This window comes from Paraburkholderia sp. BR13439 (assembly GCF_040948805.1).
In the GTDB taxonomy this organism is placed as follows: domain Bacteria; phylum Pseudomonadota; class Gammaproteobacteria; order Burkholderiales; family Burkholderiaceae; genus Paraburkholderia; species Paraburkholderia youngii.
The window spans coordinates 1-115,343 of sequence record NZ_JBFPKN010000010.1; the positions used below are offsets into that span (position 1 = coordinate 1).

The window sequence follows — 115,343 nt, forward strand, 5'->3', positions numbered from 1 at the left end:
GAAAGCGCAAATAGATTGAGTACCCCGTGTGCATCAAAACACAAACGAAGACGATCATCCACGGCCCATAAACCGTAGTTGACATACAGCGAAAGTCCTTACAGCAGGATAGGCTATCGCCGGTTTTAGGCGCCCAAGCGACCAATGCAGTCTCGATTAGCTGCTGATGCATACCTTCTTTCGAATGCAACCTTGCTAGACACATCCTGGCCGTAGAGGCGAAATGAGCGCGTGGCGATGAAACGCAAACAGTATTCGGTCGAGCAGATCGTGGGAGCGCTCGAGCCGGCCAACCTGATCGCGCCACACCTGCGGCCGGGTGCGGCCATTCATATAGAAATTTTTAATCAACAATTAGGTAATTTATAGCTCATATGGCCAAATGCAATTATGTATGCAGTGAAAGCACGTGGCGCCCCGCGCCAAAGAAACCGCGCTCCGACCTGGCGAGCTTTTCGCCGCGTTGCAAACAATCGCAGTCTCCCTCTCTGGCCGAGCGTCCACTGCCCGAAATAGCTCACCTCTCATGCAATCGATGAATCTTTTCAGTGACTGCATAAGTCGCGAGCCGGAGAAGCTCTACGCCAGGTGTTCTCTCGCGCGGAAGTGCCTTTATGCTTCTGCTACCATTCGAATCAACGGTCATACGGCATAACCCGAAAAATGTCTGCGGACCATGACATCATCGGTAAGGTGCTCGGTCATGTGAACAAGCTGGTTGCACTGCTAAAGCCGCTTGCCCGCCACCGTCGCATGGAGCGATGCGGCAGCGTGCCGCTAAGGCGAACCGTTCTGGCGACGTTGCGCTGCGCACAAAAGCGGAAACTATTCGAGCACTGAGCGGGCAAGTCACTCGGGCAGACGATGCCGTCTATCGTCCAAGTATTGCGCGGTATCCGCGCTGCAAAACACGGAAGCCATGATTTTGGCCTCCGTCAGGAAAGCGATTCCTCCAGAGCATGTCATCTGAGCCTCGGTCCCACTCGATTGCAGATAGCAGCCAGGTCTTATGGGAGGATGGCGAGCGAATCTTTTCGCGCGCCTCGCGCCTGACCCCGGATGGCGCGCCGACTTCGGTCATGGAGTTGCGGCCTTTGGCTACCGGCTGCACGTCCGCGAGCCTCGAACGGCTGGCGCACGAATATCAACTGAAGGAAGAGCTTTCCGGCGATTGGGCCGCACGGCCGCTCGAACTCGTGTCTGAGGGCAGTCAGACCGTGCTGGTGCTGGAAGATTCGGGCGCCGCTCCGCTCGACCGGCTGATCAGCACTCCCCTTCGACTGGAACGCTTCCTGCAGCTCGCCATCGACATCGTCAATGCTTTGGGCAAGGCCCATCAGCGCGGCCTCATCCACAAGGACATCAAGCCGGCGCATATCCTGGTGAACGACGCAACGGGCGAGGTTAGGCTCACCGGCTTCGGCATCGCCTCGCGACTTCCGCGCGAACGCCAGAGCCCGGAACATCCCGAATTGATCGCGGGAACCCTCGCGTACATGGCACCCGAGCAGACCGGCCGGATGAACCGGTCGATCGATTCGCGCAGCGATCTCTACGCGCTCGGGGTCACGTTGTATGAGATGTTGACCGGAGCCCTGCCTTTCACTGCGCTGGATCCGCTGGAATGGGTGCACTGCCACATCGCGCGACAGCCCGTCAAACCGGATGAGCGCGTCTCAGGCATCCCTGCCCCGCTCTCGGCCATCGTGATGAAACTGCTGTCGAAACCCGCCGAGGATCGCTATCAAACCGCAGCTGGCCTTGAGTGGGACCTCAGAAAATGCCTAACTGAATGGCAAGCCGCTCATCGGATCGATCCTTTCCCGCTCGGAACGCACGATACGACGCGACAGCTTTTGATCCCCGAGAAGCTCTACGGGCGCCGCAGTGAAATCGCGACGCTTCTGGATGCGTTCGATCGCGTCGCGACGCAAGGCACGCGGGAGCTGGTCCTCGTATCCGGCTACTCGGGAATTGGAAAATCCTCCGTCGTCAATGAGCTGCACAAGGTGATCGTGCTGCCCCGGGGTATCTTCATCTCGGGAAAATTCGACCTGCGCCTGAGAGACATCCCCTACTCCACATTGGCCCAGGCATTTGCCGACCTGATCCGACAAATCCTGAACGGCCAGGATGCCGAAATTGTGCGCTGGCGCGACGCTATCGCAGAAGCCGTTGGCCAGCACGGGCGATTGCTGACCGATCTGATTCCCGAACTCGCGAGCTTGATCGGGCCCCAGCCTCCCGTTCCCGTTCTCTCGCCACTGGAAACCCAATTGAGGTTTCAATCCGTCTTTCAAAAGTTTGTTGGCGTGTTCGCGCGCGCCGAGCATCCGCTTGTGATTTTCCTGGACGATCTACAGTGGCTCGATCCGGCGACATTAACGGTGGTCGAATATCTAATCACGCATACTGACGCGCATCACTTGCTATTGATCGGCGCGTATCGCGACAACGAAGTCGCGCCCGGACATCCGCTGATGGATATGCTCCGTTCGATTCGCGAGGCCGGGACGAAGGTGCATGAGATCGTACTCGGCCCGCTATCGCCGGAGGACTTCGGCGAACTGCTTTGCGACGCTTTCCGATGCACGCGCGAGAAGGCTTTGCCTCTAGCCAGACTGGTACACCGAAAAACCGGCGGCAACCCATTCTTCGCGGGCCAGCTATTGACCAATCTCGTTGAGGAAGGTCTTCTCGAGTTCGAGCCGGATTCAGCCTCGTGGCGGTGGAATCTCGAACACATCGACGCGAAGGGCTTCACCGAAAACGTCGTAGAGCTGATGATCCGCAGACTGCAGAGGCTCTCGCCTCGTGCACAGGACGCGTTGAAGATGCTGGCGTGCCTCGGCAACCAGGCCGACTTCAGCACCCTGGCGAAGGTCTGGGGCGGTTCCGAGGCCGCAGTCCATGCGGATTTCCTCGATGCCGTCCGGGCCGGCGCGATCGTTTCCATGGACCGCAGCTTCAAGTTTCTCCATGACCGGGTGCAAGAAGCCGCCTACGCACTGATTCCGACCGAATCCCGCGCAGAGCATCACCTGCGCATTGGCCGCCTGCTTTTGTCGAAGCTCGATGAAGCGGACATTGCGACCAGGATTTTTGATCTCGTGAACCAATTGAATCATGGATCCGAGCTGATGATCGAACGGTCCGAACGACATCGCGCAGCGACCCTCAACTTCAATGCCGCGAAGAAGGCGAAGGGCTCAACCGCGTATCGTTCGGCTTGCAATTATCTCGCGGCCGCTGCGTCGCTGCTTTCGCAGCAAGGGTGGGACGACTGTTACGAGTTGACCTTCAGCGTCTGGTTCGAACGGGCCGAATGCGAGTTTCTACTCTCCCATTTCAGCGAAGCCACCCGATGGATCGATGACATATTGCTTCGAGCGCGATCGAAAATCCACCGCGCCGAGGCCTACCGGCTCAGGATGGTCCTGCAGCTGGTGAATGCCGACAACGCGTCCGCAGTCAGAACCGCTCGAGAATGTCTGGAAATGTTCGGCATCGACTTGCCATGTCATCCTACGGACGACGAATTATCCGCAGAGTACGATGTCGTCTTCATGCGCCTCGGCGCGCGCCCGATTGAAAGCCTCCTTGACCTCCCGATGATGGAAGACCCCGAGATGCGAGAGGTCATGCAGATCTTCCATATGCTAGGGCAGACCGCCTATTTCACCGATATGAACCTCGCCCAGACGATCGCCTGCCGAATGGTAGTCGTGACGCTGCAATACGGCACGACCGAATCGGCTGTCATCGCCTATGCGTTCATCTCCATTCTTCTAGGTCCATTCTTCCACCGATACCGGGACGGCGAGGCGTTCGCCCGGTTGTCGGTCGCCGTGGCGGAGAAGCATAGTTTCGCCGCTCAACAAGTGGCCGCGCACTTTTTCTTGCAAATGGCGGTTCTCTGGACGCAACCGATCGAGGTCGCATTAGGGTGCGTCGATACTGCCATGCGATATGCGCAAAAAACAGGCGAAGTCATCTATGCCAGCTTCAGCCTCGAACATCGGCTGACGGACCTTCTGGCACGCGGCTATCGCCTCGATGAGGCGTGGCTCGATTCGATCAACGCAATCGAGTTCGTGAAACGAATCCACTTCCGTCACGTGCACGATATTCTGTCCAGCATCCAACATTTCATCCAGAGGCTTCGCGGCCGCACCCGCGACCCGACGGTGATGGAGGACGCCGCGATCGATGCTCAAATCACGGAAGGCGGCATTGCCGTGGTCAACTGCTTCCACTGGATTTTGCAGATCCAGCGCCACTTCCTGATGGGCGAACCTGAGAAGGCGCTCGCGTGCGCCGACAAGGCCAAACCACTGCTTTGGTCCGGACGCTGCCACATCCAGTTCGCGAACTACTGCCTTTATCATTCGCTCACGCTCGCCGCGGTTCACGGCTCTGCATCTGCTGATCGACAAGCGCAGATCAGGGCCGACATCACCGCAAATATCGAGGCGTTCGCAAGATGGGCGAAAAGCTGCCCGATCACGTTTGCGCACAAGCATCTGCTGCTGCGCGCCGAACTGGCCCGTCTGAACGGGCACGCAATGCAGGCCATGCGGTTCTATGAGCATGCAGCCCGCTCGGCAGGCGAGCAGGGATTCGTCCAGGATCAGGCACTGGCCAACGAGCTCGCTGCGCAATGCTGCTTTGCCGCTGGCCTCGAACGCGCCGCGTACGCTTATTTGCGTGAGGCGCGGGACTGCTATTCCCAATGGGGCGCGCACGGCAAGGTCGAACAACTGGATCGGCTCTACCCCTTGAGCAAACCCGAAGCCGCGCCTGTCTCACGCGTGACCATCGAGGAACGCGGCGAGCAACTGGATCTCGCGACCATCGTGAAGACGGCTCAGGCAATCTCAGGCGAAATGGTGCTCGAAAACCTGATCAAGTCCTTGATGACGACTGCAATCGAGCATGCTGGCGCCGAACGCGGTCTGTTGATCCTTCCACAGGGCGCCCTGCAGCGCGTCGAGGCCGAAGCCACCATTCAAGGTGGCCGGGTCATCGTGCAATTGCAGCAACAGCCACCGAGACCGGTGGCCTTGCCGGACTCGCTCTTGCGCTACGTCGCAAGCACGCGTGAACCTGTCATCATTGACGATGCCTCAGCCGAAAACCGCTTCTCCGGCGACCCCTATATCCGCCAGAAATGCGCTCGCTCCGTCCTTTGTCTGCCGTTGCTCAAGCAGGCCGGGCTGATCGGTGTGCTCTACCTCGAGAACAACCTCGCGCCCGGCGTATTCGCTCCGAAGCGCATCGCCCTGCTGAAGCTGCTCGCCTCGCAGGCGGCGATCGCATTGGAAAACGCGCGACTGTACCGCGACCTTGCAGAACGTGAAGCGAAAATCCGGCGCCTCGTCGATTCCAACATCGTCGGGATTCTGATCGGGGATCTCGAAGGTCGGATCCTCGAAGCCAATGACGCGTTCCTTCGTATGTTGGGATACGGCCATGACGATCTGCTCGTGGGGCGTCTGAGATGGAGGGACCTGACGCCGCCTGAGTGGCTCGAGCGCAGCGGTGTTGAATGGGAGAAGCTGGAGAAGACCGGGATATTACAGCCCTACGAGAAAGAGTACTTCAGGAAGGATGGCAGCCGCGTGCCGGTGCTGGTCGGCATTGCCATGCTCGGCGAGAACGCGACTCAAGCTATCGCGTTTGTGCTCGATCTGAGCGAGCTCAAACGGGCGGAAGCTCAGGCGCGCCAGATGCAGCTCGAGCTCGCGCATGCGAACCGCGTCACTGCCATTGGGCAACTCGCAGCGTCGATCAGCCACGAAATGAAGCAGCCGATTGCTGCGACGACCGTCAATGCGTCGACAGGTCTGCGCTTCCTGGGTCTCGACCCACCCAATGTCGGGGAGGCCCGCCTGGCGTTCGATCGCATCGTCCGTGACGCGCGACGCGCGGGCGAGGTAATCAAGCGGATTCATGGCCTTGTCATCAAGGCCCCTATGAGCAATGAGATCGTGGAGATCAACGAAGCGATCCGCGAGGTGATGGCGCTCACGTCCGGCGAGGCTAACCGGAACGGCGTTTCCGTGCGGCCGCGGCTTGCGGAGGATTTACCGCCCGTCAAGGGCGACCGCGTGCAAATACAGCAGGTGATCCTGAATCTCATTATCAACGCCATCGATGCAATGAGTGCGGTTGACAAAGGGCCGCGCGAATTGACGATCGACACCGCGGTGATCGAGCCAGGCGTCGTCCGCGTGTCCGTGCGCGACTCCGGCCCGGGTATCGCCCCGGAGAACCTCGAGCGCCTCTTCGAGCCGTTTTATACGACCAAGGCCAGCGGAATGGGCATGGGGCTGCCGATCTGCAATTCGATCGTCGAGGCACATGGCGGCCGCCTGTGGGCGAGCAACGCCCCCGACCGCGGTGCGATCTTTCAATTCACGTTGCCCATCAATCCGGCCGTTTCAGCATAAGCCGACCCAAACCGACACCAAGGTATATTGACTCCCGGTTCCCAAAAGCCGATCGTTGTATCGTGAGGCACGCTGTAGAATGGGGTCGCGATGGAAAACGAACTCAGTCGTACTGTGGATGCGCTCCCCGGGTTGGTCTGGACAGCCTTCCCTGACGGCCGCATCGAGTTCGTCAATCGACGCTGGTGCGAATATACGGGGCTTTCCGTCGAGCAAGCGTCGGGCGAAGGCTGGCAGACGGCGTTCCATCCCGATGATCGGCCGGGGCTGATCGAAGCCTGGCGAACCGTCCTCGCCTCCGGCGAGCGGGGCGAGGCGGAAGCGCGCATGCGTCGCTTCGATGGCGTGTATCGCTGGTTCACATGCCGAGCCAGTCCGATTACCGATGCTACCGGTCAAGCCGTAAAGTGGTGTGGGATCAACTCGGACATCGAGGACCGCAAGCAGACCGAAGCTGCGCTGCGCGCGCAGGAACAGCGCTTCGAACTGATCGTCGATGGCCTCCCCACCCGGGTCATCCTTTTCTCGCCCGACGGGGACGTCTTGCATGCCAACCGTCATACGCTCGAATTTTCCGGCTCGACGCTCGAGGAGTTGCGGGGATGGAAAACCAACACCCTGACCTACCCCGATGACCGGGCGGCGGTGATCGCCCGGTTCCGGGCGTCGATCAGCACCGGCGAGCCCTATGATGCGGAGTCGCGCCATCGCCGTGCCGATGGCATCTACCGATGGTTCCGCGTGCAAGGCTTTCCGTTGCGCGATAACGAGGGCCGAATCGCTCTCTGGTATTTCCTTCAGACGGATATCGATGATCGCAAGCGTGCCGAGGCGCTGCTCGAGGGCGAGAATCGCCTGCTGGAGATGGTCGCGACAGGGCAGCCTTTGCCGAACGTTCTCGACGACCTATGCCGACTGGTCGAAGAGATCGCGACCGACTGCGTCTGCATGGTCACCTTTCGGGAGACACACGACACTGGGTGCGTTCATCTGGGGTCTCCCGGTCTCCCGAAGCGTTTCCTCCCTCGTGCCGGTACGCGTGCCACCTCCTCTGACTCCGGCCCGCTGGGCATGGCGGTGTCCCTCAAGGCGCAGGTGATCGTGCCCGATGTCGCGTCGGACGCGCGCTGGACCAGGGCGTGGCGCGAGCGGAGCCTCGCGCATGGACTGCGTTCCTGCTGGGCGACGCCGATCCTGTCGCGTACCGACGAAGTGCTGGGAACGTTCACTCTGTTTCGGTCTGCTCCCGGCGATCCCACGCCGATCCAGCGCGAACTGATCGCACAGTTCACGCACATCGCGAGTATCGCTATCGAGCGGGCACATAGCATCGCTGCGCGTCAGGAGGCTGATGAGCGCTTACGCCAAAGCGCGGCGCTGATGGCCAAAGTGGAGCAGCTCAGTTCGAGCGGAAGCTTCTGCTGGCACCTTGAAACCGGCGCGTTCACGTGGTCAGATCAGCTTTATCGCATCTTCGGGATCGAACCGGGGGTGCCGATTACGATAGACACGATCGCCTCCCGCTTCCACCCTGGCGACCGCCATCTACTTGACGAAATGATCGAGCAGGCGCGAGAAGGCAAAGATCTGGAGTTCGAAATCCGCCTGCTGCTGCCCAACGGCCCGGTCAGGCACATTCACATACAGGCGCACGCCACGCGCGACCCGCAAGGCTCGCTGGACTACATCGGCGCCGCGCAGGACATGACGGAGCGTCGGGCGTCCGAAGATGCGCTTCTCGCGTTGCGCGCCGAATTGGCCCATCTGAGCCGGCTCAACAGTCAAGGCGCGTTGACGGCCTCGATCGCGCACGAGATCAACCAGCCGCTGACTGGAATCGTGACCAACGCCAGCACCGGTCTGCGCATGCTGAGTGCAGAACCGCCCAATGTGGAAGGCGCGCTCGAGACGGTACGACGCACGATCCGCGACGGGCAGCGCGCATCCGAGGTGATGAAACGCCTGCGCGCGCTGTTCAGCAACAAATCCATCACGACCGATACGCTCGATCTGGTCGAAGCGACTCGGGAGGTGATTGATCTGCTGCAAGGCGAGATTCGCAACAAGCGGATCGTGCTGCATCTGAAGACGGCGGACGATCTACCGCCTGTCGCCGGGGACAAGATCCAGCTCCAGCAGGTGGTGCTCAACCTGCTTGTCAACGCCGTGGAGGCGATGAATGGCGTCGAAGACCGGCCACGGCAGATATTGGTGAGCATCGAGCGCGACGATGGCGACCACGTGCGGCTCTCTGTGACCGATTCGGGCGTGGGCATCGACCCGCAGCTGGCCGGCAAGCTCTTCGATCCGCTTTTTACGACCAAGCGGGAAGGCATGGGCATCGGCCTGTCCGTGAGCCGTTGCATCATCGAAAGCCTCGACGGCCGGTTGTGGGCCTCCCCGAACAAAGACCGCGGCGCCACATTTACTTTCGCCATTCCGTGTCGGGCGGACAGCGTGGCCGCCGCCGAGCGGTCCGCGCCCACAGGACAGTCCGCGCGCGCGGACGCGGAGCGACCCTAAAGGAATTCGTGATGACAGAGCGCCCGCTTATCGCGGTGGTCGACGATGACGAGTCGGTGCGCGAATCGCTGCCCGACCTGCTGCATATGTTCGGCTTCGCAACCCGGGCATTTGGGTCGGCAGAAGAATTTCTGGCCTCCGGATGCGCCGGCGAAGTGCGCTGCCTGATCCTCGACGTCGCCATGCCAGGCATGTCCGGCGACGAGCTGCAGCACGAGCTCAAGCGGCGCCGGGAAGCCATTCCGATCGTCTTCATCACGGCGCATGGGGACGAGGTGCTGCGCCCGCGCATGCTCGAACAAGGTGCCGTCGATTGTCTGCTCAAACCCTTCAGCGACACCGCCCTTCTGGGGGCGATCCAGGCCGCGCTCAAGGTCGAATGATTCACCCCGGGGCCTGTGAATGGAGTTCAAAATGATACCCGCTCGTGCAGTTGAAGCCGCCTCGAAATCGTCGTCGGCGCAAGCCACGCCGGTCGTCTTCGTCGTCGATGACGATGTCTCGGTGCGTGAGTCGCTCGAAGCCATGATTCGCTTTGCTGGTCTAAGGGCAGAGACCTTTGCTTGCGCCCAGGACTTTCTCGGACGCACGCGCGCGATGGTCCCGAACTGTCTGGTGCTGGATGTCAGCCTGCCCGATCTCAGCGGCCTCGACCTGCAAAATCTGATTGCTTCCGAACGTACCGACATGCCGATCATCTTCATCACCGGCTACGGCGACGTGCCGATGACGGTGCGAGCCATGAAAGCGGGAGCGGCCGAATTTCTCACCAAGCCGTTCGACGACCAGGTGCTGCTCGACGCCATCCGGCACGCGCTCGAGCGCAGCCGCGCGGCGTTGACCGAAGAAGCCGGGATGCAGTCGATCCGTGATCGCTACGCCTCACTCAGTCGACGCGAGCGGGAGGTCATGGCGTTAGTGGTATCCGGCCTGCTGAACAAACAGGTCGGAGCCGAACTGGGCATCAGCGAGATCACAGTGAAGGTGCACCGCCGACACGTGATGCGAAAGATGGACGCGCGCTCGCTCCCCGAACTCGTCAACATCGCGGGACGACTAACCCAGAGCACACACGGGCGTGAAGGCTAGGTCACCTTACCCGCAATTCAACAGGTGCCTCGTCGCGATAGCCTCCTCCTAGCGCTTTCGACAGCGCAATCGCCTGACTCAGGCGCTGCCCGTCGAGCTGCAGCACGGAGATGCGTTCGAGCAACACTGCCTGGCGAGCGTCCATTGCCGTCAGTCGGCTCGCAACGCCCCTTTCATAGTGAGCCTGCGCACTGGCCTCGGCGAACGACACCGCGTCGATTTTCTGTGCCTGCAGCACGGCTTCCTGGTCGAGGTCCTGAAGTCTGCTACCCGTTGCGGCTACGTCGCGCACGGCGTTCAGTACGGCCTCGTTGTACTGCGCGATGAGTGTGTTGCTCGCCGTGCGCGCGCCGCTCAGGTTGGCGTTGAGCCGGCCGCCGTCGAAAGATCGGCAGATACAGACCGGGAATCAGATTGATCTGCTGACTGGCATGTGTAAAGAGGTCCGCGAGGTGCAGCGCGTTGAGGCCAAAAAACGCCTTGACGTCGAAGCTCGGATAAAACGCGGCCTTAGCGCCATAGCGCAATGCGTACGAGCGCCTCCGCGTGATCGGTCAGGTCGACGAACGACTGAAAATAGATCTCTACAATGCCCACGACAAAGAAAGCAGCGCCGATGTTTGCCACCCGCATCAGGTAAGCGCTAGCGAAGAACAGTGCTGCCGACAGCAGGATTCTCAGCAACGGATAATCGAACGTCAGCTTCAGCACAAGAATCGCATTACCGACGGCCAAGGTCACAGCGGTTGAGCGTTGCGACCGCCGAAGTACCGATGCGGAACAGCTCGGGATCGGGATTGCGCACGGCGATCTTGACCGGGAAGCGCTGCGATACATGCACCCACTTGATGGTGCGCTGCACGCTCGGAAGACCCTGTTCCACCCCGCCGTCGTCGTCTGGCAGCACGCCATAACCGACCGAATCGACCGCGCCAGTGAAACGTCTGGCGGTGTCGCTCATCAGGTACACCGTCGAAGGCGTCCCTGCATGGACGCCCTTCAACTCCGTTTCCCGAAAGTTGGCGACGACATACCAATGCCGCGTATCGATCAACGTAAAAACAGGCTTCAGTGCCGATGCGAATTGCCCGACCGTCGTGCGCAGCGAGACCACCCGACCGTCGAACGGCGCATGCACCTCCGTGAACTCGAGATTCAGCTCAGCAAGGGCAATTTGTGCCCTGACTTCCGCGCGCTGCGCGACCAGCGCATCAACGCCGCTAACTGCCGCGCTAGCCTGCTGCGCCTCGCGCATCGCGGCATTGAGTTCCGCCTGCGCGGAGCGCTGCGCAGTACGTGCGCGATCGATTTCCTCGGCGGATACATAGCCTTGCGCGAGCAAGGGTTCGGTGCGGCGCAGTGTGTCCTCGGCCTGGTTTGCCACTGCGCGGGCCCGCTCGACGGCAGCCTGCACGGAATCCGCGTTGTATTGCTGCGCATGGACCGTACGCTGCGTCAAAACGATCTGGTTGTTGACCGTGTCGAGCCGTGCGCGCACCTGATCCAGCGCAGCCTGATAGGGGCGCGGGTCGATGCGCAGTAGCAGATCGCCTTGCTTGACGGCCTGATTGTCGCGTACGGGAAGGTCGATGATCCGGCCGCTGACTTCGGGAACGACGCTGATCGTGTCCGCGTACACATACGCGTCGTCGGCGGACGGTGCGTGATCGAGCCGCCACAGAACCACGACCAGCAAGCCGATGGCAATCAGCACAATCGAAAGCGGAAGGAAGCTTCTTCATGTGCCGCGCAGCGCGAGCGTCGTCGTCAGTCATTTTCGGGTCACGTCAACGGTGAAAAAACGCCAACCAGGCGGTCATCGCAAGCAGCGCACTCAGCGCCGGATAGCTGACGGCGAGCGGTGCGAGCGCCACGATCGCACCGCGTCGGCTCAATGCGAGGTGGACGAGAATTGTCCCCGTGATGCCGCCGAGAATGCAGAACCACCAGTCCGGAAAGGCTGCACCCCACAGCGGAATTGATGGCGCAAATGCGAATGACAGACTCACGACAATCGAGCGGCTCATTGCGGGTCGTTGGCCGCAGGGCGGCCTTCGCTCAATCGTCCGCTGACACTGTCTCCGTTCCACGACGCCAGAACGAACGCCACGACACATGCGGCTTTACCGAGGCATTCGACCGTCGAGACGAAAGCAAGGGCAACACTGCGCGTGTACTCGAGACGTAACGCCGGTGCTACGGCGAATACACTCGCTGCGCAAATGAATGCGAAGACGTGACCGGTCCAGCGCAGGTGGACGATGGCAGCGAAACCAATGAGGCAAATCAGTACCTTCGACGCAACCACAGCGAGCAGTGAGGTTGAATCGATCGACCCGCTCAGTTCCAGCGGTGCCTCAATCAGTGTCCAGCAACAGACCACAATGACTGACACCTTGAGCAGGCGCTTCGATCTAGACGCGAGGTGGTCGGCAGCCGCCGAGACTCCCGACACGTAGTGCTCGCCGGGAACGCGCTTCGTCACATTGCCAACGCCGCGGTTCATCACACAGACCTCCACGCGGACATGGCCGGCCGCGCCTGCGCGGGCGGATAGACATTCCACGATCCGTCGTCGTGACGGAAAAAGAAAATCGACAGCAGGCCACCGGAAAGCACCGCTTCGACACACACGCAGCGCCCATGCATACCAGCGCGGCGGACCCGCACGACATGCGCGCGCATCGCAAGCGTGGGCGCGAGCCATTTCTCGACGGCCCAGTGCAGAGTCATTTCGGTCGGGCTCATGGTGGCCTCCTTCGCGCCTTTGGCCGTATCAAACTCAAGTGAGGGGGATTCACGCCGCAGTAACCGCTGCGCGATCGGTTTTGATCCGGATGCCGATGAGCGCGCTCACGAGACACAGCAGCGCGTGCACGCCTGCGCCCGGATGTTTGAGGAATGCATGGATCTGTTCGCTGCGGCTTTCACCAACCAGACACCATGCGCAGAAGTGCTCGCAATTGTTCGTCAGCAGGCGATAGCGGTCTTCGCCGAGCCGCGAGCGGGCCCGCAGCACGGCTTGGAGGCCGGAATACTTCGGGTACGGACGCCGACGCACGGCAACTGTGTGACCATCGGCGAACTGGTCGAGCGGGACTTCCTCGATGGGGCCGCGACGCACGGACTTCACGAAACCCGCATAGTGAATGACCATGCCGCTACCGACATAAATGCCGTGATGTTGGTAGCCGTGGCGTTGAGTGATCAGGTGGGCACCGAGAGCGGGTTCGTCATTCGAGCCGCCAAGCCCGACGTCAATCGATGTATAGGCGTCTGCACGTTGTGCGCAGTATTCAGTGCCTGATTGGTGGCGGTTACGATTCATTGCTCAGCTCCAGGTCCTCGAGGGCAAACGGCTGACGCTACAAACGAGCCATGCCAGTGCATGAAAAAGCGGGCTCGTTTGGAGTGGCGGCTTGCGAACCAATCTAGGGCGTCCCCAACGCAGCCGCAATTACACCTTGGGGTGCAAGACACGTATTTGCTGGGATGCGAAGGTGTGACTAACACCATCGTGCAATGGATCCGCCCCCGCCCTCGGCCTAACCTCGCCGTGTGAACGAAGACTGTTGAAGATGAGCCATGGAGAAGAAAGTTAGGCCTACCGCGCCCGCCCCACTGAAGGCTGGCCATGTATTCGAAGAATTTGGGCGGACCCTCTGGTACCTGCGTGCGCCCCTCGCAGCGCTATTTGTGTTGTTTCTTCTGCTTTCGGCGGTAATGTATTACGCCGGCGGTCCAATGGAAGCGGGAAGCAGAACGCCATCGTCGTTTGGGGATGCCCTCTACTTCTGCATCATCACGGCGCTCACGATCGGCTACGGCGACGTGGTGCCCACCACCGTCGTGGGTCGGATCGATTCGGTGCTGATCGGAGTGCAGGGCATATTGGTGACGAGTATGGTCACAGCCGCGTTCGTGCACGCGGTTCAGGAGGCAGCGCGCCGCGCACGCACGCAAGATGATGCCTAGGTCCTATGCGGCCGCGGCAAGTCCGACATTGGCAAAAATGACGAAGCCGCTCCGGCTTCACGGAAACCAGCAGCCCACCCGGAATACGCTGCCAATGCCAACACGCGCCCAACAGGTCGTCAGTAGTGCGGCCAGAAGCATGGCACCGACCATGAACGCGAGAATCACGTAACCGGCCGGCGTCATAGGGCCGCCGGCAAGGGCAGACCACTGTCTGGCGTTTGTCGCGATCTGGACGGTGCGTCGCACCTGCCTTGTGATGTAAGCGCTACAAAGGCGCGACGCAATAGCGGTGAAGATTTCGCTTTTCATCATGACGGATCGCCGCAAGCACCATCCGGACAGTCCCCAAGACAGAGCTTGTATAGCGAGCCGATCTGACCGCCATCTCCCAGGCATTCGCGACAGAAACTTTAGCCTGCGAACCAATTTAGGCCTCGCCGGCCACAGTCGCAACTACACTTTGGTAGCAGTTTCGGTGACCTTCTTTCCTTCGGCGCCTCGGTATCGTTACACCTTCGTGCAATTGAGCCGCGCAACATCAACGGCCTAAAGTTGCTCTATACGGGCAACGTCTCCCAATGCTGACGTCGCTCGAACGTAGCCAATCGCACACCGCAATGGGACGGTCATCATGCTCACTGACGTACTCCAACTCTCGCGCGCGCAGTTCGCGATGACCACGATCTTCCACATCGTGTGGCCTATCCTCACTGTCAGTCTGTCGGTATTCCTGCTGCTGATCGAAGTACTGTGGATTCGCACCGGCGACGTAATGTACTACCGCCACGCCCGCCACTGGAGTAAGCTGCTCGCGCTCAATTTCGCGGTCGGCGTGGTCACTGGCATTCCGCTGGAATTTCAGTTCGGCACCAACTGGTCCGGCTTCGCACGATTCAGTGGCCAGTTCGTCGGCAATATTCTTGGCTTTGAAGGCGCAATGGCGTTCATGCTCGAAGCCGGATTCATCGGCGTGATGATGCTCGGCTGGGGACGTGTGTCACGTGGCGTCCACGTCTTTGCCACGGCGATGGTCGCGCTCGGATCCAGCATTTCCGTATTCTGGATCATGGTCGCCAATTCGTGGATGCAGACGCCCGCCGGTATCACCGTCCTCAACGGCAAGCTCGTGATCACGGACTATGCAGCGGCCATCTTCAACCCCGACATGGTGTGGGCCGTCTCTCACATGTGGACGGCCGCGATCGAAACCGGGATGTTTGTGATCGCAGGCATCTCGGCATACCACCTGTTCCGCCGGAGGCACCCTGAGTTCTTTGCGCGTTCCTTCAAGATCGCACTGGGCGTGCTCGTCGTCGTTGCACCGCTTCAGGTCTGGCTGGGAGACTCCAGCGGCACCAGCGTGTTCGCGACTCAACCCGCAAAAGGTGCCGCCATCGAAGGGCACTGGCAGACCAACAAGCCGGGCACAGGCGCCGCATGGTCGCTCGTTGCATGGCCCGATCAGCAAAAGCAGCGTAATGACTGGTCGATCGAAGTGCCGGGACTCCTGAGCATTCTCGGCACGCACTCGCTGCACGGACGGGTCTCGGGTCTCACGGACTTCCCGCGCGCCGACCAGCCGCCGATGCTGCCGCTCCTCTACTACGCGTTCCGGGTGATGGCCGGCATCGGCTTCGCGTTCATGCTGCTCGCGCTCTGGACCGCGTATGCGCTGCACAAAGCGCGCGGCAACCTCCAGCGCCTTCTCGCGCAGCGCAAGCTCCTGCTCGCATGGGTACTGTGCATCCCGCTGCCTTACGTGGCCGTCGAGGCCGGATGGATCGTACGCGAGGTGGGACGTCAGCCATGGGTCGTCTACGGACTGCTGCGAACCAGTCAAGCCGTGTCCGCGGTGCCCGCGTCCTCGGTAACGGCCAGCATGGCGATGTTCTTCGTGTTCGACGTCGTGTTACTCATCAGCTTCTTCGTACTCGCGCGGCGTTGGCTGAAGAACGGTCCCGATCTCACTGCCACACCGCCCACGACCACGAGCATCACGCCCCAAACGATGGCGGCCGAATACTGAAACTTCCCTCTCCAACTCAAGGGAGATCGTCCGATGGAAAGCACCACTCATTCCCTGCTGGCCCTCACGTGGTTCGGCCTGATCGGCCTGATGCTGGCCTTCTACGTCGTGACCGATGGATTCGACCTTGGTGTCGGTATGCTGACTCTGCTGAGCAGAAATCGCGGAGACCGGGACGTGATGGTTCAAACCATTGGTCACGTGTGGGATGCGAACGAGACATGGTTGGTCGTGGTCGGGGGCGCCCTGTTCGGCGCGTTCCCGGCTGCCTACGCGGCCTTGATGCAAGCGCTCTATCTGCCCGTCATGGCGATGATAGCCGGGCTGATCATGCGGGGTGCAGCCATCGAATTCCGCCATAGTGCGCAGCACGGAAGCCTATGGGACGTCGTGTTCGGCGTGGGCAGCCTCGTCGCGGCCATCTCGCAGGGGATCGTACTCGGCAAGGTGATCACGGGGTTCGTGCCTGGCGGATCCAGTACGGCGTTCATCACGGTGACAGCCATCGGGGTCGTCAGCGGCTACAGCCTGCTCGGCGCGACGTGGCTCGCCAGGAAGGCGGTGGGTCCGCTCGAACGTTGGGCCCGCCGGTTGGCCCTGTTGAGCGCACAGTTCACCGTCGCGGCCGCGATCGTGCTCACCGCGGCGACCTGGTTCGACAGCGTGGCGGTCCATGCCCGCTGGGCCGAGCCCGGGGTGTTCGCCCCGCTTGCGGTGCTCGGCGTACTCGCCGTCCTCTCGTACGGCTGGCTCATGGCGTCGCTCTATCGCGGACGCGACCGCGGGCCCTTCGGGGCGGCGATAACGCTTTTCATCGTGTCGTTCGCGGGCCTTGCGATTAGCCTCTACCCGTACTTCATTCCGGGCCGGCTCACGATCTTGCAAGCCGCGTCGGACACCCTGACCCTCGCGTTCATGTTGACCGGAATCGGCCTCGTGTTCCCGGTGATGATCGGCTACAACCTGCACCAGTATGCGATCTTCCGCGGCAAGGTTATCGACACGCCCCACGCGTGACAGCACGCGATTCCAGCGAAAAAGCCCCATTCCAGGAGCCGCCAGTGAAAACGTCAGAGTACGCTGCGTTAGACGACGCACGAGTCCAGGTCGAAATTCTCGAACAGTCCGAGACCACACTCATCATTCGCTGGGTGGAGCCTGGACGATGTCACTATGGGGAGCAGCGCTGGCGTCTTCGCCATGCGAATGCGCCGGGCGTGTGCGTCGTGTCGCGGCGTGCAATCCGCCGCGGCGACGCCGTCTTTCGCCCCGCCGAGCGCCCCGCTCCAGCAAATGCATCGGCGATGATCTCTGTTGAAGCGTTTGGCTATTCAAATCGCGGCGTTGGCTTCAACTCAACGGAATCCGCACGTCGCATATAATTCCGACGCTCTTCCTCATTAGCGACGCTGCGCTGCAGCGTCGTTCTCAAGTCGCTCGCATCGGAAAGTAACATGCCGCTCCAAAGAGCGGCGAACATGAACAGCTGCTGGACCGCGAAAGCCCGTCAAGCGAGTCGAATCGCCGGTTGAGCCAATCCGTTGATCTGCTCCGCCGTCCAGAGCAGAGTTGCCCGGCGAAAACCGTGCAGCGCCTGCTGATGGCGTCGGTACAACATCGCGTGACTGAGCTGGGCAAGCTTGCCCCGAATGATCCCCCCAGGAAACAATCCAAAACGACCCAGCGTGCCGAACGAGTCGTACTCGCTCAATGACACGAGCGATCCGAAGTCCCGGAATGCGAAGCGAGGAAGAGGCTTGTTGTGAAGGATCCATTCCGGCAAATGGCGCGCCAGGTGCTCGGCCTGCTGAGTGGCCACCTGCGCAGTAGGAGGCAGCGGTCGCTGCGCACCTTGCGGCGTGAGCGAAGCGCAATCGCCGAGCACGAAAATATTCTCGTCGCCTAAAGCCTGCAGCGTGCCCGACACCACGATCTGGTTCGACCGGTTGGTCTCGAGGCCAGAAAGCCGGTTCATGAAATCGGGAGCCTTCACGCCTGCCGCCCATACCATCAAATCCGCTTCGGCAAGCTTGGCGTCTCCGTACACAAAGCCTCCCGGTTCCACAGCGGAGACTCCAGTCGAGGTCAGAACGCGGAAGCCAATTTTCTCGAGCCGTTGCTGGCTGGCTGACGAGATCTCCGCAGGGAAGGCGGGAAGCACGCGTGGTCCGGCCTCCAGAAGCGTCAAGCGCAGCCTGTCTGTAATCGCAGGATCGCCGTAGCTGGCCGCGAGCTCGAAAAGATGACTGAGCTCGGCCGATAACTCGACCCCGGTAGCACCAGCGCCCACGATCGCAATCCTGAGCTCCTCATCCTTCACCACGGAACGAAGAGAATGCTCGCGCAATGCGACGTTGAATGTCTCTGCCTGCTGTTGACTGTCAATAAGATGGCAATGCTCGAGGACTCCAGGCACGCCGAAGTCGTTCGCGCGGCTGCCTATGGACAGCAGCAGCACATCGTATGGAACTGTTCTCCTCTCGAGCATCAAGCCGCCCTCGTGCGACTCGATTGCGGCAAGTTGAACTTCACGTCGTTGTCGGTCCAGTCCGCACATTTCTCCCGGCTGATACGTGAAGCTGTGTTCGCGCGCATGGGAAAGATAGATTACACGCTGCTGATTCACATCGCGCGTACCTGCCGCAATCGTGTGCAGCATCGGTTTCCAGATATGCGTCGGGCTTCTGTCGATCAAAGTCACGCTTGCTTCACCCGACCGGCCTAACCGGTCGCCGAGTCTGGTTGCAAGCAGAATCCCGGCGATTCCGCCACCTACGATAACGATACGAGTTGGCTTTTTCATAGCGATCACTCAATAAATGAAGGACGATTTCGAACAACCTGTGCCGACGACAATGCACTGGTTCGCAATAGCGGTTCCTCCAATGAGACTCATCGGTACTTTCGCAAAATAGGATATGCAGTAGGACGTCCGCAATTACACCTTGGGCGCAGGATTGATCGACAAGTCTTCCCATCGACAAGATGGTGTCGTTACACCATCGTGCAATTGAATCGATGCCGGTCACCAGATAGATTGATGTCCATGAACAATGCCCCCAACACCGGCGTCGTTCAAACCCCGCCAGTCGCTCAACTTCACGGGCGCATCGCGGCCCTGGGCGGGCGAAAACACCGATACCTGTGGCGCTCGCTCTCTGCCTGATGTTCTGCGTTCACATCACCTCCGGCAAAACGTTAAGGATGACAAATGACTATGACTCACACCAATTCAAGCAGCGTTTCTCAGGACACGGTTTGCTCGGGACGATTGTTTCTCCTCGAATTGAGCAGCAACTCGATTTACTCGATGAATCCAGATGGAACCGACCGCAAGACGATCGTCACGGACTGCCATCTCCCCGATGGCATCGCAGTGGACGCGCACGCCGGCCACATTTACTGGACCAACATGGGTCACGCTCTGAGCGCCAATGACGGATCGATCGAGCGCGCCGACCTCGACGGCAACAACCGCGTGGTCATCGTCCCCCAAGGTCTCACGCATACGCCAAAGCAGCTCCAGCTTGACCAGGACGGTGGAAAACTTTATTGGTGCGACCGCGAAGGCATGCGCGTGATGCGCGTCAACTGCGACGGCTCTGATATCGAAACACTGGTCGAGACCGGGCGCAACGACAACGACCGCCACGACCAGAACCGATGGTGCGTCGGAGTCGCTGTCGATCGCGTGCACCAGAAGCTCTATTGGACACAAAAGGGCCCTGACAACGGCGACCGGGGCCGCATCCTCCGCGCGAATCTGGAGATCCCGCGCGGCGAAGATCCAGCTACCCGCTCCGACATCGAAGTGCTCTTCGACCATCTGCCGGAACCGATCGATCTCGAGTTCGACGAGGCTAACCGCGTCCTCTATTGGACCGACCGCGGCGATCCTCCGCGCGGAAACACAGTCAATCGCGCCCCGGTCGACGAAGCGGCGACGCCCGAGATCGTCATCACGCATCTGCTGGAAGGGATTGGCATCACGCTCGACGTTGCTGGTAGCCGAATGTTCGTCACGGACCTGGGGGGATCAGTCTATTCAGCGCAACTCGATGGCAGCAACCTGCGCAACTTTCTCTACGCCCAGGGCAACCTCACCGGCGTTGCCTACGCCGAAGTCTGACCCGTACATTGGAGAAATGACATGACTGACACCAAGCCCATTCGCCGCGTCGCCATCATCGGCACGGGCGTGATCGGCGCGAGCTGGGCCGCGCTGTTTCTCGCCAAAGGATTGCATGTCGTGGCGACGGACATAGCACCGAATGCGCAAGCGTCATTGAAAAAATTCGTGGAGTCCGCGTGGCCGGCGCTCACGAGATTGGGTCTTTCGCCTGGAGCATCGATCACGAACCTCACATTCACGCCCGTGCTCGAACAAGCACTCGTGGGCGCGGACCTGGTCCAGGAAAACGGACCCGAGCGGATCGATTTCAAGCAGAAGCTCTATGGGCAACTCGACGAGCTGTTGCCTGCCGACGTGATCGTTGCTTCGAGTTCGTCGGGGCTCACCATGAGCGAAATCCAGAAGGGGGCTGCGGCGCATCCCGAACGCTGCGTCATCGCCCATCCGTTCAACCCGCCCCACCTGATCCCGCTGGTCGAGATCGTCGGCGGCTCGAAGACCTCGGAAGCGACGATCCAGCGCACAGCGGAATTTTATACCGCGATCGGGCAGCGTACGGTGCGGGTCAACAAGGAGATGCCGGGCCACGTCGCGAACCGGCTGCAGGCCGCATTGGCGCGCGAGGTGTATTACCTCGTCGCCGAGGGCGTAGTAAGCGCTGCCGACGTCGACACCGCCCTGTGCTGGGGGCCGGGCCTACGCTGGGGCGTGATGGGCAACATGATGCTCAACCATCTTGGCGGGGGCCCTGGCGGAATCGAGCACTTCTTCCAGCAGTTCAGCGGCCCGATGACGGCGTGGTGGAAGACGCTCGGCGAGCCGGTTCTGAGCCCTGAGGTTCAAAAGAAGCTCGTAGACAGCGTACACCTTGAGGCCGGATCGCGCTCCATCGCAGAGTTGGAGGCGCAGCGTGATGAGGTTCTGCTCGGTCTGCTCGAGCTACGCCGCAAGGTTGGCGGTTCGAAACAGACGAAATAACTCGCTCCGGTCGCGTGAGCCCAGGCACAACCTTCCGGATTGCTCCCCCGACTGACACGTCATTCTTCCGGCTTTCCAGGCATAGCAACAGGAGTCGCAAAATGTCTATCGCTGCAACAGACACCAAGGCCGCCGCCAAGGGGCTTCCGCCACCGAACAGTGATTTCTATCACTACGCAGACACTTTGAACGCAGACGAGCGAGCGATTCTTCAGAAGGTGCGCACATTCATTGGATGGGAATCGACTGGATGCGCGATGGGTGCGTACGAGCACGCGCTGCAGTACGCCCAGCAGCGATTGCAGTTCGGAAAGCCTATCGGCTCGTTCCAGCTCATTCAGGATCTTCTTGCGAAGATGCTCGCCAACGTCACCGCGTGCCAGGGCATGGTGGTTCGCACGGCACAGCTCGCCGACGAAGGCAGGCTGACGGACCAGCAAGCCGCGCTGTCGAAAGCGTTCACGACGTCCAAGGCGCGTGAGACCGTTTCGTGGGCGCGAGAGCTGCTCGGGGGCAACGGCATTCTAGCCGACTACGACGTCGCGCGTTTCTTTGCCGACGCCGAGGCGCTTTATTCCTACGAGGGCACCTACCAGATGCAGAACCTGATCGTCGGGAAAGCGATCACTGGGTTCAGCGCGTTTATCTAAGACTGCAGTCGTGACGACGAGTTCGTCGTCGTCCCCGATTTACCCGAATTAGAAGGAAAGCTAAACATGTCATCGACAACAGTGACAGCCCCAGCTTCACCCGTAGTAGTAGTGCCCGATGATCCGCAGGCGAAAGTCGTCACGCTCGCGAACATTCTGTACGAAAAGCGCAATGGGATCGCATACGTGACCGTCAACCGTCCCAAGGTCCTCAATGCCCTGAGCACGCAGACATGGAAGGATCTGCGAACGGCTTTCGAGGATGCACGCGAGGACACCGTCGTGCGCGGCGTCATTCTCACCGGCGCGGGCGATAAGGCGTTCATCGCCGGCGCGGACATCAGTGAGCTTGCGCACGCGAGCGCGATCGAAGCGGAGCAGTCGAGCCGTTTTGGGCAAGCCGTGCTCGACCTGATCGAGAACCTCGGCAAACCGGTGGTCGCGGCAATCAATGGCTTTGCCCTCGGCGGCGGCTGCGAGACGGCAATGGCGTGCACCCTCCGCATCGCCGTGGAGCACGCGAAGCTCGGACAGCCCGAGGTAAAGCTCGGGCTGCTGCCAGGCGGAGGCGGCACGCAGCGGCTGCCGCGCCTCGTCGGGAAAGGCCGCGCGCTGCAGCTCATTCTGTCCGCGGAGCTCATCAGTGCGCAGGAAGCATGGCGCATCGGGCTCGTCAACGAGGTGGTTCCGGCGGCCGATCTCATTGGACGCGCTGAAGCCATTCTGATGATGATCGCCTCGAACGCTCCTGTCGCGGTGAGGCTATCGCTCGAAGCGGTGAACAAGGGCCTGGACGCGAACCAGAGCGAAGGCCTCGCGCTCGAAGCCTCCTACTTCGGGCTGTGCGCCGCGACAGATGACAAAAAGGAAGGCACCTCCGCCTTCCTCGATAAGCGCGCCCCGCAGTTCGTGGGACGGTGAAGCAGACAACACGATTTAGGAGTGACCCAATGGCAACCGACAATATTTTTTCCGGACTGAAGGTGGTCGACTTTTCGAGCTTTATCGCGGCGCCTGGCGCCGCCGTCATGCTGTCGGATTTCGGCGCCGATGTGATCAAGGTCGAACCCCCGAGTGGTGATCCCTGGCGACACGGGCACCAGATCCCGTCGCAACCGATGGCGGATGAGCCGTATCAGTGGCATCTCGCCAATCGTAATAAACGCGGCATCGCGCTCGACCTGAGGTCGCCCAGCGCCCAGCAAGTTCTCCAGCGGCTCGTCACATGGGCTGATGTGTTCACCGTCAATACGCCACATCCGGCGCGCAAGAAGTTGAAGCTCGAGTATGACGATCTGGCGCGCTGGAATCCGCGATTGATCTATGCGGATATCACCGGCTTTGGCGAATGCGGCCCGGATGCCGATCTGCCCGGCTTCGATCTGACCGCGTTCTGGGCGCGTAGCGGCCTGTTGTCGATGACGCGTGACGCTGGAGCGCCACCGATCTGGCCGGTGGCTGGAAGCGGCGACAACGCGACGGCGGTTGGAATCTATTCGGCGATCGTCACCGCGCTTTACCGCCGAGAGCGCACGGGCAAGGGCTCTTACGTCACGACTTCGCTCCTTGCCTCAGGCGTCTGGTCGGCCAGCGTTGCGATCCAGGCCGCCCTGGCCGGCGCGACGTTTCCAGCACCGCACGATCGCACGCATCCCGCGAATGCGGCGCTCAACGTGTACCGCGCCTCAGACGGCACCTGGTTCGTCCTGGTAGTGATGCACGACAAGTTGGCGGCCGTCGCGAAAGCCATCGGACGCCCGGATCTGCTGACTGATGCACGGTTTGCGGATCCGGCGAAGGTAGCGGCGAACATGCCGCAACTTACGGCCATCCTGGACGAAGTTTTCGGCGCGCAGCCGATGGCGCACTGGCACGAGGCATTCAGCAGTCTCCACGTCACATACGGCGCCGTGCGCGGACCACAAGAGGTGATCGACGACCCGCAGCTGCGAGCCAACGATGTCATCGTTCCGCTCGAGGGCGCCGGCGGCAAATTGACCTCGACGATCAGCAATCCGATTCGGGTTCATGGCGTCGACAAAGTGCCGGCGCGACGCGCGCCCGATCTTGGCGAGCATACCGACGACATCCTCCGCGAGCTGGGCTTCGATGCAAACGACGTCGAAGGCCTGCGCGCGAGCGGCGCGGTGGCGAGCATGAAGGAACACGCCGCCTGACACACGAAGCACAGAGAGAAAGGAGCAAGCATGAGCGACATCATCACCGAGCGTACCGGCAGCGTCCTGCGGGTCGCATTCAATCGCCCCGAGAAGAAGAATGCCATGACCGGAGCCATGTACACGAATCTCGCGGACATCTTCAACGAGGCTGCCGAAGACGAAGAAGTCCGCGTCGTGCTATGGCACGGCGTGGGCGAGTCATTCTGCGCAGGCAACGACGTCGGGGATTTTCTCAAGCATCCGCCCCGGCTGGGCGACTTTCCGCAGGGCCGCCTGATCTCGGCGCTCATCCGGTTCGAAAAGCCCATCGTGGCGGCCGTGCAAGGCGCGGCGATCGGCGGCGGAACCACGATGCTGACCCACTGCGATTTCGTCTACGCGGGCGAAAGTGCGAAGTTCCAGTTGCCGTTCATCAACCTTGCGCTGGTGCCGGAATTCGGGTCGAGCTTTTCGATACCAGCGCGCGTAGGACATCTAGGGGCAGCGGACCTGTTTCTGCTCGGGGAGCCTTTCACTGCGTCGCGAGCAGTGGAACTGGGCCTCGCGACTCGCGTGCTGCCCGACGGCGATCTACTCGAGACCGCTACTGCAACAGCACATAAGCTCGCGGCAAAACCGGGCAGCGCGTTGCTCGCTACCAAACGACTCATCAAGCAGGCTGCGCTTCAGCAGCTCCAGGAGGCTGTGAAGAGTGAAAACCAGACGTTTTTTGCACAGGTGAGTTCAGCAGAGGCCAAGGAGGCGTTCTCGGCCTTTCTCGAGAAACGTGCGCCCGATTTTACGAAGAGCCCGAAGGGCTGATGGTATGCCTCGCATCGCCAATCAACCACTCACCAATACCGCCGAGTCAGCGTGAACCTGCTGCCGTGCAAATGATCCACCGGGCGATGTCTCCGGTGCCGCATAAAGGCACAGTGCCCGCCGATATCTGTGTATATGCTCCTTGCGAAACGGCCGCAGGGGCCTATACCTTGGGCTTCTCTTAACTTGCTATGTAGGTGGAAGCCTTGCTATGAATTTCAAAGAAAGCAGCAGCGCAGCCGCAATAACACTTTGGGTGCAATATTCCAATTGAGCAACCGTACGGTCAGATGTGATTCCAGCAAGGCAACATGTGTCGGGTAACCGCAGCGGGTGGCATGTCGAACTTTACAATTTCGGGCAAGGCAATGTACCAACTCCTCAGAAAGAACGGATCGAGTTCCTGAATCTAGACGACCACTTCCTTGATCGCCCGCACCTTCTGGGCAAGTACGGCCTGCGGGTCGCCGTAAAACACGTTGCATGTTGTCTCATGAACAGCTTGGCATCTGCACGGGACGATGGCATCAATCGTCCCGATGGATATCGTGCGTAACAAAGCTGAGGTCGTTGATCGGCATATCCAACCAATCCCGATTCTGCAGGGTCCTCCTGGTATCGGCCAATCCGGTTCGCCAATGTTCGCGCATTGTCGAAATACCAAACTGATAGTCCTTGTAGTGGCCTTCGTACTCCTTGTCTCGGTAGATCAAATGAATGATGTTGTAGCGCTTGTCGCATGATACTTCCTGTGCGAGCTCGTACCAGCGGTCCTTTTCGCTTCCCTCGGGCAGCTTCTCGAGCAACTCCCGCACCACGCGCCGAAAATGTTGAGTTCGTTGCAGCAAGTCCGTCACAAGACGGGTGCGGCTGGAGTACTGGACATCTTTGACGCGTCCCATGACTTCGCTTAGATCGCTCGGCACCGGCCCGGTCGCGCTCCACAGATCAATCTGAAAAGCGAGCGTGTCGCGACGCGGCGTCGCTTGCATAACCTCGAATAGCGGAGTGTTCGACATAAGGCCGCCGTCCCAGTAATACTCGTTCTCGATTTCCACCGCCGCGAAGCCCGGCGGCAAAGCACCGGACGCGATGAAATGCTCGGCACGCAACGGTATGCGGGTATTGTCGAAATAGGCGAAGTTCCCTGTGCGGGCGTTCACGGCGCCCACCGAAACCCGTACCTCCGCCGAATTGATTCGGTCAAAGTCGCACAACCGCTCGAGCGTGGCCTTGAGCGGCCTCGTGTCGTAAAAGCTTGCCGTTTGCGGATTCCCGGTTGACTGGAAAGCGGGCGGCGGAAACCTGGGTACGAAAAATCCCTTTTGGCCATTGACAATCGCACTCGCAGCCTGAAATGCCGTAAAGCTCTTACGCACACCGTCATGCACGTTGAACAACGTGTCCTCGATCGCGGCCGGTATGGGCATTCCGAACGCAGGCTGGCAGATCGTCTCCCAGAATTCTGAGAGCCGTGCCACCCGGTGCTCGGGCGCATTGCCGGCGATGATCGCCGCGTTCAACGCACCAATCGAAATGCCGGCCAGCCAGTTCGGGCGAATACCTGCTTCTTCAAGACCCTGATAGACGCCTGCCTGATAGGCCCCCAGCGCGCCCCCGCCCTGTAACATCAGCGCGATCGTCTCGTACTCGGGCAACTCGATACGCGGACTGGCGCGAACGTCCACCGACGCTTGGGCACGCTCACCCACCCCATTTCCGGGGGCGCCGACGCCGACCCGCCTGACGTTGCTTTGCACCATGACGCCTCTCCTTGCGGGCTTACTGCATATACCAGCCATGGCTTACGATGAACGATTGGCCGGTCAACGCTGCGCTCGGGAACGCCGACAGGAACAGCACCGTCTGTGCCACGTCGTCCACCGTAGTGAACATGCCGTCTACAGTGTTGCCGAGCATCACGCGTTTCACCACCTCCTCCTCGCTGATGCCGAGTTCTTTGGCCTGCTCGGGAATCTGCTTGTCGACGAGCGGCGTGCGCACGAACCCCGGGCAAACGACATGGGAGCGTACGTTATGTTTCGCCCCTTCCTTCGCAAGAACGCGCGCGAGGCCGAGCAACGCGTGCTTTGCGGTCACATACGCGGATTTCAGCGGCGAAGCTTCATGCGAGTGCACGGACCCCATGTAGATGACGACACCGCCGCGGTCGTCCTTGTACATGTGCTTCAATGCGGCCTTGGTAGTCAGGAACGCACCGTCGACGTGAATCGCCTGCATTTTTTTCCAGTCGGAAAATGCATAGTTTTCGATGGGATTGACAATCTGGATGCCGGCGTTTGAAATCAGGATGTCGACTGCGCCCAATTCCGCAGCCACCATGTCGAATCCCTGGTTGACGGCATCTTCCTTCGTGACGTCCATCGCCACACCAATGCTTTTGCCGCCAGCCTGTTTGATTTCTTCTGCTACGGCGTTCGCCCCGCCCTGATTCAAATCGGCGATCGCAACCGCCGCGCCCGCAGCCGAGAGCGTCAACGCGATCTGTTTGCCGATGCCGCTTGCGGCGCCGGTAACCAGTGCAACTCTTCCGGTGAGACTCTTGTTCAACATAGACATCAGCATCTCCCAAATTGACTGTGACGGCTCGAATGTTCCGCGCACACGCTTTTCACTCGACGCCCGTTGAGTTACTCGAATGCAACTTCGTGAAAGTCCCCAGCCTGAGGTCCGCCACGGGACGCACACCTTCACATCTCGTAGGCCCGGTGCAACTCCCGGCAACACTGCGCCAAACAGTTTCAGCCATCTGCACGTGCAGCCCCACGGGATCGGACTTAGATGTCGGCGTAATCGATACCAGTCAGCACACCCAGATGAGCAACTGTAGTGAATTGCGACTCTTGCTTCGTATCGATGTTCAGCTCGCGGACGTTGCCGCCCAGATCGGTCACAAATGCGCGGCGGCCCAGTGCGTCCAGAGACACGCCAATGCCTTCCTCCAGCTCGCGGGCGAGCACCTGGTGATCAACCAGTCCGGACGACGTGATTTTTGCGCGATTTAGTGTATTTCCGTCATGCGTATCGTCGCCACGGTCAGTCCAGTACAGTACGCCATCGCGGTGATCGATATCGAGATCGATCGGCTCGGGCAGATCGGCCAGCAAGCATTCGACATCCGGGCGCTGATCGGGTGTCGCACCAGGCGGCAACTCAATGCCAGCCCTGAAGATGCGGCCCTCTCCGGCGTCCGGCGGTCCCTTTTGCGTCCAATAGACATGGCCGTTTGCCTTATCCAATGCGATGCCTACGCAATGGCGGGTCGCATCGCCCGTATGTTCCGGGAAACTTCCGGTGCGGACGAGCTCCGTCACCTCCGTACCGTCCAGCCGCGCGCGCATGACCCGCATGCCTTCGCGATCGCACCAATAGAGATGACCGCCCTCCTTGTCCAGCGCCAGTTCCTTAGGCGTCCCGGCCAGACCAGAAGGCACCAGTACACGATGCTCCCTTCCATCGAGCTTCGCGCTTTCGATAGTTCCGTCATTAGGGGGAACTGCGCCGGAAGCCGGATCGCTGTCGACCAGATGGATGCCGGTTCCCATGTTAGTCCAGTACACCACCCGGCTTTCAGCATCGACCTTGATGCCGTCGGGCGTGCGCGTAAGATTCGCGATAACGACCTCGTGTGAACCGTCCGGCAACAGAGCGATGATCGCTGGTGGACGTGCCTGCAGGACATATAGCGTACCGCCATTCTTCGTAGCCACAGTAAGTACCCTCCATCTAGTCAAAATAACTGTCGTCGTACAGCTCAGAGTCAGATCCTTAGTCCCACAGCAGGACGCTTCTCAATGTTCAACGGACATTCGGATTCGATCGTTAAACGCTTTCACCGCGTCGTCTTTTGCCTAACGCATTGCACCGAATCACCCATTCGTCGACCGTGGAACCCAGGGACATCTGGATGACCACGCGGGCCGAACGACGGCTCGACTGCCTGGCCAGTCAGCATATAACGTTGCGCTTGACCCAGACATTGCACGTCTCTGTAATCCGAAACACGTTCGGGTGCCGGTCCTCGTTGCTGAACAAGCTTCGAGCGCTAATGTGCACCTGCATCTGCACCTTCAATGACTTGGAAATACATGTCGATGCATATACACACTTAACGCCCGAACATGGGAAAGAATCCCTCGACATAGCGGGAAGACCATGCAGGTGCCTCATTTTGAGCGCCGGCCTTCGAACACAGTCTAGGGTATGCCGAGGACAGTCACAATTGCACTTTGGATTAGGTGTTACACGACACTCATTCAATTCCATATGGTGTTGCTAACACCATCGTGCTATTGCATCGCGCCCGCTTGCAACCTAAAGTTCCCGTCAAGAGCAACATCTTTGAGCGCTGGCGTAGACAAAGCGAGAGCAATTGCAGGCCGCCGGAACCAACGGTGAATCTCTCGGCTTCGGATTTACGGGGATGAAACCTGAGATGCGAAATACGGGCTCCGATATTCCGCTCATTGGCGTCGGCCCATACGAGCCATTTCCGCCGTAGCGAGTGGTAACGCCCATCGCAATTGAGTCAGAGCCCACTACCGTGACCGAGCCATTGAACCAGATACTCTATCCATGCGGAGCAGCCGTGATAAATGTACTGGTCCTGCTCTGGTCGCCTGGCCGACGGCAGCCCGTCCTGCACGCGGCACTAAAATGCGCCCTATTCGTGCTTCTGACAGTGTCGATGCTTCGATATGGCATCGTCCCGACCCAAGCCGCGCATCGATTTTCGGACCCATCCGTTCACTTTCTTCACGGAGTCCTTGAAACGGGATGGTGGCTGTTAGCAGCCGCGACGACTATGGCCGTAGTGCGAGCCTACTACGTTGTTGGCTATCGACTGCGTCAGAACCGGTTCACGCTGGACGTAATCGCAGCCCTGCTCTATCTTGGAGCAGTGATCGCAATTGTCGCCGATGTATTCGACATCCCGCTCAAGGGAGTCCTGGCCACCTCTGGCGCTTTAGCCATCGTCCTTGGCCTCGCGCTCCAAAGCACCCTTTCGGACCTTTTTTCCGGTTTGTTGATTAACGCTACGTCTCCCTATCGTGTCGGAGATTCCGTAAAGTTGGATGAGGTAGCGGACGGTGAAGTTGTTGAAGTTACCTGGCGCGCGACTCACATAGCCAAAGCAAACCGCGACATGGTCGTCGTGCCAAACAGTGTCATCGCCAAATCGCGAATCGTAAACCACAGCTTCCCTCTCGGTCCTCACGCAACAGTCGCCAAGTTTGAGACCACGACGCGGCTTCGACCGTCTGAAGTTGTGCTCGCCCTCGAACTCGCCCTCCAGACCTGTGTTGGCATCTGCAAAGATCCTAAGCCGAGCGTGGCTACGACCTCCATCGGTCGAAGAACATCCATGTACGACGTGACCTTTTCCAGAACGGGTGAACGATCAGAAGTAGAGGTGCTGAACAAATTCTATGACGCAGCTCATCGCCATCTGGAGTCGTTTACCGTTCCACTGGAACACGGGAACGAGTTCTCCGACATCCCAGGCGGAACACTCGCATATCGACTAGTTGAAGCTATCGGTATATTCGGGATGCTTTCTAAAGACCAACGGATTCAGCTAGCAAAATCTCTGGTTCGTCGCGAATGCGCACCCGGACAAGTGCTGCTTAGCGCCGGAACGTGCTCACAATCCATTTCAATTGTCGGGTATGGAGTCGTCGCGGCATCCGCAACGGAAGACTCTGGTGGCCACTACGACATCGTCCGTCTTGGTCCTCGAGAATACTTCGGCGAGAGCGGACCAATCGCGGGTGTTGCTTCAATGGTTACGTTCGTCGCACGGACCTATGCAATCGTCTATGAATTACCAGACCACGCCGTTATGAATCTCCTTAAACAACATGCCGATGTCGCACACGCTTTCGCTGCAAAGCTCGAGGCACGCGAACGAAAAGGACAAGCCCTGATGCAGGTGTCTCCAGAGGTCCACATGGCAGAGAATGGACTGATGCAGTGGCTACATCGCTGTATCGAGGCAATCCATCACAAGCTAGCATGATTTGACGTCTTCCCCGTCCTCAACTCACGGCAGCCGCGCAGATGCACATCATCGCCACGGGGCAGACGAACGCTACTCACGGATCATGAAAACTCGGCCGACGAAATACCAAGGCCTACCAATAAGAGCGATTTGACAACGTTGCCGTCGGCCTCAAGTCGGTAAGCGCGGCGCTTCGTGGGCATCACGATGCCGTTGAAGATCTTGTGCTCATCGCAGTAATGGGCGACGTGCCCCCGGGCCCGCCAGAGTCGGGCCATAGTCCAGTCGTCGCAAAAGGCCTTTACCGTCGAAGTAGAAGGTCTGTACACGTGTATGAGTCACAAATCCGGACGGGTACGTGACGCGGAGTCGACGCCATGTTTCGCCATTTTCCTGCCAGATACCGTCCTCCACGCATTCGAAACCCGGATCTGCAAACACGAAGGGAACGACGAAGTAGTTCCAATTGGCGTATCCGCAGAAATACGCGAGATGCAGATCATCCCACTGGGACATGGCGGTGTGACCTGCAAATGCGTCACTCGGATTGATGCGCGCCTGTAACAAGGTCCCGTCTGTCCGCTCCAAAGCTAGACGTCGCAAATTCTTGCAGGCCGGGATCCTCGGTTCTATGGGTTTCATCTTGGGTTCCGCCGGCATACCGAAGGTCGCGTTCGAGCGGCTTGACGGGTGGTTCCCTCGCAGACAAGATGTGCGAGTTTGGTGTTGCATCGACCGGGTCAGTCCGCAGAATCCCTCGGACACCCATGCGTTTGTGGCGCCGGACTGCCTGGGGCGGACGGCCAACCTCGCGCATGAAAGCGTCGCGCATATGCTCGCAGTCGCGAAAACCGGCCTCTCTCGCGATAACATCAAGCGGATGCCGGCTCTGTTCGATCATCAGCCGCGCTACCTCCAGTCGAAGTCTTTCAATAGCCTTGGCCGGGGACGCTCCCGTTTCGAGCGTAAACACACGGCTGAACTGGCGCGGACTCAGGTGAGCGATTTTGGCCAACTCCTCTACCGTCAGCGAACGCCTCAGATTCTGGCGCGCATAGTTCAGGGCATTCTGGATCCGATCGGATTTCGGGGCGAGGTTCAGCATTTCGGAATGCTGCGACTGGCCGCCCGCCCGCCGCTGAGGCATGACAAGCCTGTGCGCCACAGAACGGGCCGTTTCCACACCCAGATCCTTTTCCACCATCGCGAGTGCCAGGTCAAGGCCAGCCGTCATGCCGGCGGACGTCCAGATCGGACCATCGACAATGTAGATCTGGTCTTCCTCCACGTGGATATCCGGAAAACGTTCCTGCATTGCGCGCCCATACGCCCAATGCGTCGTGGCGCGCCGCTGCGCCAGCAAGCCTGCTTCCGCGAGCACGAATCCGCCGGTGCTGATCGCGCCTATGCGCCTCGCGCTAATGCTCGCTTTGCGCAGGAACGCAACTATAGTGTCAGGAGGCGGAGAACTGAACGGATCAATAACTCCGCCGACGATCCACGTGTCCACGTCAACGTGCCCGTGCAATGATCGTGTGCTCACTGTCAGGCCAGATGACGAGCGCATTTCCCCGCCGTCCTCGGAAAAGGTTTCGAGCGCGTAGAACGACTCTCCGACCACGACGTTCGCGCACTCGAACACCGACTGCATCGCGAGATCCATGGACAGGAAACCGTCGCTAATCAGAAAGCCAATCCGGCACATGTCCGTTCTCCGTCACGTCGTGGCATAAGTCATGATCATAAGCGCCGCGCCGGGTCTGAATATAGCAACAAGGTGTACATACCAAGGTGTCATTCGTCCACCACCTGCGAACTGACACCCTGGCGCAACCACTTCATGGTACGGCCACTATTACGGGCGAATTGCCGAATCTACAGCTTGATCACGGTTGCGCGGAACCGCGGCATCAACAACCGCTCAGGTATTGCCAGCGTCGAGGCGAATCAGAAAGCCGAGCCGGTGAATGTCCGTTCTGCGTCGCGCGATGTCCTAAACCATCCCGAATTCCGTCATTTCTGTCGCATGGAAACGAAGCCAGAATGCAATTGCGCATTCGTCAATGATCTTCGGAAGGGCGCTTTGAATTTGCTTTAACAAGGTCGCGGCGACTAATACACCGTCCACGATAGCGCTATTTCAACGGCTTATTTCCTGGAGTGCTCTGTGGTTAGCCTGAACATCAACGGCGCAGCTCATACCGTCAACGCAACTGATGACATGCCGCTGCTCTGGGTTCTTCGCGATATTATCGGATTGACCGGCACCAAATTCGGCTGCGGGATTGCGCAATGCGGCGCATGCACCGTGCACCTCGACAGCGTCGCGGCGCGTTCGTGCGTGCTTCCGGTCGCGGCGGTCGGCAACAGGCAAATCACGACGATCGAAGCAGTCGGCGCCACAGAGGCCGGCCGCAAGGTACAGCAGGCGTGGCGAGCGCTCGATGTCGTGCAGTGCGGCTACTGCCAGTCGGGCCAGGTGATGGCGGCCGCCGCGCTGATCGCGTCGAACCCGAACCCGAGCGACGCCGACATCGACGCGGCGATGGCCGGCAATATCTGCCGCTGCGGCACGTACAACCGGATTCGCGCGGCGCTCAAGCAGGCCGCGAAGGAGGCGTGAAATGAAACGGCCCCCACGTTCACTTCGTTCACTGTCCCCCGAGGGGGCGGTCAGCCTCCTTGAGGCGGCACGGGGGAGGCTGACATGTCGCGCGGACTGATCGAAGCGGGCAAGGCCGGCGCGGCCGTCTCGCGCCGTACGTTCCTCAAGTTCGGCATGACGCTCGGCGCGGCGGCCGGCGGCGGCCTGTTGCTCGGTTTCAGCGTGAGGGCCGCCAGCGGCGACGCGCGGCGTTCGGTGATCGGCGGCGACGCGCTCGAGGAGCCGCGTCCGGGTGTGTTCGCGCCGAACGCATTCGTGCAGATCGACCGCGACGGGCAGGTGACGCTGGTGATGCCGAAGGTAGAGATGGGGCAAGGCGTCTATACATCAATTCCTATGCTGATCGCAGAAGAGCTGGAAGTGCCGCTGTCGAGTGTCACGCTCGAGCATGCACCGCCAGACGAGAAGCTGTTTTTCGATCCGCTGCTGGGCGGGCAACTGACCGGCGGCTCGACGTCGATCCGCTATGCGTGGGAACCGTTGCGCCGCGCAGGCGCGAGCGCACGCACGCTGCTAGTTATCGCCGCCGCCGCGCAATGGAAGGTCGATCCGGCCTCGTGCCGCGCCGAGGGCGGCGAAGTGCTGCATGCGCCGAGCGGACGGCGCGCGTCGTACGGGCAACTCGCGGACGCGGCGGCGAAGCTGCCGGTGCCGAACGGCGTCGCATTGAAGCAGCCGGAAGCGTTCAAGCTGATCGGCACGCGCGTCAAGCGGCTCGATTCGCCGGAGAAAGTCGACGGCACCGCACAGTTTGGCCTCGACGTGCGCGTGCCGGGGATGCTCTACGCGGTAATCGTCAACTGCCCGGTGTTCGGCGGCACGGTCGCGAGCGTCGACGATTCCGCCGCGAAGAAGATTCAAGGCGTACGCCAGATCGTCTGTATCGACAACGCGGTCGCGGTGGTCGGCGACCACACGTGGGCGGCCATGCGCGGTGCGTCAGCGCTTATCGTGAAGTGGAACGAAGGCGCGGGCGCGAACGTGTCGATGAAGGATATCGTCGCGGATCTCTCGGGCGCGGCGGATGGAAAAGGCGCGGTCGCGCGCAAGGAAGGCGACGTCGACAAAGCGTTCAGCAGCGCGACGACGCGCGTCAGCACGGTCTACGAACAGCCCTTCCTCGCGCACGCGACGATGGAGCCGGTCAACTGCACGGTACACGTGCGGTCCGACACCTGTGAGATCTGGGTCGGCACGCAGGTGCCGACGCGCGCCGTGGATACGGTGAAGCGGATCACCGGCTTTCCGCCCGAGAAGATCGTCGTCAACAACCATCTGCTCGGCGGCGGCTTCGGCCGGCGTCTCGAGACCGACATGATCGGGCAGGCCGTGAAGGTCGGCCGGCAGGTGAGCGCGCCGGTGAAGGTCGTCTGGACGCGCGAAGAAGACATCCAGCATGACATGTACCGGCCGTACTACTACGACAGGATCTCAGCGGGACTCGACGCGAACGGGAAGCCCCTCGCGTGGCGGCACCGGATCGTCGGCTCGTCGATCCTCGCGCGCTTCGCGCCGCCGGCCTTCAAGGATGGCGTCGATCCGGACGCGGTCGAGGTCGCAGCCGCCCTGCCCTATGACCTGCCGAACCAGCTCGTCGACTACGTGCGGCAGGAGCCGCGCCACGTGCCGACCGCGTTCTGGCGCGGCGTCGGGCCGACGCGCAGCACCTTCGTCGTCGAGAGTTTCATCGACGAACTCGCGGCCCAGGCCAAGGCCGATCCCGTGCAGTACCGGCGCGCGCTGCTCGGCAACACGCCGCGTGCACGCAACGTCCTTGACATCGCGGCGAAGGCGGCAGGCTGGGACGTACCGTTGCCCCAGGGGCAAGGGCGTGGAGTCTCCGTGATGCACGCGTTCGGGAGCTTCTTCTCGATGGTGGTCGACGTGGCGGTCGACGATGGCGAAGTGTCCGTGAAGCGCATCGTCTGCGCGGTCGATTGCGGGATGGCAGTGAACCCCGACACGATCGAGGCGCAGGTGCAGGGCGGCATCATCTTTGGGATCACGGGCGCCCTGTATGGAGAGATCACGATCGAGGACGGCCGCGTCACACAAAGCAACTTCACCGACTATCGGATGTTGCGGATCAACGAGACGCCGCCAATTGACGTGCACATCGTGAAGAGCGCCGAGGCGCCGGGCGGGATCGGCGAGCCCGGCACGTCCGCCCTCGCCGCCGCGCTGTCGAACGCGATCTACGCGGCGACGGGCAGGCGCCTGCGTAAGCTGCCCGTCGGCAGCCAGCTGAAATCGGCCTGACGTCGAGGAAACGATGATTCGAATCACCACTTTGACGCACGACGCGACGGCGCTCTGCATGGCCCTCTTCACGCTGGCGGCCGGTGCCGCGCCAGCTTCCGCCCCCGACGGCGCGTTGATCGCGCGCGGCGCGTACCTCGCGAAGATGGGCGATTGTGTTGCGTGCCACACGGCGCCGCGCGGCGCGTCGTTCGCCGGCGGCCTGAAGATGGAAACACCGATGGGTGCGATCTACACGACCAACATCACCCCCGATCCGGATACGGGCATCGGCCGTTACACCGAGGCGGATTTCGCGCGCGCCTTGCGCGAGGGCGTCGCGAAGGATGGCCACAACCTGTATCCGGCGATGCCATATCCGTCGTACGCGAAGGTGAAAGACGACGACGCGAAGGCGCTCTACGCGTACTTCATGCATGGCGTCGAGCCAGTGAAGCAGCCGAACCGCGCGGTGGATATCCCGTGGCCGCTCAACATGCGCTGGCCGCTGAAGCTGTGGAACGCGGTATTCCTCGACACGAATGTATACGCGGACAAGCCCGGCAAGGATGCGACGTGGAATCGCGGCGCGTATCTCGTGCAAGGGCTCGGTCACTGCGGGTCCTGCCACACGCCGCGCGGCGTCGGCTTTCAGGAGAAAGCGCTCGACGAGAGTGGCCATGCGTATCTGTCGGGCGCACCGATCGACAACTGGTTTGCATCAAACTTGACTGGCGAGCCGATAGCCGGGCTTGGCCGCTGGAGCCCGGCGGACATCGTTCTGTTCGTGAAGACGGGTGCGAACCAGCACGCGAGCGCATTTGGCTCAATGACGGACGTGATCAACCACAGCACGCAGTGGCTGGCGACAGACGATGCGAATGCTATCGCACGTTACCTCAAGTCGCTGCCCGCTGCCGCTGGCAGCGGCATGCCACCGTACCACGATGATCCGCACGGCGTTCAGCCTTCGCTGGCCACTCCGGCAACCGACCCGGGCGCAAAGCTGTACGCCACCTACTGCATGCATTGCCACGGGTCGAATGGCGGAGGGTTTGCGCCGCTGCTCGCGCGACTCGCGGGCAATCCGGCCGTGCTGGAGCCCAACCCAACCTCGATGATCAATGTCACCTTGAACGGGGCGCAAGCGCTCGTGATCAACGGGCTACCGGCTGCGTATCCGATGCCGAAATTTTCGAACGTGCTGACAGACGAGCAGGTCGCAGACGTCCTCACATTCGTACGGTCGCGTTGGAACAACGCATCGACGGGTGTAAGCGCGTCCGATGTGGCCAAATTGCGCGAGGCAACGGCCCATGCGGTTAGATGATCTTCAGGACGACGACTGCTTCGCCCTCCGTCAGGCTTCTCGACACATTTCGAAGCTTTACGAGCGTGACTTGTCCGAGGCCGGCATCACGCCCACACAGTTCAGCATTCTCAGGACGCTGGGCCACTGTCCGAGCTTGACGATGGTGAAGCTCGCCAAGGCGATGGCGATGGATAGAACGACGCTTGTGCGGGCACTCAAACCCTTGCTCCAACGTGGCCTTGTGGCGGCTTCTTCCGAAGGCCACAACCATCGGCGACTTCGGGTTGTACTGACGAGAAGAGGTTTGACGAAGCTCGACGAAGCGGTCGTTCACTGGGCAACGGCGCAGGCCCGCTTCGAGCGATGCTTTGGGAAGCAACAGGCCGCTCATCTGCGAACCGAACTGTTCCGCATGACGGCCGACGCATCCGAGGGTTAATCACCGCGCAAAAAACGCGTGCACTTCGATGCATAGATCAGTGAGCCACCAAGGGCAATAAAGTGCATATGCACAAAAGATCCTATGAACCCAGGGCATCCAGATGAGCAAAAGGAATGGAAACCATGACGGATCAATACCGACGCCAGCCGGGAGGGAGCACATGGGCGGCCTCGACAGCCGCGGCGGTGGCAGCACTCAGCCTGGCTGGGTGTGTCAACTACGCTGGCATAAAAAGCGACAAGCAGATTTCCCCGCCTGCAATCTACGAGACGAAGGAGAGCTTGCCTGCCGAGGGCGGACGGTGGCCGGCAATGGACTGGGCCGGCCAATTCGGCGACCCGCAACTGTCCACGTTGATCGACGAGGCGCTGGCTGGCAATCCCACTATCGATCAGGCACGGGCCCGCATCGAGAAAGCGTCGTCCTATATCAGCACTGCCAATTCCGCACTGTACCCGAACGTGACGGGTAGCTATTCATGGACGCGCGAGCGCTATAGCGCGAACGGCCTGGTTCCGCCGCCGTTCGCCGGCACGTGGCAGAGCGAGAACAACGTGCTTGCCAGTGCCTCGTGGGACCTCGATTTGTGGGGAAAAAATCGCGAGCGGCTTCGTCAGGCCATCTCGCAGGAGAAGGTCGCCGACGCCGAAGCCGAGGAGGTGCGCATTTCGCTCGCCGCATCGGTGGCGAGCGCCTACAACCGTCTCGCTCAGCTCTATGCGTTGCGTGATATCGAGGTCCGCGAAGTGAAGAATCGCGAGGACATCACACAGATCACCCATGGGCGCGTTGGCGCGGGACTCGACACGAACGTCGAACAGCAGACCGCGAAAGGCGAAACCGCAACGAGCCGGTCGAACGTCAGCGATCTCGACGGGCAAATCACGACGGTGCGCTACCAGTTGGGTGCGTTGCTTGGCAAAGGACCGGACCGTGGCTTGACGATCGCGCTGCCATCGCTTGGAGACGTAGCCGAGATCGCGTTGCCGGACAACCTGCCCGCCGACCTCATTTCGCGCCGACCCGACATCGTGGCTGCCTACTGGAAGGTCGATGCGGCCATCCACGATGTGAAAGAAGCAAAGGCCGAGTTCTATCCGGACGTGAATCTTTCCGCATCGATCGGACTGAACGCGCTCGGCTGGGGACGATTTCTGACGGCCGGTAGCCGTCAGTTGACGGCGGGACCCGCGATTCATCTTCCCATATTCGATGCCGGTGCGTTGCGCGCCCAACTGAAGGGCCGCTACGCGGATTTCGATTACGACGTCGCGACCTACAACCAGACGCTGATCAATGCACTGTCCGATGTGGCCACGCAGGTCTCGCAGATCCGCTCGGACGACCGTCAGCTAGTGGACGCGCAGCAGGCGCTGGACGCGCAGACCACGGCGTATCAATTGGCGTTGGTTCGCTACAAGGCGGGGTTGAATCAGCAACTGCAGGTGCTGAATGCGGACGACAACCGTCTCGCTGCCGAAACGGCAGTCGTCAACCTCGAGATGGGCCGCCGCGACAAGCATATCGGCCTGATCAAGGCACTCGGCGGCGGCTTCAATGCAGCGCGAGCGGGCCTCGCGGCGAACACCGAAACACCGATTCCCGCGCCGTCGGATGACGCGGCTACCCACTGAATCGAACCACTAGCCGTCAAGCATGGCAACGGACCGCACACGCACAACCTTGCTGGAGCTATCGATGAACACCCCTCAGCCACCGTCGGCCAACGAGCCGGCAAAGAAAGCCGGTAAGCGCAAATTCCTGATCGTACTGCTCGTCGCTTCCGTGGCGATCGCGGGGACGGCTTATGGCGCCTACTATTTCCTCGACGCTCGCTATCACGTGGATACCGACGACGCCTACGTGAATGGTAACGTGGTGCAAATCACGCCTCAGATCACGGGCACCGTCATCGGGGTCAATGCGGACAACACGCAAATCGTCAAAAAGGGCGAGCCGATCGTCGAGATCGACCCCGCGGACGCCAGGATTGCCTTGCAACAGGCCGAGGCCAATTTGGGCCAAACCGTTCGCAGAGTCCATGGCCTGTATGTCGACGACGACAAATTTCGTGCAGATATCGCCGAACGCCAGACGGATCTTTCGAAGGCACATGACGACTTGAAGCGCCGACTTTCCACGGGCATGACGGGGGCCGTGTCCGACGAGGAGATCTCGCACGCCCGCGATGCCGTCAGGTCGGCTCAGGCGGCGCTAGATGCTGCCCGGCAACAGCTCGGTGCCAATCGCGCATTGACGGCCAATACGTCGATCGAGAACCATCCGGACGTACTGGCGAGCGCCGCACGAGTGCGCGACGCCTACCTGGCTTATGCACGCACCACGATGCCAGCCCCCGTCACAGGTTATGTCGCGCAACGAACAGTTCAGGTCGGCCAGCGCGTTTCCCCTGGCGCAGCGCTGATGTCCGTGGTCCCGCTCGAGCAGGTTTGGGTCGATGCGAACTTCAAGGAGTGGCAGCTTCGTCATATCCGGGTTGGACAAACGGTCGAGCTGACCGCCGACGTCTATGGCACCTCGGTCGTCTATCACGGCAAGGTGGTGGGCTTTACGCCGGGCACCGGGTCGGCCCTGGCGCTGTTGCCGGCGCAGAACGCCACGGGCAACTGGATCAAGGTGGTGCAACGGCTACCAGTGCGGATCGAGATTCCACCTGAGGAGCTGGAGAAGCATCCGCTGCGGGTGGGGCTCTCGATGAACGTGGATGTCGACGTCAAGGACTCTGCCGGTCCGCAGCTCGACACCGATCCTCCGTCGACCTACAAGACCGACGTATTCGCAAAGTACGGCGACGAAGCGGACTCGGCGATCGCACGCATCATCGCTAAAAACGAATGAGCTTCTCTCATTGGACGGGGACACGTGAAAGTCGCTGTGCCCTGCTCTTCAGACACGCGATAGCAGGACTATCACCATGACCACCAAGCCACTGAACCACCCCCCGCTCACGGGGGCGACACTTGCCTTGGGCTCGCTAAGTGTGGGCCTGGCGGGCTTCATGACCGTGCTTGACTCGTCGATCGCCAACGTCGCCATTCCGACCATCTCGGGAAACCTGGGTGTATCGGTCGACGAAGGCACGTGGGTCATCACTGTTTTTGCCGCGGCGAACTCCGTATCCATACCCTTGACCGGCTGGCTGACCCAGCGGCTGGGCCAGGTCCGCCTGTTCGTCGGTTCGATTCTGTTGTTCGTCATGGCGTCGTGGCTGTGCGGAATTGCGCCGTCACTGCCGATGCTGCTCTTCGCGCGCGTGCTGCAGGGCGCCGTGGCCGGACCGCTGATTCCGATGTCCCAGGCGCTGCTACTCAGTTCCTGGCCCAGGGCAAAATCATCATTTGCACTCTCGCTGTTCTCGATGATCATGGTGGCAGGGCCGATCGTGGGGCCGACGCTTGGCGGTTGGGTGACGGACAGCTATAGCTGGTCATGGATCTTCTATGTCAATATCCCGGTCGGGTTATTTGCTGCCGCAATGGTGTGGATGCTGTATCGCCATCGCGACACGCCGACCCGAAAGCTTCCCGTCGATGCCGTCGGACTGCTGCTGCTGATCGTCTGGGTGGCGTCGCTCCAGGTGATGCTGGACAAGGGTAAGGATCTGGACTGGTTCTCTTCGAGCACGATCGTTATCCTGACTATCGTTGCCGCCGTGGGGCTGGCGTTCTTCATCGTCTGGGAACTGACGGATAAAAACCCCATCGTCGACCTGACGCTCTTCAAGCAGCGAAATTTCCTCGGCGGCACGGTTTCGATTGCTGTCGCGTATGCCATCTTCTTCGGCACGCTGGTGTTGCTTCCGCAGTGGATGCAGGAGTATCTGGGTTACCGGTCATTGGATGCGGGGCTCGCGACGGCGCCACTGGGGATTTTCGCGGTGATCGGTGCACCGATCATGGGGAAAATTCTGCCGCGTTCCGATGCACGCATCATCGGCACGTGCGCGTTCGTCAGCTTCGCGATCGTCTATTACATGCGTTCGCTTTTTTACACGGATATCAGCGAAGGCTACATCGTCCTGCCGACCCTGCTGCAAGGCATCCCGATGGCGCTGTTCTTCGCCCCGCTTACCACGATCATCCTGTCAGGGCAGCCGCCCGAAAGAGTGCCCGCGGCTGCCGGCGTATCCACCTTTGCGCGCATGTTTTTCGGTGGCGTCGGCACATCTATCGCGGGTGTCGTGTGGAACAACCGGACGATCATGCACCATGAAATCCTGACGCAGCAGTCAAGTCCGACCAACCCGATGTTCAACGCGCAAATCGATGCCTACCATTCGTTGCTTGGTCTGGGAAGAGGCGCCTCGTATGCACTATTCGATCATACAGTGCAGACACAGGCGGCCATGTTAGCGCTGAACGACGTGTTTTATGCCGCAGCGGTCATCATGATCGTCATTATCCCGCTCATCTGGATCACCAAGCCTGGCAAGGCTGGCGGATCGAACGACCCTGCTGCGGGCGCGCACTGACAATCAGAAAGCCGGGGCGGTGCATGTCCGTCTTCCACCGGATGATGTCCTAAACCAACCCGAATTCCGTCATTTCTGTCTCGCCGAAACAAAGCCAGAATGCAATCACGCGTTCATCAATCACCTTCAAACGGAGTGAAATCATGGCCCAGGCACACCAAGGTACAGCCCTCATTACCGGCGCGTCGTCGGGTCTCGGTGCAGTCTATGCCGATCGGCTGGCACGCCGTGGCTATGACCTGATTCTGGTCGCCCGAAACCGCGACCGGCTGATCGCACTCGCCGACCGAATCACGAACGACACGCGCCAAAGCGTCGAAATCGTCGACGCGGACCTCAACGATCGCGTGGCGCTTGCCGGCGTTGAGGCGAAACTGAAACAGGACGCAAGCGTCACGCTGCTCGTCAACAACGCGGGTGTGGGTACGCACACGCCGCTGCTCGAAAGCGATATCGATGCGATGACCCGGATGATCGATCTGAACGTCATCGCCCTCACCCGCCTCACGTACGCGGCCGTCCCGGGCTTCATTGCGCGCGGCACGGGTGCCGTGATCAACATCTCGTCGATCGTCGCGCTCTCGCCGGAGACGCTCAACGGCGTCTACGGCGGCAGCAAGGCCTTTGTTCTCTCCTTCAGCCAGTCGTTGCACCACGAACTCGATGACAAGGGCGTGCAGGTGCAAGCCGTGCTGCCCGGCGCGACCGCCACCGACTTCTGGCAGACCGGCGGGCTCCCGATCAAGCATTTACCCGAAGGGACCGTCATGTCTGCCTCTGACATGGTGGACGCGGCTTTGACGGGCTTCGACCGCCGCGAGCTCGTCACCATCCCGTCATTGCATGCCGGCGAGAAATGGGATGCCTATGAAGCCGCACGGCGCACGATGTCGCGGGATCTGTCGAACGATGTTCCTGCACCGCGGTATGCGACGGCACTATAGGTCCCGGCAATCAGACTTCCACCGTATTCAACCTCCCAGGGAAACACCCGGTCGCCCCAGAATTCTTCGCCGCGAGGGAGCCCCCGCAGCGGATAGTCCCCCTCGGAGGGACCCGGCAACACAGCAGCGGCAGGTGTGAAAGTCCAATTAATGTTCAAGGACCTAAGCATGAACGGATTCCCGAGTATCTTCGACTCACAAAGATCCGGCTAGAGCAACTTCTTCTGAGTGTAAAGCTATGAAGGACCTGCTGACGTTTGCTATTGAGGCCCATGGCGGCCTAAAACGCTGGAACGAGCTATCGGAAGTATCGGCCGACCTGGAGGTTGGCGGAGTACTCTGGGGACTTAAAGGACAACAGGGATTCATCGGACCATCGCACGTCGCTACATCCCTCCATTACCAGCGGGCGTCGCACTCCCCGTTCCTGGACCCCGCGCACCGTACCGCCTTCAACGCCGAGCACGTGGCTATCGAGACGCAGGACGGACTTCTTGTCGAGGATCGAGAAAACACACGGCGGTCCTTTGCCGGGCATACGCTCGAGACGCCGTGGGATCGTATTCAGCTTGCCTACTTTGCTGGCGAGCGACGTGATTTTCCGAAGTGGACGATGTATGTGCAAATCATGCCGGAGGCGCTTAGTCATGCGCCAGAGTTAGCGCCCCTATTTGATCCGCCAGTGCATGGTGAAATGGCCACGCATTCTGTTGCATCGATTTACCTGAATCAGGGAGGTGGGGATGCGGTATGTAACGCGATCTCGCGCAGAGCGGCGCACTTATGAGGTGCGTGGCGTGTGCACGGTGGACCGGCCGAAGGCGGCAAAGGCTGCTTTAGCGCGGCAGCGCCTCACTGCGCGCGTGCCCGTTGGAAAGAATTGGGTACCAGGGAGCATGACTGCGGGCCTTCACACTACCGCGCGCCGACGGCGTGCTCTGAGCCGCGCGATCGACAGCGTCGATGCGAAGTATTCGGGAATCGCAATGTGCATCGCGATCCTTACTGCGTTGCTGTATTTTCACCTCGCGAGCGACCCAGGTAATCTCGACCCCGCGACCGTGCACATGCATGTGACCTCGCCTGCAAACTGATCTCGTCGCTTTCCGGGAGATGTGCCCGGCAATGCCGATATCGCGCCGCTCAAACCGCTTGACTGGTTCGCGTACCCTCCCGCGTGGATCCTGCCGTTCACCCCGCCGCGGAAATCGCGGGGTGGTACTGGTTCTCGCCGTACATCGCCGGGAACAACAGGCCAATCCGGACCAGCATGACCGCGGAAGTCACACATCCGATGCCGTCAGTGGACAGCGAGACATGACCGAAACTCTACGTGCAGGAGGTGCACCACTCCATTGCACAATGGACTAGCTAAACCTTCGTACGGGTGGCACCAGGTGCCATCTCATATGTAACCCAAAGTACTATTGCGACTGCGCGGGGCTTACTTTAAATTCATTCGTAGACGGAAGCCTTGTTGTGGACTTCATCAACGCAGCTGGCTCGATCGATGCGAGAGACTACGTGAAGGGCCTCAGTCCGCGTGAGAAGAGGACGTTGTTCGGCGACATTATTGCATTACTTAAAATACCTGATCATGTGCGTTGATCTTGAACAGATAAGGAAACAGGCAGAATTGATGACGGGTGAGGTGGCCGATACCCTTCGACAAGTCGCCAACGAGATCGAGCTGCTTCGCAGGCACCTGGCCGAGGCCCATACCAGCAATGCGGACAGCGAACGACTTAACTGGTTATGTGAGCAGGCCCATGACGAGTATTACCGTGAGATATCCCGCACCTACATAACACTGCCTCGCATCAAAACGCAGAAGAATGGTGTAACCGCCATGACATTGAGGGAGGCTATCGACCTCGTTCGCCAGCCTCGGGATCGTGACCTTTAGGAAATATTTGTTCGACCAGCCGCACTACCCTATTGCACTTTGCGAGCGGCAACCGAATCTTTGGTCACACCGTCTATGGTCGGTTCCGCCGCTGATCACAAGACTCGATACCTCGCCTGCCACACATGTTTCCAGCCAATACCGGGGAACCCCATCGATCAACCATTCCCCTGCTGCGTCGCCGCCCGGTCATCTTGTTTCTCTGTGCAGCTGTATGCATTCTGGTCGGGACCGGGGTAGCACTGTGGCGATACTTCGGCGTTGGTGGAGTGACCAGTTACTCGAATCAGGCTGTTCTCTTCCTAGACTCCGACCTGCGTCTGCCGCCAGACCTGGCAGGCAATACCGGACGCATTCGTGTCGTGCATTTCTGGGACCCCGATTGCGCAAGCTGTAACGAGAACACCGACGCCCACTTGAACTATCTGATCACGATGTTCAGAGGCGCGGATATCGACTTCTACAGCGTGCGCAAGCCCGGTACCCACGGACAATTACCGGCCTTCCTGCGAGGCAAGCTCAAGCCTTTACCGGGAATCGAAGGAATGGAGCGCATACCGGCCAGTCCCGCTATCGCGATTTGGGCTGCGGATGGCAAGCTCGCCTACGCGGGACCCTATAGCGCGGGTCTTGTCTGTAGTTCGAACAACAGTTTCGTGGAGCCGATTCTCGACAAGCTGGTCGCAGGTGCACATGTCGAACCTGCTCCAATGGTCGCCGTCGGCTGCTATTGCCCGTGGAATGCCGCCCGCGGCCAGCACGCATAGAGGTCTATCGTTGGTGCGCTAACGACACGCTGTGCTCCGCACGCGACCAGCTTCGCCCCTGCCTCCTCCTCATGGAGTTTCAGCATGTCCGAGACCATGAAGCGCCGCCCGTTCCAAAGTGCTCCGTCATCACGTCGCCGCCGTCTGCTCGGTGCTGCGCTCCTGCTCGCCGTGGCGGCGTGCGGCAAAAGAATCTCATCGTGAGATCAGGGTAAGGGGCCGAAGTTAGTCTTTATCTCGATCGATCCTGAGCGCGACACGCCGTCGATTCTGAAGGCCTACACCGCAGCCTTCGACCCGACGTTTATCGGACTATACGGCGATGCGCAGCAGACAGCTGAAGTCGCCCGATCCTTTGGAGCGTACTACCGGAAAGTCCCGTCCGGCAACTCGTATACGATGGAACACTCGGTACTCGATTACGTAATCGACGCGAAGGGTGTGGTGCGCTTCGCGCTGCAATCTGAGGAAACTGCCGAGGACAGTGCGAGCGACCTGAGACTTCTGCTCCAGGAAAATGCCGGACGCCGAATGCGTTCGTCTGCACACCGGTAAGCACGAGCGACCCATCAATGCCACTGCCGAATCCGCAGTTGCTCGCGTACGGCAAGCTCGCCGCGCTACCCGCCGAAACCCCTCGCAATCAGCGCGAGATGGGTTGCCGGTTGGGGCGCGGAGCCATCCACCGACATCGCGGCGCTCAATACGCTCACGATGATGATCGACGCAAAGAAGATCTTCCGTGCCCATCTGCCCTCGTTTGCCGCGGTGCATCCCGCAACGCCGAGCCCGAACCAGTACAACCCCGCCGCGAGCGCGGCGAGCATATAGATCTTGCCGGCATAGCCGAGGAAGCCGAGCGTCAGGGTGGCCGCCGTAAAGGCGACAATGTAGGCCAACATGTGGCGCTTCGCGGCCGGAAAGCCACGGACAACCGGAAAAACGGGAATCGAAGCCGCGCGATAATCCTGGGCCCGGAAGATCGCGATCGCATACGAATGGGGCATCTGCCAGAGACTGAACATGACTAGCAATGTGACGGCGGCGGCGTCGAACCTGGTGCTCGCCGCACAGTATCCGGCCACTGGCGGCATCGCACCGGCAATGCTGCCGACCAGCGTCCCGTAAATCGAATTGCGCTTCATGTACAGGCTATACAGCCCAACATACACGGCGTAGCCGACGAGTATCAGCGCGAGGGGCAGGACGCACCGCGCGCCCGCGTAGAGCACGCTCATGCCCGCGAGGCCGAGCGCGACGCCATACAGCAACGCGAACGGCACTGAGACGCTGCCGGTCACCATTGGGCGATTGCGTGTCCGGGCCATCAGGCCATCGATATCCCGGTCGATCACGTTGTTGACCACACACCCTGACGCGACGACCAGCATGAGACCGACGGCCACCAGAGCGCCCCGGAGCCAGTCGATGCTGTCGTACGAACCCAGCAGAAAACCGCCCGTGACGGCGATAAGATTGCCGATCACGATGCCGGGCTTCGTCAGTTGCAGGTAAGGTCGATACATGGTCCGGGGGTGTTCTTCGTCGGATGTGCGCGGCGCATCAGTGGATCATCATGTTGAAGTGCATGCTCCAGATGACCCAGACCGACAGCGCCACGACGATGAACAGGATCACAAGCGTGAACACGAAGCTGATCAGGTTCCAGCCGCCCTCCGAGGAACGGCTCATGTGCAGGAAGTACACGAGTTGCGCCACGAGTTGCAGAACCGCGAATATCACCGCCACGAGAAGCGTCGTCGCACGCGGCAGCATCGGATGCATGACCAGCGCGAACGGGATGGCCGTCAGGACGATCGAGAGGATGAAGCCCGTGTTGTAGGACTTCGCGCTGCCGTGGGCTTGGCCGGCGCGGGTAGTCGCATCGCTCGCCATGGTCAGAATGCTCCGATGAGATAGACAATCGTGAACACGCAGATCCAGACCAGATCCAGAAAGTGCCAGAAAAGGCTCAGGCACGAGAGGCGTGTCACATTGGTGGGTGTCAGTCCTTTGATCGCCACCTGATGCAGGAGCACCGCCATCCAGAGCAGGCCGGACGCGACATGCAGTCCATGCGTGCCGACGAGCGTGAAGAAGCCAGACAGAAACCCGCTGCGCTGCGGTCCGAAGCCTCGCGAAACGAGGTGATGGAACTCGTGTATTTCCATGCCGATGAAGACGGCGCCCAGAATGAAGGTCAGGGTCAGCCATCGGAGCACGGTGTCCTGATCGCGGCGGTGCACGGCAAGCATCGCGTAGCCGCAGGTGATGCTGGAGAGCAGCAACACGAACGTCTCGGCCAGCACGTACGGCAGCTCGAAGATGTCCTTCGGGCCGGGGCCACCTGCAAACGCGCCGCTCAATACGGCGTACGACGCGAACAGTGAACCGAACAGGATGCAGTCGGACATCAGGTAGATCCACATGCCCAGCACCTTGCGCGAGCCCGTGTCGTGGCCATCACGCGCGTGCTCATCCTCAGTCTCGATTGTTTCAATTAGTGTTTGCGTAGACATGGTTCAGATCTCGTTTCATGAGAGCAACGGGTGCTTTCTCGATCCGTGCGATTTCGTCGGCCGGAACGTAATAGTCGATATCGTCGTTATAAGAGCGGACGATCACCGTCGCGATTGTGGCAACGAAGCTGGCCCCCACCAGCCACCAGATGTGCCAGATCAGCGCGAAGCACAGCAGCAGGATGAATACACCGAGGATGAACGGCACACCGGTGCTGCGCGGCATATGAATCGGCTCGTACTTCTTCGGGCGCGGCGGCAGTCCGCGTTTCTTCGCCACGTAGAATGCGTCGACGGCATCCACGCGCGGAACCACGGCGAAGTTGTAGAACGGCGGCGGCGACGACGTCGACCACTCCAGCGTGCGCGCATTCCACGGATCGCCTGTGACGTCGAGATTCTGCTTGCGCTCGCGGATACTGACGAGAATCTGTGCGATGAGGAGTCCAATCCCCGCAAGGATGAAGACCGCGCCCACCCACGCGACCTGGAGATACGGCGTCCAGGCGGGGTTGTCGTAGTGATTCAGGCGCCGGGTCATGCCCATGAAGCCGAGCATGTATAGCGGCATGAACGCGAGATAGAAGCCAATCACCCAGCACCAGAACGAATATTTGCCGAGACGCTCGTTAAGCTTGAAGCCGAAGACCTTTGGGAACCAGTAGTTCAAGCCGGCGAAATAGCCAAACAACCCGCCTGCGATGACCGTATTGTGGAAGTGGGCGACGAGAAACAGGCTGTTGTGAAGCAGGAAGTCAGCCCCCGGAATGGCGAGCAAAACGCCGGTCATGCCGCCGATCGTGAACGTTACGAGGAAGGCCAGCGTCCAGAGCATAGGCGTCGTGAACTCGACGCGCCCGCGGTATATCGTGAACAACCACGTGAAGATCTTCACGCCAGTCGGAACCGCGATGATCATCGTCATAATGCCGAAGAAGCTGTTCACGTCCGCGCCCGAACCCATCGTGAAGAAGTGGTGCAGCCAGACGAGGAACGACAGGATACCGATTGCCAGCGTCGCGCCCACCATCGACTTGTAGCCGAACAGCTTCTTTCGGGCGAACGTCGAGGTAACCTCGGAAAATATTCCGAATGACGGGAGAACGAGGATGTAAACCTCTGGGTGCCCCCACGCCCATACGAGGTTCACGTACATCGTCGGATTACCGCCGAACTCGTTCGTATAAAAATGGAAGCCCAGGTAGCGATCAAGCGCCAGCGCAGCGAGCGCAACGGTCAGGATCGGGAAGGCCGCAATGATGATTACGCTCGTGACGAACACCGTCCACGTGAAGATCGGCATCTTCATCAGCGTCATGCCCGGCGCGCGCATCCGGAGAATGGTCACGAAGAGGTTAACGCCCGTCAACAGCGTTCCGAGACCCGATGCCTGCAGCGACCATATGTAGTAGTCCACCCCCACTCCGGGACTGAACTCTATGTCCGACAATGGTGGATAGGCGACCCAGCCTGTCTGCGCGAATTCGCCGACGCCGAGCGACAGCATGACGAGCACGACACCCACCACGAACAGCCAGAAGCTGAAGGCGTTCAGGTATGGGTACGCCATGTCGCGAGCCCCGATCTGAAGCGGCACGACGATGTTCATCAGGCCCACGACGAACGGCGTCGCGGCGAAGAAGATCATGATCACGCCGTGCGCCGTGAAGATCTGGTCATAGTGATGCGGCGGCAGGTAGCCCAGGTGCCCGGGACCGGCGAGCGCAAGCTGCGTTCGCATCATGATGGCGTCGGCGAAGCCGCGGATCAGCATCACGATCGCCACGAAGATGTACATGATGCCAATGCGCTTGTGGTCGACCGAGGTGATCCAGTCGTTCCAGAGCACCGTCCATTTTCTGAAGTAGGTGATCGCGCCCAGAACCGCCACGCCCCCGAGCACGATGCCCGCCAGGGTGACCGCGATGATGGGCTCGTGCAGCGGCACGTCCGCCCATGTCAATTTTCCGAACATGGATGTGTTACTCCTCTCTTTTCGACGAAGCGCTGAGCTCGAGAGCAGCATGCGCCGCGGCGTCCGCTCCTGGGCCAACATATTGGTCGATCACCGCCTTAAAAAGGCCCGGCTGAACCTGCGAGAATTGCACGATCGCAGTACCCTGGCTGGGCCTTGCCACTTTCTGAAAGGTGTTGAAATCGAGCCTGTTAGGCGACGTCTGGACCTGCTTCACCCAGTGCTGGAAGTCAGCCTCGCTGGTGGCGGTCGCAATGAACTTCATGTCGGAGAAACCGGGTCCATTGAAATTGCCCGACATGCCACGAAATTTCCCCTCCTCGTTTGCCATGAGGTGCAGTTGGGTCCGCATGCCTGCCATCGCATAGATCTGGCCGCCGAGCTGGGGAATGAAGAACGTCCCCATTGTTGAGTTGGAGGTGATGCTGAACGTCACCTCGCGATGTGCGGGAAATACCAGTTGATTGATCGTGGCGATTCCCAGCTCTGGATAGATGAAGATCCACTTCCAGTCGGTTGCGATGACTTCGACGTTGATGGGCTCGCCGGGCACGTCGAGCGACCGGTACGGATCCAGCTCGTGTGTCGATTTCCACACGATGATTGCCAATGTGACGATGATCAGGATCGGGATACCCCACACCACTGCTTCGATCCGCGTTGAATGTGCCCACTCGGGCATATACGTGGCGTTGTGATTCGACGACCGGTACTGCCCCGCAAAGACAAAGGTCAACACGATGGCCGGCAAGACCACGATCAGCATCAACCCGATGCACAGGATGATGAGGTCGCGCTCCTGAAGGCCGACACTGCCCTTCGTGTTGAACAGGACCCAGCTGCAGCCACCGAGGCTTGACAGCCCCGCGATTATTGCAGCGGGACGAAGAACTTTCCGGCAGACTTCTCTCATACAGGCACCTTGCTCTATGGCGGCTCTGAAAGCGGCAGGGAAAGGGTTGAAGGAAGAGGAACTTCATTCGATGGAGCCCTCGATGTACCTGCTCGTCCTACCGAATCATCGAGCCGCCTTGTCGCCGCGATTACGTCTCGAGTCGTCCTGATAGTCGCCTTCCAGAGAGAAGCTTAAGCGCAAGGTGGCGCGCAACTCAAATGCACAATGGTGTGGGAACATCGCCGCATCGACGCGAGTGAATCTCTTTCCACTCCTCACCTAAAGTGTCATTGCGGCCATATTGGGCATGGCCTAAATTCGTTCACAGGCCAACGCTTCAAACGCAGGTCTGCCGCACGCCCACGCATGGTATCCCCTAGTCGGCGAAAGATTCATCGCAACTGCACACGATGTGTATTGCACTGCGCAGTGCCGGCAGATTCGTGGCAGCAACATTACCAACCTTTAACCGCGACGCCCGCTTAATGCGTTGAACGTGGCTTTTCTTCATGGTGGGTGCTCCATGAGGACACGTGCCCCGCTCAGAGGAGGATTTCTCGTGGATCCCAAGAAAACAGCCAACATGATCGACCCGATGGACTACAAGGACGTCTTATCCGAACGTATTCCCAAAGAACCCGTCGAGTTAGCGAAAAGATGGGACCTGCTTTTCAGCGCATCTGTCATCGCGGTATGCGTCTGGGCAGTGATTGAGACACCTTTGGAGCTTGGTGGCGCGCTTGATCCAACCGCGCTGCTTGCCTTGGTGGCGTCGAAGGTGCTGCTCGGCCTTACTGGCACGGCTGCCGTAGCCAACCTGCGCTTTGCCCGTCAGTTCTTTACGTTCATCTGTGGAGTGAGCGTATTCGCCTTGGTACCAGCGCTACCCCTTGAGTACACGCGCTACGTTGCCATCGCAATCTTCTCGACGATTGAGTGCATTGCCAAAACAGCGTGCGTTACATCATTCGCCATCGCGTCGTTGGCGGGAGACAGTGTTGGCGTTCACTTGAGCGTAAGAAAACGCACGGCCAACGACCAAACATGAGCTTGTGAGCCGCATTGTATCGGCCAAATCAGAGCGCCAGGCGGTCAGCGCCGACCCTTTGTGGGTCAGACGCAAGGCGCTTACATGCAATCGCTCATACGAACGCGGCGCAGTATCAGTGCTAGACACCCCCGGATCGATGCTCGATTCGCCGCTAGCCGATCGGGACAAGCGGGAGCTGGCGCGCACACGGCTTCCTGGTGCATGGTCACGTCGCTCGCGTAGTCTTCCGGCGATATGCCGACCGCTTTACGCGACTTTTTGCAGCGCGGCGTTGGGCGCGCGGTCATGATGAAGTCTTCGCGCCATGCTGATCAGTTCGGCGAGCGAGCGTGCGTTCATCTTTCGCATGACCTGCCTGCGGTGCATCTTCACAGTGATCTCGGCGATGCCCATCTCAGCTCCCACCTGCTTGTTAAGGAGCCCGGTCACGACCAACGCCATGACCTCGCGCTCGCGCCCACTGAGTGACGCGTGGCGATCCCGGATCGACTGCATCTCGGCTTCCTCGCTCAATGCCACGCGGCTGCGCCCGATGGCGTGCCCAATAGCATCGAGCATGACCTGGTCGTCAAAGGGTTTGGTGAAAAATTCAACCGCTCCAGCTTTCATGGCCTGCACCGTCATCGGCACGTCGCCATAGCCGGTGATGAAGATGATCGGTGTGTCGGTACGCTCGGCGGCAATGAGATTCTGAAGGTCGAGACCGCTGAGATCGGGAAGCATGACGTCCAGCACCAGACAACTCGGGACCCTGACGCGTGGACGTTCGAGAAAGTCCCGTGCGCAGGCGTACGTCTCTGCCCTAAGACCAGCAAAGTGGATCATGGCTTCGAGCGCCTCACGTACCGAGACATCGTCGTCGACGACGAAGACGACCGGCATGGCTTGCGCCAGCGAGAGTTCCGATTCACGTTCGACTACATATGCTGGTGTCATTGAGAACTCCATTCGAAGGCACCTGGATGAATTATTTGGCGTAGAGCGCGGCCCGGATCGCCCCGAGTAGAGAGGTATCGCTGAATGGCTTGAAGAGACATTCAACGGCGCCCTTTTCTAACACGCGTAGGCGGAGGGCTTCATCGCCATGCGCCGTGATGAAGATGATCGGAACGGTTTGGCGGCGCTGCTGCAGTTTGCGCTGCAGGTCCCAGCCGGACATACCGGGCATGCACATATCGAGGATCAGGCAGCGCGCCTCGCCAACACAGCTGGAGGCCAGGAACGCCTCCGCCGAAGAAAAGGCGCGCGACGCGAAGCCAAACTCACGCAACAGGTCAGGTAGAGATTCGCGTACCGACTCGTCGTCATCGACCACCGTGATAAGCGGGCGTTCGACCATCACGGGTTGCTCACGATCTGCTCTATGTCCGAGCGCAGCTGCAGGCCCTTGTCTGCAGAACCGTCCGCCGCCATGCGTTCGGCTCGACACGGGATCGAGAATGAAAAGGTGGCACCAAAGCGCTCGTTCGAGGTGGCCCACAAGCGACCACCATGGCGCTCGATGATGCAGCGGCTTACGGACAGCCCGATGCCCATCCCTTCCCCCTTGGTCGTAAAAAACGCGTCGAAGAGCTTGCCCGCATGCTGCGGGGCAATGCCCTCGCCGGAATCAGTCACAGCGAGTCGTATGTGGTCACCATCGTCGCGCTCTATTTTGACCAGCATCTGCCGTGGGCGGTCATCGATGCCATTCATCGCCTCCACGGCGTTGAGAAGAAGGTTCAGCACCACCTGCTGGAGCTGGACCCTGTCGCCTGTGGCCGGCGGCAGGTTGTCGGCCGTCTCCAGTCGTAGCACGATCCGCTTCTTGCGAAGCTCCGCGCGCAGCAGTTCGATGACGTCGTTCGCGGCTTCGACCAGATCGACGGCATCCGTCGTTACCGCCCTCTTGCTGAATAGCGCGCGCAGACGTGTCATCATCTCCGAGGCACGCTGTCCGTCCCGGATCGTGCGCTTCATGGTCCCGAGCGCGCCCTCGACATTGGGTGGCTGTGCGCTCAGCATGCGCAAGCCTGTGTTGGCGTTGGTCATGATGCCGGCCAGCGGCTGGTTGAACTCGTGCGCAATCGAGGCGGTCAGCGCTCCCAGGCTGTTCACCCGGCTTGCGTGCGCCAATTCGGCGCGCAGGCCGTAGAGCGCTTCTTCGGACTCGCGGCGTTCGGTGACATCATGTACGGCGCCGATGTAGTCCAGCCGGCCCTGCGCGTTACGCGTGGCGTGAGCCTGGATGCGTACATACCTGACCGAGCAGTCGGACAGCAGCAGGCGGTGCTCGAACTCCAGGTGCTGGCCGTCTTTCGCCCGCTCGATCATTTCGTGCAGTACATGAAGGTCGCCAGGGTGGACTCGCGCGGCGATCGTGTCCAGCGTGATCCTCACACTTGGCTCGAAGCCGAAGATCCGATAGAGCTGTTCCGACCAGGTGAATGAACCAGTCTCTGGGCGCCAACTGAAGCTTCCGCTCAAGGTGAGCTGCTCCACTTTGGCCATCAGCGCCGCGCTCTTGCGCAACTGCTCCTCCGCCTGCTTGCGTGCCGTGATGTCACGTGTGACGCCCAGCTGCACGATCGCGCCGTCGCTGTCGTGCATCGGCGCGGCATGGGTTTCGAGGTGCCGGCGCTCGCAGTATGGCGAGATTAAGTCGAACTCCAGGACGCCATCGCTTCCTGAGCAAATGTTTCTGTTGAACTCGACATACCGCGCGCGATGTTCAGGAGCGACGAAATCGAAGTAACACGCTCCAATTAGACCTTCCGCACGCGCAGATCCCAAAGCGCGGCGTCCAGCCGAATTGACCCACAATATTGTTCCGTCGTTTGCGAGGACCGTCACGCTTTCCGGTGTCGTGTCCACGATCGCACGGAAACGCTCCTCGCTTCGCTTCAGTGCGAGTTCGCTCCGTGCACGCTCGATCGCGATACTCGCGAGGTGTGTAAGCCGTCCTGTGAGATCGGTTTGAAACGGAGTGGGGATTCCAGGCTCCGACCGGAATATCGCGAATGTTCCCAGCACTTCGTTCGTACGCGACAGAATCGGCGTCGCCCAACACGCGCGCAGACCGTGCGCGAGAGTCAGGTCGCGCCATGCCCGTGGCCAGCGTGACTCGGACGCGATATCTGATACGACTATCTGCTCGCTGCGTGACGCTGCCAATCCGCAGGGTCCCATGTCCAGGTGGATGCGGCTGCCACTCGAAGGATAGGTGTAGGTCAAGGCGAGGCCTGGCGCATTCACCCGCTGGAATATCATTTCGCCGGGATAGATCAACGCAATGCTGCAGAAGCAGTCGCTCGCGATCTGTTCGACCAGCAGGCATAAGTCATCGAGAACCGTGTGCAAAGGCAGGCCCATGGTGATCATTTCGAGCAGGCGCTTCTCGCCCGCAAGCAACGCCTCGGCCCGCTTACGGTCGTCGATGTCCGTCTGCAAGAAGTACCAGAGAGCGATTCGCCCCTCCTCATCCCGTAGCGGAAAGCCTTGTACGCGGAACCATCGATAAACGCCGTCGAAGCGACGATGGCGCGACTCAAAATCGTATGGCTCGCCGGTTCTGATCGACGCATAAAATCTGGCAATAGTCGCGCGTCGATCATCCGGGTGGGTAAGATCTCTGCTAGTCCACTGCTTCAGTTCGTCAACTGTCGCGCCTGAATAGTTGAGCGTATGGCGGTTGGCGTGGAACACCTCCCCCTCCGGCGTAAAAAGAATCACACGTGTAGGCAGCCCATCGACGATTAGCCGAAAGCGGGCTTCGTGTGCGCGCAGGGAAGCTTCGGCTAGCTTACGGTCTTCGATATCCGTATTGATCCCACACCACTTCACGATCTTGCCTGCAGCGTCGACGACCGGACTGACGCGACACAGAAACCAGCGATACGTGCCGTCGAAGCGACGCATTCGCGCTTCTGCCTCGCCCCGCATGCCAGAAGCAACGACGGCTTTCCAAGCATCAAGCAGCGCGGGCCGGTCTTCGGGGTGGAATGCCGACTGCCAACCCTCGCCGAACACGTGCTCTGCGGAAAGCCCCGTATATTCGCACCAGCGGTGATTGACGAATACAATGCGGCCGTCCGGCACTGCGGTCCATACCAGGCCTGGAAGCGCATCCACAGTACGACTAAGCTCATTTTCCATCGCGGTTCTTCTCTGCAGGCGCGCTACCAGCGCGAACTTTTCCAATCTGCGCCCGTGACGGCGCGCGGTGCGTCTGACTGTCATCGATTTCCCGCAGCCAAACCGGGTGGGAGCCGGCCCAAGCATCCAGAATTTCGGCGCGCAATATGACGGCCTGGCGGGCCTCGGTCGGCACCAACAGCCGGGTCGGCGTTCTGCGTACTGGTGCCGCGCTTCTGAATGTTCCCCGAAGAGGCGCGCACGCCTCTGGCTCGAAGAAATATTAAGTGTTCCATTCAGAATAAAATCGTTCCGATGGGAACATTGTTAGTGGGAAGCTGCCCGGAAGTCGTGAGGAGACGGTGATGTCGAGGTGGATTTTTGGTGAGGACGGCTTTCGGCGGTCGGAGCCCCCGGTGGCGTAACTCGAATCCAATGCGCGTGGATCTCGCCGTCGATGCCGCACTTGAGGTCCTTGCCGACGACGATCCTCCCGTACGGCGCGACACAGTTCGCAACTTCGAACGCGTTCGACCTCGCATAGTATTGCGGCCGGCCTTTGAGAAGTCCGATGGAGCCTTGACGGTAGTTGTCGACATTCGCCATTCAGCGCCTCGACGCAGGGGGATGCTCGTGCGGACGGTATTCAGCAAAGCTATAATTCCGACAACCGACCGGCTGGTGGAGAGACCCGATGGACGACCTCCGAGTGGGGAACTGGGTGGTCACCCCCAGCCTCAACAGCATCTCTTCCCTGGGCAGGACTGTTCGGGTCGAGCCGAAGGTAATGAAAGTCCTGGTGTGCTTAGCCCAGCACCCAGGAGACACGGTGTCCAAAGAGCAGCTTTTCCAAGCCGTGTGGCCCAGGACCGTGGTGACCGAGGATGTATTGAAGCGCTGCATCGCTGCGTTGCGCCGTGCCTTTGACGACGATGCCCGCGATCCACGTGTCATCGAGACCATCTCGAAACAAGGCTATCGACTGATCGCACCGGTAGCTGCAGGCAGCACTACGCCAGCCCCCACCGAGAGTGTGATAAACGATTCCATCGTGGTACTGCCGTTCGTCAACATGAGCGCAGATCCGGAGCACGAATACTTTGCCGACGGAATCACTGAAGAAATCATCGACGCGTTAGCCCAGATCCAGGAGCTTCACGTCGTGGCGCGGAGTTCCGCCTTCTCGTTCAAGGGTAAGCACATCGACCTGCGCATTGTTGGCGAGCAACTGAACGTGCGCACCGTTCTCGAGGGAAGCGTGCGCAGAGCGGAAAACCGTCTGCGGATCACGGCACAACTCGTGTCTGCGCTAGACGGATATCATCTTTGGTCGGAGCACTATGACCGTGAGCTAAAGGATGTGTTCGCAATTCAGGAGGAGATTGCCCAGGCGATCGTGCAGCGCTTGAAGATCACGTTCCCGTGGGGTACGAAGAACCTGGTGAACCCTCGAACCCCGAATCTCGAGGCCTACGAGTCCTACCTGAAGGGTCACGCTCTGCTCTACAAAAGGGGGCCCGCGATTTCCCGTGCCCTCGCCTTTTTCCAGCGGGCAGTGGATCTCGATCCAGGCTATGCATTGGCGTGGGCCGGTCTTGCCGATTGCTACTCGATGCTTTGCTTCTACGGGTTTGCGGCTCCTCAGGCTTTCATGCCAAAGGCCATAGAGGCCGCTCGACACGCGGTGGCACTGGATTCATCGCTCGCCGAAGCACACTGCGTCCTGGCTGTCGCCGCCCTGCTCTGGGCCTGGAACACGGCGGAAGCCGAGCGTGAGTTTCTTTGCGCACTACACCTGAATCCGAAGTACATCTCTGCACGCGGATGGTACGGAAGCGCTTATCTCCAGTTCTCGGAAGGGCGGCTGGCGGAGGGAATGGAGCAAGCGAGGTTAGCACTGGCAGCGGACCCGCTATCGGCCTACGCACACGCCCTATACGCGCTGACTTGTACTGTCGCAGGCAAAACCGGGGAAGGTGTGAAGTTCAGCGGGCGCGCCATCCAACTCGATCCGGAGAGCTTCCTTGCTAACTGGGTGCTGCAGATGGCACTGCTGGTGAACGGTCAGTTCGAAGCGTCCATCGCGGCGGGAGAATCGGCATTGGCGATGTCCGGCCGGCACCCTTGGTCCATGGCCTGGCTTGCCGTGGCCCTCGCAAGTTTGGGTAAAGCCACTGAGGCCGACGCGGTTTACGCGGAAATGCAGGCCCGAGTGCGTCGTGAATACGTTACGCCGACGTCACTCGCTATCGCGGCTTGCGCGGCAGCGAGGGAAGATGAGGCGATTTGCTATGCCCGCGAAGCGTACGAAATCCGCGACACCAATTTATTTTACTTTTCCAGATATTTTCCTTTGTCATACCGGTTGTATCGTTATCCGCAGTTTTGCGAAATCATTGCACAGATGGGGCACAGTGATTGGTTGCGCGATCAGCCGCCGCTAACGGTTGCGCAGGAGCCACGCAGCACAATTTTGCGCGCTGCTCCACCTGACAAGGCTCTTTAGATGGTCATGCAACTGGCTGCTCTATTCGAATAGCGGACTTGCTGCCACGGCGCAATACCCCCCATCGCTCACGAAGCTGCGTTGCAGCACCGCCCGTGGCGCGAGTTCAGGATGAAGTCTCCACTCCATGCTTATCAGATCGGCGAGCGAGCGGGCGCTCATCTTTCGCATGACGTGCCTGCGGTGCATCTTCACAGTGATTTCGCAGATGCCCAATTGGCCCCCCACCTGCTTGTTCAGAAGGCCGGTCACCACCAACGCCATCACTTCGCGCTCGCGTTGACTCAGCGCTGCGTAGCGATCCTGGATCGCCAGCAACTCGGCCTCCTCGCGCATTGCCGCACGGCTGCGCTCGATAGCCTGGCGAATGACATCGAGCAGGACATAGTCGTCAAAGGGCTCGGTGAGAATATCAAACGCCCCGGCTTTCATGGGCCACACCGCCGTGCGCACCTCGTCGAAGCCGGTCATGAAGATGATTGGCATGTCGGTACGCTCGGTTGCAATCAGTTTCTGCAGGTCGAGGCCGCCGAGTTCGGGAAGACTGACGTCCAGCACCAGGCAGTTCGGGACCATCGGACGCGGGCGCCCAAGAAAGTCCTGCGCGCAAGCAAACATCTCAGGAATGAGGCCGGCAGAGCGAACCATTGCTTCGAGCGACTCACGCACCGAAACGTCATCGTCGACGACAAATACCACCGGCGTGTCGTGCGGCGCCGACGATTCCGATTCACGTTCAACTGCGTGGCAGCGTGTCATTACAAGCTCCATTCACAGGCACCTGGATGAATCATTCGATCCTGCAGTCCGACGCGGTCGCAGCCGTCATGCCCACGGACGTCCAGATCGGATCATCGACAATGTAGATCGGGTCTTCCTCGACGTCGATATCCGGAAGACGTTCCTGCATTGCGCGCCCATACGCCCAATGCGTCGCGGCGCGCCGCCGCGCCAGCAAGCCTGCTTCCGCGAGCATGAATCCGCCGGTGCAGATCGCGCCTATGCGCCTCGCGCTGATGCTCGCTTTGCGCAGGAACGCAACTATAGTGTCAGGAGGCGGCGAACTGAGCGGATCAATGACCCCGCCGACGATCCACGTGTCCACGTCGGCACATTCGTGCAATGATCGTGTGCCCACTCTCGGGCCAGGTGACGAACGCACTTCTCCGCCTACTGCGGAAAAGTTTTCAAGTGCGTAGAACGGTTCATCCGCTACAATGTTCGCCCACTCGAACACCGACTGCGTCGCGAGATCCATGATCTGAAGACCCTCGCTAATCAGAAAGCCGATCCTGCACATGTCCGTTCTCCATCACGTCAGACGGCGCTCGATCGGCGCTCGCTGCCGGCCTCCGACATTTATCGGAAATCGCAGTTTGCTGACCCGCTCCGCCTCATGAATTTCCTTCAGTTCCGCGAAACACTTCGCACAACAGACGACCGTCATATTCGAGCAATAGTTCACGCGCTTCTTGGCGTCCTCCTTCAACTCGCCGCATTCATCGCAGCGAGTCAAGGCACGGACCTGCAACGGTCGTGAGCGCCACCGTTCGAGTGCGTTCATGTCAGCAGCCTTCACGTTGATCTCGGGTGCCGACGGCGATGATGTTCATCGCCATCTTCCGTAGTTCTATCGACGCCGGATCATCTCGGCGTAGTTCAAGCAAATCTCTTGCGTACATGCTCATCATGGTCCTTCCGATAAATATGAGGCTATGGTCAACACTCCGGTCTTGATCATCCCGCCGCGTCCACACCATCTCCTTCAAAAATATGGTTACGACGGGAGCATTATTGGTGTGGATGTGCCCGAAAGTCGTGAGAAGACGGTAATGTCGCGGTGGAATTTTGGTGAGGACGGTACTATCGTTCGATGGAATCATTCGCCAGCCTTTGGCGTGCGCACCTCTTCCGGGAACTGCTCGAAGCGCAGCACGCGCTCGAGGGTGCCCGTTCGCCGCACCCCGACCAGCCCGCTGGCGGCAACCGAGGCGCTCTATGCCGGCGTATTGCTCGCCGAAATCCGGGATGCCAAGGCTGCCTCGCATCCGGATCCGGCTGCTGGCAACCGATGACTTTCAGACGCGTCGCGCTGCAACAGGGGCGCAGATTCCTCTGCGACAACCTGGAGATCAGTGCCCAGCTCGCCATTGAGCTATGCAAGCGCGTCTCCGTAGCCGCGCATCAGCGCATCGGGAGATGCGCACGGGGAGATCCAGGCGCCTTGCAAGCACGCATTCAAACACCGCTTTAGGGTGTGTGCGCCGGTCCGATCACCAGCGCGAATTGCATTGCAACAACCGCGACAGACGCGCTCCACGGCGAGATCGCCGTACAGCTCCTCTGCGTGCGCGGATGCTCGTGCGGACGGTATTCAGCAAAGCTATAATTCTGACAACCGACCGGCTGGAGGAGAGACCCGATGGACGACCTCCGAGTGGGGAACTGGGCCGTCACCCCCAGCCTCAACAGCATCTCTTCCCTGGGCAGGACCACTCGCCTCGAGCCCAAAGTAATGGAGGTCCTGGTGTGCCTAGCCCAGCACCCGGGAGTCACGGTTTCCAAAGAGCAGCTTTTTCAAGCCGTGTGGCCCAGGACCGTGGTGACCGAGGATGTATTGAAGCGCTGCATCGCCGAGTTGCGTCGCGCCTTTGACGACGATGCCCGCGATCCACGCGTCATCGAGACCATCTCGAAACAAGGCTATCGACTGATCGCACCGGTAGCTGCAGGCAGCGCCACGCCAGCCCCCACCGAGAGTGTGATAAACGATTCCATCGTGGTACTGCCGTTCGTCAACATGAGCGCAGATCCGGAGCACGAATACTTTGCCGACGGAATCACTGAAGAAATCATCGACGCGTTAGCCCAGATCCAGGAGCTTCACGTCGTGGCGCGGAGTTCCGCCTTCTCGTTCAAGGGTAAGCACATCGACCTGCGCATTGTTGGCGAGCAACTGAACGTGCGCACCGTTCTCGAGGGAAGCGTGCGCAGAGCGGAAAACCGTCTGCGGATCACGGCACAACTCGTGTCTGCGGTAGACGGATATCATCTTTGGTCGGAGCACTATGACCGTGAGCTAAAGGATGTGTTCGCAATTCAGGAGGAGATTGCCCAGGCGATCGTGCAGCGCTTGAAGATCACGTTCCCGTGGGGTACGAAGAACCTGGTGAACCCTCGAACCCCGAATCTCGAGGCCTACGAGTCCTACCTGAAGGGTCACGCTCTGCTCTACAAAAGGGGGCCCGCGATTTCCCGTGCCCTCGCCTTTTTCCAGCGGGCAGTGGATCTCGATCCAGGCTATGCATTGGCGTGGGCCGGTCTTGCCGATTGCTACTCGATGCTTTGCTTCTACGGGTTTGCGGCTCCTCAGGCTTTCATGCCAAAGGCCATAGAGGCCGCTCGACACGCGGTGGCACTGGATTCATCGCTCGCCGAAGCACACTGCGTCCTGGCTGTCGCCGCCCTGCTCTGGGCCTGGAACACGGCGGAAGCCGAGCGTGAGTTTCTTTGCGCACTACACCTGAATCCGAAGTACATCTCTGCACGCGGATGGTACGGAAGCGCTTATCTCCAGTTCTCGGAAGGGCGGCTGGCGGAGGGAATGGAGCAAGCGAGGTTAGCACTGGCAGCGGACCCGCTATCGGCCTACGCACACGCCCTATACGCGCTGACTTGTACTGTCGCAGGCAAGACCAGGGAGGGCGTGGAGGTCGCCAGGCGCGCCGTCCAACTCGATCCCGAGAGTTGGCTTGCTAACGGCGTGCTGCAGGCGGCACTGCTGGTGAACGGTCAGTTCGAAACATCCGTCGCGGCGGGAGAAGCGACATTGGCAATGTCCGGCCGGCACCCTTGGTCCATGGCCTAGCTTGTCGTGGCCCTCGCAGAATGGGGCAAATCCACTGAGGCCGACGCGGTTTACGGCGAAATGCAGGCCCGAGCGCGTCGTGAATATGTTACGCCGACGGTACTCGCTATCGCGGCTTGCGCGGTGGCGAGGGAGGATGAGGCGATTCGCTACGCCCGCGAAGTCGACGAAATCCGCGATCCCAATTACCTGCAGTTATCCAGATACTTTCCCATGGCGTCCTGCTTGTATCGCTATCCGCGGTTTTGCGAAATCATCGCACAGATGGGCCGCAGTGATTGGTTGCGCGATCGACCGCCGCTGACGGCTACCCAGGAGCCACGCGCGCAGGAATGAATTTAATCTGCGCATGGCTGCCTGCATAACTACAGCAGATGTCATCTCTACGGACAAGCCGAATGTATTTGCCGTCTCTGCCAGTACGCGAGGCGCTCGGCTGTCGGGGCTGGTCCTGACCACCTTCTCGTTGACCAACGTTTAGAGTGGCTCCTTCAAGCCATCGGGCCGTCGAAGTCAAGCTATTTCTCACAAACGACGGCCGACATGACAAGCGGCATGACCTCTCTCACTGTCGCCGGGCTTCCGGCTTCACTGATGCGATTGTTGACCGTATCTTTCCCGGCCATCACGACAACCCCATAGACCTGGTGGGGCACTTCAGCTCCGCCTCGCCTCTGAATGAACATGTCGTCGTTATGGGCGTAGCCAAAAACAGCCCGCACCCTGAATCCAAAAGCGGTGAAGTTCTGATTCGGTCTCACCCGATACACGTTGACCGCATTGTCCGACACTTTCATCGGTAGCGGATCGATCTCCTTTCCTTCGACCAACTGTTCAATGAATGTGTGCGGACCAGCACGGCAATCGAAGTTTGCACCGATCTCGTGTGCGTGTATTACCCTCGACACGATGATTGTTCCGATGGCTGCGCATCGAATGAAATGAGAGACTTTCACGGATACCTACCTTTGGAAAATCGGTTCAACTATTCAGTAATCCCATCGTCGCACGATCGCAGTTGCGCCGCGAGATCCGCTCACGCGACTCTTCTCGGACGTGGCTGGATAGACACGCCGCGTGTTTGTATCTGCGCGCTGAGGGAGGGAACATCAGACCAAATCGATGGCACCTTTTCATGCAGAAGGTCAAGAACGTCCGTACCTTTTCACAAGGCCGTTCGCGCTTCGGTAACGCTCGCCTGCAGCCGACACTGCGCGCTGCCTCACTGCTAGCCATCTCTTGACTCTCCTGATCGTTCATTTTCAAAAGGAAGATTAACCGTTAGCCGGTACGCGTTTCAATTGCACTATGGTATAGCCCAGGTTCACACTTCCGCAGCGGCGGAGCCAACGTCTTGTCAGACAAAATCAGAGCGCCAATATAGCCTTCTCGCTACGGCCGGTGAGTCAGTCGCCGGAGGTCGCGCGTCCACTGATATTCTCGGGATGCCAAGTCGAATAGCCCAAACGCATCCACAGATATCATCGCAGATGCGTTCGCCCGTGCAGGGCGTTCGGCGGGACTAAACACGGCATCACCGCGGCGGATTGCACGTTGCGACACAACGCACACACCGGGGGCCCTCGCGAAACGACGGCGCCAGCGCTGCTCGCCATAGTGGCATCGCCCTGGCTCCACCCACCGGATGATGAGAGTATCTTCAAACTGTTCAAGAACTTCGATCTGGACACGCGCTACTTCTACTTCAGAGCACTCTATCGTCATCATTAGCTACTCCTGAAATCGAGCCCGTTTCAATCATCCGCGTATCCACGTGTTTGAGACACTTCATCCAATTCACCCTGAACGGCGAATCATGTGTTCGATGCCGTGAGTGAACAGCGCGACATGACAGCAACTCTAGGATGCAAGCGGTGTGGCGGTCCACTGCACAATGGCTTACCTGCATCTATGTGTCGATGGGAAGTAGCGTCATGTCATAGCTAACCCAAAGTGTATTTGCGTCTTCGCGTGGCCTACTCTAGATTGGATCGTAGGCGGAAAGCCTTCTTGTGGATTTCAGAAAAGCGGCTGACCTGCGCAACCCGAGGGACTAATTTTCTTTAAAGCCATTGACGCGGCGGCGTTGAGTGTCTCCCCGCTTGGTGGCCTGGATCTCCTCGGCCAGCTCGTCATGCACATACCACCGCGATTCGTGGGCAACCTGGTGCCGCAATGGGTATCGTCTCCGTTGCTTCCGGACATACGGATTGGGTTCGAGGTCGTGCTCATCGGCGCACCGCTGATTGTGACCGCGATCTAACCCTCGTTGCTATCGCTTCCTGATAACCGGAGCAATCGGTGGTCTGCTTCACCAATTTGGTGAGCTTGAACATCGAGCGCTTACACCATCGGAGAATGGTGTGTCTTGAAATATCCGATTATCCTTTTGTCTAAGACATCCTAAACGAATGAGGAAAAGAACAGAAGAGTTTACGAATTGAACACTTCCGAGCGTCTCAGGCAAGGCAGGCGCCTGTTGTTAATACTCGTTCCAGGTGTGAGGACGCATGCGGCAGCGAACGCAACATGCATCCACGCGCACGATGCAGCGCCACGCGTTGAGCATTTCACGCAGTTTATATGAGCCAGTCTCCGCTTGCCGTCTCAGTCGAAACAGGCCGCGCAGTTTTGATACGGATTTCAACTATGTCAGACTCTCCTCTCACGTCACGCCGCGGCTTCCTGCGCACGGCGGCAGTACTCGTTCCTGCAGGAGCACTTGCCGGCTGCGAACGCGGCTCGCGAGCTTCCCCCGGTACTGCGCAGCAAGGCGGCCAGCCTTCCGAGTCCGCGGGTGTGGCGCATCAAGTCCACGGAGACTACAAGCCCCGCTTTTTCGACGCCCGTGAGTGGACGTTCCTGCAAGCGGCCGTGGACCGCATGATTCCCGCGGATTCCGAAGGCCCTGGCGCGCTCGAAGCGGGCGTGCCCGAATTCATCGACCGGCAGATGGATACGCCTTACGCGCACGGCGCGCTCTGGTACATGCAGGGGCCATTCCCGCAAGGCGTGCCCGAACTCGGCTATCAGTTGAAGCTCGTGCCGCGCGACATCTACCGGCTCGGCATCAAGGCCGTGAACGTGTACTGCTCGAAGGCCTACGGCAAGGACTTCGACGCGCTCGACGCCAATACGCGCGACAGCGTGCTCACGGCGCTCGAAGCGGGCAAAGTCGACCTGGACGGCGTGCCCGCCTCCGTGTTCTTCGGCCAGTTGCTGCAGAACACGCGCGAAGGCTACTTCTGCGACCCGATCCACGGCGGCAACCGCGACATGGCCGCGTGGAAGATGATCGGCTTCCCCGGCGCGCGCGCCGACTTCATGGATTTCGTGAACCAGAACGGCAAGCCGTATCCGTACGGCCCGGTTTCGATCAACGGGGAGCGTGCGTAAATGACCCAGAAGAAACCGCATGTCGATGCCGTGGTGGTCGGCTTCGGCTGGACCGGCGCGATCCTCGCAAAGGAACTGACCGAAGCGGGCCTGAAGGTGGTGGCGCTGGAGCGCGGCGAGTACCGCGACACCTACCCGGACGGCGCATACCCCAACACAATCGACGAGCTCACGCACAACGTCCGCAAGAAGCTCTTCCTGGATCTTTCAAAGACCACGGTCTCGATCCGCCACGGCGTGAACGACACGGCGCTGCCCTACCGCCAGCTTGCGGCGTTCCTGCCCGGCGAAGGCGTGGGCGGCGCGGGCCTGCACTGGTCAGGCGTGCATTTCCGCATCACGCCGGAAGAGCTGCGCATGAAGAGCCACTATGAGGAGCGCTACGGCAAGAAGTTTATCCCCGCAGGCATGACGATCCAGGACTACGGCGTGAGCTACGACGAACTGGAACCGCACTTCGACTTCGCCGAGAAGGTGTTCGGCACCTCGGGCCAGGCGTACAAGGTGCAGGGGAACGTGGTCGGCGACGGCAATGTGTTCGAGGCGGCGCGCAGCGACAACTTTCCGTTGCCCGCGCAGCTGAACACGTATTCCGCCCAGCGCTTTTACGACGCAGCGAAAGCGCTCGGCCTGCATCCCTACCGGCTACCCTCGGCCAACACCTCGGGCCCGTACACCAACCCCTATGGCGTGCAGATGGGCCCATGCAACTTCTGTGGCTACTGCAGCGGCTACGCGTGCTACATGTACTCAAAGGCCTCGCCGAACCTCAACATCCTGCCCGCGCTCAAGCAGGAGAAGCATTTCGAGCTCCGCTCAAAGTGCCACGTGCTGCGCGTCGAGCTCGACGACACGAAAAAACGCGCCACGGGCGTCACTTACGTCGATCCCGCGGGCCAGGAAGTGTTCCAGCCCGCCGATCTCGTGATCGTCGCCGCGTTCCAGTATCACAACGTGCACCTCTTGCTGCTCTCGGGCATCGGCAAGCCCTATGACCCGATTTCGGGCGAAGGCGTGGTGGGCCGCAACTTCGCATACCAGAACCTCTCGACCATCACGGCTTTCTTCGACAAGGACACGTGGACGAATCCGTTCATCGGCGCGGGCGGCAACGGCGTGGCCATGGACGACTTCAACGCCGACAACTTCGACCACGGGCCGCTCGGCTTCGTCGGCGGCTCGCCGCTCTGGGTGAACCAGGCGGGCGTGAAGCCGATCAGCGGCATCGCCACACCCGCGGGCACGCCGAACTGGGGCGCCGGGTGGAAGAAGGCTGTGAAGGACCACTATGCGCACACCATTTCGATGGACGCGCACGGCTCCAACATGTCGTACCGCGACGTGTACCTCGACCTCGATCCGACCTATCGCGACTCGTACGGTCAACCGCTCTTGCGCATGACCTTCGACTGGAAGGACAACGACATCAAGATGGCGCGGTACGTGACGGGCCAGATGCAGAAGATCGCCGAGGCGATGGGCCCAAAGGCCATCAACGTCTACACGCGCGAGTTCGGCGCCCACTTCGACTCACGCCGCTATCAGACCACTCACCTCGTGGGCGGCGCCGTGATGGGCACCGATCCGAAGACGAGCGTCATCAACCGCTATCTGCAATGCTGGGACGTGCCCAATGTATTCGTGATGGGCGCATCCGCGTTCCCGCAGGGGATCGGCTACAACCCCACCGGCCTCGTCGCCGCTCTCGCCTACTGGTCCGCGAAAGCGATTCGCAGCCAGTATCTGAAGAACCCCGGCCCCTTGGTGAGCGTGTGAGAAGCCCATGACGATCATGAAGAAAAACCCGGTCCCCGTGCGATTCGCTCGTAAAAGCGCACGCGGCGCACTGCGCCGCCTGAACCCCGTTTCGAAGGCGGCGATCACGCTCGCCGTCTATGCTGTGTTATCCATGGCGTTTGCGCTGCTCACGGCCCGTGCCGCCAACGCCACGGCTAAGCCCGCAGACCCCGAGCTCGTCGCGCACGGCGAGTACCTCGCTCGCGCTGGCGACTGTATCGCTTGCCATACCGCCCAGGGCGGCAAGCCCTTCGCGGGCGGGCTGAAGTTCGATACGCCCATCGGCGCGATCTACTCCACGAACATTACGCCCGACGCCGGGAGCGGCATCGGCAAATGGAGCTACGACGATTTCGCGAAAGCCGTGCGCGAGGGTGCGCGCCCGAACGGCGAAACGCTCTACCCGGCGATGCCCTACCCGTCGTACGCGCGCCTTTCCGACGACGACATGAGGGCGCTCTACGCGTACTTCATGCAGGGCGTCGCGCCCGTACACGCGCAGAACCGCGCCGCGCACATCCCTTGGCCGCTCTCGATGCGCTGGCCGCTTTCGATCTGGCGCACGCTATTTGCGCCCAAGGTGCAGGTGTTCGACGGCTCGCACTATAGCGACACGGTCGTCGCGCGCGGCGCATATCTCGTGCAGGGCCTGGGCCATTGCGGCGCGTGCCACACACCGCGGGCGCGCACGATGCAGGAACTCGCGCTCACTGACCTCGAAGGCGACGACTTCCTCGCGGGCGGCGGACCGATCGACGGCTGGGTGCCGTCGAACCTGCGCGGCAACGCGCGCACGGGCATCGGCGCGTGGTCCGAGGACGACATCGTGCAGTTCCTCAAATCGGGCCGCAATCTGCACACGGCCGCTTTCGGCGGCATGACCGACGTGGTTCAGCACAGCATGCAGCACATGACCGATGCGGACCTGCTCGCAATGGCTCGGTACCTCAAGACACTGCCCTCGAACGACCCGAAGGAACCGCCCTACGCCTATAACGCCATCGCCGCGAACGCGCTGCAAAGCGGCGACGCGAGCGCACGCGGCGCAGCCGTCTATCGCGACAACTGCATGGCCTGCCACCGCAGCGACGGGCGCGGCTACACGCGCGTGTTCCCGGCGCTCGGCGGCAATCCGGTGGTGCAGGGCAAAGACCCCACATCGTTGATTCATGTACTGCTCAGCGGCAACACGCTCGAAGGCACGAAATCGGCGCCCTCGCCGTTCACGATGCCGGCGTTCGGCTGGCGCCTGTCCGATCAGGACGTAGCCGATGTGGCCACCTTCGTGCGCGTCAACTGGGGTAACACCGGCGCGCCGGTCATCGCCGACGACGTCGCCAAGGTCCGCAAGATGGTGGCCGTCAACGCGCCCGAACTGCCGCCGGGCGCCTCGTTCAAGCACTAACGCTAACGCCGATGCGGTAACTCGCTGGTGCTTTCAATCGCGTTTTCTTCCTGCACCTGCCGCTGGCCGGCTCGGCCGTTCCACTCGTGTAACGGTCCATTGTTAACGGTCGAGATAGCACATGATCAAAAAGCTTCTGATTTCTGCACCAATTCTCTTGTCGCTAGCAATACCGTCAGGTCGCGTTTGCGCATCTGACGGTATACGGATTTCCTGGCGAATGGCTTTTTCGAGCTAGCGCGAGGTCAACTGCTGCTTCCAAGGTCCAACGGACGTCCAAATCTTCATGCTCAGCGGCAAGTGGTTTGCTGAATCGACAAACTTCAGCATCACACTGTGGTGAACAGCAAAATCATTTCATTCACACCGGGTGCCGGACTCGGTAGGGACTAGACGGATGTGTATTCAGTCCTGGCACGATGCACGCAATTGACCCGGGCGCTTAACGCCAGGCAGGCCGGTCAGTTTTTCTCTGGATTGTTTGTCGGCACGACCTGGCGCCACGGAATTTCCGAAGCGCCCCCGCAATCAGTCGGAGCCAATGCCACTGTTAGTGGACTTTGCTTGCCGCTGCGATGATCGCGTCGGCAACCGCCTTCGGCTGACTCAACATCGGGACGTGACTCGAGTTGACATGCGTCGTCGTTGCGCCGATCTGTTTGGCCATCGCTTCCTCGGCGTGCGGATCGATCATCCGATCCTGGTTGGCGACCAGGTACCATGACGGCTTCGTGTGCCACGCTGCAGTGCCCACCTTGTCGTCCAGGGCGCCCGCGAACCAGGGGCCCTGGGTCGCGGCGAGGATGCGCGCTTGCGCCGGCGGCAGATCCTGGGCGAAATCGTTCACCACGCCCTTGGTGGACAACTTCAGGAAGTTCGCGGAGTCTTTCTTAAACTCGCCCGCCCCGGGCGTCGCCGGCTTGCCTTTGAACAAGTCGTTGACCGACTCGCCGCTATCCGGGACGAGAGCGGCGACGTACACGAGTGCCTTGACCTTGTCGTCGTTGCCGGCCTGGGTGATTACGGCGCCGCCCCACGAATGGCCGACGAGCACGACCGGACCGGTTTGCTGGTCTATTGCGCGCTGGGTGGCTGCCGTGTCATCCGCAAGCGAGCTGAGCGGGTTCTGAACCGCAACCACGTGAAGACCGCGCGCTTCGAGCAACGGGATCACCTTGTCCCAACTCGATCCGTCGGCGAAAGCGCCGTGCACCAGGACGATATTCGTTCCTTTCAGATCCTGCGGCGGGGCGGCAAGGGCGGCGTTCAGCGAAAATGCGCTCCCGATCAATAGCGCCGAAGCGAGATATCTCTTCAACTGATGGTTCATGATGGGCGTTTCCTCAAGGGTGTAGAGTGAGCCACCAGTATCGCGAGCAGCCTGTCCGGACGGTATCGGTCAAATAACCGACCCCGCCGCAAGCCGGCGATGGGCATCGCGCCCATCCTGGATGGACGCCATTTAGGCTCGAGTCCGAGGGGGCATCGTCAGAGATGAACGACGACGGTTTCGCAATTCGTGTTTTCGACGCGGTCAAGGCGCTTGCCTTTATCGGCGACCTCAGCATGGGCCAGCCGACCGACCACTCGTCGCGCACGGCGTGGCTCGCGGCCCGGCTGGCCCACGCGTCCGGTCTCGACGAATCGAGTCGCACCGCGGCGGTGGAGGCTTCGCTGTTGCGCTGGTCCGGTTGCACCGCGAATGCGTCGGGATTCACCGATGTGCTCGGCGACGATGTCGCGGGGCGAGAGGCCATGCTGGCGCTGCGACCCGACTGGGCAGGACCGCTTGAAGCGCTCGGCGGGGTGAGGGTCGCTCTGACGCCCCTGACTCAGATCCATTGCGAGGTGTCCAGCGAAGTCGCGCGGATCATGGGACTTGAGCGCGAGACCGAGGCCACCCTGCGGCACATCTTCGAGAAGTGGGACGGCAGCGGCATGCCAGACCGGTTGGCCGGCGCCTCGGTGCCGGATGCCGTATTCGTGGTGTGGCTGGCAGGCGACCTGGAAATATTCAGCCGTGTCTACGGACTCGAGCGTGCGCTCAATTCGATCGCCCACCAGGCCGACGCGCGCTATCCGCAGCGTTTGGCGATGATCGTCATCGCGCAGGCGTCGCAATGGCTGGATGCTCTGGAGCATACCGAAGTGGCTCGGGCCGACAACGAGCTGATGACGCCGCAGATGCGCCAGACGACGTCGGCCGAACTCATCGCCGACGTCATCGATCTCAAGCTGCCGTGGATGACGGGATTCTCGCGCGCAGTCGCGGCGACGGCCGCCACGTGCTGCGAACGGCTCGCGCTCGACGCAGCGGCACAGGACCGCCTCTACTGCGCAGGCCTGATTCACGGCATAGGGCGCGCGGCAGTGCCCAATGCGCTGTGGCAATCGGCGGGACGTCTATCCGCATCCGCGTGGGAAAAAGTACGGCTCGTCCCGTATTGGACCGCGCGCGCGGGCAGGCAGACCGGGGCGCTCGCGCAGGTCGCCGAGCTTGCATCGTACGCATACGAACGGCTCGACGGCTCTGGGTATTTTCGAGGCGTGAGCGGCGAAGCGTTGACGCTCGAGGCGCGTATTCTCGCCGCGTCAGTGGCGTGGGTCGCCCTGCGCGCCCTGCGGCCCTGGCGCGACGCCATGCCGGCGGACGAAGCCGAGAAGGTGTTACGCGCTGAAGCGGACCAGGGACGATTCGATAGCGATATCGTCGACGCGTTGATCGTTTCCAGGCCTACGCCACGTGGCGGCACCCGCTCGCGGCAGCAGGCGGCGAGTCTGTCGGCGCGTGAAACCGACGTGCTACGTGCGATCAGCCTCGGTGCGAGCAACAAGGAGATCGCGCGCGAACTGGCGCTGAGTCCGAGCACGGTGCGCACCCATGTCGAAAGCGTGTTTCGCAAGCTCGGCTGTTCCACGCGTGCTGCGGCGACATTGAAGGGCTCGACCATGGGGCTGCTGTGAGCGGGCTGGCGGCCGATCAGCCATTTCCTAAAGGCTGCTGGTACTGGCGCGCGCACGGCCACCGCATACTCAATAGTCGATAAGACTCACGACGCCCGCAACTCACGGACCCCCTTACCTATCCGCCGCCGCAGTAGCGTCCGCAATGTGACGCCGTCTGCGTAGCCGACCTGCTCGGCGATGCGATCCACGCTGTCCTTGCTCGTTTTCAGCAGATGAACGGCGCGCTCGACCCGCAGATCCTGTATGTACTCGACGGGCGTTTTACCGAGCACTTCATTCAGACGCCGCGTCAACGTTCGCGTGGACGTAGCCAATGCGTTCGCGACGTCGTCAAGGGCGATGGCCGTGTCGAGGTGTTCGCGCACCCAGCGGTCGAAACGCTCGACGAGCGGGTCCGAATGGGCCAGGTGATCGGAAATCGCAAAGGCCGACTGCGAGGGTCGCGAATCGAATACGAGGTACTTGCCCACTAACGCCGCAAGCTCCGGGCTGTTGTTGCGGATCAACCAGAGCGCCAGGTCGAGATGGCTCAGGGCGGCCCCTGCCGTCACTGTGTCGCCGCTGGGAACCACGATGCGATGCACATCCAGGTGAACGTGCGGGTAACGTTGCCGGAACACCGGCGAGAGCCACCAGGTGGTGGTGGCTTCGCCCCCGTCGAGCAAGCCGCTTTCGGCCAGCACGAAGGTGCCCGTGCAGGCAGCTCCGATATGGGCGCCGGCATGGTGCCACGAGCGCAATGCCCCTAGCGCTTCGATCACGTCGGCCCGGCCGAGCGAAGGCACGAGCAGGTCCGTCGTCGTCCTGTTAAGCGCGGGTACGACGACCCAGTCCGGGGCGGGCGCATCTCTCATATCGCGGACGGGAACCTGCAGCCCAAGCGCGGTGCGCACCTCTGGCCGCATCCCTACAACGGTGATATCGAAGCCCGGTGTGGCCATCCCCGTCGCGCGCGCGAGTTCGTTGGCCGTCGTCAAGGCGTCGAGCACCGTGGTGAGGCCGGTGTCGAACACCCCCTCGAGCGCGAGGACATATATTCGCATGGCGGGATTGATACCAAAATTGTCGATTGAGACAGTATTCTCCCAGGCGCTCCATTTGTAAAGTTTGGCTCACCGGGTGAATGGATCACGCGGACCTGGAGAGCAAAGATGATCAAGAAAGCGCTATTCGTACGACTTGAAGCCAAGCCGGGCAAGGAGCAGGCGGTCGCAGACTTCCTCGACGCTGGCCTGGAACTCACGAATCGGGAGGCGACCACACCGATCTGGTTCGCCCTCAGACTGTCACCGACGACGTTCGGCGTCTTCGACGCCTTTGCGAGCGAAGAGGATCGCCAGGCACACCTGCACGGGAGCATGGCCGGCGCCCTGATGGCTCGGGTCGACGAGATGCTTGCGAGCCCTCCGTCGGTCGAACCAATCGACGTTCTGGCTATGAAGAACAGGCTGCCGTGATTCGCGGTTAGCCATCACCGATCAATCCTCGCCCGTCAAGCGCGATTGCGCGAAACGACGGCACTTAGTTAAAACCTTGGAGCTCCAAATGTCTGCACTGCGAAACAAACTGGCCGTTGCCGCCCTGATTGCCCTGGGCACCACGATGGCGCACGCTGAGGCGAAGGCGGCCTCGAAAGATGTTGTCATTGTCCACGGCGCACTGGTGGATGGTTCCGGCTGGCGGGCCGTCCACGACATCCTGGTGAAGGATGGTTACCATGTGGCGATCGTGCAAGAACCGCTCACGGGCCTCGCCGAGGACGTCGATGCGGCCAGGCGCGTCATTGATCAGCAGCAGGGCCCGGTGGTGCTGGTCGGTCACAGCTATGGCGGCTCCGTGATCACGGAGGCAGGTGCGGACCCGAAGGTCAGCTCGCTCGTCTATGTGGCCGCACTGCAACCCGATGCCGGCGAAGCCAGCGGCCAGCTTTTGCAAAAGTTCGCCGCGCCCAACGATGCGATGCGAGCGACGCCGGATAAGTATTTCTTCCTCCCGCCTGCGAAGTTTCGTGAGAACTTCGCAGCGGACGTCTCGCCCTCGGACGCGCAATTCCTGGCGGACTCACAGGACCAACTCGCCGAGAAAGCATTGGGCGCGCCGGTCTCCGTGGCGGCATGGCGAAGCAAGCCCAGCTACGCCATCCTGACTACACAGGATCACATGGTGAGCCCTCAGCTTCAGCGCTGGATGTATCAGCGCTCGGGTGCCAAGGTGACCGAGGTGAGCGCAAGCCACGCTGTCTTTATCTCTCAGCCGGCCACGGTCGCGCGAGTGATTGAGGCTGCGGCGAAGTCGACGAACTGACCGGTGATCGTCTCGATGGGGCACCTGTCGGCTTTGCGCCGACGGCCGACAACGTCGCCAGTCGGCCCGCCCCATCACAGATAGCCACGGTGGTTCTCAAATCGCGTCAATCGCAGGTGCATGCCACTCAGCTTGGCACATGACCACAACCCTTCACGGATGTCCTCACCATGCTATTACTGATCCTTGCCTACCTCGGCGGTGCATTGACAATCCTGAGTCCGTGCATCCTGCCGGTGCTACCTTTCGTATTTTCGCGAGCAGACCGCCCGTTCGCGCGCAATGGACTGCCGATGCTAGTGGGCATGGCGCTGACCTTTGCCGTGGTCGCCACGCTGGCCGCCGTCGGCGGCGGCTGGGCCGTCCGCGCCAACCAGTACGGCCGCTTCGTCGCCCTCGCCGTGCTCGCCGTGCTTGGCCTGACCTTGCTGTCGGAGCGCGTCGCCGAATGGATCACCCGTCCGTTCGTGTTGCTTGGCAACAAGCTCACCGAGCGCACCGGCAGCGAGGACGATTCGGTACTCTCGGCGGCCGGGCTGGGCGTGGCCACGGGGCTGCTGTGGGCGCCCTGCGCGGGCCCGATCCTGGGCCTGCTGCTCACCGGTGCGGCCCTCAAAGGCGCCAGCGTGCAGACAACGTTGTTGCTGCTCACTTACGCGGCGGGCGCGGCGACTTCGCTCGCGCTGGCGCTGCTGATTGGCGGACGCGTCTTCGCCTTGATGAAGCGCTCGCTGGGCGCAGGCGAATGGGTGCGCCGCGCCCTGGGTGTGCTGGTGCTCGCAGGTGTGGCCAGCATCGCGCTGGGGCTGGATACCGGACTGCTGACACGCGTGTCTCTGGCCAGCACGGGCGGCATCGAACAGAAGCTGATCGACGCGGCGCGTCCTGCGCCTCTCGTGCAGATCGCCGTGAAGGCCGGCGATACGCTGCCGGTGGAAGGCGATCTGCCCGCGCTCGATGGCGCCACCCAGTGGCTCAACAGCGCACCGCTCACGGCGCAGTCGCTGCGCGGCAAGGTGGTGCTGGTCGATTTCTGGACCTACTCCTGCATCAACTGCATCCGCTCGCTGCCGTACGTGCGGGGCTGGGCTGACAAGTACAAGGATTACGGCCTGGTGGTGATCGGCGTGCACGCGCCCGAGTTCGCATTCGAGAAAGATCCGGGCAACGTCGCACGCGCCGTGAAGGACCTGGGCGTGAACTACCCTGTCGCAATCGACAACGGTTACACCATCTGGAAGGCCTTCAGCAATGAGTACTGGCCTGCGCATTACTTCATCGACCCGCAGGGGCATATTCGTGACCACCATTTTGGCGAGGGCGACTACAAGCAAAGCGAGGACGTGATCCGCCGGCTGCTCGCCGAGGCCGGCCAGAAGAACCTGCCTGACGGCTACGTGCAACCGGTCGCGCAGGGCGCACAGGCCGCCGCCAGCTCGGGCGATGCCAATCGCTCGCCGGAAACCTACGTGGGCTACGCACGCGCACAGAACTTCGCCGGTGGGCCGGTGGCGCAGGACGCGACTGCCACGTATCACGCGGCCCAGACCCTGAAGGTCAACCAGTGGTCGCTCGACGGGCGCTGGTTGGTGGGCGACGAAACTGCGCGGCTTGACAGCCCTGACGGACGCATTGTTTATCGCTTCCGTGGCCGTGACTTGCATATGGTGCTGGGGCCCGGCGGCGACGGCCAGCCCGTGCGCTTTCGCGTGCTGATCGACGGCAAGGCGCCAGGCGCCGACCGCGGCACGGACATCGATGTGAATGGCAACGGAACGGTCACCGGGCAGCGTCTCTACCAGCTCGTGCGGCAAGCCCATGGCAGCGGCGAACGCACCTTCGAAATCACGTTTCTCGACCCGGGCGTGCTGGCTTACGCGTTCACGTTCGGCTGAGTCCCACCTTTGGCGCAAGATGAGCCTCATGTCCCACCTTCACACCGTAACCGCCTCCCCACAGGGCGGAAACTTCGCCGCCTCGCAGCATCCACAAGGGTGCTTGCCCGAGGTTCGCGCGAGCTTCCTGTCGCTGAGCTGATCTCAAACGTCCGGATGACGCCGTGCGAACGGCGGTCGGTCCGCGCATCGCGCCGTGTCGGTTGGGAGATATATTTCAGGTGTCGCCGTCCTCCCCTAGGAAGCACCGAAGAGCGTCCGCACCGCCACACACCATCGCTCGCAGGGCGTCCCTGAATTGCTGATTTCGACTGTCAAGCGAGGAGTATGGAATGAACACGATCGCGCTGGCCTACACACGGTGTCCTCGGTCTGCTCCAGTTCATACGTGGACTCACCATGACAGTCGTGCGATCTCGTGTCGGCCTACTGAGCGGCTATCGCGCTCGCTTCGAGCGAACGCGCCCACTCGCCCCATTTTTGCGTCTCGCGAATGGTCCGAGGACGTCCCAAGTCGGTCTTGAAACAGCCTTCGGAAACGCTATTCCTTAAAGGCTCGTGCGAGTTGTGGCGACAACGGGTCGGGTCTTCAAATCGATCGAACTGCACCAATGCTCTTGGGAGCGGATGGCAGAGCACTATGCCGAGCGTTTTACTTGCGAGACGGTCTGCGACGAGCCAGTTGTCGCAGTCGCTCGGCTCTCGATAACCGCCCGCGTGCGCTGTGAAATTCGCCCCGCTGCTTCCCTTAGGGTTTCGACGAGACGCTCGAGATTTGCGAACTCGAGTCGTTGGGTCGGAATGATCAACGCAAGCGATCCGACCGCTTCACCGGAGTCGTCGGTGAACAGTGGCGACGCTAGTGCCGAAACTCCACGTTCCAGCTCGTCTCTTGAAAGATAAAAACCCGCGCGTCGGATTTTGAGCAATGACGCACGAAACTCTTCGAGCGTCGTCCCAAGGCCGCTTTGCGCAATGTCTTCGGGATACTGTTCGAACAGGGTCGCGAGCTTGGCCTTCGGAAAGCTGGAAAGGATCGCTTTAGGAGCGGCTCCAAGAAACAGGGGCCTCGGACGGCCTCGACCGTACCGGAGGTCAAGAGCCGCGTCGTGCGTCTCCCTATGTGTGTCAACAAGCTCGTTTCCGTACCAGCGCGACATCACTACATCGAAGCCGGAATGCTCACTCAACTCGTGCATGATTGGCTGGCCGACCGCAAGCAATGGATCCGACGCGCGCAGGTGGTAATCCAGCCTGATGATGCGAGGACCGAGACCGTAATCTCCACCTGTAAACCGGACGAGCAGGCCAGCATCCACGAGCTCACGCACGTAGCGATAGGCCGTCGGAGCCGAACAATCGAGTTCGGCAGCAACGTCTTCGGCGGACAAGAACGGCTTTGCCTCCGAAAAAAGTTCGAGTATAGATAAAAGCCGGGTGATGCTCGACATCGCGGCGCTAGCTCCTTCTATGTGAGCGGATTATGCCATCAGCGCGCTCTCCCGCGGCCTTCCCGGCTCACTCACGGAAAACGGTTGAGTGCGCGGCTGCCCCCTGTTTTACGCAGGGCGCTACGTTGTTGTTGCCCGATGCGCAGCCGACCGCTCAAGCAACGAGTTAGACAAGCCCCATACGAACTGCCATCTCGGCCTGCCAATCGGTTCGTGGTCTGAATCCTGGCAGCGCGCTCGCGTGGTGCTCAACGGCCGCCATCAGGTCTGTGTCAGGCAAGTCAAAGTCGACCGGCACCCGCATCGGCTGATCGACGTACCACGGCGTGTCGATGAAGATCTCCAGCCGGTTGCCCTCGGGGTCGCGCGCATAAATCGAAATCGCGTTGCCATGCGTGACGGGGTTGATCTCTTCCAGACCCTCCGAGACAAAGCGCGCGTGAAACTGCCTTAGCGTGTCGAGACTATCCGCTTCGAACGAGATCTGATTGATCGGATTGAACGCCAGGTGCTCGGGCCGACCGCTCGCAAGCACGATCTGGTGATGAACAGCGGGATCACGACTCAAGAATACGAGCCGCACTTCGCCGTGCGGCGTCTGCAGCATGCCGCGGTCCGTTACGGTGAACTCCAGCACCCGCGAATAGAAGTCTTCCACCCGCGCCATATCGCTCACGTAGAAGCCCATATGGCTCAGTGACAGCCCGCGTCGCGCTCTCTTCGTACCTTCCATGCTCGCCTCCAGTAGTGATAAACCCTAACGAAAAACACGTTGTGTTCATCATTAAACATAGCTTATTCTCAAAATACGATAAATGCACGACTTTTCAGAGGTCTGCAGCATCGATCTGACCGAATTTTTATCTAACTGGAGCGTCAATGAAACTTGTCAGCTTTTCTACCCATCAAGGCCCCTCCTTCGGCGTCGTTCGCGACGACAGCGTCGTTGATCTCGGCAAGCGCCTGGACAATCGTTATGCCGACCTGAAGGCACTGATTGCCGCCGACGCGCTGGGGGAAGCCGCGCAGGCGGCCCAGGCTGGTAAGGGCGACTACCCGCTGTCGGAAGTGACGCTTCTGCCGGTGATTCCCAACCCTGAACAGATCTTCTGCGTGGGACTCAACTATGCGGAGCACGTCAAGGAAACCAATCGCGAAACTACCGAGCAGCCGGTTATCTTCATGCGGCTCCCGGCTTCGCAGGTGGGTCACGGGCAGCCGATGCTGCGTCCCCCTGAGTCCCAGCAATTCGACTACGAGGGCGAAATTGCCGTGATCATCGGACGGGGTGGACGGCGTATCGCCGAAGCCGACGCCTGGAATCACATCGCCGGGTACGCCTGCTACAACGATGGCTCCGTGCGCGACTGGCAGCGTCATACCACCCAGTGGGGACCGGGCAAGAACTTTTATCGCACTGGAGCGTTCGGGCCATGGATGGTGACGAGTGACGAAATCGAACCGAACGCCCTCATGACGCTCGTTACTCGCCTCAATGGGCAGGAAGTGCAACGCGCGACCACGCAGATGCTGATTCACGGCATCTCGAAGCAGATCGCCTACCTGTCGACCTTTACGCCGCTCGCTCCGGGCGATGTCATCGTCACCGGGACGCCCGGCGGCGTCGGTGCAAAACGCAATCCGCCGCTGTTCATGAAGCCCGGCGACCGGGTCGAAGTGGAAGTCGACCGGATTGGCGTCCTCTCCAATCCGATTGCCGACGAAGCATAAAGATCGTTGCCGGACGCGCCCCCCGGCGCATCCGGCGACTCACCAAGCGGATGTAGACATGTCAGATAAAACCATTTCGATGCACGCATGCGACTACGATGTCGCCGTCATCGGTCTCGGCCCGACCGGTGCGACGCTGGCGAACCTGCTGGCGAGCGAAGGCTTGGGGGTACTCGTGCTGGAGCGAGACAAGGACATTTTTGCGCTGCCCCGCGCGGTGCATTTTGACGGCGAATGCATGCGGGTGTTTCAGAGCATCGGGCTCGCAGACGCACTGCTTCCGAAGTTGTTTGTCGGTCCCGGCATGAAATTCGTGAACGCCGAGGGCAAACTACTCATCGACTGGGTACGGCCCACATGCATCGGCCCGCACGGCTGGTGCGCAAGTTATAAGTTTCATCAACCCGACCTCGAGAACGCATTGCGTGACCGTCTGGCCGTTCAGGCGAACGTGGACGTACGACTGCGTCACGAAGTGTTTGCGCTCGACGAAACGAACGACGGCGTCCAACTGCGCTTTGAAGACACGAGCTGCGGCAAACTCGGCCGTGCTACCGCCCGCTACGTGGTTGGCTGCGATGGCGCGCGCTCGATTGCGCGCCGTTTCATGGGCACCGAGCTAACGGATCTGAAGTCGCACGAACGGTGGGTTGTGGTCGATGTATTGCTGGACACACCGCGACCCGACCTCGGTGATTTCTCCATTCAATACTGTGACCCCGCGCGCCCAATGACCTACACCCGTGGTCCGGGAAATCGCCGTCGTTGGGAAATCATGGTCATGCCGGGCGACGATGCGACGCAGCTCGCGTCCCCCGAATGGCTGTGGGATAAGCTCGCTCGCTGGATTTCCCCGGCCGACGCCCGACTCGAGCGTTCCGCGATTTACACCTTCCACTCGGTCGTGGCGAACGGCTGGCGCCGCGGACGGCTATTGCTTGCTGGAGATGCTGCGCATCAAACACCGCCCTTCATGGGCCAGGGGATGGCAGCCGGCATCCGCGACGCGTCGAATCTTGCATGGAAGCTCGGCGCGGTCATTCGTGGCACTTCGCCCGATACGCTGCTCGATACATACGAATCAGAACGTTCGCCTCATGTGCGCGAGTTCATCGAAACCGCGGTGCAACTCGGCTCGGTCATTCAGACGACCAATCCCGAGGCTGCGACCAGCAGGGACAGCGAGATGAGCGAAGCGATTCGCAACTTTGTCACTCCACAACCGAAGCTCGGTCCGGGTGCCTGTCTCGACGCATCCCCGTCGACCGTGGTAGGACAGATCGCGCCCCAACCCCGCCTGACAGACGGGCGTTTGATGGATGACGTCGTCGGATATCGATTTGTCCTCGTTGCGTTGCCCGAATTGCTCGCCGGCGATGACGACATCGCCAGTCGCGCTGCATGGGCGGGCATCCAGATCGTCAGCGACGAAGACGCGGTGAATGCGTGGTTAGCGTCAACGGGCGCCGCAGCAGTGCTGATCCGACCTGACCGCTACGTCTACGGCATTGCCCACGACATCGCATCCTTGCATCGCCTGGTCGAACACGCATTCCCCGAACTGCAGGCGGCCAGCGCGTAACCGGGCCGCTATGCAGACAACGTTGAACCGCTGAGACATCGCGACCACGCACACCTATTGGACGAAGAAGCCAACAATCCCTGGAGGAGTCATGGAAGTATTTCGTCACCCGGTCAGCGTCGCTGGCCAGACTCATTCGCCTGGTTTATCGCGGGCGCAGTGGAAGATGATTCTGATCGCGAGCCTTGGCGGTTCGCTGGAATTTTACGACTTCATCGTCTACGGTTTCTTCGCGCATCACATCGCGGCCCAGTTTTTCCCGAACGCCTCGTCGTTGATCAGCATGCTGGCCGCGTTTTCCGTGCTGGCAATCGGCTACGTCGTCCGGCCGCTCGGCGGTATCGTCCTCAGCAGTTGGGGGGACCGCTATGGTCGCCGTCCGGTCTTCCTGGGTTCGATTATCGTGGTCACCACAGCCACGATCTGTCTGGGTTTGCTGCCCAATTTCCAGAGCTGGGGTATCGCGGCTTCCATCCTGCTCATCCTGTTGCGCATGCTGCAAGGTTTTTGCGTCGGCGGAGAAATGCCCGGCGCCATTACCTATGCAGTGGAAGCGGCGCCGCACCGTGCGGGCCTCGCCGCCGGCATCATCATCTGCGCGGTCAACGTGGGCGTCCTGCTCGCCACTTTCGTCAATCTCGGCATCCAGAGCTACCTCTCGAGCGCCGACGCGGCGGCCTATGGCTGGCGGATCGCCTTCCTGTTCGGCGGATTCTGTGGGCTCCTGTCCTACTGGATGCGCCGCAATCTGGACGAGTCCCCCGAGTTCAAGGAGATGCATGGCGCCGTCGCCAGGCAACCATTTCGCGAGACGCTGCGACATCATGGCAAAGCCGTCGCAGCGGGAGCGCTCACTATCGCTGTGATGGCCGGCGTCAACGGGATCCTCTACGGTCACATGCCGGCCTTTCTGGTTCAACAATTGCACTATGCGCCCCAGACGGCGGCGATCGCCCAGAATGCCTATCTGGTCGTCAGCTCGTTCGGTCTGCTCGCTGCGGGCTGGCTGGGAGACAAGATTGCGCGCCGATACCTGCTGCGAACGTCAGCGGCGCTGCTGATTGTGCTGAGCTACCCGTTCTATTGGGCGCTTGTGAATCACACTGTCGATCCGGTCGTTTTGTTCGTTCTCGCCGCGGTGGTCTTTTCACTGGCAAGCGGTACGTGGCCCTCTGTCCTCGCCGATCAGTTCCCCGTCCAGGTACGATTCAGCGGGATCGCCCTTGCGTACAACATTTCGGTGGTCGTATTCAGCGGCTTTGCACCGCTGCTCGCCACCATGCTGGTTCGCGCGACAGGATCCTTGACAGCACCGGCCTACTACGTCGTGGGAACATGTGCGGTCGCTCTGCTCGCGAGCTTTGCATTGCCCCGGGACAGTCTGCGGCCCATTTCAGCGCGACATTGGCTGAGGGCGCGCGCAGTCGCCCCGGCTGTCTCGCGGGAGGACTCGCACGCGCGCACCGATTGACGTGCAACTCGTGAAGACTACTCATGCAGCACCGAGCCCAGCTGACGTGGATCAATGCCGTCGGTCATTTGGTCAGCGATGAACCGTCAACTGGATAAGCACGGCGCGCGATACCGGCACCAGGCAGTGGCTCATTCAAAGTTCAGTGAGTACGATCCGGCCGTCGACCTTGCCTTCGCGCAATGCGGTGAACACTTCGTTAATGTTCTCTAGCCGCTCATGGTGGATATGTGCGCGCACTTTTCCCTCGGCCGCGAATTCGAGCGATTCCTGCAGGTCGCGACGCGTGCCCACGATGGAACCGCGAACCGTGATGCCATTCAGTACCGTGGAAAAGATCGGTAGCGGAAAGTCGCCGGGCGGCAGGCCGTTCAGCGCGACGGTACCGCCGCGGCGCACCATGCCGAGCGCTTGCGCAAACGCACCGCGCGAGACAGCGGTCACGAGAACGCCATGTGCGCCACCGATCTGTTTCTGGACCTCGCTCGCAGGATCGGACGTTGAGGCGTCGATGGTGATTTGCGCGCCGAGTTTGCGCGCAAGTTCCAGTTTGTCGGGCGCGACATCCACGGCAACGACATGCAGGCCCATCGCGACGGCGTACTGGACCGCAACATGACCGAGCCCGCCGATGCCCGAGATGGCGATCCACTGACCGGGCCGGGTGTCCGTGACCCGAATGCCTTTGTATACGGTGACCCCGGCGCAGAGGATCGGCGCGATTTCGTCAAACGCGACCCCGTTCGGTAGATGACCTACGTAGTCCGGATCGGCGACCACATATTCGGCGTAGCTGCCGTTCACGGAATAGCCGGTATTCTGCTGCTCGTGGCAAAGCGTCTCCCAGCCCGTCTGACAGTATTCGCAGTGACCGCATGCGGTATAGAGCCACGGCACGCCAACGCGGTCGCCTTCCTTCACGTGCGTGACTCCCGCGCCAATCGCCGCGACATATCCGACACCCTCGTGACCAGGGATGAACGGCAGGCGAGGCTTGACCGGCCAGTCACCATCGGCGGCATGAAGATCGGTGTGGCAGACCCCGGACGCCTTCACGTTGACGAGAATCTGACCCGCAGCGGGCGCAGGAACCGCCACTTCTTCTATCCGCAGCGGCTCGCCGAAGGCATGGACTACCGCAGCTTTCATGAATTGAGCCATCAGTCGCTCCTCAGTGAGTTTGTGATTCTCACGAGTATCCTCGCCCGGCCCGCTAATGCTTTGCGATAGATCAATGTAAACGACCCGCCCTAACGTATTGATCTAAGAGCGTAAGTGGAAGCGGACCGTTGCACCGGCATCATCCAGCGACTCAAGATTCTCCAGTACCGGACCGGACGAAGTGCAGGAAAACAAGGCTGCCAAAATGGCTCGAATCGAATCGTCCGTCATTCCTTCCGGATTGCACAGCCGGAAGAAACGCATGCCGTCGCAGAAGCTGAGGAGGGCCGCCGCGAGCGCTTCAGGTTGAGCAGGCCAGCCGCCGTCGCCTGGACGCGCGCCTGCGCACAGACACGCAGCCAGCTTCTCCAGTTTCCTTTGCCGCAGCCCGGTGACCCGCTCCCGAACCGTGCTATCGCGGGATGAAAGGAGGCCCGCTTCGACCCACAGCGGGAAACAATCATTGTCGAATTCAGCGCAACTCAGACGCGCGAGTGCGCGACCCTTTTCCTGGTCCGGCGCGCCAGGCGATTTGATGATCGCCTGCCAGTCCGCACACGTCTTTTCTACATCGCGTTGCAGCAATTCGAGTAGCAGTTCCTGCTGGCTGCTGAAATTTGAATAGAAGGCGCCTCGTGTGTAGCCGGCCGCCTCGGCGATGTGTTCCACACTCGTCGCGGCCAGGCCCCGCTCGATGAACGATCGGCGCGCTGCGTCGAGCAGGCGCTCCCGCGTCTGCTCTTTTTTGCATGCGCGTGTCAGGCGCACCGGTTTCATGGCTGGATACACAGCGCCGGCATCAGTCGACCTCAACCGCGTTCGTCGACTGCACGAGGCCGATCTCGCCGACATACACGCTCTCGCCCAACACGCATTCGCGCGACGCATTGCCCAGCGCATGACGAATCTCGATCCGATAATGGCCGCTATCTTTGATGAGCCGCGAGAACCGGAAATCGCCGAACGCGTCGGTGACGGTTTCGGCGACCTTCCGATTGCACCAGTACAACGCAACGGCCGCATCAGCGACACACTCGACGACCTGCCCCACCTGCGCGCTGACACTGCCGCCGATAAAGCAGGTTTCCCAACGATCGAGGCCGCTGTACCAGACGCGCGGACTGGTTTTTAGTCTCGGTTCCAGAACCTTGAGTCCTTCCCGTCTTGCCTTCTCTGCCATCGCGGCGTCATCGAGCCTGACGGTTTCGAAAACGCCCGTTGGGCAGGACTGTTCGCATCGCGGGTGCTGCCACCCCTGATCCAGCAGATGGGCATCGAAGATCCATGTCTGCGGCAATTGCAACGCCTCATTCCATACGATCGCCTTGTATGGACAGGCCTTCACGATGTCCTTTCTGCCCCGCGCCTTGTCCGGATCAATGATGACGATGCCATCGGCGCGCTTGCGAATGGCGTCGCCGCCTACACGCATGCATGGTGCGTCGTCGCAGTGGTTGCACATCACTGGCAGGTACGTCGTCTCGACCATGTGCGAATCGCCTTGTACGCGGCGCATGATGCGAATGCTGCTTTCGGCATCGGCCGAAGCCGGTGCCGAGTAACCGGGAAACTCGTTGCCAACGTGCTCGTCGCGCGCGGCGATCACGCAGTTCTGGCAGTTTTCGCAGCGCCCGACCTTGATAACCAGATTCCACTTGCTCATGGCGTTTCTCCTCACGCTGCGCGACCGAGCAGGAACGCATCGGCGCCTTTCCATTTTTCGACCTGCACGAGGCATGAGTTCGGACTCATGCTGCTGGTGCCTGCCGTTTGCGACCGGTCGGGCGTGAGCATGTTCATGCAGCCGCCGATCTCGACACGTTCGCCGTCCACTTCGATCAGTTGGAATTCAGCGCTCGCCTCGTATGACTTGACCACGCCGGCGGCGACCAGAGGCGATACGTCAGCGGCACAGATGACAGCGCCCCGGTCGTTGTAGACCTTGACGAGATCCCGGTGGGCAATGCCGCGAGCCACCGCGTCTGAGGCTGCGAGCCGCAGTAACCAGAAGCGATGGCCGCCAATCAACGCGCGATGATCTTCCACGCTGTTGACCGACGAGTTCTTGCCGTCGCAATGCGTGTGGAAGCTGTAACGGCTGTGAGTCGCAATCAGTTGCAGCGGATAACGCTGAGCAAGTTCACAGCGCAATCCCTCCCAGGATGGGATATACCGGTTCAGTGGGGGCCGCTCGGGGTTATCGGCGGTGTGCCGCTTCAGCAACTCGGGCACGAACTCCAGCTTGCCGCTCGGCGTCTGCAACCCCATGCCGAACTTTTCGGCATACTGCGACGGCATGGGATGCGGTTCCTGCAAATCCTTGCGACGACCTTCCGCGAACCAGCGCATGTCCACGGGATGGCGCAATTCCGGCTTTTCGGGCGGTACGACGAAATAGCCCTTACGGCAGAATTCGCGCCAAGAAACGTGATCCGGCAGATCCGACGATTCGTATACTCGCTTGACCCAATCGAGTTCGCCGCAGCCCTCGGTGAAGACACCGCCAAGACCAAGACGGGTCAGAATGGCGGCGAAGATATCGTAGTCCGAGCGGGATTCGCCCAGAGGCTCGATGCATTTGTGCTGCATCGTCACCATACGATGATTGACGGTGTTGAAGCCATGATGCGCATAGCCGCCCGAATTCGACCACTCGCCGATGTCCCATCGCTCGAGCGACGTGCAGGCCGGCAGAATGATGTCGGCGAACTGCGCCTCCCCTTCCATCCAGATCGACTGGTTCACCACGAACTCGATGCTGGGATGTCGATAAGCATCGGCCCAGCGTCCGGACTTTGTGACGGTACTGAAAGAAGAGCCACCATAGCGATAGATCATGTGGATCGGTGAATAGCCCGGCATCGGATAGCTGAACGGCGCGAACTGCGCTTCCTGAGACATACCGTCCCACAGGTATCCCGTCGCATGGCCGTTGATGATGGCATCGGGTAGCTGCTGCCGCGGGACCATCTGTTTGACGGGATTCATGGTCAGGATGTGCGGCATGCGCTGATAGTTGTTGACGGCATTGGCGGTCCATGCGAGGTCGCCAGACATCCCACCGTCCGCGTAGCCGGGAAAATAAAAGTGGAGGTCGTGCGGAGCACCCAACTGCAGACACCCAAAATTGACGCCCGGCTTACCCCACCCCTGCATCGCCATCATCATGATCATGCAGCGCGCCCATTGCGCTCCGGTCGCGCCGCGTCCTGCCCCGCCGAATCCCGCGCCTGTCATGCCGACAGAGAGATAGACCTTCTTTTTTCCCCACAGGCGAGCGAGCGCCCGCACATCCTTGGCGGGCACGCCGGTCTCGGACTGTTGCCATTCGGGCGTCTTCGGCACGCCGTCCGTATCGCCCAGCAGATAGCCGCGCCACTCGTCGAAGCCGGTCGTGCGGTTGGCAACGTAGTCCTCGTCGTATAAACCCTCCACGGCCCAAACGTACATGATCGCGGTCGCGAGAGCGGCATCGGTTTGCGGTCGCACGGGAATCCAACGCCCGCCCAGCAACTGCGCGGTCGGATTGCAGTGTGGGTCGATGTGAACGAACTCGATGCCCAGTTCTTTGGCCCACAGGCGCCGCGGCGTACCCTCGAATCCCGCATACGCGCCGTTAGTGCTTTCCGGATCGGAAGACCAGAACACGATCATCTCGGCCTCCTTCAGACAGTCTTCAGTGCCGCCATAGCCTGACGGCACACCGACGCGCATCGAATTGCCGAAGTGATGCATCGCACCCCAGTACCAGCCTTCCCAACTGTCCGGATTCGCGGCAACCCGAGTGAAGCCGATCAGATTGGCGAAGCGGGTGAGCGCGCTGAGGTAGTAGCCAATGTTCCCCCACTGATGATGCGACGACATGGGGAACGTAATCGAGCCGGGACCGTGAACACGCTTCTGCCGGTTGATTTCTTTCGCGACGATGTCCAGCGCCTCGTCCCAGCTGATCGGCACGTAGCCCGACTTGCCACGATTCTGCGGATTGCGCTCGCCATCAGGGTCGAAATCAACGCGCTTCAACGGATGAAGAATCCGTTTTTCGGAATAGACAAGCGACTTGATCGCCAATGCGTGCGGCGCGACCAGACCTCGCCGTGGTGGACTGAAGCGGCGTCCGCGCGCCTCGATCTCCCAACTGGCAGCGTCCTTGCCGTCCAGATCGATAGGCGTCACCCGAACGATGCGACCATCCTTCACGTACACAAACAATGGGCCACCGTTCGTGCAGGTCGTGTACCGGCGTGTGCCGTCCCGCATCGGTGTGCCCATCGACAGTCCAACGGTTTGCATCATACTGAGCGTTTGCATGAACCACACCAGCAGTTCATCGTCGCCTTCCGTCACCACCTTGAAGTTCTTTGCCGCATGAATGATTTCAGCATGGTCCTGCCGTGGGGAAAGGAATTTCAGGGCCGTGGCGACATCCTTGAACAGGATGCTCACGTCGGCTTGCCAACCTGTGCAAGCGCGCGATCGGACGCGACCGTTCCTGATTTCGACGACGCGGCCGAGGCTCCGGTCCATCAGCCCGATCTCGGCGACGATGTCCCGCTCCTTGAGGCGCTGACGATAGGCGGGAAAGCGGCGTGCCGTCAGGTCGAGTACTTTGGGCAGCGCGAACAGAATCGATTTGAGCACTTGTCGCTTCATGGTTTCACCCGAGATGAAACATTGAAGCAGGAGATGGCCAGAACGTGTGCGCAACCGTTACTCCCGCGCGCGCGACCGGACCCGTATGCCGCAGCGTTACGGCCTTCGGGGCGTCATCACCGTGTTTCGAAGCGCCGCATTTGCTCACTTTGTTGTGCATTTGAACCTCTAAACTGGGTTGAACGTGTTGCACCGTGTCCGGCGCCTGAAACGCTGTCCTTTGTGGTTAGAAGGTATAAGCGACATTCAGGAAAACATTTACGGGATTGAGACGGATCGTCGATTTCGAAACGATTTGCGTCCCATTAGCCGTTGTGCCGTCCAGCGTAAGGTGAGTCTTTACGGGAACGTAACCGACGCTGGCTCCTACTGACCAGTGGTTCGTCATCGCGTAATAAGCCCCGATCTCGAATACCGGATTCCAGGACGAACTGAGGGATGCGTGCGCCGAGCCACCCGGTCCCAGACTGTCAGTGACAAATTGGCTGTTAGTCGTACGCACCTGGGTGAACCACGTATAGTTCACGCCCAGCCCGATGAAAGGACGGAACTTTGACTGGGCGGAAAGCAGGTGATATCGAAAGACAAGCGCGGGCGGAATCGGCCGCGTCGAGCCCAGAGTGCCATACTTCGCGAGCGCGCCATCCCCGACCAGATCCACCGTCAGTGGGAGCCCGATGAGCGTCGCAACGCCGATGTGGTCGGTGACGTAGTACTCGGTCGTGATCCCAATTGTGTCCGTGGACGTCGCGTGCGCCCCAGTACCGGGTAGTTGCTGATTCACCGTCATTCCGCCCACGCTTTCCACGGTCAGCGGCGTTGCACTACTCTGCGGTGCGACGTGGAGCCACCCGGTCGCCACGGTAAAGCTCCCAGCCGTCTGGGCGTTCGCATTACCAGCAAGCGCGGCCGCACAGAGGCACACCGCAAAACCAGCGGATCGAACCGTTCTCCTGTCTTTCATCAAGTGTCTTCTCCTGTCTCATTGGCTGAATACTTTTTTTGTTGCCTACCGGTCAGGGCGCTGCATGGGGCGCCCGTGACCGCCTGGTGTCGGCATGGCTCTCGTTCGATTGCATCGAACGACATCAGGCCCGCTTCTTATGCAGTCGTACTAAATGAAATGACGCGCTTTCGCGCGTCTCTTCTGATGCCTTCCACCGCGCTTCTTCCTCGTGCCGCCAGAAACAGCGTCCGGTTACAGGCCCGGGCTCGCCGCGACGGACAGCGAAAAGCCGAATGGAAAGCGCGCCAGCGTCGCGCGCGCCAGTTCTTCGAGCTCGACGCTGTTGAGCTCGACATGAGCCGTCAGCCCGCGAGCGGTGTCTTCGACGATACTCACCGCTGCATCGTTGACGCCGGCCTCAACGAGTGCGGATCGCAATGCGTCCGCCATTTCTCGCCATTTCAGCGCCGGCTTGTAGATCTTGCCGACGCCTGTCAGCGGCATCGTATCGATGACACGGATTGCCTTAGGAAGCGCAGCCCGCTCGCTGATGCTGGCGCGCAGGAATGCGGCTAGTTCCGCTTCGGTTGTCGTGACGCCTGGTTTGAGCTGGACATAGGCGACCGGCAACTCGCCCGCATGCGCGTCGGGCCGGCCCACCGCGGCGGCGATCTGTACCGCCGGATGACGATGCAAGGCTTCTTCGATAGCCGCAGGGTCGATGTTGTGGCCGCCCCGGATGATTAACTCCTTTTTCCGGCCCGTTAGCCAGAAGTACCCGTCGGCATCGCGGCGCCCGAGATCGCCAGTATTAAGCCAACGTTCGCCGTCGCCGAGGTCCATCCAGATCCCACTGTTCTGCTCTGGCCTGGAATACCCGACGAACACATTCGGTCCGGAGATCACCAACTGGCCGACTTCCTCTGCCGCGCAATCGCGCATATACCGGCCGGCCTCATCGGCCACCACGACCTTCATAGCCTGACCGGGAAGGCAAAGGCCAATCGAGCCCGCCCTGCGTTCACCACGCGGCGGATTAACGCTGCTCACGCAGGCGCCTTCAGTGAGTCCGTAGCCTTCGAGGATTTTGATCCCCGTGCGATGCTCGAAATTGCGAAGCAACTCGACTGGCATCGGCGCGGCACCACACAGCCCGTACTCGAGCGAGCTGATATCGTGCTCGCCAATAGAAACCTCGAGCAGTGACCCATAGAGCGTTGGCACGCCGCTGAAGAAATTGATGCGGTAATGTTCAACGATTTCCCAGAAACGCTTTACAACACCGTCGCCGCGATAACCTTGCGGTGTGCCGAGAACGACATGAGCGCCGCGTGAGAACGCTAGTAGCCCTGTCACCATCACGGCATTCACATGAAACAGCGGCAGTCCGCAAAATATCGTTTTGCCCGGACCGATGCTTTCGCCGAGAAACCGACCGGCGTTCCACGCATTGGCAACCTCATTACGGTGCCGGCGCATCGCGATCTTCGGCAGTCCCGTGGTGCCGCCCGTGCAGAAGCAGGACGAGATATCGTCGATCCGCGCCGAGGGCGAGTCGTCGAGCGATATTCCTGACTCGTTCGCTATTGCGGTGCCAAAATCATGGGTCCGGATCTGCGCGGGAACCGCGCTGCGCACGCCGCCTTTGCCATGCAGACTTGCGGATTCGCCACGTTGCAGTATCCGAGCTGCCAATCCTTTTTCCCCCGGTATCCGGTCGGCCAGATTAACGAGCAACAGATCTTTTATGGCGGGGACATGATGCAACACCGCTTGCACTTTTTGCCATAGTTCAGTCCCGGGGAACGGCGCGAGCGTTACGAGCACGCTGGCACCCGATGCTTTCAGCAATTCGCCGATGGCTTCGCTTTCAAGCAGTGGATTGATCGCGCAGACAATTCCCACCGCTTCGCCTCCCCAGATCACGAAGTGTGTCTCTGGCAGGTTCGGCAGCACATAGGCGATGACCGTGTCCCTTTCCACGCCCAGCCGCGAAAACATGTTTGCGGTGCGTGTGATATCACGCAGCAGGTCGCTGTACGTCCAGCACTCCGGGCTGGCATAGTCATCGGCTGTTCGAAAGAAGGAAAGCGCGGGCGCCGATGGATTGATGGCAGCGCCCCTGCAGATCATTTCGTAGGTGCTCGACGGAAGCTCCGGCAGTTGTCCCGATGCTTCGATAGCGAGAACATCCTGTCCTTTTGCGGCGTCTTTCATACTGCCTCTTCAACGACGACGTTTTGCTGCACGCCCAGGTTGATTGAGCGGTCGAGGCTGACAATCCATGCCTCGACAACGTCTCCCACCTGAAGATACTGAGGCCTGTCCTCCTGCATCTTCAGGAAAAGCCGCCATTTATCCTCTTCCGACAACTGCGCCGCAGCGCGCTGCTTCTCCGGTGAAGGAATGCTCAGCGCACATCCAGAAGGTGTGCCGGTTGCAAGGAGGTCACCCGTGCGCAGGTCGTGCACACGGGAAAGCTCAGTCAGAGTCTCTGCCGGGCCATAGACAAGGCCAGCAGTAGTGTCGTTCTGGCGGACGGTTCCGTTGACCGTCAGCGTCAGCACGAGCTCTTTCAGCTTCGGAATGTCATGCTTCTCGAGCAGGCAAAGATAAGGGCCGACAGGGCCAAATGTCCGAAAGCTCTTGCCCTTGTAAAACTGCATCTGCGGAATCTGGATATCACGCGCTGAATAATCGTTGACGATCACAACGCCCGCGATGTACTCGTGCAGGTTTTCCTCGGTGACAGTTTCAGCCGAGGTGATATCGCGTTTGAGCACGAGACCGAGTTCGATCTCATAGTCGAGGAACCGCACCGCGCGTGGTTTCACGATGGCCGAGTCCGCCGCAACGATGCAGCTCGGCGCCTTCGTGAAAATCATGTTGAACTTCTTGACGTCCGGGTCCATGCCGGACTCGATCATATGCTGGCGGTAATTCGCGCCCTGGCAGATGAACTGCTGGTTGGCCGTTATGGGCGACAGCCACTGCACCTCCGATTCGGGAATCGATCGACCGCTGAGTATCATGAGCCGCTCCACCGGATTGGCCTCGATGAACGCCGCGGTCGACTCGTACTCGCCTGGAATCGGCGTGATGGCGCCCTCCGCGACCACACCCCACTGGGCACGGCCATGATGAAGATAATGCAGGACGTGAAGTGCCATTGTTCAATTCTCCGGATCAGTAGGGATGCCTGGGTTCAGGCGAAAATCTTTGCCAGCGTTCGCAGCTTGCTCAGAGTCAGGTCAGGGCTGCGACGCAAGTTTCTGAATAGCACCACAACGCTCGTCGGCGTGAATCTGGGCTTCGTGAAGCTGCGCGGCATGGTCGGCCCCCACTGAGCCATTGCCTCCCGACTCACGGCATGGATTCCCGTCGGCTCATCGGACGTGAACAGGTCGCCGTCGCAATAGTGTTCGTGCTTGTCGCCCCACGGGTCTTGCCAGTAGTCGAAAATCTGGCTGCCCAGAATATGTCGGCCGATCCCCCACGCGTGCGTCCAGCCACCGTCGCGCAGAACGCGCTGGCCCATACCGACCGCGTCCGCGTCGATGAGCTCGTAAGCGCTATGGCTGTAAGTCGCGGCGAATCCCTGAGCAAGCGCTAGCGTGTGATGATCGGCCGGGTTGTTGCCAAGATCGAGGCGCATGAATGCGACCGCCGGCGAGCCGTCGGGAAGCACCTGTACGTCGCTCGGGATGAACCCGAAGTGCCGCGTGTACCAGGCACAGGTTTCCTGAAAGTCGGCGAGCTCGAGTACGACATGCCCTAGCCGGATGACCTCTGGAGCGCGCTCGGGCGGTCGCTGCGTATCGTTGACGCGAACGGTGGCATCGACGGAATTGAATGGCAACGGCAGGCGGTGCGGCAACGCTGACGCGGGTGCCTGGCCCCATATCGCATCGATAGCGAAACCGGAAGGGTCTGTCAGCCGCACCACGTAGCCGCCGGCCGGCAGCGCGGAGTTTTCTACATCGGACGCGCCCGGCAGCTTCGCCAGCGCATCAAGCTCCTCGCGGCTGCCGACTTGCAGGCCGAACCCCACAAACCGCGCTTTCGACGCCCTACGCACTACATGACAAAAATGCGAAGCGTCCGTGCCACGCAGAAGAAGCAGCGCCTCGTCCCGCGATACCGTTTGAAGCCCAAAGTCGTTGAGAAAATGCTCCGCTTGTTCGAGGTCCGGTCGCTCGAATACCAGATAGGCCAATGCGGTCGCTTTTGCCGTCGGATGGGGATGACGAGCGGGCTGTGCAGTAGTCAGTTTCATGTCGGAACCTCACTCGGTCGCAATGGCCGATTCGACTTTGAAAGCTGCCGCATTGGCGGCAGGATCGAACGGCAATAGATGCTTCGCCGACGCGCTATCGAAAGCGGGTCCGGATGCCCGCATCGGCGCGCGGGCGGCGCAATGCCAACGCCGCGGGGCGGCACCGCTTCTGGCTGCTGTCTCCATGATCACTCCATCGGTTCTGGTCGAATCGGCTCGTCGAGGCCTTTGATGACATTAAACTCATCGCTGATGATTTTGTCAATATAGAGATTCGAATCTATACTGCGCGGTATGTCCAGATCAGGGATCACGATGACCAACACGACAAATCGCCGGGCAGGCAAGCGTTCCACCGTTGCGGCGTCCGTCGCCGCCCCTCCCGTTGCCGAAGAACGGGAGCCGCGGGGTGCGCGCCGCAAGCGTGAGACGCGAGCGCGCCTGCTCGATGCCGCCCTGAGGCTGATGGCGGAAAAAGGCATGGAGGGCGTTGCGATCAACGAAATCACCGAGGCCGCCGACGTAGGCTTTGGCTCGTTCTACAACCACTTCGAATCAAAAGAAGCGATCTATGCGACGCTCGTCGACAACGTGTTTGAAGAGTTCGCGAACATGCTCGATCGGCTTGCGGGAGGCCTTTCCGACCCCGCCGAAGTGGTCGCCGTCTCTGTGCGCCATACGGTCCTCCGCGCACGGCATGACCCCGTCTGGGGACGTTTCCTGATACGCGAAGGGTTTTCCGCCCGCGCGATGAGCCGCGGGCTCGGTCAGCGACTGCTGCGCGACATCGGCAGCGGCATTGCGGCGAAGCGGTTCGTGGTGGCGGACCCGTTTATCGGATTTCTCGCAGTGGGCGGCACGGTTCTGTGTGCCATCGCCGCCGAGTTGAACTTCGTCGTGCCGGGCGCGAGCGCGGCGGGCGTGCTGACAGAATTGGGCTTTAGCGGCGAGCATTTTCCCGAGCGCACGGCAGCAATGTTGTTGCAAACGCTCGGACTGAAGCGCGCGGAGGCGGAAAAGATCGCTACCCGTCCATTGCCCACCGTCGAGGAAGCCGTCGATCAGGGCTGAATTGGTGGCAGGCGAAGCGACCGGTGCAACCGCTTCACTAGCGGAGATAAAGCAAAAGCAGGGTTTCCCGCCGTTCGCACCGACTCATTCCTCGAAGCACGTAACCGCCCTTTTCGCGCCGTATGCAATTGCGGACAGGACAGTGCTGTCCTCCCCGCTCCGCGCAAGGCTTCCTCCTATTTGAATCGATTGCTCGGCGCCGGTCCGGCCCGACTGTCCTCGCCACTGTCACGAGCACCCGGTCATCGCGCCGCCGCTGCGCTCTGCGGGGTGGCGGGCAACTCGCCCATCGACTGAAACAGCGCCGCCGTATCGCTCATGCGCTGACCGGCTGCGCGCACGGCGGCGATCTGCGCGTTCAGGTAACGCGACTCGCTCGCCTGTCGTGCCGTCGAAGGCAGCGAGCCCATGCGGTGTCGCGACGCCGTATCCTCGAATGCCGCGCGAGCGGCGTCCGCGGCTTCGTCCGACGAAGCGAGCGTTTGTGCGTCGTTATCCAGCGCGGCCAGCGAATTCGCCACATCCTGGAAAGCGGACAGCACCGTCGCCTTATAGTGCAGTACGGCGGCGTCGTAGGCGTCGACCGACGCGCGACGCTGAGCGAACAGCGCGCCGCCATGAAAGATTGGCTGCGACAGGCCAGCGCCGATCGCCCACAGTGCCCCCGCGCCCGAGGTCACCGCCGGCCAGCTGAAGCCGCCTCGCCCCATCGAGGCCGTCAGCGACAGGCTCGGGAACATTTGCGCGGTCGCGGCGCCGACATCCGCGGCGGCGGCCTTCACCGCGGCGTCGGCTGCCTCGATGTCCGGGCGCGAGCGCAGCAGATCCGACGGCACGACCACGGGCACGTGCACCGGCAGCGACAGGCTATCGAGTTCCGGCACGCTCGGCGCGTTATCCGGCGTGCGCCCCATCAGCACGGCCAGCGCGTGGATAGAGGACGCGCGTTGCTGACGTAGCGACGGCAACGTCGCCGCGATCGCAGCCGCGCTCTGTTTCGACTCAAGCGCCTGTGCGCGTGAGGCCGAGCCGAGCGCGTAGCGCTGCTGATCTTCGTTCGCAGCGTCGTTGGACACCACAACGAGCCGCTCGGTTAGCGCGATCTGTCGATCGAGCGCCGCCACATTGATCGCCGTGCCGACAATATTCGCGGCAAGTGCGCGACGTGACGCCTCCAGCTCGAATGCCTGCACGTTCACACGCGCCGCGCTCGCCGAATTCATGTAGCGCGTCTGGCCGAACAGGTCGAACGTGTAATGGGTGAAGATCTGCCCAGCAAAAAAGTTGTATTGCACCTGCTCGGGTCCAAGCCCCGGAACGATAGGCGTACGCGCGCGCTCGACCTGCGCGGCGCCGTCGATCGACGGCAGCGTCGAGGCGCCGATCTGTGCACGCAGTTGCTCTTGCGCTGACGCGAGCGTGCGCTGTGTCGCGGCGAGTGTCGGGCTGTTGCGCAAGCCTTCGTCCACGAAGGCGTCGAGCGCATCTGAGCGGTAAAGCCGCCACCATTGCGGCAGGGGAGCCGCGCCGACATCGAATGTCTGCGCCACGCCACCCGCAGCCACCGTCTTCGATGGCTGCGCCTCTGCGCCATAGTGCCCGGGCGACGGCATGGCTGGCGGCTCGCCGCTCGGCCCGAACGAGCACGCCGACATGGCGAGTGCCGCAACCGCGGCCGCCACGGATGTCTTGCAGGTAAAGCTCATGATCAAACCTCCGTATGCTCGACGACGACCGGTTGCGCGTCGCGCTCGTCACGCCGGACCCTGAAGCAGGTCGCGTAGAGCGCCGGCAGGAAGAACACCGTCAGAAGTGTGGCGATGGTGATGCCGCCCATCAGCGCGGTTGCCATCGGGCCAAAGAAGCCCGAGCGAAGCAGTGGTATCAGCGCGAGCACCGCGGCGGCGGCCGTCAGCATGATTGGCCGGAACCGCCGCACGGTCGCGCCGATGATCGCGTCGAAGCGCGCCTGCCCTGCCGCGATGTCCTGGTCGATCTGGTCCACCAGGATCACGGAGTTGCGCATGATGATGCCGAACATCGCGATCACGCCCAGCAATGCGACGAAGCCGAACGGCTTGCCGAACAGCAGCAGCGCGGCCACCACGCCGATCAAGCCCAGCGGCGCGGTCAGCACGACGATGAACGTTCTTGCGAAGTTTTTCAGCTGGATCATCAGCAGCGTCAGCACCGCGATGATCATCAACGGCATTTCCGCGTTGATCGATGTCTGGCCCTTGACGCTCTCTTCCACCGCGCCGCCTACCTCGATCCGGTAACCGACGGGTAATCTGGCGCGCGCAGCGGTGAGTGCATGCTCGATGTCGCGCGTCACGTCGATGCCCTGCGCGTCGCCGCGCACGTCGGCCTGCACGGTGATGGTCGGCTGGCGGTCGCGCTCCCAGATGACCCCGTATTCCAGCGTGTCGCGGACGTGTCCCAGCGAGCCGAGTGGCACCGGGCCGTTGGGCGTGGGGATCGCCAGGCTCGTGAGCTTTGCGGGATCGACCCGCTCGTTCTTCGGCGCGCGCAGGTCGACGTTGATCAGCTTGTCGCGTTCGCGGTACTGGGTGATCGTGTAGCCGGAAAGCGTCATCGCGAGGAAGCTGGAGACGTCCTGCGAGGTGACGCCAAGCTGACGCGCCCGGTTCTGATCGATCTCGAATGACATGGAACGCTCGGCCGGCTCGTCCCAGTCTAACTGGACGTTACGCGTGCGCGGGTCGGCACGGACCTGCTCCGCCACCGTATCCGCGATCGAGCGCACCGTCGCGATGTCGTCGCCGCTGACGCGGAACTTGATCGGGAAGCCCACGGGCGGACCATTTTCGAGTCGTGCGACACGCGTACGAACGCCGGAGAAGTCCTTCTCGAGTTTCAGGTCGAGCCAGTGCATCAACTCCTCGCGCGTCTCGACGTCCTTCGCCGTGATGACGAACTGCGCGAAGTTGGGCTGCTGCAGCTGTTGATCGAGCGGCAGATAGAAGCGCGGCGCCCCTGTTCCCACGAAGTCGACGTAATGCTCAATCTCGGCCTTGCCGTCCAGAACCTTTTCAAGCCGCTTCGCTTCACGCAGCGTCGCCTCGAAAGAAGCGCCTTCAGGCAGCCTAAGGTCGACCAGCAGTTCGGGGCGCTCCGAGTTCGGAAAGAACTGCTGCGGCACGCGTGTGAACACCGCCATTGCGATTGCGAACAGCACGGCGGTGACGCCGAGCACCACCCAGCGCCGGTCGATACACCACGAGACCCAGCCCGACAGGCGCCGGTAGAAACCCGTGTTGTAGACATCGTGTTCGTGCCCGTGAGCCGCGCCCTCGTGACCTTTGCGTTCGGGCAGCATATGAAAGCCGAGCAGCGGTACCAGCACGACCGCCGCGAACCACGAGACGATCAGTGCGATCGCCGACACCTCGAAGATCGAGCGCGTGTACTCGCCCGTACTCGATTTGGCGAGCGCGATCGGCAGAAAGCCGGCGACCGTCACGAGCGTTCCCGTCAACATCGGAAAGGCCGTGCTCGTATAGGCGAAGGCAGCAGCACGCATGCGGCTCCAGCCCTGTTCGAGCTTCACCGCCATCATTTCGACGGCGATGATCGCATCGTCGACGAGCAGCCCGAGCGCCAGCACGAGCGTGCCGAGCGACACCTTGTCCAGGCCAATGCCGAACAGATGCATGCACAACGCGGTCATCGCCAGCACGATCGGAATCGTGATGACGACGACCATGCCGGTTCTCAGCCCCAGCGAAACGAGGCTGACGACCAGCACGATCGCCACAGCTTCACCGACCGAGCGCACGAACTCGTTGACCGAGTGCTTGACCGCGTGGGGCATGCTCGAGACCGGAGCGAGTTTGAGACCCGCCGGAAGCGTCGCCTGCAGTTCAGCCGCCTTTGCGTCGAGCGCCTTGCCGAGGTCGATGACGTCACCGCCCTTTTTCATCGTCACGCCGATGCCGAGCACCGCCTGACCGCCGGCACGCATTTGCGTGACAGGCGGATCGTCGTAGCCACGCTTGATGGCCGCGATATCGCCGAGCCGGAATGTGCGCTTATTAACCGTTAGCAGCATGTCCGCGAGCGCCTGTTCGTCCTTGAACGCACCGCTCGGGCGCACGAACACGCGGTCATCCGCCGTCGTGATGGTGCCGACGGGGGCAACGGCATTCTGCGCGTCGATGGCCTGAGCGAGTTGTTGCGGCGAAATCGACAGCCGCGTCAGTTGCGCGTTCGAGATCTCGACAAAGATGTGCTGATCGGGGTCGCCAAAGTAGTCGACCTTCGCAACACCGGGTACGCGCAGCAGCACTGTGCGCAGTTTGTCCGCATAGTCGTGCAGCTGCGCGGGAGAAAAGCCATCGCCTTCGAGCGCATAGATATTCGTGTAGACGTCGCCGAACTCGTCGTTGAAGAACGGGCCAATTGTTCCTTTCGGAAGCGTCGCCGCGATGTCGCCGATTTTTTTACGGACCTGATACCACGTCTCGGGCACTTCCTTGACGGGCGCCGAATCTTTCATGGCGAAGAAGATCATCGACTCGCCGGGCCGCGAGTAGCTCTTGATGTTGTCGACATAAGGCGCCGCCTGCAATTGACGGCCGATCCGGTCGGTGATCTGCTCCTGCACTTCGCGCGCGGTCGCGCCGGGCCAGTAGGTCTTGATGACCATGGTGCGGAACGTAAATGGCGGATCCTCCGACTGCGCGAGGTGCGTATAGCCGATCACGCCAAACAGCGTGGCGAGGCCGATCAGAAAAATCACGAGCTGCTGGTGCCGCAACGCCCAGGCTGAAAGATTGAAACCGGTTCCGCTGGTGTCAGTCTCGTTCGAGGCGCTTGCGGGTGCGCTGTCGCGCGCATTTTGCTGGTCACGCGCGTTCATGACGGAAAGTCCTCCGGATGTAGCGGAGGCACCATCTGCACGTGTTGGCCCGAACTCACGGCATGCACGCCTTGCAGCACGACGCGGTCGCCATCGTGCAGACCGGCAGCTATCGACACCGTGCGTTCGCCGTATTGCGCGATCGTAACCGGACGCAGTTCAAGCGCGTCGCTACCGTTGCGGACCACCCACACGGCAGGCTTTTCGCCCTGGTGAAAAAGCGCCGTCACCGGCACCGTGAAGGCCCCGCCCACGGCGCCCTCGTGTGCGTCATCGAACGCAACGTTGGCGGTCATACCTAGACGTACTTCGGCAGTGGGTGCGGTCAATGTCAGCTTGACCTGCCACGTGCGGCTTTCCGGATCTGCGGCGGCGGACACCTCGCGCACGGTCGCATCGAATGACTTGCCAGGCAGCGCCGACAACGAGACGCGCGCCTTGCTGCCGACTCTCAGCGCGTTCACCGTGTTTTCCGACGCGTCGCAGACGATGTCGACGTCGCCCGTCCAGGCGAGGTGGTACACGGCTTGGGTGGCCTGCACGTTCTGACCGGTATCGGCATCTTCCGACGTGACGACCCCGTCGTGCTCGGCCGTGAGCGTTGCATAGCGGAGATGATCCGTCGCAAGTGCCATCTGTGCGAGAGCGGAATTGCGCTGTGCGAGCGCGGAAGCGTAGGCGTCCTGGGTCTGCTCCAACTGCGCGGTTGCGATCAGGTTCGCACGGGCCTGCGCCTCGTCACGATCGAGCTGCTGCTTCGCGAAAACGAGACGATGCTCGGCAGCGTCGAGTTGCGCGCGCGCGTTGACGAGATTGTTTTGAAGATCGGTCGGGTCGAGAAGCGCAACGATTTGCCCCGCCTTCACGGTGTCGCCGATACGCACGCGCCGTTCGATCACTTTGCCGCCGACCCGAAACGACAGAGGCGTGGAATACCGCGCCTGCACCTGTGCCGGCAACGATGCGTCGGCCATTCGTCCATCGGGATGAACCACGCGCGCCACGACGGGCTTTGGCTGCGGCACGAGCGCTTCGCGCTGATGGCATGCGCTAAGGAGAAGTGCGCCGCACACCATGATGACAACGGGTATCCGGTGCGTTGGCCGGACGAGGGAGGGAAACGAGGAGCGCGCCCGTTTCAGCGCGACAGGACCGGAATGTTTCACGATGTTTCCAAGGCAGATGATGAATCCAGGAAGAAAAAGCGATCCGCGCTGACAGGAGCCGGGGTGTCCGTGAGAAGCACGCCTTGTCACCAGCGCAAAAGTCGGAATGCCATCCGATGCGTTACTGATCCGCTTACAACGCTATTGAACGTTGTTCCGAAGCGTTGTGGCGCGTCATCGCGACCGCCAGGCTGCACCTGGCAGCGGGACAGCAGCACCGGATAGTCGCGTCGGCTCATGCCCACGCGCCCTATGTGCACGGGAGCCTACGAATCGCGATCCCAGTGCCCTGAAGCGCATCAAAGACGATTGCGCTGCGTCCCGCTGCTGCGACGCTAGCCGCATCAGGTGACATTAAACCCATGTTTGATACTATTGTCAATCATGACATATAAATCTAAAATCTGATGGAACAGAGAATCGGGAGGCAACGTGCCAGATGTCCGTAACAAGCGTGCAAGCGGTCGGTCGGCGGCGGTCCATGCGCAGATCGCAAGTCGTGAGCCGGTGCTTGAGCAATCGCCCCGTTTAGCCCGGCGCAAGCACGAGACTCGAGTCCGGTTGCTGAACGCCACCTTCCGACTAGTGACGGAAAAAGGAATGGACAGCGTCACGATCGGCGAGATCACAGATGCCGCCGACGTGGGTTTCGGGTCCTTCTACAACTACTTCGAATCAAAGGAAGGAATCCTCGCAGCGCTCGTGGACTGGCTCTTCGAAGACTTCGCGAACACGCTTGACGGACTCACCACCGGATTGGCCGACCCGGCGGAAGTGATAGCCGTGTCAGTGCGCCATACGCTCCTGCGCGCCTGCCGCGAGCCGGTCTGGGGACAATTCTTGATTCGCGAGGGGCTATCTACGCGCGCGCTAAGCACGGGTCTCGGTCAGCGGTTGCTGCGAGATGCGGCGACAGGAATTTCAAAAAAGCGCTTCATGATCGCGGATGAGTTGATTTGCGTCGTTTCCGCAATTGGCACTGTGATCGCAGGAGTCGCTGCTGAGCTTGATATGTCAGCATCATCGATGCGGACGGTTCGCCCGCGGAAGGTGTTACGGTCCAAAGTTGACAGGTTTGCCGAACGTACAGCGGCCATCGTCCTGCAGGGGTTTGGTCTCAAACGGCTGGAGGCAGAAAAGATCGCCCGGCGTCCGCTGCCCGCGGCGGCAGAGGATGTAACCAGCTGAAGTGGAATAGTGCTGTGCCCGGCCACGAGCGGACCGATTGAGTACGGGCGTCGACCGCGAGGCGTTCCGCCTGCCTGCAGCGCGTATTAGATGTCTCGATTCTGTCGGGACGCGTCCATAGGGGAGGCTGCTCGCGCACCCACACTCCGGTTGCCTTGCCGAAACGCGCCGTCCAGGGGGCGCGTGGCCACTGCTTGGTCACGCCTGGTAAAGCGCACTTGTCAGATAACGGCGACGCAGTTCTCGCAAAGCGGAAGCAAAGACGGCGCTCGCAGGCAGCGCAAGCAGAACACCGAAGAAACCGAAAAGCTTCCCAAAAGCCAATAACGAGAAAATGACCGCCAGCGGATGCAAACCGATCCGCTCGCCGACGAGCCGGGGCGTAAGAATTGCGCTTTCGAGAATCTGCCCGACTCCATACACGATAATCACCGCACCCAGGCCATACCAGTCGTGAAATTGCAGCAATGCAGCCAGCAGCGCCATCGTCAGCGCCGTCGCGAATCCGACATAGGGGATAAAAACGGCAAACGCCGTCAAAAGACCGATGGGCAGCGCGATGGCCAGTCCAGCGAGCGCCAGTGCAACGGGGTAAAACGCTGCGAGTATCGCGACGACAAGCAGTTGCCCCCGCAGATACTGTGACATCATGTGATCGATCTCTGCGACGAAGTCGCGCGTCCTTCCTAGCCAGCGCCGCGGCACGAAGCTTTCCAGGCGCGCGAAAGCCTCATGCCTGTCGTAGAGCAGGTAAAAGAGCACGAGTGGCACAAGCACTACATTTCCCACGACGGTGATCATTACATTGCCGCTTGTGCCAAGGTACCGCCAAACGGTAAGAGCAGCGCCCTGCTCGCTTGCGATCAGATGTGCCGCGACCCAATCACGGACATTCGCCAGATCAAGCGAGTAGGTGATTCCCAGCCATGCGAGCCGCGGTTTGAGAATGACCTCGAGCTTCGCCGCAAGCGATGGAACCTGTCTTGCGAATTCAGGCACTTCCTCCTGGATGACCAGGAATGCAAGCAAAGCGACCGACGCGATCACCAACGCGAATAGAGAAATCATCAGAAGCGCTGCAAGTCCTCTTGGCGTGCGATGACGTGCAAGCCATTCGACGCCTGGCTGCAGGATGTACGCGATCATTGCCCCGAGAAGAAACGGCGTCAGCACGGCGCGCAGGCTCCAGAGCAGAATGCCGGCCGACAAGGCGACGGCTCCCCAAATGAGCGATTGGCGATGGTAGTTGGTCATGGGTGCACCTTCGGCTGTTCAATCACATGGTTGTTGCAATCGCAAGCAGCGGCCTCACGGATGGTGTACGCGCACCATGGTGCACGGTACACGGCGGTGTGAACCATGCGATCAATGGTCGGGAGCAGTGAGAGGCAAGACGATAGGACGCCTGATCGAACCCTACTGGATTCACGCTCTGGACGTCGCGTGATTCGCTCCGAACGACCACTCGACTGATGCCGTTGTATCGTGCACCTGGAGTGCCGGTGGGGCACTTCCAACGCAAACCAACCTGATTAAGTGATAATATTATCACTTATGCTATTGAAGTCAATATCGAAACGCTTGCTGGCCGGTGAACCTATCAAGTCCGCGCTTCCCCAATCCGCGACCGACATCCTGGCAGCAATTGTTTTTGGCTGGCGACGCCGGAACGACGAAGCCCAAGGAATATCGCCGACCGGGGCGCTGCTCTACTCGCATCATGGCTGAAGAATGAACTGGCCCGACCGGCCCGGTCGGGCAGTGGCGACATAAGGCTGTATCTCGACAGTCCCCTATCCTGGCGGAATGCGACCTCGCCATGCCCGGAAATCTTTATTCGTCTGTCTGCTTGTCGGTGAGGCTTCCGGCCGGTGCGTGAGCGACGGCGTCGGGCGACATCCGTTCAGCGTCTTCGCGGTTCATACGTTTCCGCGAAGTCCCTTCCACTTGCCTCGCCTGCACCGGTTGCCCAAGCGCGGTCACACCGCCATCCCCTTTCTGCTGTGATCCGACCCGCGAAGATCCATCGCGGGTCGCATCCGCCTGCGACGCCTTCCTGCCTCACACAGGTCTTGCGGCATGGTCTCGTACCGAATCCTTTCCGCTCCGTCGAACTCGCCCCTTTCCTTCCGTACTGCGCATCGCATATCTCAAGGAATTGGGCGTCACGTCGATACCTTCCTGCACAGCCTGTTCGATCAATTCACCGAGCGTGTAGACCTTCTCTCGGGCCGCGCCGATCTGTTTCTGGATGGATTTGACGCCATCGCTTACCTTGAGCGGCTGATCACTCTTCGCCTTTTCCGGCAGCGCATCCAGTCTGCGTCCGAGCGCCTCCCATTGCCCCCGCGCGAAACTCCTGACAACCGGCATGACTTGCTCCGACGCACAACCTTGATCGCATCTTGAACAGGCCCAAACTCGCCGTCGACACCCGCTGCTGGCGATTCCCGGCATCGGTGGAACATATCGGAATACAGAGGAATTTGACAGAACGAGAAATATTTTTTCTGCCTTATCCGGTGTCTCGCCGATGCACGTGGAATTACACGCGTGCGTCGCTCACGCACACGAGCGTCAACGGCTGCGAATACCGTGTGTCCATCGATTCACGCCGAACGGAAATCGCAACGCAATTGAAGTCACCGAGGGACGAACGCGACGCGCCACCGTCTTTCCTTGCCGTCTCCGTGTACGGTCACCCAACCTGTACGGATGTTCCCCGCTATGCGACCGCAGATCGAACGTGCACACCACGCGCTTCGCACCTGTTGGCACCGCCGAACACTTCGGAGGTCAACTGCTTACCGACGAGTTTTCTCCGGGGTTTTATGGCGCTCGGATAAGGCAGCGTTTTCTGTCAATAACGGTCAGTGGAACCTGCACTTCATCTAAGTTATACCGGGGCCCAGCCTGGACTCGTCCATTAGTAAGTCGTATACCTTATCGCTTCATTAGGCCCCAGTTGCAATGCTGTTATTTTGCGACGCCGGGCATCGATGTAGCGCGAATAAGCTGGGTCGTTTGCGCAGTAATCAGATGGCCCGACGCCGCCAGATACTTGGGAAAGTCCGGGTGCGTGTCACGGGCTCGACAACGACGCTCGTAGTCGGCCAGATCCTCATAGCCCCACAAATGGATGAACTGATTCTGTGGCCCAACCATCGAGGTCCAGAAACCCAAAGGATGGCCCAGCGTTTCGAGCAGAATCGGCATGGCCAATCGATTGAACACCTCCAGAAACTCCGGCATCTTGCGAAGTGCGATCGTGTACGTCCGGTGATCGACCAGCGGCTTTGCGAGATTTACCATGCGCCCTTCCCATTCACCTTGTCTGCAATCGTGTTGCCCGTGACGTAGCCAAACGTCATGTTCGGACCGTGGGTAATACCAGCGCCCGGATAAGCACCGCCCATCATTGACTTGCGGTCGTTACCCACTGCGTACAGACCTTCGATCTGCGAACCATCCTTACGCAGCACTTCGCCCGTGACCGCAGTTTCGATACCGTCGAACGTACCGAGGTCGCCCATCAGCACCTTGACCGCGTAGAACGGACCGTTTTGGACCGGTGCGACACACGGATTCGGCTTGTTTTCCGGGTCAGCCAGATAGCGGTTGAACGCCGTCGTGCCGCGACCGTATTGCATATCCTGGCCGACGACCGCGCCCTTGTTGTATTCAGCGACCGTCTTTTCCAGCGTGTCCGCGGTGATACCACACTGTTTCGCCAGATCACGCAGGGTCTTGCCCTTGATCAGGTAGCCCTTCTTGATCAGACCACCGGTCGGCATCGGTGCAGGCTTGACGTAGCCCAGACCGTATTTCGCCAGCGCATCCTTGTCGCAGATGAGCCACATCGCGGTTTCACGCTTGCCTTCGCATACACGCATCAGTGCTGCACCAACGTCGTGGTACGAATTTGATTCGTTGGTGAAGCGCTTGCCATTGGACAGCACACCGATAATGCCAGGCTTGTAGCGGTCCAGCAGGTGCGGGAAGACGCCGGTACAACCACCACTGAGCGGCACCTTCGACACCGGCATCCATGCGCTGGCGTCGGCATAGCCCATACCCAGTGCCGCACCAGCCTTCTCGGCCATGTTGACGCCGTCACCGGTATTGCTTTCCGGCGTCGGGCTCAAGTGGGTGCCCCCATTCTTGACGTGCGGGTAGACTTGGGCCAGTCGCTTGGGGTCGTGAGGGAAGCCGCCTGCTGCGAGCACGACACCGTGCTTTGCCACGATCTGGACTTCACCGTCCGAGCCCACAGCGCGCACGCCCGTGACCTTGCCATTTTCGGTCAGCAAACCACGAACCGGCGTCGAGGTCATGATCGGAATACCGAGCTTCAGCGCCGAGGCCGCGAGCCGTGCGGCCAGCGCATTACCACTCGTGACGTTGATGCCGCGACGATAGAGCGTCAGTTCCTTGACGTGTGTGGCCAGACGCTTTGCCACGTAGCAGAATGACTTGAAGCTCTTCGTTGCCTGAAAGAAATGCTTGAGGTCGGCATTGCTCGAATTGAACATCATGCCGATGAACGTGATCGTTTCGAGCGGCGGCTTCAGACGATTCATGTCCTTGCCGAGGCCACGAATGTCGTACGGTGCGGCCAAAATCGAGCGGCCGATATCCTGTCCACCTGGCTTATGCGGGTTGTAATCGGGATACATCGTGGGTACGAACTTCGTCTCGGTTTCCTTCTCGAAGAAGTCCACCATCTTCGCGCCGTTCTCGATGAAGCACGAGACAGCAGCGTCGTCGTAATTCTTGCCCGCTTCTTCCCGCAGGTACTGCTTGACCTTCGCTACCGAGTCTGCCTGATTCTGCTTACGGCCATAGTGGGAGAGCGGAATCCAGAGAACGCCGCCTGACAGTGCGGTTGTGCCACCGAACACTGCTTCCTTTTCCACGACCACAACATTGAGGCCGCGCTTCTTTGCAGTGATTGCCGTAGCAAGTCCGGCTGCACCGGAACCAACGACCACCAAATCGCAAGTTATCTTCGTCATGTCTGACTTCCTTGTTGTTGTTGATTACTTTGCAGGCACTGCGTTGAAACCAGGACGTGGAACCTGGTCCATGAGCATGCAGTTCAGACCGCCATCGGTGAGAATCTCTGCGCCGTTGACGTAGGCCGCGAGGTCCGAGGCCAGGAACAGTGCGGGTCCTGCCAGATCTTCCGGTTCACCGATACGACGCGAGGCCACGACTTGCGCACGACGCTCTTCGAAACCCGGCTCTTCATAGAACTTGGCCGACAGTGCAGTCCGGATCATGCCCGGGAGCACGCAGTTCGAGCGCACACCACGGGGGCCCCACTCTGCTGCCAGTTGACGCGAGAGCAGGAGCACACCTGCCTTACCCGGCGAATACGAGCCGCTATTCGTTTGCGGGTTGAGTGCTGCGATCGAAGCCACGTGAACGATGCTGCCCTTGCCTGCGGCCAGCATATCCTTGCCGAACGAACGAGCGCACAGCAGGTAGCCCGTCAGGTTCACGGACAGCGAGAGATTCCAGTCCTCGATCGAAACCGTTTCCAGCGAACCTGCGCGGAGCAAGCCCGCATTGTTGATCAGGGCGTTGACCGGACCCATCGTGGCACGCACATCGTCAGCGGCAGCGGCTACCGACTTCTCATCCGATACGTCGCAAGCGAACGGCAATGCAATCAGACCCTCATCACGCAGCGACAAGGCTACGGCCTTCGCACTTTCGAAGTTTTTATCCACGAGAGCAACGTGGGCCCCCACGCGCGCGAACGCCTGTGCGATGCCGGCACCGATACCCGAGCCTGCGCCCGTCACGACAACAATCTTGCCATTCAGGCGCAGCCCAGGCTGCGCCGGATTTTGGATTTCTTGACTCATATGGATACCCGACTTTTTGAAAAAGGTCACTTCTATAGAGACTCGCTCCGCCATTTGACACACAGGCCAAGTATGTGACAATGGAAAAACCACTCAAATAACAGGACAAACTGTGCAACAGGAGCAAAATGCGATTTCGAACTTCGTGCTCTACGGAGCGGAAAGCAATGCCCCTCATGACGATATGGTTCATTACGAGCCTATCTCACTACGTGCCAGTCTTTTCGACTTCGAAATCAAGCCTCACGTCCACCGTGCCCTCATCCAGGTTCTATACATCACCCACGGTGGTGGAGAGACCTCGATTGACGGCAGGACCTGGACATTTCAGGCCCCCTGTCTCATCGCGGTCCCTGCACAATCGGTGCATAACTTCCACTTCGCGAACGACATTGAGGGACACGTTGTTACGGCGGCTCAGCCAGCACTCGAATCCGTGATCATGGCCTTGGCCCCAGATCTACTGGAATTCGTTCGAACTCCGGCAGTTCTGTCGGGAATACTCAACCTTGACAAGGGCACCCCGCTAGAGACCGTTTTTCAATCGATCCGACAAGAGACGCTGGTAGACGCGCGTTGGCAGCTCGCTGCGGGTGCTGCACGGATGATCGCTTTATTCGTTAAGGTTGGACGTCTTAGCGAAAGTGCGAAACTGGCTGCAAATCCCGAGCAACGAACACTGGCCGACAGAATTGAAAAATTCCGCGCCCTACTCGACAAGCACTGTCGGGAACGTCGGGCAGTCGGTGAGTACGCGAAAGACATGGGCGTAACCACCGGCCAACTTTCCCGAATCTGCCATGCTGCATTTGGTACTTCAGCGATCGAGGCTATCGACGCACGTTCTATCCATGAAGCGAAACGACTACTCGGCTATTCAACGATGAGCGTGAAGCAAATCGCCAACGAACTAGGATTCCAGGATGAAGCCTACTTCGGCCGTTTCTTCCGCAAACAAGTGGGAGAACGGCCAACCGAGTATCGTTCTACTGCCCAGGAGCGATTCCTGCTGGGTTAGCGCCCCGTGAGCTTGACAAACAGGTGCTCCGGTCCCGAGTTCGTCAAGTTGTTGCCACGCACGTACTTGATTTCCTTCGTGGCATCGAGCGAGATCGAACCCACTTTCTGTGCCAGCGCACGCACCGACAGCAGCGTCTCCAGCTTCGCCAGCGGCATACCCAAGCATTTGTGCATCCCGTTTCCGAAGCCCATGTGTGCTTCGTTATCGCGGTCGATGTTGAACGTCTCACCGTCCGGGAACTTGCGCGAGTCACGGTTGGCCGAGGACAGCAGCAGTCGGATGATCGAACCCTTCGGGATATGAACGCCGGCGACCGTCGTATCAGCGGTCGTCACGCGGGACACGCGTTGAACGGTGCCACGATAGCGTGCCGTCTCTTCCACGAACTTCTCGCAGTCGTCCATGTTGGCGCGCAGTCGTTCGAGGTGGTGCGGCTGCTCGGCCATCATACGGAACGCGTTGGCCACCAGGATCGTCGTCGTGTCGTGACCGGCGATGAACACGAACGAGCACAGCTCCTTTGCCTCTTTCTCGCTGAGCAGCCCGTCCCTCCACATGCGTGCGATGTGCGCGCCAATCGACTGGCTGTCCGTCTCCATGAGCTTCAGCATTTGGACGCGGAGGTATTCCCAAAAATCGTTAGCACTCTGCTCATCGGTACCGGTGCCCAGCGCGTTACGTGCAATACGTCCGAAGTACGAGAAGGTTTCGTCCGACCAGAACTTCATCTTCTCTTCGTCTTCTGCCGGAACATCCAGCATGGCCGAAATCGTGCGAATCGACAGCGGAATCGAGAAGTCCTGAACCACGTCGCCACCGCCCTTGGCGATCATCGCATCCAGCAGTTCGTTGGCACGTGCGGTCACCGCTTCAACAAACGGATCGATTGCCAGCGGCGTAAACGACGGTTGCAGAATCGTGCGCAGACGCGAGTGTGCTTCACCGTCAAACAGCGTGAGGAACGTGAGCGGCACCGGCTTCACCACTTCCGACGAGAACAGCTTCGTGTTACGGACGGCCTTGAACACGTCTTCGTAACGCGAGAGGAACCAGACGTCGGACGTCGTGGACTGGCAGCGCAGAACCGGTGCGTTTTCACGCATCCACTGGTAGTGTGCGTAGGGGTCGCCCTGCGAACCGTCGTCAACGACCTTGAACGGCTCCATACCCTCGGGCCACTTCAATTCATGCGAGTATGTGGGGAGCGCCGTCGCCGGCGCCTGGTCGATCATCGCGTGGAACGGGCAACCACCGGCCTTGGCTTCTTCAGCCAGAGCCGACATAGCCCCGGAATCATGCTTCACGTGCTTGGCCAGCGCCTTCATCACGAAATCGTCTTGTGCGAATTCTGCGTACAGCTTGACCAGTTGATCATCGCCCGTTGCTTGAACCAGCGCCTTCTGTGCCGCAGCGAAGGCCCCGAACTTGTGGATCTGATCTGCGTTCAGGCGACCGAGCAGCAAGCCCAGTTCGAGAGCCCTGGCCGCGTCAGAGGACGAAACGGGCGCATCCACCACTTGCGATACGACTACAGAAGCCGCAGCCGGAGCAGCAGCTTGTGCGGGCGCCGCCGTAGCGAATTTTTCATAATGGAAACTCGTGGGATTCACGTTCTGGTCCTTGAGATACTTGCTTACTGCATCGACCATCGCGGGCGGCCCGCACAGGTAGATGTCGACTTCGCCGTCATTGAGGTGAGCGGCCTCGATGTGATCGGTGACCCAACCCTTACGCGGGTGAGCACTCGTCTTGTCCGCGATAACCGTTGCGTACGTGAAACCGGGGATCAGCTTCGCGTATCTTTCGAGTTGATCAACGCACACCAGATCGTTGTCCGTATTCACGCCCAGAATCAGGTGAATCGGATACTTGCTGCCGCCGCTCTTCAGGACCTCGTCAAGCATCGACAGGAACGGTGCGAGCCCCGTGCCACCGGCCAGCATCAGAACCGGACGTCCGATTTCACGCAGATAGAAACCGCCGTATGGACCCTTGAACTCGAGCGCAGCACCGACCTTCGCCTTCTCGGCCAGCCAGGTGGACATCAGGCCTTGCGGCACATTGCGCACCAGGAACGAGACGTCACGGTCTTGGGTCCCCGAGGAGAATGAGTAGCTGCGGGTCTGATCCGTGCCCGGAACCGTCACGTTCACGTATTGACCGGCCTTGAATTCGAGACCAACACGGTCTTCGAGTTGGGCGGCGAATGCAATGGTGCTTTCCGAAACGCGCTCGATCGACGTCAGACGGCCTTGGTGCATGCGAGCGCTCTTGCCCGTCGAGCTCGACGCGATCTGGATCACGCAGTCCGACTTCGGGCTCATCTGGCAGGTCAGGACTTTGCGCTGGGCCAGCTCTTCCGCGCTGATGGCTTCATCCGTGCAGTCACCCGTCGTGTATTCGCCGAATTCGCATACGGCCTTGCAGGTACCGCACACGCCGTCACGGCAATCGAGGGGAATATTGAGTTTGGCGCGAATCGCGGCGTCGGTAATGCGCTCGCCCTCTTCGCAGTCGATAAGCCGAGTTACGCCGTCTTCAAAATTGAGGGTGATCTGATAGACCATAGTGCGCTCCGTGTGCTGAACCGAACGGTCAGACTGTTTTTAGTAGACGCACTGTAGGGCCAAATTGTCACATGCTCAACGGACAGACCCTCTATTTAGCAGGACAAAACCTGCATCCAGGGAAAGGGGGAATGTAAGACGAAAAAGCCACCGAAAGGTGTAATGCAGTGTCCGCGCGAGGGGATTTTGAGCCACGGGCCGATTGAATTTTGAGCGGGGGTGGAGATGCGCTTCGTATAGAGCCGTGAAGCAGTGTAATTTTCTTGCGATTTTTCAGGAAGTTGCTGCAGCGCTATTCACTTGTTTCGGTCGCCGATCCCGTTGCCGCTGTAGCGCAAGATCACTCCGACAGCGGCCTTGACTCCGCTGCCGGGCATCTGTCGATATGAAGCCCGCAAGCGGCCCGTCGTCACGCTATGGAGCGGGCCGAATGGGCGTGTTCTGCCCTGCCGCGACCCACCACACTCCGTCCCGGCGCACCAGTACGTAAAGGGCCATCTCGGAGAACGACGCCGCGAGGTCATGGGACGGTTCCGCCACGTGTCCGTCCGGGCCGAGCGCTACGCGCCGAACTTGCGCGACCGCCACGTCCGGAGCCGGCGCAAGAACACCGACGATCTCGAAGCGGGAAGCATTGCCACCCTTTCCCGATCGCTTCAAGCGGGCATGGATCGGATGCAGTTCCGCGTAGCCACGAACAGATGCACCGAACGGGCTGCCCCAGATGATGTCCGCGGCAAAGTGGCGGTTCGACAGGTCCGCGTCATGCTGGTCCCAGCCGGCCTGGAGTTCCTCGACGAAGCGCGCGACCGCGTCGCTTGCCTGCCGTGTTGCGGATGCGTCGGCACTCAGTGCCGGCCGGTTCGGTTGATCGCCGGCAGTCGTCGCGTGGGAAGTCATGTTGCGTCTCCGTTCGTCAGGTTCCTCAATAGAGGTGACAGAGGGTCGATGGGAATGTTCCAGCTCGCACACTGCAACGGACGCCTGATCGGTTGGACTCTCTTGTAGTCGACAGGCGTCTCGCGTCTCGAGGTCTGCTTTTTGCTGTTCAATCTCCAAGGTCGGGAATCGCCCGTTTTCGATTTGAACAAGGAGATAGGGTCATGAGGGCCGGGTCCGGGCGGCCCATATCATCTGCGCCACGGGCGGTCTACTACGCCCTCGCATCGAATATCGCCGTCGCCGTGTGCAAGTTCGCCGTCGCGTTCTACACCAACTCGGGGGCCGCACTCGCCGAAGCCGTACACTCCAGCGCCGACTGTCTGAACCAGGTTGCGCTGCTCGTCGGTCACCGCGCCGCGCGAGCCGAGCCCGACGAGCAACATCCGCTCGGCTTCGGACGCGCGACCTATGTCTATGCAATGCTGGTGGCGATGCAGCTTTTCATCTTTGGCGGCGTTGTGTCGATGGTGATCGGCGGCTTTCGAGCAATCCATCACTCACGGCTCGAACAGCCCTTGCTCGCGATCGGCGTGTTGTGCGTGTCCGGCGTGATCGAGGCAGTGGCTCTCCGAGCCTCCATTCGCACGATCGAGCCCCGGCATCGCGCCGGCGGGCTACTGAACTGGTTCAAGGAAAGCGGCAGGCCGTCCGTGATGCTCGCGGTCAGCGAGGATGCCGCCGCGGTAACGGGCGTGCTCGTCTCCCTGATCGCGATCGGCATTACGGTTCTCACCGGCAATCCGCTTTACGATGCGCTCGGCAGTGTCGGCGTCGGCATCGTGCTGATGGCCACGGCGTTGTTCTCGATGCGCGAGATCCAATCGCTTCTCGTGGGTGAATCGGCGCACCAGCGCATACGCCAGGAGATGCGCGCGTGGCTCAGCGAGCGCCGCGAAGTCCGTCGCATCGTCAGTCTGATCGCCTTGAAGTGGTCGGAGGATCTGGTGATTGCGATTCAGGCCGAACTCGAACCGCACGACAATGCAAACGAGATGGTGCGCACGATCGACCGCATCGAGCACGAATTGAAGGAGCGCTTTCCAACCGCTCGATGGATATTCTTCGAGCCCGAATTGCGAGAACATGGCCGAGCCCCGCTCTAGCAACGATGCACAGCACCGGCGACACGTGGCGCGCCGCTTGCTTGACATGTAGATGCGGGCGAGATGGGGATGGTTTGTTCCCCAATGAACGGCTCGGTCAGGCCGACCCGGGATACGGCTGAGGGTGGCAATGGATAGCTTGCAGTGTGAGTACGACGATTGCGTGGTGCTGGTTCGCGCACTTCGGAACTGGATTGACCGCCACTGGCCTATCGACCGCGCGCGCGTCAAGGCCGAGATCGGGCAGCTCATCGACATGGTGGAACGGGCTGGACCGCGCGACGCAATGTTTCACGGTCGTCTCGATGCGGCGCGCTCGCTGATCGTGCTCGGGCGATTGACGGACGCGCTGGACTGTGTCGATACGCTACTGCCGGTCGTGCAACAAGGCGAGTGCAGCCCCAGGCGTTGGCCGATTGCCGCCCGACGCTGGAGACCGTAAAACTCGCGAAGGTTTGATCGAACTGATCGTGCCTCTCCGAATGGCTCAGGCCGGATAGCCTACCGGGATCAGATAGAGGACGGTCTCACCGTGAGGCAGCCCGAGCTTGCGCGCCGCCGGAGCCCCGTCGACGGCGCCCACGGGCACGGCGACGAGTCCCAGCGTGACGATCTGCAGCAGCATGTTCTGGGTCGAATGCCCGACCTCGAGATCGGCATACAGATTGGCTCTCCCGCCATATCTCGCGGTGAGCCTGCTGGGGTCGGCGGCCACCACGAGCAAGGCCGGGGCCGCCTCGACCGACGCCTGGTTGACCGCAAGCGCTCGCAGTGCGGGGCGCAGGTCGTGGCTGGCGCGCTTCTCGGCCCGATGGCCTTCCGGCAGATAGTGCATCACCTCCGTGGCGGTCACCACGTAAAGTTCGAGCGCATACAAAGCGCCGGCCGCCGGAGCCGCGCGCTTACCGTCCGAGCTCGTGATGCCCTGCCCCGCCCACATCAATTGGCCGATGACTTCGACGGGCAGCGGCTTCGACGCGAATCGGCGCACGGACCTGCGCTTCGCGATGGCTTCCTCGAGGGACACCGTGCCTGTGAGGTTGGGCTTGGGCAACTCGATCTGATCGGTGAATTTCGCCTGGGCGCCCTGCGCCAGGCTGGTAGAACCCTCGGCGAGCGCGCCTGCGGCCAGAGCAACCAACAGTTCACGGCGTTTCATCGGGCACCTCCGTCAGCAAAAAAGCAGGCTGGCTGGCAGAGCCTGCAGCCTGCGCGAATCTCAGTGCTGCGCGTTGGCGAACACGGCTAGGCCACGGAACCCGCGACCGGTGTACGCCGCACTTCCGACAGATAGATCAAGATCAGCGAAACCCAGACGATCCCGTACAGGAACATGAAGCAGATGGAACGCACCCTGAAAAAATCCAGCAGGATGCCGAAGATAATCGGCAGCAGGAATCCGCCAAGGCCCCCTGCAAGCCCGACGATCCCGGCCATATCGGGCCGGGTGCGCGGATAGTCCGTCTGCTGCGTTTCCCACGTGACGATGCCGCCCTTCACATAGATCTTCCATGAGCAGGACCCCGTGCAGTTCACTCCATCAGTGGAACGAACTATCTTGTCGTGCTGCTGCCAGCGTTTGCGGTAAGCGTCCTCCCATTGCCGGTCTTCATCTGTGACAGCACCGTGACCATCCGAAAACTGCGGACGGGGGGCCGTAAAGTAACGTAACCTGTCCAGCAAATGGCTCATGTGCGTCCTGCCTCTATCGGATTAGGTCGGCGCGAGGTCGCGAAAGGGATTTGAAACGGACAAACTGCGGATGACGTCCGCTTCGTGCATGGAGGGCTGCCTTGATGCCCGGCACGGACGCACCTTAGCGCGCAACGTCTTTGTCTATGGTGACATGCATCAAGTCTCCCTCAATCGGACTTTGGTCCTACAAACGCCGCCCGTGCGGTGGTGTAGGTTTGTCATGCGCAACCGACAGGAGGCCAATCATGTGCCGCTGGCTCGCTTATACCGGCAATC

97 protein-coding genes and 3 pseudogenes (1 of these 100 running past the window's edge) are annotated in these 115,343 nt (G+C 60.6%); 49 read left to right on the forward strand and 51 right to left on the reverse strand.

What is annotated here, in order from left to right; all coding sequences use genetic code 11:
* Window positions 1–237 precede the first annotated feature (237 nt).
* The 5 genes from AB3X96_RS20255 to AB3X96_RS20275 all read left to right on the forward strand — a co-directional run bounded on the left by AB3X96_RS20255 (window position 238) and on the right by AB3X96_RS20275 (window position 10,064).
* Window positions 238–369: a hypothetical protein gene (locus tag AB3X96_RS20255; protein WP_368591074.1), complete on the forward strand. Its 132-nt coding sequence runs from the start codon at window positions 238–240 to the stop codon at window positions 367–369.
* 725 nt (window positions 370–1,094) lie between these two features.
* Window positions 1,095–6,452: an AAA family ATPase gene (locus tag AB3X96_RS20260; RefSeq protein WP_368591075.1), complete on the forward strand. Its 5,358-nt coding sequence runs from the start codon at window positions 1,095–1,097 to the stop codon at window positions 6,450–6,452.
* A gap of 90 nt (window positions 6,453–6,542) precedes the next feature.
* Window positions 6,543–8,975: a PAS domain-containing protein gene (locus AB3X96_RS20265; RefSeq protein ID WP_368591076.1), complete on the forward strand. Its 2,433-nt coding sequence runs from the start codon at window positions 6,543–6,545 to the stop codon at window positions 8,973–8,975.
* 11 nt (window positions 8,976–8,986) lie between these two features.
* On the forward strand, window positions 8,987–9,358 hold the full coding sequence (locus AB3X96_RS20270) for a response regulator (RefSeq protein WP_368591077.1): 372 nt from the start codon (window positions 8,987–8,989) through the stop codon (window positions 9,356–9,358).
* 31 nt (window positions 9,359–9,389) lie between these two features.
* Window positions 9,390–10,064 carry a response regulator transcription factor gene (locus tag AB3X96_RS20275; RefSeq protein ID WP_368591078.1) on the forward strand — a complete coding sequence of 225 codons (675 nt, stop codon included), beginning with the start codon at window positions 9,390–9,392 and terminating at the stop codon, window positions 10,062–10,064.
* Between the two features lies 1 nt (window position 10,065).
* On the opposite strand, the gene AB3X96_RS20280 is transcribed toward AB3X96_RS20275, so the two are convergent.
* The 7 genes from AB3X96_RS20280 to AB3X96_RS20310 all read right to left on the reverse strand — a co-directional run bounded on the left by AB3X96_RS20280 (window position 10,066) and on the right by AB3X96_RS20310 (window position 13,392).
* Complete coding sequence (locus tag AB3X96_RS20280) at window positions 10,066–10,356, reverse strand: hypothetical protein (RefSeq protein ID WP_368591079.1); 291 nt, start codon at window positions 10,354–10,356, stop codon at window positions 10,066–10,068.
* 218 nt (window positions 10,357–10,574) lie between these two features.
* The gene (locus tag AB3X96_RS20285; protein WP_368591080.1) at window positions 10,575–10,775 is read right to left on the reverse strand and encodes a hypothetical protein; all 201 of its coding nucleotides are present in this window, start codon (window positions 10,773–10,775) and stop codon (window positions 10,575–10,577) included.
* 10 nt (window positions 10,776–10,785) lie between these two features.
* Window positions 10,786–11,781: a multidrug transporter subunit MdtN gene (gene mdtN / locus AB3X96_RS20290; protein WP_368591292.1), complete on the reverse strand. Its 996-nt coding sequence runs from the start codon at window positions 11,779–11,781 to the stop codon at window positions 10,786–10,788.
* A gap of 70 nt (window positions 11,782–11,851) precedes the next feature.
* Entirely contained in the window at window positions 11,852–12,091 is a 240-nt protein-coding gene (locus AB3X96_RS20295) for a YtcA family lipoprotein (protein ID WP_368591081.1), read from the reverse strand.
* On the reverse strand, window positions 12,088–12,570 hold the full coding sequence (locus AB3X96_RS20300; protein WP_368591082.1) for a hypothetical protein: 483 nt from the start codon (window positions 12,568–12,570) through the stop codon (window positions 12,088–12,090). The genes AB3X96_RS20295 and AB3X96_RS20300 overlap by 4 nt, the downstream gene beginning before the upstream one ends.
* Window positions 12,570–12,812, reverse strand: a complete 243-nt coding sequence (locus tag AB3X96_RS20305; protein ID WP_368591083.1) for a hypothetical protein — start codon at window positions 12,810–12,812, stop codon at window positions 12,570–12,572. The genes AB3X96_RS20300 and AB3X96_RS20305 overlap by 1 nt, the downstream gene beginning before the upstream one ends.
* A gap of 49 nt (window positions 12,813–12,861) precedes the next feature.
* The gene (locus tag AB3X96_RS20310; protein WP_368591084.1) at window positions 12,862–13,392 is read right to left on the reverse strand and encodes a lecithin retinol acyltransferase family protein; all 531 of its coding nucleotides are present in this window, start codon (window positions 13,390–13,392) and stop codon (window positions 12,862–12,864) included.
* Between the two features lie 257 nt (window positions 13,393–13,649).
* Between AB3X96_RS20310 and AB3X96_RS20315 the strand changes: the two genes are divergently transcribed.
* Entirely contained in the window at window positions 13,650–14,039 is a 390-nt protein-coding gene (locus AB3X96_RS20315) for a potassium channel family protein (RefSeq protein ID WP_368591085.1), read from the forward strand.
* A gap of 57 nt (window positions 14,040–14,096) precedes the next feature.
* Here AB3X96_RS20315 and AB3X96_RS20320 read toward each other — a convergent pair whose 3' ends face one another.
* Window positions 14,097–14,354, reverse strand: coding sequence for a hypothetical protein (locus tag AB3X96_RS20320; RefSeq protein ID WP_368591086.1), 258 nt, complete (start codon window positions 14,352–14,354; stop codon window positions 14,097–14,099).
* A 319-nt stretch (window positions 14,355–14,673) separates the two neighbouring features.
* Between AB3X96_RS20320 and AB3X96_RS20325 the strand changes: the two genes are divergently transcribed.
* The 3 genes from AB3X96_RS20325 to AB3X96_RS20335 are packed head-to-tail and all read left to right on the forward strand — an operon-like array spanning window position 14,674 to window position 17,450.
* Complete coding sequence (locus AB3X96_RS20325; RefSeq protein ID WP_368591087.1) at window positions 14,674–16,068, forward strand: cytochrome ubiquinol oxidase subunit I; 1,395 nt, start codon at window positions 14,674–14,676, stop codon at window positions 16,066–16,068.
* A gap of 33 nt (window positions 16,069–16,101) precedes the next feature.
* Window positions 16,102–17,085, forward strand: a complete 984-nt coding sequence (locus AB3X96_RS20330; RefSeq protein WP_368591088.1) for a cytochrome d ubiquinol oxidase subunit II — start codon at window positions 16,102–16,104, stop codon at window positions 17,083–17,085.
* Window positions 17,086–17,129: 44 nt separating this feature from the next.
* Window positions 17,130–17,450, forward strand: a complete 321-nt coding sequence (locus tag AB3X96_RS20335) for a DUF3331 domain-containing protein (protein ID WP_368591089.1) — start codon at window positions 17,130–17,132, stop codon at window positions 17,448–17,450.
* 125 nt (window positions 17,451–17,575) lie between these two features.
* On the opposite strand, the gene AB3X96_RS20340 is transcribed toward AB3X96_RS20335, so the two are convergent.
* Entirely contained in the window at window positions 17,576–18,871 is a 1,296-nt protein-coding gene (locus AB3X96_RS20340; RefSeq protein WP_368591090.1) for an NAD(P)/FAD-dependent oxidoreductase, read from the reverse strand.
* A 408-nt stretch (window positions 18,872–19,279) separates the two neighbouring features.
* Between AB3X96_RS20340 and AB3X96_RS20345 the strand changes: the two genes are divergently transcribed.
* The 6 genes from AB3X96_RS20345 (at window position 19,280) to AB3X96_RS20370 (ending at window position 24,809) form a co-directional block, all read left to right on the forward strand.
* Window positions 19,280–20,197 (forward strand): 3-hydroxyacyl-CoA dehydrogenase, encoded by a 918-nt coding sequence (locus AB3X96_RS20345; RefSeq protein ID WP_368591091.1) that lies wholly within the window; start codon window positions 19,280–19,282, stop codon window positions 20,195–20,197.
* A 21-nt stretch (window positions 20,198–20,218) separates the two neighbouring features.
* Window positions 20,219–21,178, forward strand: a complete 960-nt coding sequence (locus AB3X96_RS20350; RefSeq protein WP_368591092.1) for a 3-hydroxyacyl-CoA dehydrogenase NAD-binding domain-containing protein — start codon at window positions 20,219–20,221, stop codon at window positions 21,176–21,178.
* 101 nt (window positions 21,179–21,279) lie between these two features.
* Window positions 21,280–21,828, forward strand: a complete 549-nt coding sequence (locus AB3X96_RS20355; protein ID WP_368591093.1) for an acyl-CoA dehydrogenase family protein — start codon at window positions 21,280–21,282, stop codon at window positions 21,826–21,828.
* A gap of 66 nt (window positions 21,829–21,894) precedes the next feature.
* Window positions 21,895–22,749 carry an enoyl-CoA hydratase-related protein gene (locus AB3X96_RS20360; RefSeq protein ID WP_368591094.1) on the forward strand — a complete coding sequence of 285 codons (855 nt, stop codon included), beginning with the start codon at window positions 21,895–21,897 and terminating at the stop codon, window positions 22,747–22,749.
* A complete protein-coding gene (locus AB3X96_RS20365) occupies window positions 22,746–24,005 on the forward strand; it encodes a CaiB/BaiF CoA transferase family protein (protein ID WP_368591095.1) in 1,260 nt (419 codons plus the stop codon). Before AB3X96_RS20360 ends, AB3X96_RS20365 begins: the two co-directional genes overlap by 4 nt.
* Before the next feature lie 30 nt (window positions 24,006–24,035).
* Window positions 24,036–24,809, forward strand: a complete 774-nt coding sequence (locus tag AB3X96_RS20370; protein WP_368591096.1) for an enoyl-CoA hydratase — start codon at window positions 24,036–24,038, stop codon at window positions 24,807–24,809.
* A 527-nt stretch (window positions 24,810–25,336) separates the two neighbouring features.
* On the opposite strand, the gene AB3X96_RS20375 is transcribed toward AB3X96_RS20370, so the two are convergent.
* From AB3X96_RS20375 to AB3X96_RS20385, 3 genes are all read right to left on the reverse strand, one after another.
* Window positions 25,337–26,572 (reverse strand): DUF3734 domain-containing protein, encoded by a 1,236-nt coding sequence (locus AB3X96_RS20375; RefSeq protein WP_368591097.1) that lies wholly within the window; start codon window positions 26,570–26,572, stop codon window positions 25,337–25,339.
* A 19-nt stretch (window positions 26,573–26,591) separates the two neighbouring features.
* On the reverse strand, window positions 26,592–27,389 hold the full coding sequence (locus tag AB3X96_RS20380; protein WP_368591293.1) for a 3-hydroxybutyrate dehydrogenase: 798 nt from the start codon (window positions 27,387–27,389) through the stop codon (window positions 26,592–26,594).
* Between the two features lie 218 nt (window positions 27,390–27,607).
* Window positions 27,608–28,540 (reverse strand): hypothetical protein, encoded by a 933-nt coding sequence (locus AB3X96_RS20385; RefSeq protein ID WP_368591098.1) that lies wholly within the window; start codon window positions 28,538–28,540, stop codon window positions 27,608–27,610.
* A gap of 959 nt (window positions 28,541–29,499) precedes the next feature.
* On the opposite strand from AB3X96_RS20385, the gene AB3X96_RS20390 reads away from it, so the two are divergent.
* Window positions 29,500–30,849: a mechanosensitive ion channel family protein gene (locus tag AB3X96_RS20390; protein ID WP_368591099.1), complete on the forward strand. Its 1,350-nt coding sequence runs from the start codon at window positions 29,500–29,502 to the stop codon at window positions 30,847–30,849.
* Between the two features lie 83 nt (window positions 30,850–30,932).
* On the opposite strand, the gene AB3X96_RS20395 is transcribed toward AB3X96_RS20390, so the two are convergent.
* Window positions 30,933–31,109 (reverse strand): hypothetical protein, encoded by a 177-nt coding sequence (locus tag AB3X96_RS20395; protein WP_368591100.1) that lies wholly within the window; start codon window positions 31,107–31,109, stop codon window positions 30,933–30,935.
* A gap of 500 nt (window positions 31,110–31,609) precedes the next feature.
* Window positions 31,610–32,536: pseudogene (locus AB3X96_RS20400) on the reverse strand (GlxA family transcriptional regulator); the annotation flags it as partial.
* Window positions 32,537–32,998: 462 nt separating this feature from the next.
* On the opposite strand from AB3X96_RS20400, the gene AB3X96_RS20405 reads away from it, so the two are divergent.
* The 12 genes and pseudogenes from AB3X96_RS20405 to AB3X96_RS20460 all read left to right on the forward strand — a co-directional run.
* A complete protein-coding gene (locus tag AB3X96_RS20405) occupies window positions 32,999–33,454 on the forward strand; it encodes a (2Fe-2S)-binding protein (protein WP_368591101.1) in 456 nt (151 codons plus the stop codon).
* A gap of 84 nt (window positions 33,455–33,538) precedes the next feature.
* Window positions 33,539–35,755 carry a molybdopterin cofactor-binding domain-containing protein gene (locus AB3X96_RS20410; protein ID WP_368591102.1) on the forward strand — a complete coding sequence of 739 codons (2,217 nt, stop codon included), beginning with the start codon at window positions 33,539–33,541 and terminating at the stop codon, window positions 35,753–35,755.
* Between the two features lie 58 nt (window positions 35,756–35,813).
* Entirely contained in the window at window positions 35,814–37,064 is a 1,251-nt protein-coding gene (locus tag AB3X96_RS20415) for a cytochrome c (RefSeq protein ID WP_368591294.1), read from the forward strand.
* The gene (locus AB3X96_RS20420; protein WP_368591103.1) at window positions 37,051–37,485 is read left to right on the forward strand and encodes a MarR family winged helix-turn-helix transcriptional regulator; all 435 of its coding nucleotides are present in this window, start codon (window positions 37,051–37,053) and stop codon (window positions 37,483–37,485) included. The genes AB3X96_RS20415 and AB3X96_RS20420 overlap by 14 nt, the downstream gene beginning before the upstream one ends.
* Window positions 37,486–37,610: 125 nt before the next feature.
* Window positions 37,611–39,122, forward strand: a complete 1,512-nt coding sequence (locus AB3X96_RS20425) for an efflux transporter outer membrane subunit (protein WP_368591104.1) — start codon at window positions 37,611–37,613, stop codon at window positions 39,120–39,122.
* Window positions 39,123–39,186: 64 nt separating this feature from the next.
* Complete coding sequence (locus tag AB3X96_RS20430; protein WP_368591105.1) at window positions 39,187–40,347, forward strand: efflux RND transporter periplasmic adaptor subunit; 1,161 nt, start codon at window positions 39,187–39,189, stop codon at window positions 40,345–40,347.
* 76 nt (window positions 40,348–40,423) lie between these two features.
* The gene (locus AB3X96_RS20435) at window positions 40,424–41,980 is read left to right on the forward strand and encodes a DHA2 family efflux MFS transporter permease subunit (protein ID WP_368591106.1); all 1,557 of its coding nucleotides are present in this window, start codon (window positions 40,424–40,426) and stop codon (window positions 41,978–41,980) included.
* Window positions 41,981–42,123: 143 nt separating this feature from the next.
* Complete coding sequence (locus tag AB3X96_RS20440) at window positions 42,124–42,924, forward strand: SDR family NAD(P)-dependent oxidoreductase (protein ID WP_368591107.1); 801 nt, start codon at window positions 42,124–42,126, stop codon at window positions 42,922–42,924.
* A 238-nt stretch (window positions 42,925–43,162) separates the two neighbouring features.
* Window positions 43,163–43,711: a hypothetical protein gene (locus tag AB3X96_RS20445; protein ID WP_368591108.1), complete on the forward strand. Its 549-nt coding sequence runs from the start codon at window positions 43,163–43,165 to the stop codon at window positions 43,709–43,711.
* 786 nt (window positions 43,712–44,497) lie between these two features.
* Complete coding sequence (locus tag AB3X96_RS20450) at window positions 44,498–44,830, forward strand: hypothetical protein (protein ID WP_368591109.1); 333 nt, start codon at window positions 44,498–44,500, stop codon at window positions 44,828–44,830.
* A gap of 269 nt (window positions 44,831–45,099) precedes the next feature.
* Window positions 45,100–45,597, forward strand: coding sequence for a DUF6436 domain-containing protein (locus AB3X96_RS20455; RefSeq protein ID WP_368591110.1), 498 nt, complete (start codon window positions 45,100–45,102; stop codon window positions 45,595–45,597).
* Window positions 45,598–45,822: 225 nt separating this feature from the next.
* Window positions 45,823–46,152 (forward strand): annotated as a pseudogene (locus AB3X96_RS20460) (SCO family protein); the annotation flags it as partial.
* A 65-nt stretch (window positions 46,153–46,217) separates the two neighbouring features.
* Here AB3X96_RS20460 and cyoE read toward each other — a convergent pair.
* Genes cyoE through cyoA form a run of 5 tightly spaced genes read right to left on the reverse strand, consistent with a single transcriptional unit; the run spans window position 46,218 to window position 51,004 of the window.
* Window positions 46,218–47,123 carry a heme o synthase gene (gene cyoE / locus AB3X96_RS20465; protein ID WP_368591111.1) on the reverse strand — a complete coding sequence of 302 codons (906 nt, stop codon included), beginning with the start codon at window positions 47,121–47,123 and terminating at the stop codon, window positions 46,218–46,220.
* A 37-nt stretch (window positions 47,124–47,160) separates the two neighbouring features.
* Window positions 47,161–47,493 carry a cytochrome o ubiquinol oxidase subunit IV gene (gene cyoD / locus AB3X96_RS20470; protein WP_368591112.1) on the reverse strand — a complete coding sequence of 111 codons (333 nt, stop codon included), beginning with the start codon at window positions 47,491–47,493 and terminating at the stop codon, window positions 47,161–47,163.
* A gap of 2 nt (window positions 47,494–47,495) precedes the next feature.
* Window positions 47,496–48,116, reverse strand: a complete 621-nt coding sequence (cyoC, locus tag AB3X96_RS20475) for a cytochrome o ubiquinol oxidase subunit III (RefSeq protein ID WP_368591113.1) — start codon at window positions 48,114–48,116, stop codon at window positions 47,496–47,498.
* Window positions 48,094–50,091: a cytochrome o ubiquinol oxidase subunit I gene (gene cyoB / locus AB3X96_RS20480; RefSeq protein WP_368591114.1), complete on the reverse strand. Its 1,998-nt coding sequence runs from the start codon at window positions 50,089–50,091 to the stop codon at window positions 48,094–48,096. Before cyoB ends, cyoC begins: the two co-directional genes overlap by 23 nt.
* A gap of 7 nt (window positions 50,092–50,098) precedes the next feature.
* Window positions 50,099–51,004: a ubiquinol oxidase subunit II gene (gene cyoA / locus AB3X96_RS20485; protein ID WP_368591115.1), complete on the reverse strand. Its 906-nt coding sequence runs from the start codon at window positions 51,002–51,004 to the stop codon at window positions 50,099–50,101.
* A 541-nt stretch (window positions 51,005–51,545) separates the two neighbouring features.
* On the opposite strand from cyoA, the gene AB3X96_RS20490 reads away from it, so the two are divergent.
* A complete protein-coding gene (locus AB3X96_RS20490) occupies window positions 51,546–52,034 on the forward strand; it encodes a hypothetical protein (protein ID WP_368591116.1) in 489 nt (162 codons plus the stop codon).
* A 249-nt stretch (window positions 52,035–52,283) separates the two neighbouring features.
* Here AB3X96_RS20490 and AB3X96_RS20495 read toward each other — a convergent pair whose 3' ends face one another.
* From AB3X96_RS20495 to AB3X96_RS20505, 3 genes are read right to left on the reverse strand one after another with little or no spacing between them, the layout of a single operon-like run.
* Entirely contained in the window at window positions 52,284–52,973 is a 690-nt protein-coding gene (locus tag AB3X96_RS20495; protein ID WP_368591117.1) for a response regulator transcription factor, read from the reverse strand.
* 31 nt (window positions 52,974–53,004) lie between these two features.
* On the reverse strand, window positions 53,005–53,376 hold the full coding sequence (locus AB3X96_RS20500; RefSeq protein WP_368591118.1) for a response regulator: 372 nt from the start codon (window positions 53,374–53,376) through the stop codon (window positions 53,005–53,007).
* Window positions 53,376–56,255: a PAS domain S-box protein gene (locus tag AB3X96_RS20505; protein ID WP_368591119.1), complete on the reverse strand. Its 2,880-nt coding sequence runs from the start codon at window positions 56,253–56,255 to the stop codon at window positions 53,376–53,378. The genes AB3X96_RS20500 and AB3X96_RS20505 overlap by 1 nt, the downstream gene beginning before the upstream one ends.
* A 589-nt stretch (window positions 56,256–56,844) precedes the next feature.
* On the opposite strand from AB3X96_RS20505, the gene AB3X96_RS20510 reads away from it, so the two are divergent.
* Complete coding sequence (locus AB3X96_RS20510) at window positions 56,845–58,656, forward strand: winged helix-turn-helix domain-containing protein (RefSeq protein ID WP_368591120.1); 1,812 nt, start codon at window positions 56,845–56,847, stop codon at window positions 58,654–58,656.
* A 21-nt stretch (window positions 58,657–58,677) separates the two neighbouring features.
* Here AB3X96_RS20510 and AB3X96_RS20515 read toward each other — a convergent pair whose 3' ends face one another.
* From AB3X96_RS20515 to AB3X96_RS20525, 3 genes are read right to left on the reverse strand one after another with little or no spacing between them, the layout of a single operon-like run.
* Window positions 58,678–59,415 carry a response regulator transcription factor gene (locus AB3X96_RS20515; protein ID WP_368591121.1) on the reverse strand — a complete coding sequence of 246 codons (738 nt, stop codon included), beginning with the start codon at window positions 59,413–59,415 and terminating at the stop codon, window positions 58,678–58,680.
* A 31-nt stretch (window positions 59,416–59,446) separates the two neighbouring features.
* Window positions 59,447–59,956 (reverse strand): DJ-1/PfpI family protein, encoded by a 510-nt coding sequence (locus tag AB3X96_RS20520; protein WP_368591122.1) that lies wholly within the window; start codon window positions 59,954–59,956, stop codon window positions 59,447–59,449.
* 12 nt (window positions 59,957–59,968) lie between these two features.
* Window positions 59,969–60,220, reverse strand: a complete 252-nt coding sequence (locus AB3X96_RS20525) for a hypothetical protein (RefSeq protein WP_368591123.1) — start codon at window positions 60,218–60,220, stop codon at window positions 59,969–59,971.
* 151 nt (window positions 60,221–60,371) lie between these two features.
* Between AB3X96_RS20525 and AB3X96_RS20530 the strand changes: the two genes are divergently transcribed.
* From AB3X96_RS20530 to AB3X96_RS20540, 3 genes are all read left to right on the forward strand, one after another.
* Window positions 60,372–60,731, forward strand: coding sequence for a hypothetical protein (locus tag AB3X96_RS20530; RefSeq protein WP_368591124.1), 360 nt, complete (start codon window positions 60,372–60,374; stop codon window positions 60,729–60,731).
* A gap of 347 nt (window positions 60,732–61,078) precedes the next feature.
* Window positions 61,079–62,524, forward strand: coding sequence for a winged helix-turn-helix domain-containing tetratricopeptide repeat protein (locus AB3X96_RS20535; RefSeq protein WP_368591125.1), 1,446 nt, complete (start codon window positions 61,079–61,081; stop codon window positions 62,522–62,524).
* A 6-nt stretch (window positions 62,525–62,530) separates the two neighbouring features.
* Window positions 62,531–62,860, forward strand: coding sequence for a hypothetical protein (locus AB3X96_RS20540; protein WP_368591126.1), 330 nt, complete (start codon window positions 62,531–62,533; stop codon window positions 62,858–62,860).
* A gap of 182 nt (window positions 62,861–63,042) precedes the next feature.
* Here the strand turns inward: AB3X96_RS20540 and AB3X96_RS20545 are convergent, their stop codons facing one another.
* Complete coding sequence (locus AB3X96_RS20545) at window positions 63,043–63,480, reverse strand: hypothetical protein (protein WP_368591127.1); 438 nt, start codon at window positions 63,478–63,480, stop codon at window positions 63,043–63,045.
* 436 nt (window positions 63,481–63,916) lie between these two features.
* Window positions 63,917–64,252 (reverse strand): DUF3331 domain-containing protein, encoded by a 336-nt coding sequence (locus AB3X96_RS20550; protein WP_368591128.1) that lies wholly within the window; start codon window positions 64,250–64,252, stop codon window positions 63,917–63,919.
* A 912-nt stretch (window positions 64,253–65,164) separates the two neighbouring features.
* On the opposite strand from AB3X96_RS20550, the gene AB3X96_RS20555 reads away from it, so the two are divergent.
* The 3 genes from AB3X96_RS20555 (at window position 65,165) to AB3X96_RS20565 (ending at window position 69,122) form a co-directional block, all read left to right on the forward strand.
* On the forward strand, window positions 65,165–65,920 hold the full coding sequence (locus AB3X96_RS20555; protein WP_368591295.1) for a gluconate 2-dehydrogenase subunit 3 family protein: 756 nt from the start codon (window positions 65,165–65,167) through the stop codon (window positions 65,918–65,920).
* The gene (locus AB3X96_RS20560) at window positions 65,921–67,696 is read left to right on the forward strand and encodes a GMC family oxidoreductase (RefSeq protein ID WP_368591129.1); all 1,776 of its coding nucleotides are present in this window, start codon (window positions 65,921–65,923) and stop codon (window positions 67,694–67,696) included.
* Window positions 67,697–67,829: 133 nt separating this feature from the next.
* Window positions 67,830–69,122 (forward strand): c-type cytochrome, encoded by a 1,293-nt coding sequence (locus AB3X96_RS20565; RefSeq protein WP_368591296.1) that lies wholly within the window; start codon window positions 67,830–67,832, stop codon window positions 69,120–69,122.
* Window positions 69,123–69,672: 550 nt separating this feature from the next.
* Here the strand turns inward: AB3X96_RS20565 and AB3X96_RS20570 are convergent.
* Window positions 69,673–70,452, reverse strand: coding sequence for an alpha/beta fold hydrolase (locus AB3X96_RS20570; protein WP_368591130.1), 780 nt, complete (start codon window positions 70,450–70,452; stop codon window positions 69,673–69,675).
* A 164-nt stretch (window positions 70,453–70,616) separates the two neighbouring features.
* Between AB3X96_RS20570 and AB3X96_RS20575 the strand changes: the two genes are divergently transcribed.
* Complete coding sequence (locus AB3X96_RS20575) at window positions 70,617–72,086, forward strand: HD domain-containing phosphohydrolase (RefSeq protein WP_368591131.1); 1,470 nt, start codon at window positions 70,617–70,619, stop codon at window positions 72,084–72,086.
* 86 nt (window positions 72,087–72,172) lie between these two features.
* On the opposite strand, the gene AB3X96_RS20580 is transcribed toward AB3X96_RS20575, so the two are convergent.
* Window positions 72,173–73,132 (reverse strand): GlxA family transcriptional regulator, encoded by a 960-nt coding sequence (locus AB3X96_RS20580; protein ID WP_368591132.1) that lies wholly within the window; start codon window positions 73,130–73,132, stop codon window positions 72,173–72,175.
* A 108-nt stretch (window positions 73,133–73,240) separates the two neighbouring features.
* Between AB3X96_RS20580 and AB3X96_RS20585 the strand changes: the two genes are divergently transcribed.
* The 3 genes from AB3X96_RS20585 to AB3X96_RS20595 all read left to right on the forward strand — a co-directional run bounded on the left by AB3X96_RS20585 (window position 73,241) and on the right by AB3X96_RS20595 (window position 76,288).
* Window positions 73,241–73,546 carry a putative quinol monooxygenase gene (locus tag AB3X96_RS20585; protein WP_008917810.1) on the forward strand — a complete coding sequence of 102 codons (306 nt, stop codon included), beginning with the start codon at window positions 73,241–73,243 and terminating at the stop codon, window positions 73,544–73,546.
* Between the two features lie 88 nt (window positions 73,547–73,634).
* Complete coding sequence (locus AB3X96_RS20590; protein ID WP_368591133.1) at window positions 73,635–74,393, forward strand: alpha/beta fold hydrolase; 759 nt, start codon at window positions 73,635–73,637, stop codon at window positions 74,391–74,393.
* A 170-nt stretch (window positions 74,394–74,563) separates the two neighbouring features.
* The gene (locus AB3X96_RS20595) at window positions 74,564–76,288 is read left to right on the forward strand and encodes a cytochrome c biogenesis protein DipZ (RefSeq protein ID WP_368591134.1); all 1,725 of its coding nucleotides are present in this window, start codon (window positions 74,564–74,566) and stop codon (window positions 76,286–76,288) included.
* 638 nt (window positions 76,289–76,926) lie between these two features.
* Here the strand turns inward: AB3X96_RS20595 and AB3X96_RS20600 are convergent.
* Both AB3X96_RS20600 and AB3X96_RS20605 read right to left on the reverse strand, forming a co-directional pair.
* Window positions 76,927–77,739 (reverse strand): IclR family transcriptional regulator, encoded by an 813-nt coding sequence (locus AB3X96_RS20600; RefSeq protein ID WP_368591135.1) that lies wholly within the window; start codon window positions 77,737–77,739, stop codon window positions 76,927–76,929.
* A 166-nt stretch (window positions 77,740–77,905) separates the two neighbouring features.
* Complete coding sequence (locus AB3X96_RS20605; RefSeq protein WP_368591136.1) at window positions 77,906–78,427, reverse strand: VOC family protein; 522 nt, start codon at window positions 78,425–78,427, stop codon at window positions 77,906–77,908.
* Between the two features lie 191 nt (window positions 78,428–78,618).
* Between AB3X96_RS20605 and AB3X96_RS20610 the strand changes: the two genes are divergently transcribed.
* The 3 genes from AB3X96_RS20610 (at window position 78,619) to AB3X96_RS20620 (ending at window position 82,523) form a co-directional block, all read left to right on the forward strand.
* A complete protein-coding gene (locus AB3X96_RS20610; RefSeq protein WP_368591137.1) occupies window positions 78,619–79,470 on the forward strand; it encodes a fumarylacetoacetate hydrolase family protein in 852 nt (283 codons plus the stop codon).
* 58 nt (window positions 79,471–79,528) lie between these two features.
* The gene (locus AB3X96_RS20615; RefSeq protein ID WP_368591297.1) at window positions 79,529–81,052 is read left to right on the forward strand and encodes a bifunctional 3-(3-hydroxy-phenyl)propionate/3-hydroxycinnamic acid hydroxylase; all 1,524 of its coding nucleotides are present in this window, start codon (window positions 79,529–79,531) and stop codon (window positions 81,050–81,052) included.
* Window positions 81,053–81,143: 91 nt separating this feature from the next.
* Window positions 81,144–82,523: an MFS transporter gene (locus AB3X96_RS20620; RefSeq protein ID WP_368591138.1), complete on the forward strand. Its 1,380-nt coding sequence runs from the start codon at window positions 81,144–81,146 to the stop codon at window positions 82,521–82,523.
* 135 nt (window positions 82,524–82,658) lie between these two features.
* Here the strand turns inward: AB3X96_RS20620 and adhP are convergent, their stop codons facing one another.
* From adhP to AB3X96_RS20660, 8 genes are all read right to left on the reverse strand, one after another.
* Window positions 82,659–83,684 carry an alcohol dehydrogenase AdhP gene (gene adhP / locus AB3X96_RS20625; RefSeq protein ID WP_368591139.1) on the reverse strand — a complete coding sequence of 342 codons (1,026 nt, stop codon included), beginning with the start codon at window positions 83,682–83,684 and terminating at the stop codon, window positions 82,659–82,661.
* 102 nt (window positions 83,685–83,786) lie between these two features.
* Entirely contained in the window at window positions 83,787–84,461 is a 675-nt protein-coding gene (locus tag AB3X96_RS20630) for a TetR/AcrR family transcriptional regulator (protein ID WP_368591140.1), read from the reverse strand.
* Window positions 84,462–84,483: 22 nt separating this feature from the next.
* The gene (locus tag AB3X96_RS20635; RefSeq protein WP_368591141.1) at window positions 84,484–85,347 is read right to left on the reverse strand and encodes a 4Fe-4S dicluster domain-containing protein; all 864 of its coding nucleotides are present in this window, start codon (window positions 85,345–85,347) and stop codon (window positions 84,484–84,486) included.
* Window positions 85,348–85,358: 11 nt separating this feature from the next.
* A complete protein-coding gene (locus AB3X96_RS20640; protein WP_368591142.1) occupies window positions 85,359–88,337 on the reverse strand; it encodes a molybdopterin-dependent oxidoreductase in 2,979 nt (992 codons plus the stop codon).
* Between the two features lie 226 nt (window positions 88,338–88,563).
* A complete protein-coding gene (locus tag AB3X96_RS20645; RefSeq protein ID WP_176110430.1) occupies window positions 88,564–89,301 on the reverse strand; it encodes an OmpW family protein in 738 nt (245 codons plus the stop codon).
* 234 nt (window positions 89,302–89,535) lie between these two features.
* The gene (locus tag AB3X96_RS20650; protein WP_368591143.1) at window positions 89,536–91,500 is read right to left on the reverse strand and encodes an acyl-CoA synthetase; all 1,965 of its coding nucleotides are present in this window, start codon (window positions 91,498–91,500) and stop codon (window positions 89,536–89,538) included.
* Window positions 91,497–92,453, reverse strand: coding sequence for a fumarylacetoacetate hydrolase family protein (locus AB3X96_RS20655; protein WP_368591144.1), 957 nt, complete (start codon window positions 92,451–92,453; stop codon window positions 91,497–91,499). Before AB3X96_RS20655 ends, AB3X96_RS20650 begins: the two co-directional genes overlap by 4 nt.
* Window positions 92,454–92,488: 35 nt before the next feature.
* On the reverse strand, window positions 92,489–93,559 hold the full coding sequence (locus AB3X96_RS20660) for a VOC family protein (RefSeq protein ID WP_368591145.1): 1,071 nt from the start codon (window positions 93,557–93,559) through the stop codon (window positions 92,489–92,491).
* 315 nt (window positions 93,560–93,874) lie between these two features.
* Here AB3X96_RS20660 and AB3X96_RS20665 point away from each other — a divergent pair, with 315 nt between their 5' ends.
* Complete coding sequence (locus AB3X96_RS20665) at window positions 93,875–94,630, forward strand: TetR/AcrR family transcriptional regulator (RefSeq protein WP_368591146.1); 756 nt, start codon at window positions 93,875–93,877, stop codon at window positions 94,628–94,630.
* 242 nt (window positions 94,631–94,872) lie between these two features.
* Here the strand turns inward: AB3X96_RS20665 and AB3X96_RS20670 are convergent, their stop codons facing one another.
* From AB3X96_RS20670 to AB3X96_RS20680, 3 genes are read right to left on the reverse strand one after another with little or no spacing between them, the layout of a single operon-like run.
* Window positions 94,873–96,336, reverse strand: a complete 1,464-nt coding sequence (locus AB3X96_RS20670; RefSeq protein ID WP_368591147.1) for an efflux transporter outer membrane subunit — start codon at window positions 96,334–96,336, stop codon at window positions 94,873–94,875.
* Window positions 96,337–96,338: 2 nt separating this feature from the next.
* Window positions 96,339–99,512 (reverse strand): efflux RND transporter permease subunit, encoded by a 3,174-nt coding sequence (locus AB3X96_RS20675; protein WP_368591148.1) that lies wholly within the window; start codon window positions 99,510–99,512, stop codon window positions 96,339–96,341.
* Window positions 99,509–100,588 carry an efflux RND transporter periplasmic adaptor subunit gene (locus AB3X96_RS20680; protein WP_368591298.1) on the reverse strand — a complete coding sequence of 360 codons (1,080 nt, stop codon included), beginning with the start codon at window positions 100,586–100,588 and terminating at the stop codon, window positions 99,509–99,511. The genes AB3X96_RS20675 and AB3X96_RS20680 overlap by 4 nt, the downstream gene beginning before the upstream one ends.
* Window positions 100,589–101,110: 522 nt before the next feature.
* Here AB3X96_RS20680 and AB3X96_RS20685 point away from each other — a divergent pair.
* On the forward strand, window positions 101,111–101,866 hold the full coding sequence (locus AB3X96_RS20685; RefSeq protein WP_368591149.1) for a TetR/AcrR family transcriptional regulator: 756 nt from the start codon (window positions 101,111–101,113) through the stop codon (window positions 101,864–101,866).
* A 198-nt stretch (window positions 101,867–102,064) separates the two neighbouring features.
* Here the strand turns inward: AB3X96_RS20685 and AB3X96_RS20690 are convergent, their stop codons facing one another.
* The 5 genes from AB3X96_RS20690 to AB3X96_RS20710 form a co-directional block, all read right to left on the reverse strand.
* Window positions 102,065–103,120 carry an AI-2E family transporter gene (locus AB3X96_RS20690; protein ID WP_368591150.1) on the reverse strand — a complete coding sequence of 352 codons (1,056 nt, stop codon included), beginning with the start codon at window positions 103,118–103,120 and terminating at the stop codon, window positions 102,065–102,067.
* Between the two features lie 807 nt (window positions 103,121–103,927).
* Window positions 103,928–104,239, reverse strand: coding sequence for a hypothetical protein (locus AB3X96_RS20695; RefSeq protein ID WP_368591151.1), 312 nt, complete (start codon window positions 104,237–104,239; stop codon window positions 103,928–103,930).
* Between the two features lie 603 nt (window positions 104,240–104,842).
* Window positions 104,843–105,178, reverse strand: a complete 336-nt coding sequence (locus AB3X96_RS20700) for an NIPSNAP family protein (RefSeq protein WP_368591152.1) — start codon at window positions 105,176–105,178, stop codon at window positions 104,843–104,845.
* Complete coding sequence (locus AB3X96_RS20705; protein ID WP_368591153.1) at window positions 105,172–106,881, reverse strand: FAD-dependent oxidoreductase; 1,710 nt, start codon at window positions 106,879–106,881, stop codon at window positions 105,172–105,174. The genes AB3X96_RS20700 and AB3X96_RS20705 overlap by 7 nt, the downstream gene beginning before the upstream one ends.
* A 24-nt stretch (window positions 106,882–106,905) precedes the next feature.
* Window positions 106,906–107,739: an SDR family NAD(P)-dependent oxidoreductase gene (locus tag AB3X96_RS20710; protein WP_368591299.1), complete on the reverse strand. Its 834-nt coding sequence runs from the start codon at window positions 107,737–107,739 to the stop codon at window positions 106,906–106,908.
* 112 nt (window positions 107,740–107,851) lie between these two features.
* Here AB3X96_RS20710 and AB3X96_RS20715 point away from each other — a divergent pair, with 112 nt between their 5' ends.
* Complete coding sequence (locus AB3X96_RS20715; protein ID WP_018437509.1) at window positions 107,852–108,757, forward strand: helix-turn-helix domain-containing protein; 906 nt, start codon at window positions 107,852–107,854, stop codon at window positions 108,755–108,757.
* Here AB3X96_RS20715 and benC read toward each other — a convergent pair.
* Both benC and AB3X96_RS20725 read right to left on the reverse strand, forming a co-directional pair.
* On the reverse strand, window positions 108,754–111,327 hold the full coding sequence (gene benC / locus AB3X96_RS20720) for a benzoate 1,2-dioxygenase electron transfer component BenC (RefSeq protein ID WP_368591154.1): 2,574 nt from the start codon (window positions 111,325–111,327) through the stop codon (window positions 108,754–108,756). The genes AB3X96_RS20715 and benC overlap by 4 nt on opposite strands.
* A gap of 414 nt (window positions 111,328–111,741) precedes the next feature.
* Window positions 111,742–112,227, reverse strand: a complete 486-nt coding sequence (locus tag AB3X96_RS20725; RefSeq protein WP_368591155.1) for an SgcJ/EcaC family oxidoreductase — start codon at window positions 112,225–112,227, stop codon at window positions 111,742–111,744.
* A gap of 203 nt (window positions 112,228–112,430) precedes the next feature.
* Between AB3X96_RS20725 and AB3X96_RS20730 the strand changes: the two genes are divergently transcribed.
* Both AB3X96_RS20730 and AB3X96_RS20735 read left to right on the forward strand, forming a co-directional pair.
* On the forward strand, window positions 112,431–113,372 hold the full coding sequence (locus AB3X96_RS20730) for a cation diffusion facilitator family transporter (protein WP_368591156.1): 942 nt from the start codon (window positions 112,431–112,433) through the stop codon (window positions 113,370–113,372).
* A gap of 130 nt (window positions 113,373–113,502) precedes the next feature.
* Entirely contained in the window at window positions 113,503–113,814 is a 312-nt protein-coding gene (locus AB3X96_RS20735) for a hypothetical protein (protein WP_368591157.1), read from the forward strand.
* Between the two features lie 45 nt (window positions 113,815–113,859).
* Here AB3X96_RS20735 and AB3X96_RS20740 read toward each other — a convergent pair whose 3' ends face one another.
* Both AB3X96_RS20740 and AB3X96_RS20745 read right to left on the reverse strand, forming a co-directional pair.
* The gene (locus AB3X96_RS20740; RefSeq protein ID WP_368591158.1) at window positions 113,860–114,531 is read right to left on the reverse strand and encodes a SagB/ThcOx family dehydrogenase; all 672 of its coding nucleotides are present in this window, start codon (window positions 114,529–114,531) and stop codon (window positions 113,860–113,862) included.
* 210 nt (window positions 114,532–114,741) lie between these two features.
* A pseudogene (locus AB3X96_RS20745) lies at window positions 114,742–115,064 on the reverse strand (nitrate reductase); the annotation flags it as partial.
* Window positions 115,065–115,312: 248 nt separating this feature from the next.
* On the opposite strand from AB3X96_RS20745, the gene AB3X96_RS20750 reads away from it, so the two are divergent.
* Window positions 115,313–115,343, forward strand: the start of a protein-coding gene (locus AB3X96_RS20750) for a class II glutamine amidotransferase (RefSeq protein WP_176120320.1). It continues 803 nt past the right edge of the window; 31 of the gene's 834 nt are visible here — the first part of the coding sequence; it begins with the start codon at window positions 115,313–115,315; its stop codon lies off the right edge, out of view.

Excerpts from the sequence above, each read along its gene's own strand:
- AB3X96_RS20255 (WP_368591074.1), top strand. The coding sequence starts at position 238 with ATGAAACGCAAACAGTATTCGGTCGAGCAGATCGTGGGAGCGCTCGAG.
- AB3X96_RS20265 (WP_368591076.1), top strand. The coding sequence starts at position 6,543 with ATGGAAAACGAACTCAGTCGTACTGTGGATGCGCTCCCCGGGTTGGTC.
- AB3X96_RS20270 (WP_368591077.1), top strand. The coding sequence starts at position 8,987 with ATGACAGAGCGCCCGCTTATCGCGGTGGTCGACGATGACGAGTCGGTG.
- AB3X96_RS20275 (WP_368591078.1), top strand. The coding sequence starts at position 9,390 with ATGATACCCGCTCGTGCAGTTGAAGCCGCCTCGAAATCGTCGTCGGCG.
- AB3X96_RS20295 (WP_368591081.1), bottom strand. The coding sequence starts at position 12,091 with ATGAGCCGCTCGATTGTCGTGAGTCTGTCATTCGCATTTGCGCCATCA.
- AB3X96_RS20300 (WP_368591082.1), bottom strand. The coding sequence starts at position 12,570 with ATGAACCGCGGCGTTGGCAATGTGACGAAGCGCGTTCCCGGCGAGCAC.
- AB3X96_RS20305 (WP_368591083.1), bottom strand. The coding sequence starts at position 12,812 with ATGAGCCCGACCGAAATGACTCTGCACTGGGCCGTCGAGAAATGGCTC.
- AB3X96_RS20310 (WP_368591084.1), bottom strand. The coding sequence starts at position 13,392 with ATGAATCGTAACCGCCACCAATCAGGCACTGAATACTGCGCACAACGT.
- AB3X96_RS20315 (WP_368591085.1), top strand. The coding sequence starts at position 13,650 with ATGGAGAAGAAAGTTAGGCCTACCGCGCCCGCCCCACTGAAGGCTGGC.
- AB3X96_RS20320 (WP_368591086.1), bottom strand. The coding sequence starts at position 14,354 with ATGATGAAAAGCGAAATCTTCACCGCTATTGCGTCGCGCCTTTGTAGC.
- AB3X96_RS20325 (WP_368591087.1), top strand. The coding sequence starts at position 14,674 with ATGCTCACTGACGTACTCCAACTCTCGCGCGCGCAGTTCGCGATGACC.
- AB3X96_RS20330 (WP_368591088.1), top strand. The coding sequence starts at position 16,102 with ATGGAAAGCACCACTCATTCCCTGCTGGCCCTCACGTGGTTCGGCCTG.
- AB3X96_RS20340 (WP_368591090.1), bottom strand. The coding sequence starts at position 18,871 with ATGAAAAAGCCAACTCGTATCGTTATCGTAGGTGGCGGAATCGCCGGG.
- AB3X96_RS20345 (WP_368591091.1), top strand. The coding sequence starts at position 19,280 with ATGACTATGACTCACACCAATTCAAGCAGCGTTTCTCAGGACACGGTT.
- AB3X96_RS20350 (WP_368591092.1), top strand. The coding sequence starts at position 20,219 with ATGACTGACACCAAGCCCATTCGCCGCGTCGCCATCATCGGCACGGGC.
- AB3X96_RS20355 (WP_368591093.1), top strand. The coding sequence starts at position 21,280 with ATGTCTATCGCTGCAACAGACACCAAGGCCGCCGCCAAGGGGCTTCCG.
- AB3X96_RS20360 (WP_368591094.1), top strand. The coding sequence starts at position 21,895 with ATGTCATCGACAACAGTGACAGCCCCAGCTTCACCCGTAGTAGTAGTG.
- AB3X96_RS20370 (WP_368591096.1), top strand. The coding sequence starts at position 24,036 with ATGAGCGACATCATCACCGAGCGTACCGGCAGCGTCCTGCGGGTCGCA.
- AB3X96_RS20375 (WP_368591097.1), bottom strand. The coding sequence starts at position 26,572 with ATGGTGCAAAGCAACGTCAGGCGGGTCGGCGTCGGCGCCCCCGGAAAT.
- AB3X96_RS20380 (WP_368591293.1), bottom strand. The coding sequence starts at position 27,389 with ATGTCTATGTTGAACAAGAGTCTCACCGGAAGAGTTGCACTGGTTACC.
- AB3X96_RS20395 (WP_368591100.1), bottom strand. The coding sequence starts at position 31,109 with ATGGCCCGACTCTGGCGGGCCCGGGGGCACGTCGCCCATTACTGCGAT.
- AB3X96_RS20410 (WP_368591102.1), top strand. The coding sequence starts at position 33,539 with ATGTCGCGCGGACTGATCGAAGCGGGCAAGGCCGGCGCGGCCGTCTCG.
- AB3X96_RS20415 (WP_368591294.1), top strand. The coding sequence starts at position 35,814 with ATGGCCCTCTTCACGCTGGCGGCCGGTGCCGCGCCAGCTTCCGCCCCC.
- AB3X96_RS20420 (WP_368591103.1), top strand. The coding sequence starts at position 37,051 with ATGCGGTTAGATGATCTTCAGGACGACGACTGCTTCGCCCTCCGTCAG.
- AB3X96_RS20425 (WP_368591104.1), top strand. The coding sequence starts at position 37,611 with ATGACGGATCAATACCGACGCCAGCCGGGAGGGAGCACATGGGCGGCC.
- AB3X96_RS20430 (WP_368591105.1), top strand. The coding sequence starts at position 39,187 with ATGAACACCCCTCAGCCACCGTCGGCCAACGAGCCGGCAAAGAAAGCC.
- AB3X96_RS20435 (WP_368591106.1), top strand. The coding sequence starts at position 40,424 with ATGACCACCAAGCCACTGAACCACCCCCCGCTCACGGGGGCGACACTT.
- AB3X96_RS20440 (WP_368591107.1), top strand. The coding sequence starts at position 42,124 with ATGGCCCAGGCACACCAAGGTACAGCCCTCATTACCGGCGCGTCGTCG.
- AB3X96_RS20445 (WP_368591108.1), top strand. The coding sequence starts at position 43,163 with ATGAAGGACCTGCTGACGTTTGCTATTGAGGCCCATGGCGGCCTAAAA.
- cyoE (WP_368591111.1), bottom strand. The coding sequence starts at position 47,123 with ATGTATCGACCTTACCTGCAACTGACGAAGCCCGGCATCGTGATCGGC.
- cyoD (WP_368591112.1), bottom strand. The coding sequence starts at position 47,493 with ATGGCGAGCGATGCGACTACCCGCGCCGGCCAAGCCCACGGCAGCGCG.
- cyoC (WP_368591113.1), bottom strand. The coding sequence starts at position 48,116 with ATGTCTACGCAAACACTAATTGAAACAATCGAGACTGAGGATGAGCAC.
- cyoB (WP_368591114.1), bottom strand. The coding sequence starts at position 50,091 with ATGTTCGGAAAATTGACATGGGCGGACGTGCCGCTGCACGAGCCCATC.
- cyoA (WP_368591115.1), bottom strand. The coding sequence starts at position 51,004 with ATGAGAGAAGTCTGCCGGAAAGTTCTTCGTCCCGCTGCAATAATCGCG.
- AB3X96_RS20495 (WP_368591117.1), bottom strand. The coding sequence starts at position 52,973 with ATGACACCAGCATATGTAGTCGAACGTGAATCGGAACTCTCGCTGGCG.
- AB3X96_RS20500 (WP_368591118.1), bottom strand. The coding sequence starts at position 53,376 with ATGGTCGAACGCCCGCTTATCACGGTGGTCGATGACGACGAGTCGGTA.
- AB3X96_RS20505 (WP_368591119.1), bottom strand. The coding sequence starts at position 56,255 with ATGACAGTCAGACGCACCGCGCGCCGTCACGGGCGCAGATTGGAAAAG.
- AB3X96_RS20510 (WP_368591120.1), top strand. The coding sequence starts at position 56,845 with ATGGACGACCTCCGAGTGGGGAACTGGGTGGTCACCCCCAGCCTCAAC.
- AB3X96_RS20515 (WP_368591121.1), bottom strand. The coding sequence starts at position 59,415 with ATGACACGCTGCCACGCAGTTGAACGTGAATCGGAATCGTCGGCGCCG.
- AB3X96_RS20520 (WP_368591122.1), bottom strand. The coding sequence starts at position 59,956 with ATGTGCAGGATCGGCTTTCTGATTAGCGAGGGTCTTCAGATCATGGAT.
- AB3X96_RS20525 (WP_368591123.1), bottom strand. The coding sequence starts at position 60,220 with ATGAACGCACTCGAACGGTGGCGCTCACGACCGTTGCAGGTCCGTGCC.
- AB3X96_RS20530 (WP_368591124.1), top strand. The coding sequence starts at position 60,372 with ATGGTCAACACTCCGGTCTTGATCATCCCGCCGCGTCCACACCATCTC.
- AB3X96_RS20535 (WP_368591125.1), top strand. The coding sequence starts at position 61,079 with ATGGACGACCTCCGAGTGGGGAACTGGGCCGTCACCCCCAGCCTCAAC.
- AB3X96_RS20550 (WP_368591128.1), bottom strand. The coding sequence starts at position 64,252 with ATGATGACGATAGAGTGCTCTGAAGTAGAAGTAGCGCGTGTCCAGATC.
- AB3X96_RS20560 (WP_368591129.1), top strand. The coding sequence starts at position 65,921 with ATGACCCAGAAGAAACCGCATGTCGATGCCGTGGTGGTCGGCTTCGGC.
- AB3X96_RS20565 (WP_368591296.1), top strand. The coding sequence starts at position 67,830 with ATGGCGTTTGCGCTGCTCACGGCCCGTGCCGCCAACGCCACGGCTAAG.
- AB3X96_RS20570 (WP_368591130.1), bottom strand. The coding sequence starts at position 70,452 with ATGAACCATCAGTTGAAGAGATATCTCGCTTCGGCGCTATTGATCGGG.
- AB3X96_RS20575 (WP_368591131.1), top strand. The coding sequence starts at position 70,617 with ATGAACGACGACGGTTTCGCAATTCGTGTTTTCGACGCGGTCAAGGCG.
- AB3X96_RS20580 (WP_368591132.1), bottom strand. The coding sequence starts at position 73,132 with ATGCGAATATATGTCCTCGCGCTCGAGGGGGTGTTCGACACCGGCCTC.
- AB3X96_RS20585 (WP_008917810.1), top strand. The coding sequence starts at position 73,241 with ATGATCAAGAAAGCGCTATTCGTACGACTTGAAGCCAAGCCGGGCAAG.
- AB3X96_RS20590 (WP_368591133.1), top strand. The coding sequence starts at position 73,635 with ATGTCTGCACTGCGAAACAAACTGGCCGTTGCCGCCCTGATTGCCCTG.
- AB3X96_RS20595 (WP_368591134.1), top strand. The coding sequence starts at position 74,564 with ATGCTATTACTGATCCTTGCCTACCTCGGCGGTGCATTGACAATCCTG.
- AB3X96_RS20600 (WP_368591135.1), bottom strand. The coding sequence starts at position 77,739 with ATGTCGAGCATCACCCGGCTTTTATCTATACTCGAACTTTTTTCGGAG.
- AB3X96_RS20605 (WP_368591136.1), bottom strand. The coding sequence starts at position 78,427 with ATGGGCTTCTACGTGAGCGATATGGCGCGGGTGGAAGACTTCTATTCG.
- AB3X96_RS20610 (WP_368591137.1), top strand. The coding sequence starts at position 78,619 with ATGAAACTTGTCAGCTTTTCTACCCATCAAGGCCCCTCCTTCGGCGTC.
- AB3X96_RS20615 (WP_368591297.1), top strand. The coding sequence starts at position 79,529 with ATGTCAGATAAAACCATTTCGATGCACGCATGCGACTACGATGTCGCC.
- AB3X96_RS20620 (WP_368591138.1), top strand. The coding sequence starts at position 81,144 with ATGGAAGTATTTCGTCACCCGGTCAGCGTCGCTGGCCAGACTCATTCG.
- adhP (WP_368591139.1), bottom strand. The coding sequence starts at position 83,684 with ATGGCTCAATTCATGAAAGCTGCGGTAGTCCATGCCTTCGGCGAGCCG.
- AB3X96_RS20630 (WP_368591140.1), bottom strand. The coding sequence starts at position 84,461 with ATGAAACCGGTGCGCCTGACACGCGCATGCAAAAAAGAGCAGACGCGG.
- AB3X96_RS20635 (WP_368591141.1), bottom strand. The coding sequence starts at position 85,347 with ATGAGCAAGTGGAATCTGGTTATCAAGGTCGGGCGCTGCGAAAACTGC.
- AB3X96_RS20640 (WP_368591142.1), bottom strand. The coding sequence starts at position 88,337 with ATGAAGCGACAAGTGCTCAAATCGATTCTGTTCGCGCTGCCCAAAGTA.
- AB3X96_RS20645 (WP_176110430.1), bottom strand. The coding sequence starts at position 89,301 with ATGAAAGACAGGAGAACGGTTCGATCCGCTGGTTTTGCGGTGTGCCTC.
- AB3X96_RS20650 (WP_368591143.1), bottom strand. The coding sequence starts at position 91,500 with ATGAAAGACGCCGCAAAAGGACAGGATGTTCTCGCTATCGAAGCATCG.
- AB3X96_RS20655 (WP_368591144.1), bottom strand. The coding sequence starts at position 92,453 with ATGGCACTTCACGTCCTGCATTATCTTCATCATGGCCGTGCCCAGTGG.
- AB3X96_RS20660 (WP_368591145.1), bottom strand. The coding sequence starts at position 93,559 with ATGAAACTGACTACTGCACAGCCCGCTCGTCATCCCCATCCGACGGCA.
- AB3X96_RS20665 (WP_368591146.1), top strand. The coding sequence starts at position 93,875 with ATGACCAACACGACAAATCGCCGGGCAGGCAAGCGTTCCACCGTTGCG.
- AB3X96_RS20670 (WP_368591147.1), bottom strand. The coding sequence starts at position 96,336 with ATGAGCTTTACCTGCAAGACATCCGTGGCGGCCGCGGTTGCGGCACTC.
- AB3X96_RS20675 (WP_368591148.1), bottom strand. The coding sequence starts at position 99,512 with ATGAACGCGCGTGACCAGCAAAATGCGCGCGACAGCGCACCCGCAAGC.
- AB3X96_RS20680 (WP_368591298.1), bottom strand. The coding sequence starts at position 100,588 with ATGGTGTGCGGCGCACTTCTCCTTAGCGCATGCCATCAGCGCGAAGCG.
- AB3X96_RS20690 (WP_368591150.1), bottom strand. The coding sequence starts at position 103,120 with ATGACCAACTACCATCGCCAATCGCTCATTTGGGGAGCCGTCGCCTTG.
- AB3X96_RS20695 (WP_368591151.1), bottom strand. The coding sequence starts at position 104,239 with ATGCCGGTTGTCAGGAGTTTCGCGCGGGGGCAATGGGAGGCGCTCGGA.
- AB3X96_RS20700 (WP_368591152.1), bottom strand. The coding sequence starts at position 105,178 with ATGGTAAATCTCGCAAAGCCGCTGGTCGATCACCGGACGTACACGATC.
- AB3X96_RS20705 (WP_368591153.1), bottom strand. The coding sequence starts at position 106,881 with ATGACGAAGATAACTTGCGATTTGGTGGTCGTTGGTTCCGGTGCAGCC.
- AB3X96_RS20710 (WP_368591299.1), bottom strand. The coding sequence starts at position 107,739 with ATGAGTCAAGAAATCCAAAATCCGGCGCAGCCTGGGCTGCGCCTGAAT.
- benC (WP_368591154.1), bottom strand. The coding sequence starts at position 111,327 with ATGGTCTATCAGATCACCCTCAATTTTGAAGACGGCGTAACTCGGCTT.
- AB3X96_RS20725 (WP_368591155.1), bottom strand. The coding sequence starts at position 112,227 with ATGACTTCCCACGCGACGACTGCCGGCGATCAACCGAACCGGCCGGCA.
- AB3X96_RS20730 (WP_368591156.1), top strand. The coding sequence starts at position 112,431 with ATGAGGGCCGGGTCCGGGCGGCCCATATCATCTGCGCCACGGGCGGTC.
- AB3X96_RS20735 (WP_368591157.1), top strand. The coding sequence starts at position 113,503 with ATGGATAGCTTGCAGTGTGAGTACGACGATTGCGTGGTGCTGGTTCGC.
- AB3X96_RS20740 (WP_368591158.1), bottom strand. The coding sequence starts at position 114,531 with ATGAAACGCCGTGAACTGTTGGTTGCTCTGGCCGCAGGCGCGCTCGCC.